Here is a 115343-nt window from a genome sequence, read left to right on the forward strand (position 1 = left end):
GCCGGGGTGCTGGAGCAAGGCATGGTCGACCTGTTGCGTCAGGCCGGTGTCAGCCAGCGCATGGACGCTGAAGGATTAGTCCATGATGGCTTTGAACTGGCCCTGGACGACCGCCAGGTGCATATCAACCTCAAGGGCCTGACCGGCGGCAAAACCGTGATGGTCTACGGCCAGACCGAAGTCACCCGCGACCTGATGGCCGCCCGCGAGGCCGTCGGCGCGCAAACCCTGTACAGCGCCAGCAACGTGCAGCCCCACGACATGAAAACCGAAGCCCCTTACGTCACCTTCGAAAAAGACGGCGAAAGCTGGCGTCTGGACTGCGATTACATCGCAGGTTGCGACGGTTTTCACGGTGTCTCGCGTCAGTCGATTCCAAGCGATGTGCTGAAAGTTTTCGAGCGCGTGTACCCCTTTGGCTGGCTCGGCATACTGGCCGACACCCCCCCGGTCAACGACGAACTGGTGTATGCCAGACACGCACGCGGCTTTGCCCTCTGCAGTCAGCGCTCGGCGACACGCAGTCGTTACTACCTGCAGGTGCCGGTCGAAGAAAAAGTCGAGGACTGGTCAGATCAGCGCTTCTGGGACGAGTTGAAAACCCGCCTGCCCCAAGCGCTGGCTGAGCAATTGGTAACCGGGCCCTCGATCGAAAAAAGCATCGCGCCACTGCGCAGTTTTGTGGTCGAGCCAATGCAGTACGGGCGCATGTTTCTGGTAGGGGATGCTGCCCATATCGTGCCGCCTACCGGGGCCAAGGGGCTGAACCTGGCTGCCAGCGATGTCAGCACACTGTTCAATATTCTGCTCAAGGTATACAGCGAAGGCCGCACCGAGCTGTTGGAACGCTATTCCGAGGTGTGCCTGCGGCGGATCTGGAAAGCCGAGCGCTTTTCGTGGTGGATGACCTCGATGCTGCACCGTTTCCCCGACAGCGACGGCTTTAGCCAGCGTATTGCGAGCAGCGAGCTGGAGTATTTCGTCGACTCCGAGGCAGGTCGTACCACCATTGCAGAAAACTACGTCGGGCTCCCTTACGAGGCTATCGAATAGGAACCTATCGAGTACACTGATGGGCATCTGCTACATGCTCTGTGCCCACAGGTGTCCCTTGACCAGTCTGAACCAGCCTCCCCAGGCCAAACCAGCCATTCGCAGCATTTTGATCGCCCTGATGCTGGCGATTTTTCTGGGGGCGCTGGATCAAACCATCGTCGCCGTGTCCATGCCCGCCATCTCTGCCCAGTTCAAGGATGTCAGCCAACTGGCGTGGGTGATTTCCGGCTATATGGTCGCCATGACCGTGGCCGTGCCGATCTACGGCAAGCTCGGCGACCTGTACGGGCGCAGGCGCCTGATGCTGTTCGGCATGGGCCTGTTTACCCTGGCCTCGCTGTTTTGCGGGCTCGCGCAGAACATGGAGCAACTGGTGCTCGCCAGGATCATTCAGGGCATTGGTGCTGGTGGGATGATTTCGGTCAGCCAGGCGATCATTGGCGATATTGTGCCGCCCCGCGAACGCGGTCGCTATCAGGGTTACTTCAGCAGCATGTATGCCCTGGCCAGCGTCGCCGGGCCGGTGCTGGGCGGTTATATGACCGAGTACCTGTCCTGGCGTTGGGTGTTTTTGATCAACCTGCCGCTGGGGCTGGCGGCCTGGTGGATTTCCCATCGCACCCTGGTCGGCCTGCCTGTGCCGCAACGCAAACCGATCATTGATTACCTGGGCACGATGCTGATGATCGTGGGCCTGACTTCGTTGCTGCTGAGCATCACTTTTATCGGCCAGGGCCAAAGCTGGCGTGACGAACAAGTCGCAGGCTTTCTGCTGGTGGCGCTGATCGCACTGGCGCTGTTTGTCTGGCATGAACGCCGCACCCTGGAGCCTTTACTGCCCATGCACCTGTTTGCCAACCGCAATGCGGTGCTGTGCTGGTGTACGGTGTTTTTCACCAGCTTCCAGGCCATATCCCTGATTGTGCTGATGCCGCTGCGCTATCAGAGCATCACCGGCGCCGGGGCCGACAGCGCAGCCCTGCATCTGCTGCCACTGGCGATAGGCTTGCCAATGGGCGCCTATTTTGCCGGGCGCATGACCTCGGTGACCGGGCGTTACAAGCCAATGATCCTGAGCGGTGCGGTGCTGATGCCCCTGGCCATTCTCGGCATGGCTTTCAGCCCGCCGAGCGCCGAGTTGCTGAGCGGGGTGTTTATGCTGTTCAGCGGTATTGCCTCGGGCATGCAGTTCCCGACGTCGCTGGTGGGCGCGCAAAACTCGGTGCAACAGCACGACATTGGCGTGGCGACCAGCACCACCAATCTGTTTCGCGCTCTGGGTGGTGCGATGGGGGTGGCCTTGATGTCGGCCCTGTTGCTGGCGTTGCTGCACGACTCGCTGCTGGCGCCTGTGGGCGGTCGGCCTCTGCTGGGAGAAGGCAGTTCGGGCAATGTGCTGCTGGACGGGCTGAATGCCGTACAAGGCCCGGCGCTGGATAGCCTGCGGGCAGAGTTGCTGCTGACATTCCGCCATTTGCTGAGCATCAGCGCGGCGGTTTCGCTGCTGGGGCTGGCTGCGGCGATTGCGATGCCCAATCAGGTGCTGCGTGGGCGGGAGGACAAGGCGCAGTAGTAACAATCAAAATCAAAAGCCCCTCACCCTGGCCCTCTCCCGGAGGGAGAGGGGACTAAAGGCAAAAGCAGTTTTGCGCAACACTACAAATCAGCCCCCTCTCCCTCCGGGAGAGGGTTGGGGTGAGGGCAAGGCAGTCAACGCCGACTCAAGGACGGGCGCTGATCTGCTTCTGCAAGTTCTGAATCTGGCTCTGCAAGGTATTGATGTTGCGCGTCATCTGCGCACGGAACACGTCAAACTCGGCAGCATTGGCGCCCTGGGCCGGTGCCGGGCGGTTCTCAAGTTCGCTTTTGAGCACGATCATGTCCTGCTCAAGACGCTCCACCGCAGCCGCCGGGTTGCCCTGTTTCTTCAACGCCGCCACGTCCGTTGCCTGCTGCGCCACACTGGCCTTGAGCGTCGACAACTCGCTGCCCAGCGCCTTGATCTCGGTTTCGAGCCGGGTCTGGGTTTCTTTCTGCGCCGTCACTTGCAGCAACATCGCCGCATTGATTTGCTCAAAGCGCTGATCCAGATCGCCCTGCTGCCCCGCCACCAGCCCTTGCTGACGCTTGCTCTGCTCCAGAAGCTGCTCTTCAAGCTGCTTGATCTGCAACTTCAAGGCCTCGCTGCCATTATTGATCGTCGACTCACTGGCCACCACCTTGCCGGAAATGGCCTGCAACCGCCCCGCTGCTTCTTCGCTGATACGGGCAAAGCTTTCCTGGGTTGCCACCAACTGCTGCTCCATCAGCGAAATCTGCTGAAAACTCCACCAGGCCAATCCGCCAACAGCCACCAGCAAGGCACAGATCAAGGTCCACAAAGGCCCGGTGCTCGGGCCCTTGACCTTGATCACCGGGGTGTTGCGCGAGTACACCGTGGTGCGCTCACGGGCACCGGCGCTGGACGCCAGTTCATCATGATCATCGGCATCGGCGCGCAGGGTCGGCACATTGTCAAAGTCGTCGCGGGCATCGTTACGCATCGTAAACCTTTAAAAATAGCGGCAAGTGGTTAGCGGTAAGGAGATTCCTGAGCTTTCCACCAACCACAGAATTCATCAAGCGCGGCCCACAGACTGACTTTGGGGTCGTAGTCGAGGTAGTGCCGGGCGCGGCTGATGTCGAGGGTAAAGTCTTTGTCCATGATCTGCACCCCCAAACGCGAGAGCGACGGCTCAGGCTGCCCCGGCCACAACTTGCAGGCGGCTTCGTTAAGCGCCCCACGGGTGTAGGCCAGGCCGTAGCCACGATAACGGGTCACTTGCGCCACGTTCATCTGGCGCATCACATAATTGACCACATCCCAGTACGGAATCGGTGTGCCATTGCTGATGTTGTAGGCCCTGCCCAATGCCGCAGCGCTGCTCAGCAAGCTGCTCATCAACGCCTCGTTGAGGTTTTGCATGCTGGTGAAATCGACCTTGTTCAGACCGTTACCGACAATGGCCAGACGACCTTTGCGCTGCTGCTTGATCAAACCCGGGAAGAGACTCATATCACCTGCCCCCGTGACAAAACGCGGACGCAGGGCAATCACTTCGAGGCCGAATTCCTGGGCACCAAAAACCTTCTGCTCCGCCAGGTTTTTGGTCGCGGCATAGGGGTGCCTGAAGCGCTTGGGCAACTGCTCTTCTGTCAGGTCAGTGTGATGACGGCCATCGAAGTACAACGACGCCGAAGACAAATGCACCAGGCGCCGCACCCGCTGTTTCAGGCAGGCCTCAACCACGTTTTCGGTCACCAGCACGTTGTCGCGGTGGAAGTCCTGATAACGCCCCCAGGCGCCCATATGGCCAGCACAATGCACCACCGCGTCGACATCGACACACAAGTCGCGCACCAGCAAACCATCGGTCAAATCACCCGGGATAAATTCAGCCCCGCGCCGCACCAGGTGTTCAACACCTTCGGCACGACGTCCGCTGACCCGTACGTCAAAGCCCTGCTCCAGGGCAAAACGCGCAAAGCGTCCGCCAATAAAGCCGCTTGCGCCGGTGACCAGAATCTTCATCAATCACTCCAAATGCTGTAATTCTTGCTGCGTGCTGTTTAAACGCTGCTGATCACGCCAAAGGCACTAACCAGCGGGCTGCCGAACGAGATAAATGTTCGGTCAGTTGCCCCAGCAGTTGTCCGCCATTACGCCAATGATGCCAGTACAGTGGCACGTCGATGGGTTTATCTGGCAAAAGCTCTACCAGCATTCCACTTTCAAGCTGCTCGCGCACTTGCAACTCAGGCACCAGCCCCCACCCCAAACCGGCCTCGGTCAAGCGGATAAAGCCTTCGGAGGATGGGCACAGATGGTGTTCGAAACCGTCGTCCACACCCAGTGCCGCCAGGTAACGATGTTGTAGAAAATCATCCGGGCCAAACACCAGCGCGGGAGTTTTGGGCAACTGTGCTGCGCTTACGCCGTGCGGAAAATGCCGGGCGATAAACCCCGGGCTGGCCAACGCCCTATAGCGCATGGCGCCCAGCAGCACGCTGCGCGCTCCCGCCACTGGCCGTTCACTGGCACACAGGCAGGCAGCCACTTCACCGGCGCGCATACGCTTGAGACCTACGGTCTGATCCTCAACCACAAGGTCCAGCAACAAGTGCTGCTCGGCGCAAAAATCCCCTACCGCCTGCGCCCACCAAGTGGCCAGGCTGTCAGCATTCAAGGCGATGCGCAGACGCTCGGGCAAGCCCTCATCGTCCAGTGCAGGCACCGCACTTTGCAGGTCACGTTCCAGCAAGCGCACTTGCTGCACATGGTTTAGCAGGCGCCGGCCTATTTCCGTCGGCGTTGGCGGCGTAGCGCGCACCAGCACCGGTTGGCCGATACGGGCCTCAAGCAATTTTATGCGCTGGGAGATAGCCGATTGTGACAGACCCAGCACCTGCGCGGCCCGTTCAAAACCGGCCTGTTCCACGACTGCGGCCAAGGCCGAGAGCAATTTATAGTCGAACATCAGTTTTCCTAATGAGCGATCAGCAATATTGGTTTTTCTTATACATCCAAGCACCCGACAATAGCCAGCAGCAACCCCGCCTGCAGTACAACGAGTAATCCTTATGTGGCAAAGCTACCTCAATGGCCTGTTGGTCGCGTTCGGCCTGATAATGGCCATCGGCACCCAGAATGCCTTCGTACTGGCGCAAAGCTTGCGCCGTGAACACCATCTGCCCGTGGCGGCATTTTGCGTGGTGTGCGATGCCTTGCTGGTGGCGGCCGGGGTGTTTGGCCTGGCGACCATTCTGGCGCAGAACCCCTTGCTGCTCAGTGTTGCGCGCTGGGGTGGTGCGGTGTTCTTGCTGTGGTACGGCACCCAGGCGCTGCGCCGGGCGTTTTCCAAATCGAGCCTTGAACATTCCGCTGGCCAGACTGCCCGCTCCCTTAAGGCGGTGATGCTCAGTGCGCTGGCCGTGACCCTGCTCAACCCTCATGTTTACCTTGATACAGTGTTGCTGATCGGCTCGCTCGGCGCGCAACAAAGCGTGCCCGGCGCCTACGTGGTGGGCGCGGCCAGTGCTTCGCTAATGTGGTTTTTCACTTTGGCCCTGGGCGCGGCCTGGCTGGCGCCGTGGCTGGCCCGGCCAAATACCTGGCGGGTACTGGACCTGCTGGTGGCGGTGATGATGTATGCGGTGGCAGTACAATTGATTGTTTCGGGTTGAAGCATAGGAAGGTGCCCTGGCGCCTGTGGGAGCGGGCTTGCTCGCGATGGTATCAGCGCGATCCTTCAGCCATACCGAGTCGCTTGCTTCGCGAGCAAGCCCGCTCCCACAAAGTGTTTTTAGCGTACTCAAAACTCATCGAGTTTTTATATCAATCGCGCTGAAACGTCTATTCCACACAGTTGTCGCGTGGTTATGCCGTCACCCCGGTGCTATGATCCTGACCCTGCGCCGCAAAGAGTAAAAACTCATCGGCGCGTGTTTGGCCGCCCGTGATCGGCCTTGCGCTCATCGCAACTGACCTGATTAGGAGAATCATCATGGCTTTCGAATTGCCGCCGCTGCCGTACGCACACGATGCCCTGCAGCCGCACATCTCCAAAGAAACCCTGGAGTTTCACCACGACAAGCACCACAACACCTATGTCGTGAACCTGAACAACCTGGTGCCAGGCACCGAGTTCGAAGGCAAAACACTGGAAGAGATCGTTAAAACCTCTTCGGGCGGCATCTTCAACAACGCCGCTCAGGTCTGGAACCACACCTTCTACTGGAACTGCCTGGCGCCAAACGCCGGCGGCGAACCAACTGGCGCGCTGGCTGATGCCATCAACGCTGCCTTCGGTTCGTTCGACAAGTTCAAAGAAGAATTCAGCAAAACCTCCATCGGCACCTTCGGTTCCGGCTGGGGCTGGCTGGTGAAGAAGGCTGACGGTTCCCTGGCCCTGGCCAGCACCATCGGCGCCGGCAACCCACTGACCAGCGGCGATACCCCGCTGCTGACCTGCGACGTTTGGGAACACGCTTACTACATCGACTACCGCAACGTACGTCCGAAGTATGTTGAAGCGTTCTGGAACCTCGTAAACTGGAAGTTCGTTGCTGAGCAGTTCGAAGGTAAAACCTTCACCGCTTAAGCCTGACTCCAGGTAAAAAAACCCGGCATTGCCGGGTTTTTTTTGGCCTGATTAAAAGTGCCAAAAGACCGCTGCACGCAATCCGGGCAAGCTAGTATGAAAGCGTTGGATTTTTTTATTGCGCGCCTCAAGTTCGAAGTCAGAATACCGACACAGTAGCGACCGTGAACGCTGCGTATTTGTTGCTTGCAGACTTGCAAAAAAACCTCCAAATACAAGGCCACAGGCATTATCGGCAGGAACAAGGAATAGCGCTTTGAAGCTGCAGTTCAAAAACAGCTTGTCACTGAAATTGCTCCGCATCGCGCTACTGTCAGCAGTGGTCGTAGGCGGTGTGCTGAGCTGCGCGCAAATTGTGTTTGATGCCTACAAGGTCCGACAGGCGGTCACGACAGATGCCGAACGTATCCTCGATATGTTTCGTGACCCCTCGACTCAGGCGCTGTACAGCCTGGACCGTGACATGGCCATGCAGGTCATCGAAGGCCTGTTCCGGGACCCGGCTGTGCACAAGGCCTCCATCGGTCACCCCAACGAAGCTGCCCTCGCCGAAAAAGCCCGAGCCTTGCAAAGCTCATCGAGCCGTTGGGTGACCGACATGATTTTGGGCCAGGAGCACACGTTCAGTATTCCGCTGGTGGGCCAGGGGCCGTTCAGCGAGTACTACGGCGACCTGAGCATCACCCTCGACACCGCCACTTACGGCCGTGGTTTGTTGACTGATTCGGCGGTCATGCTGTTTTCCGGGCTGTTGCGCGCCCTGCTGATGGGGCTGGTGTTGTACCTGGTGTACCAGTGGCTGCTGACCAAGCCGCTGTCAAAAGTCATCGGACACCTGACCAGCATCAACCCCGACCGCCCCAGCGAACACGTGATCCCGTTGCTCAAAGGTCACGAGCACAACGAACTGGGGGTCTGGGTCAACACCTCGAATGAGCTGCTGGCCTCGATCGAGCGCAACAACCGTTTGCGCCACGAAGCCGAGAGCTCGCTGTTGCGCATGGCGCAGTACGACTTTTTGACCGGGCTACCCAATCGCCTGCAGTTGCAGGGGCAACTGGGCAAGATCCTCAACGATGCCGGCCGATTGCAACGCCGGGTTGCGGTGCTCTGTGTGGGCCTGGACGATTTCAAGGGCATCAACGAGCAGTTCGGTTATCAAACCGGCGATCAGTTGCTCCAGGCCCTGGCCGATCGCCTGCGCGCCCACAGCGGCAGCCTTGGTGCTCTGGGGCGTCTGGGCGGCGATCAGTTCGCCCTGGTCCAGGCCCATATCGAGCAGCCCTACGAAGCCGCCGAACTGGCCCAGAGCATTCTCGATGACCTGGAGTCGCCCTTTAGCCTCGACCAGCAAAGCATCCGCCTGCGCGCTACCATCGGCATCACGCTGTTTCCCGAAGATGGCGACACCACCGAGCAGTTGCTGCAAAAAGCCGAGCAAACCATGACTCTGGCCAAAAGCTACTCGCGTAGCCGCTATCAGTTTTATATCGCCAGCGTCGACCGCGAGATGCGACGCATGCGCGAGCTGGAAAAAGACCTGCGTGAAGCGCTGCTGTGCAACCAGCTCCACCTCGTCTACCAACCACAGATCCGCTACAGCGACCATCGCGTGGTGGGTGTCGAAGCTCTGTTGCGCTGGCAGCATCCGGAACACGGCATGGTCCCGCCCGACCTGTTTATCCCGCTGGCGGAAAAAAACGGCAGCATCATTGCCATCGGCGAATGGGCTCTGGACCAGGCCTGCCGCCAACTGCGCGAATGGCATGACCAGGGCTTCAGCGAGCTGCGCATGGCGGTCAACCTGTCCACGGTGCAACTGCACCACGTCGAGTTGCCGCGGGTGGTCAACAACCTGTTGCAGCGCCACCGCCTGCCACCGCGCAGCCTGGAGCTGGAAGTTACCGAAACCAGCCTGATGAAAGATATCAGCACCGCTGCCCAGCACCTGCTCAGCCTGCGCCGCTCTGGCGCGCTGATTGCGATTGATGACTTTGGCACCGGCTACTCGTCATTGAGCTACCTCAAAAGCCTGCCGCTGGACAAAATCAAGATCGACAAGAGTTTCGTGCAGGACCTGATCGATGACGGCGACGATGCCACCATCGTGCGCGCCATCATCCAGCTCGGCAAAAGCTTGGGCATGCAAGTGATTGCCGAAGGTGTCGAAACCCCTGAACAGGAAGCCTATGTGATTGCCGAAGGCTGCCATGAAGGTCAGGGCTATTTGTACAGCAAACCCCTTGGCCCGCGAGAGTTGGTCGCTTACCTGAAGCAGGCCAGGCGTAACAAAGCCAGCATTATGTAAATCCATGTTTCTGGATTTACGAAAGATCCGGTGTAGAGCTGTGGTAAATAAGAAATATTTCCAACAGTAACCCTTTACAGAAAATGCATATCTTTCGCATCATGTGGCAGTTTCGCGTGCAGCCGCACGCTTGTCCCACCTCTCGAAGCAGGATTTTCGCCATGATTCGTATGCCCCTGGCCACCGCCAGTCTGCTGGCCATTGCTATTTCACTCGCCGGTTGTGGCGACAAAGACAAAGAAAAAACCGCCGCAGCGCCAACGCCAGCAGCCGCCACCAGCACCGCGACGCCAGCCACTGACATCACCGCAGCGAAAGTCGACGAAGCGGCCGCCAAGGCCGTCGTTGCCCATTACGCCGACATGGTGCACGCCGTGTACAGCGACTCGCTAAGCACTGCCAAGAAACTGCAGACCGCTATCGATGCATTCCTCGCCAAGCCGAACGACGACACTCTGAAAGCTGCCCGTGCCGCCTGGGTTGAGGCTCGCGTACCTTACCTGCAGAGCGAAGTGTTCCGCTTCGGCAACACCATCATTGATGACTGGGAAGGTCAGGTTAACGCCTGGCCCCTGGACGAAGGCCTGATCGATTACGTTGACGCCAGCTACGCCGGCGCACTGGGCAACCCGGGTGCCAACGCCAACATCATTGCCAACACCCAGATCCAGGTTGGCGAAGACAAGGTCGACGTTACCGAAATCACCCCGCAAACCCTGGCCAGCCTGAACGAGCTGGGTGGTTCCGAAGCCAACGTGGCTACCGGCTATCACGCCATCGAATTCCTGCTGTGGGGCCAGGACCTCAATGGCACAGGCCCGGGTGCAGGCAACCGCCCTGCTTCCGACTACCTCGAAGGCGAAGGCGCTACCGGTGGCCACAACGATCGTCGTCGCGCTTACCTGAAAGCCGTGACCCAACTGCTGGTCAGCGACCTCGACGAAATGGTCGGCAACTGGGCGCCGAACGAGACTGACAACTACCGTGCCACGCTTGAAGCCGAGCCGGTAAAAAATGGCCTGCGCAAAATGCTGTTCGGCATGGGCAGCCTGTCACTGGGCGAACTGGCTGGCGAGCGCATGAAAGTGTCGCTGGAAGCCAACTCCCCTGAAGACGAGCACGACTGCTTCAGCGACAACACCCACAACTCGCACTTCTACGACGCCAAAGGTATCCGTAACGTGTACCTGGGCGAGTACCTGCGCACTGACGGCACCAAACTGACCGGCCCAAGCCTGTCGTCGCTGGTCGTGGTAGTTGACCCGACTGCAGACGCTACATTGAAATCCGATCTGGCCGACACCGAAGCCAAGATCCAGGTCATTGTTGACCACGCCAACAAGGGCGAGCACTACGACCAACTGATCGCAGCAGACAACGCCGCGGGCAACCAGGTGGTTCGCGATGCCATCGCCGCCCTGGTCAAGCAGACCGGTGCCATCGAGCAAGCCGCTGGCAAGCTGGGTATCAGCGACCTGAACCCGGACAACGCCGATCACGAGTTCTGATCTGCTGCGTTTGAGTGAAAGAAATTGAGGCGGCCTTCGGGTCGCCTTTTTTGTGGAGCCTGTACTTTCCCCCTGTGGAAGTCTCCTGTGGGAGCGGGCTTGCTCGCGATGCAAACGACGCAGTCTGTCAGGCAAACCACATCGATCCCATCGCAAGCAAGCCCGCTCCCACACATAAAGGCCGTTTGCCTGCCACTAATCAAGGCAAACGCTAATCCCTCTTATTTCAATTCACCTTCCCTGCTAGACTTTACGCCCTCGATTTTGCTCACTGATCTGGACGCTTGATGCCTTCGTTGCCTCTTCGCCTGTCTCTGCTGCTTGTGGCCCTGGGCCTTGGCGGTTGTGATGATGCCCCGCGATTTACCCAACCCGAGCCCGGCGAAGCCCGCTCCGGCGGGGCTACTACGGTGCGCAAAACCGATCAGAATGCGTTTTCCATGCCCTCGGCCAACCTGTCACCAACCCGGCGCCTGGATTTCAGCGTCGGCAACAGCTTCTTTCGCAGCCCTTGGGTGATCGCGCCCGCCACCACCACAGCCCGTGATGGCCTGGGCCCGCTGTTCAACACCAATGGCTGTCAGAACTGTCATATCAAGGATGGCCGCGGTCACCCGCCCGCCCCCGGTGCCAAGAACTCGGTGTCGATGCTGGTACGCCTGTCGATCCCCAACGACCCCACCTACGCCACGCTGATCGAACAGGCCGGTATCGTGCCTGAACCCGTGTATGGCGGTCAGTTGCAGGATATGGCCGTGCCCGGCGTAGCGCCCGAGGGCAAGGTGCGGGTCGATTACGAGCCGGTCACCGTGCGCTTCAAGGACGGTACCGAAGTCGAGCTACGCAAACCCACGCTACAGATCACCCAGCTGGGTTATGGTCCGATGCACCCCGACACCCGCATGTCGGCCCGCATCGCACCGCCGATGATTGGCCTGGGGCTGCTCGAAGCCATCCCCAACGAGGCGATTCTGGCCAATGCCGACCCTGAGGACAAAAACCGCGATGGCATCTCCGGGCGCCCGAACTGGGTGTGGGATGACGCGCAACAAAAGACCGTTTTGGGCCGTTTTGGCTGGAAAGCCGGGCAACCGAACCTCAATCAACAAAATGTTCACGCCTTTTCTGGTGATATGGGCCTCACGACCTCCCTGAGACCCTTCGATGACTGCACCAAGGCGCAAACAGCCTGCCTCAAGGCACCCAACGGCAATGGCCCGGATGGCGAGCCCGAGGTCAGCGACAATATCCTGCGTCTGGTCGAGTTCTACACCCGCAACCTGGCCGTGCCCGCCCGCCGTGATGTCGGCGCGCCCCAGGTACTGGCCGGAAAAAACCTGTTCTATCAGGCCGGCTGCGCCTCATGCCATACACCAACGTTCACCACGGCGGCTAACGCCGCCGAGCCGGAGCTGGCCAATCAGGTCATCCACCCCTACAGCGACCTGTTGTTGCACGACATGGGGCCCGGCCTTGCCGACAACCGCACCGAATTCGCCGCCACTGGCCGCGACTGGCGCACGCCGCCGCTATGGGGGATTGGTCTGACCCAGGCAGTGAGTGGCCACACCCAGTTTTTGCACGATGGACGTGCCCGCAACCTGCTCGAAGCCGTGCTGTGGCATGGTGGCGAGGCCGAACCGGCCCAGCAGCAGGTTTTACGCTTTAATGCCGAGCAACGTGCTGCGTTGCTGGCGTTCCTGAACTCTCTTTAACGCCTTACAAGATCGGGGACCCCGACATGTTTCGACCCAAGCTTCTGTTCACCAGCCTTGCCGCTATCGCTCTTGCTGCCTGCTCGCCCCAAGACCCGCAGGCCGTCACCTCGGCAGCCATTGCCAAGCAAGTGATCCTGCCGACCTACAGCCGCTGGGTTGAAGCTGACCGCCAATTGGCCGTCAGCGCTCTGGCCTATTGCCAGGGCAAGGAAAACCTTGAGACTGCCAGAGCCGACTTCTTGCATGCGCAAAAAGCCTGGGCCGAGCTGCAGCCTTTGCTGATCGGGCCTCTGGCCGAAGGCAATCGTGCGTGGCAGGTACAGTTCTGGCCGGACAAAAAGAACCTGGTCGGCCGTCAGGTCGAGCAACTGGTGATTGCCCAGCCGCAGATCGATGCTGCTGCGCTGGCCAAATCCAGTGTGGTGGTGCAAGGCCTGTCTGCTTACGAATACATTCTGTTCGACAGCAATATCAACCTCGCTGACGATGCGCAAAAAGCCCGTTACTGCCCGCTGCTGACCGCCATCGGCGAACGTCAGAAGCAACTGGCCGAAGAAATCCTCGCCAGTTGGAACAGCACGGACGGCATGCTCGCGCAAATGAGCAAATTCCCCAACCAGCGCTATGCCGACTCCCACGAAGCCATCGCTGACGTGCTGCGCGTGCAGGTCACCGCCCTCGATAGCCTGAAGAAAAAACTCGGCACACCAATGGGCCGCCAGAGCAAGGGTATCCCGCAGCCGTTCCAGGCCGATGCATGGCGCAGCGAGTCGTCGCTCAAAAGCCTGGCCGCCAGCCTGGCTGCAGCCCAGTCCGTATGGGCCGGTGTCGACAACAAGGGCTTGCGCAGCCTGTTGCCTGCCGAGCAAAAGCCGTTGGCTGACAAGATTGATGCGGCCTATGCCACTTCGCTCAAGCTGTTCAACGACAACCAGCGCACTCTTAACGAGCTGTTGGCAGACGATGCCGGGCGCGCCCAGCTCAACGCCATCTATGACAGCCTGAACGTGGTTCACCGCCTGCACGAAGGCGAGCTGGCCAAGGCCCTGGGTATCCAGTTGGGCTTTAACGCCAACGACGGCGATTGATAAAGGAAGGTTCGATGATGCGCAGGCAAGCTCTAAAACTCGGTGGTTTACTGCTCAGCGCCGTCACGCTGGGCGGCTGGTCCCTGTTTAAACAAAAGGACCTGAGCCCGCTGCTGTTGAGTGCCCGCGACGATGGCGAAGGCAATCACTTTGCGGTCGGTTATCGCCTCGATGGCACCCGGGTATTCAGCACCCGGGTCGGCCAGCGCTGCCATGACATCATCAACCACCCGACATTGCCCATTGCACTGTTTGTGGCCCGGCGCCCCGGCACCGAAAGCTACCTGATCAACCTTATCGACGGGCAGTTGCTGCAAACCCTGAGCTCCCTGCCCAATCGGCATTTTTATGGCCACGCAGTGATCCATAAAGATGGCGAGTGGCTGTACACCACCGAAAACGACACCACTGACCCGGGTCGTGGCTTGCTGGGGGTTTATCGTTTTGAGGGTGAACGCCTGATCCACAGCGGTGAAATCCCTACCCACGGCGTAGGCCCGCATCAAGTGTCATGGATGCCTGACGGCGAAACCCTGGTGGTGGCCAACGGCGGCATTCGCACCGAGGCCGAAAGCCGGGTGGAGATGAACCTTAACGCGATGGAACCCAGCCTGGTGCTGATGCAACGCGACGGCACCTTGCTCAGCAAGGAAACCCTGAGCCAGCAGATGAACAGCGTGCGCCACCTGGGGATTGCCAGCGACGGCACCATCCTCGCCTGTCAGCAATTTATGGGCGATGCCCATGAGTTGTCCGAATTGTTGGCCATCAAGCGTCCGGGCCAGCCGTTTGAACCCTTCCCGGTGGCCGAGGCACAACTGCGTGCCATGGGCCATTACACCGCCAGTGTCGCAGTGCACAGTGAGTTGCGCCTGGTTGCGCTGACTGCGCCGCGCGGCAACCGGTTCTTTGTGTGGGATATGGACAGTGGCGCCTTGCGCCTGGATGCGCCGTTACCGGATTGTGCGGGGGTGGGTGCAGTGAAGGATGGTTTTGTGGTGACTTCCGGTCAGGGCCGCTGCCGGTTCTACGATTGCCGCCAGAGCGATCTGGTTGCCAGGCCTTTGGAACTGCCGTCGGGGCTGTGGGACAACCATCTGCATGTTATCTAAAGCCACCCCCCCTGTAGCAATTGACGATCAGGACGTAGCCTCGCACTGCTCGTCAACGACTACAGGGATTACAGTGATTACTTCTTCAGCCCTTGGCTCATACCAAACATAAACAACAGAAGATCTTGATCGGGCCTGGTCGCTACCGCCGCTTTTACCACGCGCGGTAAGGGGCAATGAGCCCCGATCTGGGGCCCGCTTAACACTTGAGTTGCAGGCTGCTCCCAAGCAGCAAACGCCACGCCAGCAATGACCAGGGCGCCCAGCAGAAACAAACTTCGTGCTATTTCTCGCTTCATCACCGTAAACCTTTGATAGCGCTGCCAAACACTGTTTTATAAAAATAGATCAATCTGTCCCACTCCGTGGCATTCCACGACGAATGGCGCCGCAGTTGCTTAAGGTCGTGTGACGCGGCTTTTTGGGCCGTCAGGCGTTGCCGGCTTTTTTCCAGATCCAGCAAAGCCACAGCAACCTCTGCCCCCTCGCCCTGCCCCGTCACCCGAACAAACACATGCTTGGCGTACAGGCAGCCATGCTGCCAGCGGCCCAGGTGCATACGTGCCAGGGTCTGGCCAATGGCCTCAAGCACGCGATCATGTACCGCTTCACCGTGACGCTCACGCTCACCGGCGGCGTACCAATTGTCGATCTCGACAAAGCCATCCAGGCCCACGGTCACCAGCAGTGCACGCCATTGCTTGTCTGCCGTTTGCTTCGCCCCGCAGTACACCAGTTCTGGTACACCAACCGACAAGCGGTTCAGGGCCAGCAACGCGTCCTGTTCACGCAAAACCGTCGGCCGACCCAGCGGGTAGCGCCAGCTACGGTAGGTATGCCCGACCTGGCGTTTGACGTAGAGCAAGCGCCCATTACCATCGTGAATCCGTTGTACACCGCTCTCACCACCGCGACGCTGGTTGGGCTCTTCAACCCATTCGCCTTGCTGATTCCAGTGAAACTCGAATCGGTCTTCAGTCGCAGAGGGGGATGGCTGTACAAAATCAACGGTCATGAGTTATCTCTTTCGTAATACGTAAACCCGCCACATCGCGTAGAGCGGAATAAAGTCCAAATGGTCCTGAACGGTGAAGCCTGCCTTTTTAAATTCCGCTTCCACTGTAGCAGCAGGTAACACAAAACGGTTTTGGTAACCGTATTGCTCTGCCTCTGCAGCCCGCTGACGCTCAAGACGCTTGCGTTTCCAGGCTTTGAAATTGCCATCTACCCACAACGAAATAATTACGCTGTCGCGGCTGACGCGATGAAGCTCCCGTAATAGAGCCATCCGGTGGCTTGCATCGCCAATGTGGTGCAGCAAGCGCATGCAAAAAACACTGTCAACCGAGTTATCAGGCAAATCTATTTCAAAAGCTGACATCTGCAAACGCCGTACCCGTTTCACCACATCGGCCGGTTGCGCCAAAGACGCCACCTCCAGCATGGACGCCGAATTGTCGGCGCCAATGATTTCGCGGCTTGGCATTTGTGCCAGCAACGGCCAGAAACGACCTGCACCACAAGGTAAATCGAGGACGACTTGAGGCTCACCCGCCAACTGCAAAGCGCGACGCGCCAACTGTTCATCACGTTTGTGCGACAGACGCCGGGCCAGGCCGTCCTGATGCTTGATCAGATATTCAGCAGCATGCTGCTGATCGTACTTTTCAGAAAACTTGAGTTTGATGATCGGGTTCATGCCTGTGCTCCTGAAGCTAATGAGCACTACCTTAATCAGCAGAACGTTTGCATCAGGTCATCAGCAGGTGAAAAATCTGTCAGACGTCCTACACAAACATTGCAAGGTTTTACAGGGCGAAAATACTGGCGCAGGGCCATGTATCGACCAATGATTGGAGAGTGCGGCCTGCAGAGCGCAGGCCGCGGGAGGGGGTCAAACGTCGCCCGGAGCAAGCTCGACGCGAAAGCGGCAGCCGTTGGGCTCCATGGTGGTAAGGCTTACGCGCCAGCCCTGGCTGTCACAGATGCGCTGCACCAGTGACAGGCCCAGACCCAGCCCTTCGCCACGCTTTTCGCTGCCTCGGACAAAGGGCTGGAACATTGCCTGACGTTTTTCTTCCGGGATGCCGACGCCGCTGTCTTCCACCACAAAACCGCTGGGTTCAAGAGTCAGGCGGATAAAACCGGTATCGGTGTAGTGCAAGGCATTACGCAACAAGTTGCCCATGACTGCATGCAGGAAAGTAGCGTTGTAACGGGTGTCCAGCGGGTTGCCGGGCTCATAGATCAGCTCAAGGCCTTTAGCCTCAATGGGCTCGCGCCACAAACTGATCAGGCCTTCGGCCACAGTGGTCAGGGTCACCGTGGGCGACATGCTGGCATCCTCATGTTGCGCTCGGGCAAGCATCAGGAAGGTTTGCACCAGTTCGCGCATTTCCTCACAGGCGCGGGAAATACGCTCGACCTGTGAGCGACTGCGCTGATCCAGTGACGGACTTTCCAGCAACAGCTCGCAGGAACTGGCCAGCACCATCAGCGGAGTACGCAACTCGTGGCTTACATCACTGGTGAACAAACGTTCGCGGGTCAGGGTGTCACGCAGGCGGCCCAATGTGGCATCGAACGCCACTGCCAGCTCACCCACTTCATCGGCCGCGTAATCCGGCGCCAGCGGCGGTGCCAGGCCCAGCAACTGGTCTCGATGACGAACCTGACGTGCCAGGCGCACAACCGGCGCCATTACCCGGCGGGCCAGGGTCCAGCCTAAAAAGACCGCCAGGGCCAGGGCCAGGACAAAACCGACCACAACCACGGCAAACAGCACCCGCTCGCGCTCTTCAAAATCGCTCTGGTCTTGCAGCAACACGTAACGTCGGCCGTCGACCACTTCAACCATCGCGTGATACGACAATTGGTCACGAAATACTTCGTGAAAGCCCGGATCCAGATGGCGCAGATCCTTGGGCAAGGCAAAGTCACCGCGCCCGCCACTGAAATAAAACAACTGGCTGGGCTTGGGCCGATGGTTCCAGTCCGCGCCGTTATCCATCAACAACAGTCGCTGCAAATCCCCGCCCAAACCGGCCGAAATCAGTTTTTCTTCGACCAGATGCACAGTGGCAATAATGCCTACGGCGAAAGTCCCTGCCACCAGCGCACTCATCAAGGCAAAAGCAATGATGATCCGCTGGGAAAGGCTTTGCTTAAACTCCATCGCGGACCTCGGCGAGGCGGTAGCCCACGCCATGTACGGTTTGCAACAGAGGCTTGTCGAATGGCTTGTCGATCACCTGACGCAGTTGGTGGACATGGCTGCGCAGGCTGTCGCTGTCCGGGCAATCGTCGCCCCACAGGGCTTCTTCGAGAACTTCGCGGCGCAGCACATGGGGGCTTTTCTGCATCAATACCGCCAGCAACTTCAAACCCACCGGGTTGAGCTTGAGCAAACGGCCTTCACGGGTCACTTCAAGGGTGTCGAGGTCGTAGCGCAGCTCGCCGACCTGCAGCTCGCGCCGGCCACCGCCCTGGGCACGGCGCAATACCGCCTCGATCCGCGCAGCCAGTTCCGACAGGGCAAAAGGCTTTAGCAGGTAGTCATCGGCGCCGGACTTGAAGCCTTGCAGACGATCGTCCAGTTGGTCACGAGCGGTGAGCATGATCACCGGGGTATCACGGCGGGCATCTTCACGCAGGCGTTTGCACAGGGTGTAACCATCGATGCCGGGCAACATGATGTCGAGCACAATCAGGTCGTAATGCTCAGTGGCCGCCAGATGCAGGCCCGACAAACCATCTTGCGCACAGTCAACGGTATAGCCCTTGAGACCCAGGTAGTCGGCCAGGTTGGCGAGGATATCGCGGTTGTCTTCAACCAATAGAATTCGCATGGGCACTCTCTCCGTTCACAGTTGCGGCCGTCTTGGCCCGCGCAGCTTAAGGCCAAGAACCGCGCAGGGCCAGCACCACAGGACGTTCAGGCTATTTAGTTAGCACTCTCACATAAATGACATATTTTTTACTATCGGTTCACAAACTCAATACAGTGGCGCCCGCACACTTTCGCCCCCCCCGCGTTTAAGGAAAAACAACTAATGCGTCTGCTGCACACCGCGCCTATGCGCTATCTCCTGCTGTTGACTGGCTGCTGGCTGGCGACCTTTCTGATCACCCGAGGCGTTCTGCTGGTCACTCACCTGGGAGAAGCCGGCAACAACTGGCTACCGGTGTTTGGCATTGGCCTGCTCTACGACCTTGGCTTTCTGACCTATGCCGCCGTGCCGCTGGGTCTGTACCTGCTGCTGTGCCCGCCGGCCCTGTGGCGTCGTCGCTGCCATCAGTGGTTTCTGCAAGGTCTGCTGACCGTCAGCCTGTTCGCCATGTTGTTCACCGCCGTGGCCGAGTGGCTGTTCTGGGATGAATTCGGCGTGCGTTTCAACTTTATAGCCGTGGACTATCTGGTCTACTCCGACGAAGTACTTAATAACGTGCTGGAGTCCTACCCGATCGGCATCCTGCTTAGCGCCATCGCCCTGGCTGCCATTGTACTGAGCCTGATTTTGCGCAAGCCGTTCAATGCAACCATGAAAGCTCCGCTGCCAACAGTGGGCGGTCGTATCGCCACGTTTGCAGGCCTGATGCTGGTAGCGGGCCTGAGTCTGCAACTGCTCGACCAGGACGGTCCGCGCGGTCAAGGTGGCAATGCCTATCAACATGAACTGGCGAGCAATGGCCCCTACCAGTTCTTCGCTGCTTTCCGTAACAACGAACTGGATTACCAGCAGTTTTACGCCAGCCTGCCTGCTGATGTAGTGGCCAAACAACTGCGCAACGAACTGACCGAGCCCAACGCCACCTTTGTTGGCCAGGATCCGCTGGATATCCGCCGTAATATCGATAACCCCGGTACCGCGCGTCAGCCCAATATAGTACTGGTGACCATCGAAAGCTTCAGCGCCAAGTACCTTGGCAGCAACGGTGACGACCGCAACCTGACGCCAAACCTGGATCAACTGCGCAAGGAGAGCCTGTACTTCAATAATTTCTACGCCACCGGCACTCGTACCGACCGGGGTCTGGAAGCCATCACCCTGGCTATTCCACCGACCCCGGGACGTTCCATCGTCAAGCGTATCGGCCGGGAAAGCGGTTTTGCCAGCCTGGGCCAGCAGCTTAACGGCGTGGGCTACGACAGCGTGTTTGTCTACGGCGGGCGCGGTTACTTCGACAATATGAACGCCTTCTTCAGTGGCAACGGCTACCGCGTCGTTGACCAAAGCAGCGTAAATGAAGCCGATATTCACTTCAAAAACGCTTGGGGCATGGCTGACGAAGATCTGTACCGCGAAACCCTGAAGCTGGCCGATGCCAATTACGCACAGCAAAAGCCGTTTCTGTTGCAGTTGATGACCACCTCGAACCACCGCCCTTACACCTACCCTGAAGGTCGGATCGACATCAAATCGGGTAACGGTCGCGACGGCGCGGTGAAATACACCGACTACGCTATCGGCCAGTTCCTCAAGAGTGCGCGTCAAAAGCCCTGGTTCGACAATACGATTTTTGTATTCGTGGCCGATCACACGGCAGGCAGTGCCGGTAAAGAAGACTTGCCGATCACCAACTACCAGATTCCGCTGTTTATCTATGCGCCCAAGCTGATTGAAGCCCGCGAAGATTCGCAGTTGGCCAGCCAGATCGACCTGGCACCGACGCTGCTTGGCTTGCTCAACCTGGATTACCAGTCGACCTTCTTCGGCCGTAACCTGTTGCAGGAAAACCCGCTGGCGCCGCGTGTGGTGGTGGGCAACTACCAGCATCTGGGGTTGTTTGACGGCAAAGACCTGGCCATTCTCAGCCCGCGCCAGGGCCTGCGTCGCCACGACGAGGCGCTGACTACCAGTATTGAGTCGCGGGTACCGGCGACCGACCCGTTGATTGAACGGGCGATCACCTACTATCAGGCGGCCAGCCACGGATATAAGCAGCAGCTGTTGGGCTGGAAGCCGGAGCAAAAGGCGCATGTGCAGGTTTCAGAGCGCTAATTGACCCACGACCCTCACCCCAACCCTCTCCCAAAGGGAGAGGGGGCTGATCGGGGGATATTTCAGAATCTCTGCAGCCTGAAGGCATTGAGTTGAATCTTGCATCAGTCCGGTCAGTCCCCTCTCCCACCGGGAGAGGGGCATAAAAAAAAGCCCCGCCTGATTACTCAGGCGGGGCTTTTGCGTATCGGGGTAAGGCTGGCTTACATCATGCCGCCCATACCACCCATGCCGCCCATGTCTGGCATGCCGCCAGCTGGTTTGTCTTCCTGGATCTCAGCGATCATCGCCTCAGTGGTGATCATCAGGCTGGCAATCGACGAAGCCGCTTGCAGAGCCGAACGAGTCACTTTGGCCGGGTCAAGGATACCCATTTCAATCATGTCGCCGTATTCGCCAGTGGCTGCGTTGTAACCGTAGTTACCCGAACCCTGCTTAACTTTGTCGACAACTACGCTTGGCTCGTCACCCGAGTTGGCAACGATCTGGCGCAGAGGTGCTTCAACAGCACGACGCAGCAGTGCAATACCAACGTTCTGATCGGCGTTGTCGCCTTTCAGGTCAGCAATGGCCTGCAGAGCGCGAACCAGTGCCACGCCACCGCCAGGTACCACGCCTTCTTCAACGGCTGCACGAGTTGCGTGCAGGGCGTCTTCAACGCGGGCTTTCTTCTCTTTCATTTCTACTTCAGAACCAGCACCAACCTTGATCACTGCAACGCCGCCAGACAGCTTGGCCAGACGCTCTTGCAGTTTTTCACGGTCGTAGTCCGAAGTGGTGTCAGCTACCTGGGCGCGGATCTGAGTCACACGCGCCTGGATGTCAGCTTCAACACCAGCACCGTCGATAACGGTGGTGTTTTCTTTGGTCACGGTGACGCGCTTGGCATTACCCAGGTGTTCCAGGGTAGCGCTTTCCAGGCTCAGACCGATCTCTTCGGAGATAACGGTACCGCCAGTCAGAACAGCGATGTCCTGCAGCATTGCCTTGCGACGATCGCCAAAGCCAGGTGCTTTGACAGCAACGACTTTCACGATACCGCGCATGTTGTTCACAACCAGAGTCGCCAGGGCTTCGCCTTCAACGTCTTCGGATACGATCAGCAGTGGGCGGCCGGCCTTGGCAACAGCTTCCAGAACTGGCAGCAGTTCACGGATGTTGGAGATCTTTTTATCGACCAGAAGGATCAGCGGACCGTCGAGTTCGGCAGTCATGGTTTCTGGTTTGTTGACGAAGTACGGGGACAGGTAGCCACGGTCAAACTGCATGCCTTCAACAACAGACAGTTCGTTTTCCAGGCCCGAGCCTTCTTCAACAGTGATCACGCCTTCTTTACCGACTTTTTCCATGGCTTCGGCAATGATGTCGCCGATGGAGCTGTCGGAGTTGGCAGAGATGGTACCTACCTGAGCGATTGCCTTGCTGTCAGCGCATGGCTTGGCCAGGGATTTCAGCTCTTTGACAATAGCGATGGTCGCCTTGTCGATACCACGCTTCAGGTCCATCGGGTTCATGCCGGCAGCGACGGCTTTCAGGCCTTCGTTGACGATCGACTGAGCCAGAACGGTTGCAGTGGTAGTACCGTCACCAGCGTCATCGTTGGCACGGGAGGCAACGTCTTTAACCAGCTGCGCGCCCATGTTTTCGAAGCGATCTTTCAGCTCGATTTCTTTTGCAACGGACACGCCGTCCTTGGTGATGGTCGGAGCGCCGAAGCTCTTCTCGATGATCACGTTACGGCCTTTAGGGCCCAAGGTCGCTTTTACTGCGTCAGCCAGGACGTTTACACCGGCCAGCATTTTTTTACGGGCGGAGTCGCCGAATTTAACTTCTTTAGCAGCCATGTTCGTTCTTCCTTAAATACTTTGTAGTAACGGGAAAAGGAGCGGGGAATCAGCCTTCGATTACAGCGAGAATCTCGTTCTCAGCCATAACCAGCAGGTCTTCGCCGTCGACTTTTACAGTGTTGCTGCCGGAGTAAGGGCCAAACACAACCTTGTCACCCACTTTCACGGCCAGCGCACGTACTTCACCGTTGTCCAGCACGCGGCCAGTACCGACAGCGAGAATCTCGCCGCTGTTGGCTTTCTCGGCAGCAGAACCCGGCAGAACGATACCGCCAGCGGTTTTCTTTTCTTCTTCGCTGCGACGGATTACGACGCGGTCATGCAGAGGACGAAGCTTCATTGTCGATCTCTCCTAATTGTGGTGTTCATCGGCCGGTGTCAATACCGGCTGGGTTTGCAATTCCGGAAATGCCGGGTGCGATTCGCGGTTGGGGTTTTGCTGTTGCCAGTAAAACCCTGCGGTGTCCGTTACATAAGGGCGCATCCACTTATTACAAGGGCACGCCCACGAAATTTTTAACCTGGCGTGCCACTTGAAACAGACACGGCACCCAAGGTGCCGTGTAGATAACGCCAAAGCCTTATTTATCGCGATGCTCGAACTCGCCTTCGATCACATTGGGCTCACGCCCCAAAGGCTGATGGGCGCGTGGTCGTGCGGCTTCGAAGTCTTCGGCAAACGCACGCTGGCGGATGGCCTGTTCTTCAGCACGCTTGCGCAGGCGGTTGACCAGAAACCGGCGAACTGGCGGGAACAGCAACAACAGACCGGCCGCATCGCTGATAAAACCAGGCAGAACCAACAGTCCACCACCCAGCGCCAGCATCAGGCCTTCAAGCATTTGCTGAGCAGGCAGCTCGCCGCGATTCAGGCTTTCGCGCGCTTTGAGCGCCGTGGCCAAGCCTGCGACGCGAACGACCAGAACACCCAGCATGGAGCCGGCAATGATCAGCAGCAACGCGGGGAAAAACCCTATGGCGGTGCTGACCTTGAAAAAGACGTACAGCTCTAGCACTGGAAACAACAGAAAGAGCAATAGAAAAGCGCGCATCAAATGATTCCTCTCCGGAAGAATATCTTCCAACCAGATATAGATGACGGCGCGCCTCGCCAAATTCAAGGCTATGCCGTCTGTTTTTTCGGCCACTCACTGGCGCGAGCCAATAAAACCAGAGCTTCGCGTACCTGTGTCGAAGTATTACAAGACTCAGGAAAGGCCAGCCAGTGCAGGCCTTCACCGATCCGCAAATGCATGCCTTCGCTGTCGATGCCCACCAGCGTAGCTGGCGCCGTGCGGGGCAGCCCGGTCATTTCGACATAGTGTTCGATGGCATTGGCATGGTCGCTGTTCATATGCTCCACCATGCGCACCTCGACCTGCCCGGCAAAGGGATTGGCCAGCGTGACCTGATCCAGCCAGTGAATGGCCCCAAAGCCGCCTATATAACGGTGGCGCACCGGGTTAAGTACCCAGAAGTCGAAATCATGGGCGGTGTCATAGCCCTTCGCTTCAGGGAAGTAGCGGTAGTAACGCTCGGCTGCGGCCTCAATGGCTGCCGTGTCGCTCAGTTGCTCGGCTTCGGCCAGCACGGTAAGGCGACCAACCGCCTGCACGTCTTCAGCCCCGCGCTCGCCGACCATCAAGGAACACTTGGGATCCTTGCGCAGATTATGGGTGTGCTGGGCAATACGGCTGATCAGAATCAGCGGCCGCCCCTGCTCGTCCAGGCAGTAAGGCACCACGGAGCCAAACGGGAAACCCGGCATGGCCTTGGACTGGGTGGCCAGGGCGCCACGGTATTCCTTGAGCAGTAATTCTCGGGCATGCTTGGCAGCTTCAACGCTCAACTTATGACTCCTTAATAAAAATCCGTCGATAACGGTCGAGATCAGGGCACTCATGCAACTAAAAGACAAAGTAATCATTATCACTGGCGGCTGCCAGGGGCTGGGCCGTGCCATGGCCGAGTACCTGGCGGCCAAGGGCGCCAAACTGGCACTGGTCGACCTCAACCCGGAAAAGCTCGAATTGGCGGTCGCCGCCTGTCAGGCACAAGGTGTTGAGGCTCGCGCCTACCTGTGCAACGTCGCTGACGAAGAACAGGTTACGCAAACCGTGGCCCGGATTGCAGAAGATTTTGGCGCGATCAATGGTCTTGTCAACAACGCAGGAATTTTGCGTGACGGGCTGCTGCTCAAGGTCAAGGACGGGGTCATGAGCAAAATGAGCCTGGCACAATGGCAGGCGGTAATCGACGTCAACCTGACCGGGGTTTTCCTGTGTACCCGTGAAGTGGCAGCGAAAATGGTCGAGCTGAACAACCAGGGCGCGATCATCAATATTTCGTCGATTTCCCGTGCCGGCAACGTTGGCCAGACCAACTACTCGGCGGCCAAGGCCGGAGTGGCAGCTGCCACCGTGACCTGGGCCAAGGAGCTGTCGCGCTACGGCATTCGTGTTGCCGGCATCGCGCCGGGCTTTATCGAAACCGAAATGACCCTGGGCATGAAACCCGAAGCCCTTGAGAAAATGACTTCGGGCATCCCGCTCAAACGCATGGGTAAAGTTGAAGAAATCGCCCACTCGGCGGCGTACATCTTCGAGAACGACTACTACACCGGGCGGATTCTGGAGCTGGATGGCGGGTTGCGGATCTAAACCCGGCCACGAAAAAACCTGTAGCAGCAGCCTCGTTCCTTCGGCAACCGCGGAAATTTGTCGAAATGTCTTACCAGGTAACACCAAAGCCGAAGGTATAACGGGTTTTGTTCAGCGCATTATCAGAGCCGCTCGAACTGCCAATGAGGTCTTTTTCAGCCTTGAGGTTGAGCGATGCCCATTCGGTGACTTTGTAACGCAAACCGATTTCGGAATCGAGGCTGTAGTCCGATGTTCCTTCCAACGACTTGCCCAGCTCGCCATTGGTAAAGAAGGAAACCGTTTTACCCATCAGGTAACGGTTGTAATCCCACTTCATGGCCAGCGAGTAGAAGTTGTCCTTCGTGCCATCAGAATATTCATAATCGGTGCGATTGAGCAGTGAACCCAGCGAGAATGCGCCCAGTTCATCATCCCAGAACTGGTAACCAGGACCTGTACCGACAGTGCGTTGGCGGGAGATGTCTTCCACCCGGTCACGGTTATAGGTCAGCCGACCTTGCCAGTACCACTTGTCACTGATGAAGTAATCCAGAGCATATTCCGCGGTCCAGTTGTCCGTCGTTACTACGTCGTTCTGAAACTCGCGGTTGTATTCGCCTTCGGCGTGATGACGCCAGGCGCCGTGGCGGGCAGTGGTCTTGAAATCGAGATCGTAGTCGTCGGTATCCTTGTCCGCCCGTTTGTAGTCCATCGCCACATCAACATTGCCTTTCCAGACCATGTCTTCGACCAGCGGTTTGGGCTTGATGATTTGCTGGATACTGGCCAGAGGCACGGTCTTGGGCGCCTCGCCGTTGGCCAGGGTCACGTTGCCGTCCTCGGCTGCCTGCAGTGACTTGGCCTTTTCACCGGTCCAGGCATCCTGCTTGACCAGCAACTCCTGGTCGCTCTCAAGGGTCTTGACCTGCTTCCAGTCGATGGGGACTGCGCCCGCATAGTCGGTCTGAATTAGCAGTTTGCCACCATCAAAGACTTTGATCTTGCCGCTCAGGCGGTCGCCGTTTTTCAACCAGACCGTATCGGCAATCACGGGCGTGGCAATAGTCAGAAATACAATGCATAACAGGGTTCTGGACAACATAAGCGGCTGCGAAACTCAGAATTGCGAAAGAATGACGGCATTATCCGGGTGGACACGCCCTTGAGGAAGAAAGACCGACTCATTATGTTGGAGTTCCTTCTATAGTTCAGTTAACCGCAACCCCCGACCAGACGTTCGCCGTGAATATACCCACAGACACTCCGCAAACCCCTGCCGAAATTCGCCGCACTGCGCTGTACTCAACCTTGATGCTGGTGCCCGAGGGTAGTGTGGTGACCTACGGCCAACTGGCCGAAATGGCCGGACTGGGTCGCGCTGCGCGCTGGGTCGGGCGAACCCTCAGCCAACTGCCGGAAGGCACTCGACTGCCCTGGCATCGGGTTCTCGCTGCCGGCGGTCGTATCAGTTTGCCAGTAGGCAGCCCGTCCGGGGACGAACAGCGCGCGCGTTTGCGAGCCGAAGGTCTGACTATCATGAATAATCGTGTGGATATACAACGTCATGGCTGGCGCCAGATAGAGCACTACGGTTAGAGTGCGCCCTTTGTTTCCGCAACCAGAGGCAGACTCCAGTCCATGCCCCGTAAAACCTGGCGCGAAGCGCTAGCTGCCTATTCCAGCCCCTCGACCCTTGTGCTGTTGCTGCTCGGTTTCGCCGCCGGTTTGCCGTACATGCTGGTGTTTTCAACCCTTTCCGTGTGGCTGCGCGAGGCCGGTGTGGCCCGTGAAACCATTGGTTATGCGAGCCTGATCGGGCTGGCCTATGCCTTTAAATGGGTGTGGTCACCGCTGCTGGACCAGTGGCGTTTGCCGCTGCTCGGCAAACTGGGCCGGCGCCGCTCGTGGCTGGTGCTGTCGCAGACCCTGGTAATCCTGGGCCTGATCGGCATGGGTTTCTGTGACCCGCAAAAACATCTGTCCTGGCTGATTGCCATTGCGGTGGTGGTGTCTTTCGCTTCGGCGACCCAGGACATAGCCGTCGACGCCTATCGCCTGGAGATCGCTGAAGACAACCGCCAGGCTGCGCTCGCCGCCAGCTACATGTCCGGTTATCGCGTGGCGGCCCTGCTGGCCACCGCTGGCGCCCTGTTCTTTGCCGAGGGCTTCGGCTCCACCGGCTTCAACTACAAACACTCGGCCTGGACCGGCACCTATGTGCTGTTCGGCTTGCTGATGGTTCCGGCGCTGCTCACCACCCTGTTTATGCGTGAGCCGCCGGTGCCGTTGCGCACTCAGCTGTCGGCCGGGCGCTACAGTTTCGGTCACCAGTTGGCGTCTGTATTTGTACTGATCGTGTTGCTGGTTTCAGTCCCGGCCATGTTCACCCAGCTCTACAACACCGATTTTGCCGGGGTGCTGTTTGAAGGCGTCAGCCCGCTCAATCTGGTGCTGGAAGACCGGGCATTTCTGCGCGCCATCCTTTACACCCTGCTCACGGTACTGTGCCTGTCATCTATCGGACGACGAGGTTTGGCGCCAGTTCTGACGCCGGTTAACGATTTTATCGTGCGCTATCGCTGGCAGGCCTTGCTGCTGCTGGGGCTGATCGCCACCTATCGCATGTCGGACACGGTCATGGGCGTCATGGCCAACGTGTTCTATATCGACCAGGGTTTCACCAAAGACCAGATTGCCGGTGTCAGCAAGATTTTCGGCCTGATCATGACCCTTGTAGGCGCCGGCATGGGGGGGTTGTTGATCGTGCGCTTCGGCATTTTGCCGATCCTGCTGATTGGTGGGGCAGCATCAGCAAGTACCAACCTGCTGTTTATGTTGCTGGCGGACATGGGCCCGAACCTGGACATGCTGATCGTCACCATTTCACTCGACAACTTCAGCTCCGGCCTCGCCACTTCTGCGTTCGTGGCCTACCTGTCCAGCCTGACCAACCTCAAGTTTTCTGCCACCCAATACGCCCTGCTCAGCTCAATCATGCTGTTGCTGCCGCGCTTGATGGGCGGTTACTCGGGGGTCATGGTCGAGAAGTTCGGCTATCACAACTTCTTTATCATCACTGCGGTAATGGGCATCCCGACGCTGCTGCTGATCGGCCTGCACTGGTACCAGGAAAGCCGCCGGGCCCGCCAGAATCCCGCAGTCGACCTCGAAAAACACCCGTAAATACTGGGGGGAGCCGCTCTCCCCCGCCCACCCTGTACGCAAGCAGCACTCGCCCGTACAATGCCCGTCATATCTAGTCATCAGCAACGGCACCGGCTAACCATGCGCACCAGTCAATATTTGCTCGCCACACAGAAAGAAACGCCTTCCGATGCGGTCGTTATCAGCCACCAGCTGATGCTGCGCGCCGGCATGATTCGCAAACTCGCTTCCGGCCTGTACACCTGGCTGCCCATGGGCCTGCGGATCATGCGCAAGGCCGAAGCCATTGTTCGTGAAGAAATGAACGCTGCAGGCGCTCTTGAAGTGCTGATGCCGAGCATCCAGCCCGCTGAGCTGTGGCAGGAATCCGGGCGCTGGGAAGAATACGGCGCTGAACTGCTGCGCCTGAAAGATCGCCACGGGCGCGAATTCTGCGTGGGCCCGACCCACGAAGAGGTCATTACCGACCTGTGCCGCAACGAGCTGAACAGCTACAAGCAGTTGCCGATCAATCTGTACCAGATCCAGACCAAATTCCGTGATGAAACACGCCCGCGCTTCGGCTTGATGCGCGGTCGCGAGTTCATCATGAAGGATGCCTACTCCTTCCACGTAGACAATGCTTCGCTGCAGGTCACCTATGACCGCATGCACCAGGCCTATTGCAACGTGTTCACCCGCCTGGGCCTGAACTTCCGCCCTGTACAAGCGGACAACGGCTCCATCGGCGGCGCCGGCTCCCACGAATTCCACGTGCTGGCCGAATCCGGCGAAGACGATATCGTGTTCAGCAACGGTTCCGATTACGCGGCCAACATCGAAAAAGCCGAAGCCGTTCCAGCCGAAACCTCGCGCCCTGCTGCTACTCAAGAGCTGCGCCTGGTGGACACGCCGGACGCCAAGACCATCATTCAATTGGTAGAAGGCTACGACCTGCCAATCGAAAAAACCGTCAAGACCCTGATCGTTCACGCTGCCGAAGAAGGCAAGCTGATCGCTCTGGTAATCCGTGGCGATCACGAGCTGAACGAAATCAAGGCGGGCAACCACCCGCTGGTAGCCAGCCCGCTGACCATGGCTTCGGACGCAGAACTGCGTGACGCCATCGGCGCTGGCGCTGGCTCCCTGGGGCCGTTGAACCTGCCACTGCCGTGCATCATCGACCGCTCGGTCGAGCTGATGAGCGACTTTGGTGTTGGTGCCAATATCGATGACAAGCACTACTTTGGCGTCAACTGGGAACGCGACCTGCCAGTACCGACCGTTGCCGACTTGCGCAATGTGGTCGCTGGCGACCCGAGCCCGGATGGCAAAGGCACGCTGGAAATCAAGCGCGGCATCGAAGTGGGTCACATCTTCCAGCTGGGCACCAAGTACAGCGAAGCGATGAAGTGCCAGGTGCTGGGCGAAAACGGCAAGCCGGTTACCCTGGCAATGGGCTGCTACGGCATTGGCGTTTCCCGCGTGGTTGCCGCTGCCATCGAGCAGAACAACGACGAGCGCGGCATTATCTGGAGCGATGCCCTGGCCCCGTTCCAGATTGCCCTGGTACCCCTGCGCTACGAAACCGAAGCCGTACGCGAAGCCACCGACAAGCTTTACGCCGAACTGACAGGCGCAGGCTTTGAAGTGCTGCTGGACGACCGTGACAAGAAAACCAGCCCCGGCATCAAGTTCGCCGACATGGAACTGATTGGCATCCCTCACCGGATCGTGGTCAGTGACCGTGGCCTTGCAGAAGGCAATCTGGAATACAAGAGCCGCACCGAAGCAGAGCCACAAGCCCTGCCAGTTGCTGATGTGCTTGCCTTCCTTCAGGCCCGTATCGCTCGCTGAAACCAGATAGAGGCGTCATGTTCAAGCGAAACACCTTAACCCTCGGGGGCGCCGCCATGTGCGGCGCCCTGCTGTTGGGCGGCTGTGCCAATCACATGTCGCAACGCAGCGAGCACGAGGAGCGCATCGAGCGCAAACTGCTCGCCCACAGCCTGCAGATCGATGTTGGCTCGCCAGCGGTGCTTGAGCTGCCGCAACGCCGTGTACGCATCAATGAACAAAAGACCTTCGAGGTCACCGAGTTCGATGTCACACGCCATTACGACCGCTACACCCCTTACCAGCCCTGGCGCGAGGTCTATGAGGTACCGCTGGGTGCCGTGGCCATCGTCGCCGGGGTGGGTGCCAATGTGCTTAACGTGTTCATGTTCGGGCAACTGCCTGACAGCGTGACCAAGGACTGGATCAATTACGGCTTCGCGGGCATCAACCCGGCGATGAACGTACAGTCACATGGCCGCGCCGAGCAGAACCTGGCCGGTATTGATGATGTTCAGCGCGACAAGCGCCTGGAATATTCAAGCCTGCCATGGGCTGAGCGCCCGGTTGTGGTCAAGGCCGGCAAACAGACCCATGAACTGACCACCGACCGCCATGGCGTGCTGCGCCTCAACCTGCTGGACAGCCCTTTTGCCGAGCAGGACCTCAATCACATCGGCAAACTGACTATCATGGTTGAAGATGCCCAGGACGAAACCCACTCGGATTCGACCTTGTCGATCAGCAGCCATTTACGCGGCAAGCTGCTCGAAGCGCACAACCTGATCTATGACGACCTGGAGGGTGACGACGTCAACCAATGGGTACATCGGGTCAAGCGCCTGTCAGAACTGGGACTGGAAGAAGAAGCCAGCGAACTGGAACAAAGCCTGATCGAACTCACGCGCAACGACCCAGAGTTGCAACGTGAATTCCTGCACTCTTTGACCAAGGATGCCGGGCGGCTGGTGGCGGATCCCGGGGTCAGCTGACGCCAGCCCCGCTCCCACATAATGATCCCGGCAAGGTCCGAATTTTGTGAGCACCGCAAAACCTGTGGGAGCTGGCTTGCCAGCGATGCAGACAACTCGGTATAGCAGGCACATCGAGTGGATACCATCGCGAGCAAGCCCGCTCCCACCAGGGTTCGAATCGCCTAGCGAGTGAACAACTCCAGTTGCTCATGCCCATTGTTCAAATCCTGCAAACGCACACCAAGCCCGAGCAATCGCACGGGCTTGGCACCGCGTGCAAATGCCTGGCTCAACAACCCCTCATAACTCTCAAGGTCACGCCCGGCGCCCGACTGCTCCAGCGTGGTCTGGGTAAAGTCGTGGAACTTCACTTTGACAAAGGGTTTGCCCGGGCGATAACTGCTGTCGATACGAGCAATGCGCCGAGTCAGTGTCTCAAGCAATTCCGGGAGCTTTTCCAGGCAACTGGCCAAATCCGGCAAGTCGGTATCGTAAGTGTTTTCTACGCTGACTGACTGACGCCGACTATCACTCTGCACCAAACGCTCATCAATCCCACGCGCCAACCCCCACAACCGCTCACCAAAACTGCCAAATTCACGCACCAAGGCCAGCTTGTTCCAATCACGCAGTTGCAGGCAGGTTTCGATACCCAGACGCCCGAGCTTGTCCGCTGTTACCTTGCCTACGCCGTGCAGCTTGTTGACCGGCAAGGCCGAGACAAAGTCTTCGACCTGATCCGGAGTAATCACGAACAACCCGTTGGGTTTGCGCCAGTCACTGGCGATCTTGGCCAGAAACTTGTTTGGCGCCACGCCCGCCGACACCGTGATATGCAACTGATTGGAGACCCTGCGCCGAATCTCCTGAGCAATGCGCGTGGCACTGCCAGCAAAGTGCGGGCTATCAGACACGTCCAGATAAGCCTCGTCCAGGGACAGCGGCTCGATCAACTCGGTGTAATCGCGCAAGATACCGTGAATTTCTTTAGATGCTTCTTTATAAGCATCCATCCTGCCATTGACGATAATCAGGTCCGGGCACAGCTTTAGCGCATGCCGGGATGCCATCGCCGAGCGCACACCGTAGGCCCGCGCTTCGTAGTTACAAGTTGAAATCACCCCACGCCGATCCGCCGAGCCCCCGACAGCCATAGGCCTGTTTGCCAGGCTCGGGTCATCACGCATCTCAATAGCGGCATAGAAACAGTCACAGTCGACGTGGATGATTTTGCGCTGTGTCATGTAAGACGGCGTTCTTAAAGGGAGTAGGCAATGCAGATCGTCAGTATGTCACCACGAACTGTATATAGCACCAGTAGTCTTGATTCTGGCCGACAGACGTGGGAATTTTCGGCGCTAAATTTGTTTTTTCAATCGAACCACAGCTTCCAATAGAGCTACAGACCATACAAAACGGGGGCTGCAGCCATTTTCATAACTGCTTTTTCTATCTAACCAATTGAAGCAGAACGCTTTTTTCTAAATTAACGTTTGACAGCCCGGCGGATCGCTGTAGAATCCACCCCACAGACGCGGGATGGAGCAGTCTGGTAGCTCGTCGGGCTCATAACCCGAAGGTCGTCGGTTCAAATCCGGCTCCCGCAACCAAACATCGAAAAAGGCTACTCGAAAGAGTGGCCTTTTTTGTGCGTGCGTGTTTTGTCGCACCTATCTGCAGTCGCTGCCGCAGGCTGCGATGGGAGTGCGCAGCAGCCCTGCTTTCTTTAGCTGTTTGCTGACGAAGGTCCTTCGGACCTTATCGCAGCCTTCGGCAGCGACTACAAAATTGCGTACCAGCATCATTTCGACCTTATTTACATCATTTACGCATTAAAGGTTGACTCCCCCGCTCATCACTGTAGAGTGCGCCCCACAGACGCGGGATGGAGCAGTCTGGTAGCTCGTCGGGCTCATAACCCGAAGGTCGTCGGTTCAAATCCGGCTCCCGCAACCAAACATTAAAAGGCTACTCGAAAGAGTGGCCTTTTTTGTGCCCGGGTGTTTTTGCCCTCCTCCTGCCAATCGCAGGAAATGGATTAAAACCGGGTATTTCAAGCGCTTACGTGATTTAAGGGTTGACACCTGCACGATCCGCTGTAGAATCCACCACACAGACGCGGGATGGAGCAGTCTGGTAGCTCGTCGGGCTCATAACCCGAAGGTCGTCGGTTCAAATCCGGCTCCCGCAACCAAACATCAAAAAAGGCTACTCGAAAGAGTGGCCTTTTTTGTGCGTGCTCGAAAAGTTCGGGTCAGGCGTTTATTGACATTAAACGTCATATTTCTGAAAGTCCGCTCGTCTATGCTTCGCGACAGCAATTACCCTTTTTCCTCAGGCTAAACCTGAACCTTAGGCAAACGGCTGTACATATTTAGAAATATTTTGACCAAAAGGATTGGTAACTTGAGCCTATGCCTCCATCCTATCGCGCACGATCCACGAGGTGATTGATGCCCGATAATTCGCCAGAACTTAAAGAAACCGTTACAGCAGCCCATCCAATTGCCGCGACCCGTTTGCGCTGGCTGGATTTGCTGAGCAAGTATCGCCAGCCCATTGGCCTGGCGCTCACATTGCTGCTGTTTGCCATAGCGCTGATTGCCTGTCGCCATCTGCTCAGCGAACTTGACCTGTATGCCCTGCACGACTCGATCCTGGAAGTCCCCAAGCCCGCCCTGCTCGGCGCCGTGGCTGCTACTGCCGTGGGCTTCCTGATTTTGCTCGGCTATGAGTGGTCAGCCAGCCGCTACGCCGGGGTCAAACTGCCACCTAAAACTCTGGCGCTGGGCGGCTTTACCGCCTTTGCCATTGGCAATGCCATCGGCTTGTCGCTGCTTTCTGGCGGCTCGGTGCGCTATCGCCTGTATGCACGTCATGGCGTAGGGGCATCGGAAGTCGCCCATATGACGCTGTTCGCCAGCCTGTCTCTGGGCTGCGCACTGCCGCCCCTGGCAGCATTGGCAACGCTGAGCAACCTGCCCGCAGCCTCCGCCGCCCTGCATATTCCGGCCTGGATACTGGGTTCGATCGCCTTCGCGGTACTGGCGCTGTTTGCCGTGCTGGCGCTGGGCATCTACCGCCGACGCCTGCCCGAGCAACCGATCCCGGATAACCTGCTGGTAAAGGCCGGGCGTCGCACGTTACGCCTGCCAAGCCCGCGCCTGACCCTGCTGCAACTGGTGATTACCGCACTGGACGTGGCCGCTGCTGCCACCGTGCTGTATTTACTGCTGCCTGAAGCTCCGCCTTTTGGCGCCTTTATACTGGTTTACCTGCTGGCACTGGCGGCTGGCGTTCTTAGCCATGTACCCGGCGGTGTCGGTGTCTTTGAAGCGATCCTGCTGGCCGCCTTTGCCGACAAGCTGGGTGCCGCACCACTGGCTGCCGCCCTGCTGCTGTATCGCATGATCTACGTGATCCTGCCGCTGCTGATCGCCTGCCTGATGCTGTTGATGAACGAAGCCCAGCGCCTGATCCATACCCGGCAAAGCCTGCGGGTTGCCTCGGGCCTGGCAGCGCCGGTACTGGCGATACTGGTATTTATGTCTGGCGTGGTGTTGCTGTTTTCCGGCGCCACCCCCGAGATCGACACACGCCTTGAACATATCGGTTTTCTGATCCCCCATCGCCTGGTTGATGCCTCGCACTTTGGCGCCAGCCTGATCGGCGTGCTCTGCCTGCTATTGGCCCAGGGCCTGCGCCGACGCCTGTCAGCCGCCTGGATGCTGACCACCATTCTGTTGCTGGCAGGCGCCGTACTGTCCCTGCTCAAGGGCTTTGACTGGGAAGAGGCCACTATCCTGGTCCTGACCGCCAGCCTGCTGGGGCTGTTCCGCCGCTCGTTCTACCGCCCGAGCCGCCTGACCGAGCTGCCGTTTTCGCCGCTGTATCTGGTGGCCAGCATCTGCGTGCTGGGCGCTTCGATCTGGCTGCTGCTGTTTGCCTATCAGGACGTTCCGTACAGCCATCAGCTGTGGTGGCAATTCACCCTCGACTCAGACGCCCCAAGAGGCCTGCGCTCGCTGCTGGGTGCCGCCGTGCTGCTGGTGGTCGTGTCCCTGACCTGGCTGCTGCGCACCGCCCGCCCGGTGATCCACCTGCCCGATGCCGTCGAACTGGAAAAGGCCGGCAAGATCATTCTCGCCTCCGACCAGCCCGACGGCGGCCTGGCCCTGACCGGCGACAAGGCCCTGCTGTTCCACCCGGACGACAACGCCTTCTTGATGTATGCCCGCCGCGGACGCAGCCTGGTGGCACTGTATGACCCGATCGGACCACCGCAGCAGCGTGCCGAGTTGATCTGGCAGTTTCGCGACCTGTGCGACACCGTCCACGCCCGCCCTGTGTTCTATCAAGTCCGCGCCGAAAACCTGCCGTTCTATATGGACATCGGCCTGACTGCGATCAAGCTCGGCGAAGAAGCCCGGGTCGACTTGCACCGTTTTGATCTCGAAGCCAAGGGCAAAGAGATGAAGGACCTGCGTTACACCTGGAACCGTGGCACCCGTGACGGCCTGTCACTGGAAATTCACGAACCGGGTGAAGCACCGATGGATGAGCTCAAGGTGATTTCGGATGCCTGGCTCACCGGCAAGAATGTGCGCGAAAAAGGCTTCTCTCTGGGACGTTTCAGTGAGGAGTACATCAAGCACTTTCGCGTGGCGATCATCCGCTTCGAAGGCAAACCGGTGGCTTTCGCCAACTTGCTTGAGACCCACAGCCACGAGCTGTCGAGCCTCGACCTGATGCGTGCCCACCCAGACGCCCCGAAACTGACCATGGAGTTCATGATGGTCGGCCTGATTCAGCATTATAAAAAGCATGGATACGCACGTTTCAGCCTGGGGATGGTACCTCTGTCCGGCCTGCAACCGCGGCGTGGCGCACCTCTGACCCAGCGTCTGGGGTCGATGTTGTTCCAGCGCGGCGAGCACCTGTACAACTTCCAGGGTTTGCGTCGCTTTAAAGACAAATTCCAGCCTGACTGGGAACCTCGTTATATGGCCGTGCCCGCCGGACTCGATCCGCTGGTAGCGCTGGCTGATACCGCCGCCCTGATTGCAGGCGGCTTGACTGGATTGGTGAAACGTTAATGAAACATCGTTCCTGGCGGTTTTTGTTGCTTGCCTTGATAGTTCTGGTCGCGCTGGCAGCAGGCGGCTATTGGTGGTGGAATCGTCCGGCTCCAGAACCGACGATAGAACACCTGAGCCAAGCCGATGGCTCGACCCTGACCAAGGTTACTCCCGGGCAGAAAGCCCAGGCACAGGTGGTGATCGCCACCCCTGCCGAAGAAGCCCTTAATGACAAGCAGCTGCTGGCCTTGAGCCGTGGCGGTAAAGCGCAGCTGGTGCAAGTGATCCTGCCCAAGGACGATTGCACCCTGCAGCAGCAGGCGCTGCAAACCGCACTGCAACAGCTCAAGGGCCCGGCAACCCTGGTCAGCGGTATCGGCCCCGGAGCAACCCTGGCCTGGCGCTGGCTGGCCGAGCAAAGCAACGACAAGGCCCAGGCTGTGTCGGTAGGCTTCAAGCTGGAAGAACCTGGCTGCGCCCTGCCCGTGCCGAAAACTGCTGCCCACGGTAACTGGCTGGTGGCCTGGAACGACAACCCTGATGACCCTAGCGCCGCTTTCGTACGCGACCAGCCTAATGCGCAGACCAGCATCAGCGATTACGACATTCACTACCCCCAGGTACTGAGCAACGAGTTGCGCAAGATACTGGTGGGCGATGAGAACGGCGGGCTGAGCATGCCGGTGGTCGAAGTGCCTGCTGGCCAGCAGAACAGCACCGTGACCCTGTTCCTCTCCGGTGACGGTGGCTGGCGTGACCTGGATCGCGACGTGGCCGGGGAAATGGCCAAGATCGGCTACCCGGTAGTGGGCATCGACATGCTGCGCTACTACTGGCAGCACAAGACTCCCGAGCAAAGCGCCACCGACCTGACCGAACTGATGCAGCACTACCGGCAAAAATGGGGCACTCAGCGCTTTGTGCTGGTGGGCTACTCGTTTGGTGCAGACGTGCTGCCTGCCACCTATAACCGCCTGCCCGAAGCCGAGCAAAAGCGCGTTGACTCAATCATGCTGCTGGCATTTGCCCGCAGTGGCAGCTTTGAGATTCACGTTGATGGCTGGCTGGGCAAGGCCGGTGCAGAAGCCGATACCGGGGAAGAGATGTCCAAATTGCCTGCGAGCAAAGTGGTGTGCATCTATGGTGCAGAAGAGGTCGATGAAAGCGGCTGCACCGCCAAGACTGCCGTGGGCGAAAGCCTCAAGCTGCCCGGCGGCCATCACTTTGACGAGAACTACCCGGCACTGGCACAGCGTCTGGTGGACCTGATCAAGAAGCATCAGGCCACTACCGAGTAAGTCGGGCACCCTGATGAGAACTGTGGGAGCGGGCTTGCTCGCGATGGCATCAACGCGGTTAGCCTGAAAAACCGCATCGCGAGCAAGCCCGCTCCCACATTAGTCTCTTCCCGGTAACAACCAAAAAAGCCCCGACTCTCGCGAGCCGGGGCTTTTTGTACCGCCTGAGCGGGATTACATCTCGACCTGCGTCCCCAACTCAATCACCCGATTGACCGGCAGCTTAAAGAACCTCAGGTTGCTATTGGCATTCTTGAGCATGAAAGCGAACAAACCTTCGCGCCAACGCGCCATACCCACCAGTTTGGAAGCAATCACCGTCTCCCGGCTAAGGAAGTAAGTGGTGCGCATCGGGCTGAAATCCAGCTCATCGAGATGGCATAGTTTGAGTGCCTCGGGCACATCTGGCTCATCCATAAAGCCGAAGTGCAAAATCACCCGGAAGAACCCGTCCCCATAGGCGTCCACCTCAAAGCGCCGCGAAGCGGGCACCCGCGGCGAGTCTTCGTTGACCACCGTGAGCAATACCACCTGCTCATGCAGCACCTGGTTGTGCAGCAGGTTGTGCAACAGCGCATGGGGCACCGCATCCGGACGCGCGGTCAGAAACACCGCAGTACCCTTCACCCGGTGCGGCGGCTGAACCCGAATGCTGCTGATAAACAGCGGCAGCGGCAGTGCGCTTTCATCAAGACGGTCCACCAGCAGTTGCTTGCCGCGCCGCCAGGTGGTCATCAGGATAAACAGCACAATCCCCGCCAGCACCGGGAATGCCCCACCCTGGAAGATTTTCGGTACGTTGGCGATAAAGAACAGCCCGTCTACCAGCAAAAAGCCGATCAGCACCGGCACGGCCAGAACAGGTGGCCACTTCCACAACAGCAACATCACCGCAGACACCAGAATACTGGTAATCAGCATGGTTCCGGTCACCGCCACCCCGTAGGCCGAAGCCAGGGCACCCGAGGATTCAAAGCCCAGCACCAGCAAAATCACCCCAACCATCAGCGACCAGTTCACCGCACCAATATAAATCTGCCCCTGCTCGGCACTGGAGGTGTGCTGGATATGCATGCGCGGGATATAACCCAGCTGAATCGCCTGATGGGTCAGAGAGAAGGCCCCGGAAATCACCGCCTGGGAGGCAATGACCGTCGCCAGCGTCGCCAGCCCTACCAAGGGAACCAGCGCCCACGCCGGTGCCAGCAGGTAGAACGGGTTGCGCGCAGCTTCAGGGTTTTCCAGCAGCAACGCGCCCTGACCGAAGTAATTGAGCACCAGCGCTGGCAGCACCAGAATGAACCAGGCCCGGGCAATCGGCTTGCGGCCAAAGTGGCCCATATCGGCATACAGCGCCTCGGCCCCGGTCAACGCCAGCACCACGGCGCCCAAAATGGCCACGCCCATGCCAGGGTGAGAGACAAAGAAGCGCACGCCCCATATCGGGTTTAGCGCATTAAGCACTTCAGGGTGCTGAACGATACCGTGGATCCCCAGCCCGCCCAGCACCACAAACCACACCACCATGACCGGCCCGAACAGCTTGCCGATACTGGCCGTACCATGGCGCTGAATCAGGAACAGCAGCACCAGCACAATCAGGGCCAGCGGCACTACCCAGCGCTCCAGCCCGTCGAATGCCAGCTCAAGCCCTTCCACAGCGGAAAGCACCGAGATCGCCGGAGTAATCATGCTGTCGCCGTAAAACAGCGCAGCACCGATCAGCCCCAGGATCACCAGCACCGAACGCAACCGCGGATAAGGTGACGCCGCCCGTCGCGCCAAAGCGGTCAGGGCCATGATGCCGCCCTCACCTTCGTTGTCGGCCCGCAGGATAAACAGCACGTACTTGATCGAGACCACCCAGATCAGCGACCACAGGATCAGCGCCAAAATACCGAAGACACCGTCATGGTTGACCTGTACACCATACCCGCCGGAAAACACCTCTTTAAGGGTGTACAAAGGGCTGGTACCGATATCGCCATACACCACCCCCACCGCCGCAACCAGCATCCCGATAGGCTTTGCCTTGGAGTGACCGTCTTCTGCCGCCTGACTGCTTGCCTGCCCCATCAACCACTCCTACGACCCTGGGTCGCGATTCTTAATGGCCTACGCTACGTTTGATCAGCAGCATGCGCTGATTTTACGAATCTGATCCACGAAATTCGGCTGATTGAAAACCCTGTTTTCGCGACGGCGCGCAGCATAGCGCAGCACTCGTCGTAAATCCCCGTATAACGCTGGTCAAGTACGTTGACCATAGCTAAAATTGCGCACTTTTTTTGATCAGAGGCGCACAAGAGCCTGTTACCGCTTGGTTGATAACCTCAACAAAGCGCCAACAGACCCAAAGCGCCCGCTCGTCGTGCAGCCTTTACGGGCATGTAACGTCACTACATACCGAGGTTCGCCATGTCCACCATTACCCCCAAGTCAGCCAACCCCAAGGTTGGCTTTGTTTCACTGGGTTGCCCAAAGGCGTTAGTTGACTCCGAGCGCATCCTTACGCAGCTGCGCATGGAAGGCTATGACGTCGTTTCTACCTATCAGGACGCTGATGTCGTGGTGGTCAACACCTGCGGCTTTATCGACAGCGCCAAGGCCGAATCCCTCGAAGTGATCGGCGAGGCCATCAAAGAAAACGGCAAGGTCATCGTGACCGGCTGCATGGGCGTCGAAGAAGGCAATATCCGCAACGTACACCCGAGCGTGCTGGCCGTTACCGGCCCGCAGCAGTATGAGCAGGTCGTCAATGCCGTACACCAGGTGGTGCCACCGCGTCAGGACCACAACCCGCTGATCGACCTGGTACCGCCACAGGGCGTCAAGCTGACGCCCCGTCACTATGCCTACCTGAAGATTTCCGAAGGCTGCAACCACAGCTGCAGCTTCTGCATTATCCCGTCGATGCGCGGCAAGCTGGTCAGCCGCCCGGTTGGCGACGTCCTCGACGAAGCCCAGCGCCTGGTCAAGGCCGGCGTGAAAGAGCTGCTGGTGATCTCCCAGGACACCAGCGCCTACGGCGTTGATGTGAAATACCGCACCGGTTTCTGGAACGGCGCGCCGGTCAAGACACGCATGACCGAACTCTGCGAAGCCCTCAGCTCCCTGGGCGTATGGGTGCGCCTGCACTACGTTTACCCGTACCCGCACGTTGACGAGCTGATCCCGTTGATGGCCGCCGGCAAGATCCTGCCGTACCTGGACATCCCGTTCCAGCACGCCAGCCCGAAAGTGCTCAAGGCCATGAAGCGCCCGGCATTTGAAGACAAGACCCTGGCCCGGATCAAGAACTGGCGCGTGATTTGCCCGGACCTGATCATCCGCTCGACCTTTATCGTCGGCTTCCCCGGCGAAACCGAAGAAGACTTCCAGTACCTGCTCGACTGGCTGACTGAAGCCCAACTCGATCGTGTAGGTTGCTTCCAGTACTCGCCGGTAGAAGGCGCACCTGCCAACCTGCTGGACGCGGCCATTGTGCCGGACGACGTCAAGCAGGATCGCTGGGACCGCTTTATGGCCCATCAACAGGCCATCAGCGCAGCACGCCTGCAGATGAAGATCGGCAAGGAAATCGAAGTGCTGATCGACGAAGTTGACGAGCAAGGCGCTGTAGGCCGCTGCTTCTTTGACGCGCCGGAAATCGACGGCAACGTGTTTATCGCCACCGAGAAAGACATCAAGCCGGGCGACAAGATCATGTGCCGCGTCACCGATGCCGACGAGTATGACTTGTGGGCTGAAGTGATCTAAATCGCGACTGCTCCGCAAAAAGCCCTGCCGCTCTCGCGCCAGGGCTTTTTTAACGGCTATCGTTAGCCTATTGCTTACATCATCAGTGTCAGGAGACACGCACGATGCAACACAAATGGGTTATCCATACGCCACGCCTTGCCGACTTTGAAGAACTGACCAACGTATGGGAAGCATCGGTGCGCGCCACCCATGACTTTTTGCCTGACAGCTATATCCAGCTGTTGCGCGGCCTGGTCAAGGACCAGTACCTGGATGCCGTGATGCTGATCTGCTGCAAGGACCCGACCAGCAAACGCATTACCGGCTTTGCCGGGGTCGCGGCCGGCAAGGTCGAAATGCTGTTTATCCACCCCGATTACCGGGGACAAGGCATCGGCAAGTGCCTGCTGCTGTTCGCCATCAATGAACTGAATGCCGAACGCCTGGACGTCAATGAGCAAAACCCGCAAGCCATCGGCTTTTACCTCAAACAGGGCTTTGAAGCTGTCGGACGCTGCGAAAAGGACGGCATGGGCCAGCCTTACCCTTTGTTACACCTGCGGTATAAACGCCCAGCACGCGCATAAGGCAAATGTAGCCGGGCTTAACCGGCGCCAGGCGGGTACAATGGTCGCCCAATTCCTTTACGGCCCCTGTCATGTCTGAACCGATACGTCTCTCCAAACGCCTCATCGAACTCGTCGGCTGCTCCCGCCGTGAGGCCGAACTGTTCATTGAAGGTGGCTGGGTCACGGTAGATGGCGAAGTCATCGACGAGCCACAGTTCAAGGTCGACAACCAGAAAGTCGAGCTGGACCCTGAAGCCAAGGCCACCGCGCCCGAGCCTGTAACCATTTTGCTCAATGCCCCGGCGGGCCTGGATACCGACAGCGCCATGGCGTTGATCGGCCCGGACACCCTGAGCGAAGAGCACCGCTTCGGCAAGCGCCCGCTCAAGGGTCACTTCCTGCGCCTGAGCGTTGGCAATGAGCTGCAAGCCAACGCCAGCGGCCTGCTGGTGTTTACCCAGGACTGGAAAATCGTGCGCAAGCTGACTGCCGACGCCAACAAGATCGAGCAGGAATACGTGGTTGAAGTCTCCGGCGAGATGGCTCCCCACGGCTTGAACCGCCTCAATCACGGCATGACCTACAAGGGTCGCGAACTGCCTGCGGTCAAAGCCAGCTGGCAGAGTGAAAACCGTCTGCGCTTTGCGATGAAAAATCCGCAGCCGGGTGTGATTGCCCTGTTCTGCCAGGCCGTTGGCCTGACCGTGATCTCGATCCGCCGGATTCGTATTGGCGGCGTGTCGATGGGCAAGTTGCCCGTTGGCCAGTGGCGCTACATGAGCGCCAAAGAAAAGTTCTAAAAACAGAACCACCCCGAACATTTCGACACCGCAGCAACGCCTGCGGTGCTCACTGCTGAATATCAGGATTACCCATATGATTCATAACGACGTACTGCGTAGCGTGCGCTACATGCTCGACATCAGCGACAACAAGGTTGTCGAAATCATCAAGCTTGGCGGCCTGGACGTGACCAAGGAAGATGTCCTGACCTATCTGAAAAAAGACGAAGAAGAAGGCTTTGTACGTTGCCCGGACGAAGTGATGGCGCACTTCCTCGATGGCCTGGTGATCTTCAAGCGCGGCAAGGACGAAAGCCGTGCCCCGATGCCTGTTGAACTGCCGGTGACCAACAACATCATCCTGAAAAAACTGCGTGTCGCCTTCGAGCTGAAAGAAGACGACATGCACGCCATCCTCAAGGCTGCCGGTTTCCCGGTGTCCAAGCCTGAGCTGAGCGCCCTGTTCCGCAAGTTCGGCCATACCAACTACCGTACCTGTGGTGACCAGTTGCTGCGCAACTTCCTCAAGGGCCTGACCCTGCGCGTTCGCGACTGAAAAAACGCCTTCCATGACCTACACCGTCTCCCCCATCGGCTTTGTGCGCTCCTGCTTCAAGGAGAAGTTCGCCATCCCCCGCCAGCCGCAACTGGCTCCGGCCGCCCGTGGCGTGCTGGAACTGGTCGCGCCGTTCGATCAGGGCGATGCGGTGCAGGGTCTGGAGCAGGTCAGCCATGTGTGGCTGCTGTTTGTGTTCCACCAGGCGCTGGAAGACAAGCCACGCCTTAAGGTGCGTCCACCGCGGCTGGGCGGCAACAAGTCGATGGGCGTGTTTGCCACCCGCGCCACCCATCGCCCCAATGGCATCGGACAGTCCGTGGTCAAGCTGGACAAGGTTGAGGCCAATCGCCTGTGGATTTCCGGAATCGACCTGCTCGATGGCACGCCGATTCTCGATATCAAACCCTATGTGCCCTACGCAGACATCATCAGTGATGCCAGTAATGACATGGCCAGCGCGGCCCCGGTGCTGATTCCCGTGCAATGGGCGGACACAGCCCTGCAACAGGCGCACAGGCAAGCCCTGCGCCTTCAGGAGCCGCTGGTGGAGCTGATCGAGCAATGCCTGGCGCAAGACCCGCGCCCTGCATACCAGACGCCCACAGCCGAACGAGAGTACGGCGCACAGTTCTGGGATCTGGACGTACGCTGGCACTACCCCGAGCCCGGCTTGATCCGTGTGCTGGAAGTGATTGCAAAGTCTTGAGCTGAAAGCAATTGTGGGAGCGAGCCTGCTCGCGATTGTGGTGTACCAGTCACTGCCTGAGTGACTGACAAGCCGTAATCGCGAGCAGGCTCGCTCCCACATGTGTATAGAACTGCGTTTGTTACTTCTCGACGAAAGCACGCTCGATCAGGTAGTCACCCGGCTCGCGCATACGCGGCGAAACTTTCAGGCCGAAGCTGTTCAATACTTCGCTGGTTTCGTCGAGCATGCTCGGGCTGCCGCACAACATGGCACGGTCGTCCTGCGGATTGATCGGTGGCAGACCGATATCACTGAACAGCTTGCCGCTGCGCATCAGATCGGTCAGGCGGCCTTCGTTTTCAAACGGCTCGCGGGTAACGGTCGGGTAGTAGATCAGCTTTTCACGCAGCGCTTCGCCGAAGAACTCGTTCTGTGGCAGGTGCTCGGTGATGAATTCGCGGTAGGCGACTTCATTGACGTAACGCACGCCGTGGCACAGGATCACTTTTTCGAAACGCTCGTAGGTTTCCGGGTCCTGGATCACGCTCATAAATGGCGCCAAGCCAGTACCAGTGCTGAGCAGGTACAGATGCTTGCCCGGCTTCAAGTCGTCCAGCACCAGCGTACCCGTAGGTTTTTTGCTGATGATGATCTCGTCGCCTTCCTTCAAGTGCTGCAACTGGGAAGTCAGCGGGCCGTCCGGCACCTTGATGCTGAAGAATTCCAGATGCTCTTCCCAGTTCGGGCTGGCGATCGAGTAGGCACGCATAAGCGGACGGCCATTGGGCTGTTGCAGGCCGATCATCACGAACTGACCGTTCTCGAAGCGCAAGCCCGGGTCGCGGGTGCACTTGAAGCTGAACAGGGTGTCGTTCCAGTGATGAACACTGAGGACACGTTCGTGGTTCATGTTGCTCATGTACGGGGCTCCTAATTTCGCCTGCGCTGACTATGGGCGCGATTGCACAGCATTCTAATGGCGGCGACAATATCTGTTAACTGAATTATCAAGATAAGGGTTATCGGTTATATCGATATGCGATTTACTCTCAGACAACTCCAGGTGTTCGTTGCCGTCGCCCAACAAGAGAGCGTGTCTCGCGCTGCCGGCTTGTTGGCCCTTTCACAATCTGCTGCCAGTACTTCAATTACTGAACTGGAGAGGCAAACCAGCTGCCAGCTGTTCGATCGTGCCGGCAAACGCCTGAGCCTCAACGCCCTGGGCCGTCAACTGCTGCCACAGGCGGTCGCCCTGCTCGATCAGGCCAAGGAAATCGAAGACCTGCTCAACGGCAAGTCCGGCTTTGGCTCATTGACCGTGGGCGCGACACTGACCATCGGCAACTACCTGGCGACCCTGCTCATCGGCAGCTTTATGCAGGCGCACCCGGAAAGTCAGGTCAAGCTGGTGGTGCAAAATACTGCTCATATCGTGCAACAAGTTGCGCACTACGAAATTGATCTGGGTCTGATTGAAGGCGATTGCGCACACCCGGATATCGAAGTTCAGAGCTGGGTCGAAGATGAACTGGTGGTGTTTTGCGCTCCCCAACATCCGCTGGCCGCGCGCGGCCACGCCACCCTGGAAGAGCTGACCCGTGAAGCGTGGATTTTGCGTGAGCAAGGCTCAGGCACCCGTCTGACATTCGATCAGGCCATGCGCCATCATCAAACTTCGCTGAATATTCGCCTGGAGCTGGAACACACCGAAGCGATCAAACGCGCCGTGGAATCGGGGCTGGGCATTGGCTGCATCTCTCGCCTGGCGTTGCGCGACGCCTTTCGACGCGGCAGCCTGGTGGCGGTGGAGACCCCCGAACTGGATCTGGCCCGGCAGTTCTTCTTTATCTGGCACAAAAAGAAGTACCAGACTTCCGCCATGCGCGAATTTCTCGAACTATGCCGCGCCTTCACCGCCGGGGTTCAGCGCAGCGACGAGATCGTATTGCCAACCATCGCTTAAAGCAGGATCACTGCCCAGACCACAGCGATCATGGTCAGCACCACAAACTGGGCAGCGCTGCCCATGTCCTTGGCGTTTTTCGACAATGGGTGCAGGTCGAGGGAGATACGATCAACCACTGCCTCGATCGCCGAGTTCAACAACTCGACAATCAATGCCAGCAAGCACACGGCGATCAACAATGCGCGCTCTACCCGGCTCACGTTCAACATGAAGCTCAGCGGAATCAAGATCACGTTGAGCAGCACCAACTGTCGAAACGCCGCCTCGCCAGTAAAGGCTGCGCGCAAACCGTCCAGCGAATAACCGCCAGCATTCAAAATCCGTTTAAATCCGGTTTTACCCTTGAAAGGCGACATAGATAGGCAACTGCGCAAAAAATGAGAGGGAAACGCTAGTTCACGCTTCGTCAAAAAAGCGTGAAGGCTCGCAGATTAATGGCTCGAAATTGATTCAAGTTGCTGCAAGAGTAGCGCGGCCTGGGTGCGGGTGCGAACCCCCAGCTTGCGGAAAATTGCTGTTACGTGAGCTTTGATGGTCGCTTCGGAAACGCTCAGCTCGTAGGCGATCTGCTTGTTCAGCAGGCCTTCACAGACCATGGTCAACACCCGGAACTGCTGAGGCGTAAGGCTGGCCAGACCTTCGCTGGCCGCTTTGGCCTCGGCTGAAACCTGAACATCTTCAAACGCCTGGGGCGGCCAGGAGACATCGCCATCCAGTACAGCACGTACGGCTTTCTGAATTTCTTCCAGCGAACTGGATTTAGGAATAAAGCCACTGGCGCCGAACTCGCGGGAACGCACCATGATCGAGGCTTCTTCCTGCGCCGATACCATCACCACCGGGATTTGCGGGTACTGCCCACGCAGCAACACCAGCCCGGAGAAACCGTAAGCACCCGGCATGTTCAAATCGAGCAGTACCAGATCCCAATCAGCCTTTACCGCCAGCTGTGTTTCAAGCTCGGCAATACTGGCGACCTCTACCAGGCGAACATCAGAACCCAGCCCAAGGCTCACGGCCTGGTGCAGGGCACTGCGAAACAGAGGATGGTCGTCGGCAATCAGGATTTCGTATGTGGCCATTTTTTAAATGATCCCGTTTTTCAGGCGAGCCCGGATGAATTCCGATACTCGCTAAGGCAACTCGAGCAAAAGCTCAAAGACTGTGCGTCAAAGGGCGCGATTTACGCGAAACGTCGGCAAATATAAGTGTTTTAACAGCTGCGGCAGCCGAATCGGCGCCAAGCATGCCCAGCGAAACAGGGAGGGTCAAGTTGAAAACCTGACGCCCGGGTCCACGCAGAAGCCATTACAGAGCCATCATCGAAAAACCTGCAATGCTGCCCGCTTACATCTGTACGAAAATTGTAGCGCTACTTCTTTAGTCTATTGAGAGCGATTATGGCTAAGGTCTTTTACAAAAACGCCCAGTTCCTGGTGCGCAGCGCTGGACTCATTCATCGGTAACTGATTCTTTGCATCCAGATAATGCTGACTGAACACATCGAAATAGGCATCCAGGGCACTTGAAGCATCGATATCGCCCGCGAGCTCAAGGCACAGGCTGGCCACTTCGGCGGTACACAGATGTTCGCTGCGCGTGGAACGGCGCAAGCGGTAGCGCGAGAGCCTTTCAGGCAGCAAGCTCAAAATCGGCAAGGCATCGAAGTACGGGCTTTTGCGAAAAATCTTGCGCGCTTCGGTCCAGGTTGCATCGAGCAGGATAAACAGCGGGCGCTTGCTGCTGTCCAGATCCACGGTGTGAGTGACCCGCTCAGGCGCGACGTACTCGCCGGGGAACACCAGATACGGCTGCCACTGTGGGTCGGCGAGCAACGCCAGCAGTGCATCGTCGGTTTCGGTACGCGACCAGATAAAAGCAAAGTTATCGCTCACCACATCGGCGATCAGCCAGCCGGTGTTGCTGGGCTTGAACACTTCCTTTTTGGTCATGACCAGGCACACGCCCGAGCGCGTAGTCACCTTGGGCCGCCAGTTGCACAGGCAGTGGCTCTCGATCACGCGGCAAGTATGGCAACGCGGGGCACGGGAACCACGCGCCAGATAAGGCTTTGTGCTCTCCTCTTCACGCTCGTCTCGTAAACGGGCCACAGCATTCGGGGAAAAGGTTGTCAGGGTCATGATTTTTTACTTAAAAGGCGCCAAGCGTCCATTCGCCAGAATTGGCGCATAAACGGATTCACAGAAGAAAGGAGCCAAGTTTACCAGAGGCGCGATTCCATGACCTTTGGCATTTCCTGTGTGCCCATGCTGACCTATACTCCCGCGCCACTGAACGTGCAGATATGTAGCCGTTCTGGCTGAACGCATAGATATGTGGCCGGTCAAAGCCTGCGTCACTGAAATCAGGAGAGCTTCATGCTGCGCCATATCATTCCGACCGTCGCTCTAATGCTTGCACTGCCTCTGGCCGCACAAGCCGCCTCTCTCAAGGATTTTGAGCTGAACAAAACCCTGCTCAAGGTTGCCGAGAAAAGCAATGAAGGCAAACCGCGAGCAATCAATGCGGACCTGCTGGATAAAGGCTTTACGGTAGACGGCACTGTGCTGATCAACAATCTGGAAGCCAGCCCGACGTTGGCCGCCCAGATGCGCTCCAACCCTGAAGAAACCGTGCCGCAACTGGGGCGCAGTGTGTGCAGCAACGCAGGTTTCCGCACTTTGATGGCTCAAGGCGCCACGCTGCGCTACAGCTTCCGGGAATACAAAACCAACAGTCCGGTCCTGACCCAGGACTTCCGCGCCGAAAACTGCCAGCGCAAAAAGTAATACTCCTGCCACGCCGTACCCTGTACGGCGTATGACCCCGCTCCCCTGCCCTGCCTCCTTTCACCAAACTTCATGTGCGTCAGGCAATTAGCTATTGCCAGCCAAGACATCACAGGACCATCATCAAAGCATGATGGTGACACCCAGTGTCTCGGCGCCAGCCCCATGTGTGGCGCTTTAAAGGATGTTGTGTAGAAGGAGAAATACATGCCTGATCAATCCATTGACTCCCTGGCGCTGTACTTCCAGGAGCAGGGTCTTGAGCTTGCACATGAAGTGGACGAGCAACTGCAGCGGGTTGCACCCGACAGCCCGAACCGGGCGCTTTACCGCGAGATGTTGCTGACCGTATTGCGCATGGCCCATGACGATCTCGATCGCTGGAATGCCAAGATCACCCTGCAAGCCATTCGCGAGCTCGAAAAAACCTTCCGCACCCTGGAACAGTTCAAGGGCCGTCGCAAAGTCACGGTCTTCGGTTCGGCCAGAACCCCGGTCGAACACCCGATGTATGCCCTGGCACGGGAAATGGGCTCGGTGCTGGCAAAATCCGACATGATGGTGATCACCGGTGGCGGTGCTGGCATCATGGCTGCCGCCCATGAAGGCGCAGGCCTGGCCAATAGCCTGGGGTTCAATATCACCCTGCCGTTCGAGCAACGGGCCAACCCCACCATCAATGGCACTGCCAACGTACTGGCGTTCCATTTCTTTTTTACCCGCAAACTGTTCTTCACCAAGGAAGCAGACGCACTGGTGATGTGCCCGGGTGGTTTCGGCACGCTGGATGAAGTGCTGGAAGTGCTGACCTTGATGCAAACGGGCAAAACCCCGCTGGTGCCGGTGGTCTTGCTGGATGTGCCGGGCGGCAAGTTCTGGCAGGGTGCGCTGGACTTTATTCATAACCAGCTGGAAGCCAACCAGTACATTCTGCCTAATGATTTGAAACTGATGCGCCTGGTCTATAGCGCCGAAGAGGCTCTTGCTGAAATCAACCAGTTCTACAGCAACTTCCATTCAAGCCGCTGGTTGAACAAAACCTTTGTGATCCGCATGAAGCGGCCGGTCAGTGTGCAGGCACTCCAGGAGATACAACAGGCGTTTGCCGATATTTGCCTGAGTGACGGTTTCCATCAACAGGAATACTGCCGCTTTGAGCATGACGACCCAAAACTGAACCACCTGACCTGCCTGGGCTTTGCCTTCAGCGGCCGCAATCAGGGGCGGTTACGCGAGCTGGTCAACTTTATCAACCTGCCGCAAAACTGGGCGGCAGCCGATAATGCGCCTACTGCGCAGGTGCACGAGTCGTTGGCTGATTAAGCCAGAATTGGTATGTGGGCTGGTACTGTGGGAGCGGGCTTGCTTGCGATGCAGGCGGCGCGGTCTGTGTATCCAGAACCATCGCTGGCCAACCAGCTTCCACACTGACAGTGCAAATCCTGTGGGAGCTGGCTTGCCAGCGATTGGGGCGACTCCCACAGGTTTTGCGCTGCTCACAAAATCAGGACCTTGCCGGGCTCATTATGTGGGAGCGAGCCTGCTCGCGATGGCATCACTTCGGTTCGCCTGACAGACCACAGCGCCTGCATCGCTGGCAAGCCAGCTCCCACAAGGCTCGGGCAAACCTGGGATATTTGTATCCAAAACCATCGCAGGCAAGCCAGCCACACAAGAATTGTGTCGCACGCAAATTTGATGCTTGCAGGGATTATTGTGGGAGCGGGCTTGCTCGCGATGCAGGCGGCGCGGTCTGGCAGGCAAACCGCGGTGATGCCATCGCAGGCAAGCCAGCCCCCGCAGGTTTTACGGCGCCCACTGAATCCGGACCTTACAGGGTACGACCGACAATAGATTCAGTCATCAAACTCCCGGCCGCTTAACAGGCGGCCGATCATTTCAAGCGGATAGCCGCGATAGCTCAAAAAGCGCCCTTGGCGAGCGCGTTCTTTGGCATCTGCAGGCATCTGCCCAGAAAACTTGCGACGCCAGGTTTCTTCCAACCGTTCTTGCCAGTTGAAATCACATTCGCGCAGCGCTTGTTCAATATCCCCACGCGCAAGGCCACGCTGGGAAAGCTCTTCACGAATACGCAAAGGGCCATACCCGGAACCGGCACGGTAGTTGATATAGCTCTCAAGATAACGCGACTCTGACAACAGCCCTTCTTCCGTCAAACGGTCAAGGGCGGCGTCGATCATGTCGGGACAGGCGCCGCGCTGACGCAACTTGCGCGTCAGCTCGACTCGACCATGCTCGCGTCGCGCGAGCAGGTCCATTGCAGTCCGTCGCACCGCGACGGGGGTATCCAGAACGGCAATCATGGTAGTGATCAGTTATCGCCGTCGGTAGCGTTTTCCATTTCTTCGGCTTCAGCCAATGCAGCAGCTTCTTTGGCAGCTTTGCTCAGTTTTGGCATGACTTTCAATTCAGCCAGCTCGGCGTCGGTTTTTGGCCCCAGCAACTTCTCACGCAGCTGCTTCTCCAGCGCGTCCTTGATGTCAGGGTTATCGTCCAGGAACTTGGCGGAGTTGGCCTTGCCCTGACCGATCTTGCTGCCGTTGTAGCTGTACCAGGCACCGGCTTTTTCAACGAAACCATGCAACACGCCCAGGTCGATCATCTCGCCGTTCAGGTAGATGCCCTTGCCGTACAGGATCTGGAATTCAGCCTGGCGGAATGGCGGTGCCACCTTGTTCTTGACCACTTTGACGCGGGTTTCGCTACCCACCACCACATCGCCTTCTTTCACGGCGCCGGTGCGGCGGATATCCAGACGTACCGAGGCGTAGAACTTCAGTGCGTTACCACCGGTAGTGGTTTCCGGGCTGCCGAACATCACGCCGATTTTCATGCGGATCTGGTTGATAAAGATAACCAGGCAGTTGGCGTTCTTGATGTTGCCGGTGATTTTACGCAGTGCTTGTGACATCAGACGGGCTTGCAAGCCAACGTGGGTGTCACCCATGTCGCCTTCAATTTCAGCCTTTGGCGTCAGGGCTGCCACGGAGTCGATGATGATCACGTCAACCGCATTGGAACGCACCAGCATGTCGGTGATTTCCAGGGCCTGTTCGCCGGTGTCTGGCTGGGAAACCAGCAGGTCATCAACGTTTACACCCAGTTTGGCGGCGTATTCAGGGTCCAGGGCGTGCTCGGCATCGACGAAGGCGCAAGTTGCGCCGGCCTTTTGTGCCTGTGCAATCACGGACAGGGTCAGGGTGGTTTTACCCGAAGACTCAGGGCCGTAGATTTCAACAATACGGCCTTTTGGCAGGCCGCCAATGCCCAGCGCGATGTCCAGACCCAGCGAACCGGTCGAGATCGCAGGCACTGCCTGACGCTCCTGGTCGCCCATCAGCATCACGGCACCCTTGCCGAATTGACGTTCGATCTGACCCAGGGCCGCAGCCAAGGCTTTCTTCTTGTTGTCGTCCATTAAAGTCCTCTCGTAATCAATAAGGCCCGACGGCCGATAACTGTATAAGTAGCCAGTATTATTCCACAGGGTTCGAGGATCGCCTACCCCTGATTTTTTATTTCTCGTACCGTTCGGCGTATTAAGCCTTCCAGGGCAGCAATCACCGTTTGCTGGCGCACTTCATCGCGGTTACCCGCAAAGTGCCTGCGCTCGGTGGAGACTTCATCGCCAGCCCCCCACGCCAGCCAGACGGTGCCCACCGGCTTCTCTGGCGAACCGCCACCCGGCCCGGCCACGCCACTGACCGCCACGGCAAAGCGTGCCCCGCTTTGTGCCTGCGCACCGCGCACCATAGCCTCGACTACCTCGCGGCTGACAGCACCGACCTGGGTGAATAAAGGCTCGGGAACATCCAGCTGCCTGGTCTTTTGCTGGTTTGAATAGGTCACAAAACCCGCCTCGAACCAGGCCGAGCTGCCGGCAATGCGGGTGATGGCTTCGGCAATGCCGCCGCCGGTGCAGGACTCGGCAGTTGTCACCTGGGCATTAAGAGCCTTTAACAGCAGCCCAAGTTCAGCTGCAAGTTGAGAAATCTGATCCACTGGCCTCTCCTGATGGGCGGGTCTGGGCCATAACCTACACCAAAAAGGCTCTGGCTACGGCTCGATCCGCGAGTCGCCAGGCGAACCGTCGACCCCAAGCCGTTTCGCGGCCCAGCGCTGGTACAGGCTGATGGCCGCATCCGCACCAGCCAGCGCAGTCAGGCACCCCAGGGCACCGGCCGCCAAAATCGACATCCCGGCCGAGTACAGCAGCATAAAGGTCGAGACGCCGCACACCATGCAGGCTCCCGAACGCAGCGCCAGGCGCCGCATAAGCGGCCATCCGCTGGTGCCATCCTTGTCTGCCCGCCACATCTCACCAAAAATGCCGCCAACCAGGGCAAGGAGGATGACCAGTAAAACCGGCATTTCCAGCAAAACCTGCGGTTCATTCATCATGTCATCACTCCTGTGTCCTTATTGATAAGCGCCAATTTCCGGCCTGACTGAAACGTCATACTCCTGCCTGAGATCTATCGTTGGCCGTAATTCAACAAAGACTATGCATGTATGGATATACAGTCAATGCACCAGTGCATATATTTATCCGGACGCTTGCCACAAGGCAGCCTCAACCGGTAAATACTGTGGGAGTGACAGCTAGCGGGCGTACATACCCCACCAAAACACATGACCGAGAATGACCAGTTGTTCATCCTCCAGATCGTTGTAGGCGTAGTCCTCATCCGGGAACTCGTCGCGATTGAAGCTGCGTAAACGAATGCTGCCTGCCAGGCGATACAACTGTTTCACCCGCAGCTGGCCGTTGTGATTGAGCGCATACAGGTCACCATCAATCACCTCTTCAAGGGTGCGCTTGCCAGCATTGACCCCCACGGTTGCGCCATCACGCAGTACTGGCAGCATACTGTCACCACGCACGGTCACGCACTTGGCCTGATCGAACTCCACGCCGTTGTGGCGCAGGCTGCGCTTGCCGAAACGCAACTTGGCGCGCTCGCTCTCTTCAATGGCGAAACGCCCGGAGCCAGCGGCCAGTTCGACCTGACGCAAAAACGGGATGGACACTTCATCGTCCGCCACCGGGGTGTCGTCATCCCACAGGCAAATATCGCGCAGCTCAGGATGGCGCTGCTCAATTTCAGGCACACGCACATCGTCCCGGCCGCGCAGGCGGTCAGTACTGATGTGGAAATACCCGGCGATTCTGGAGATATGTCTGTCGGAAGGGTCGGCAATTTTGCCGTTCAGGATGCGCGAGAGTGTGGACTGCGGCACCCCTGTGCTGCGGTGCAGTGCCATGGCGCTGATCTGGTGGCGGGCCAGCAGCTCTTTAAGGACAGTAGAAACAGTTCGTTTGGACATGGCGGCAATAGTGCTGGCCGTGTTTATTGATGGCAAATGCTATTTCTTCTATTTATAGCAACGCGTCAGCGCGCCCCGTGCACACCTGTAGATGCAGGGGGCTGGCATGTTAACCTTGCGCCCATTGCGAAAACCTCAGGCCACGCGCCTGCCTTTCCCCACTTCTGAACGAATCCGCCCAAGCCCTGATGAGTAAAAATACTTCCGACCTGTCCAGCCACACGCCGATGATGCAGCAGTACTGGCGCCTGAAGAACCAGCACCCTGATCAGCTGATGTTCTATCGCATGGGCGATTTCTACGAGATCTTCTATGAAGATGCGAAGAAAGCCGCCAAATTGCTGGATATCACCCTCACGGCACGTGGCCAGTCTGCAGGCCAGGCGATCCCGATGTGCGGGATTCCTTACCATGCGGCAGAAGGCTATCTGGCCAAGCTGGTAAAGCTGGGCGAGTCGGTGGTGATTTGCGAACAGGTCGGCGACCCGGCCACCAGCAAAGGCCCGGTTGAACGCCAGGTAGTACGCATCATCACGCCGGGGACGGTGAGTGACGAGGCGCTGATGGACGAGCGCCGCGACAACCTGATTGCCGCCGTACTGGGCGATGAGCGCCTGTTTGGCCTGGCGGTGCTGGACATCACCAGCGGCAACTTCTCGGTACTGGAGATCAAGGGCTGGGAAAATCTGCTGGCCGAGCTTGAGCGGATCAACCCGGTTGAGCTGATGATCCCGGATGACTGGCCACAAGGCCTGCCTGCCGAGAAACGCCGTGGCGTTCGTCGCCGTGCGCCGTGGGATTTTGAGCGCGACTCGGCCCTGAAAAGCCTGTGCCAGCAGTTCTCCACCCAGGACCTCAAGGGCTTTGGCTGCGAAAACCTGACTCTGGCCATTGGCGCCGCAGGTTGCCTGCTCAGCTACGCCAAGGAAACCCAGCGCACTGCCCTGCCCCATTTGCGCAGCCTGCGCCATGAGCGCCTGGACGACACCGTAGTGCTTGACGGCGCCAGCCGCCGCAACCTGGAGCTGGACACCAACCTGGCCGGTGGCCGCGACAACACCCTGCAATCGGTTGTCGACCGTTGCCAGACTTCCATGGGCAGCCGCCTGCTGACTCGCTGGTTGAACCGCCCGCTGCGCGACTTGAGCGTGCTGCTGGCGCGTCAGTCGTCGATTACCTGTTTGCTGGATGGCTATCGTTTTGAAAAGCTGCAGCCACAACTCAAGGAAATCGGTGATCTTGAGCGGATCCTGGCCCGTATCGGCCTGCGCAATGCCCGCCCCCGTGACTTGGCCCGCCTGCGCGATGCCTTGAACGCATTGCCGGAACTGCAAGACGCGATGGTCGGTCTCGAAGCACCGCATCTGCAACAACTGGCCATTACCACCAGCACTTACCCGGAACTGGGCGCCCTGCTGGAAAAGGCGATCAACGACAACCCGCCCGCCGTAATTCGCGACGGCGGCGTGCTGAAGACCGGTTACGACGCCGAACTGGATGAGCTGCAGGCACTGAGCGAAAACGCCGGCCAGTTCCTGATTGATCTGGAAGCCCGGGAAAAAGCCCGCACCGGCCTGGCCAACCTCAAGGTTGGTTACAACCGGGTCCACGGCTACTTTATCGAGCTGCCAAGCAAGCAGGCCGAGCAAGCCCCGGCCGACTACATCCGCCGTCAGACCCTCAAAGGCGCCGAGCGCTTTATCACCCCGGAACTCAAAGCGTTCGAAGACAAGGCCCTGTCAGCCAAGAGCCGCGCCCTGGCCCGCGAGAAGATGCTGTACGAAGCATTGCTCGAAGAAATGATCGGTCACCTGGCACCGCTGCAAGACACCGCCGCCGCACTGGCCGAGCTGGATGTGCTGAGCAACCTGGCCGAGCGCGCCCTGAACCTGGACCTGAACTGCCCGCGTTTTGTCGACGAACCGTGCATGCGCATCAGCCAGGGTCGTCACCCGGTGGTCGAGCAAGTGCTGACCACGCCATTTGTGGCCAACGACCTGGCGCTGGATGACAACACCCGCATGCTGGTGATTACCGGTCCTAACATGGGCGGTAAATCGACCTACATGCGCCAGACCGCATTGATCGTGCTTCTGGCCCATATCGGCAGCTTTGTACCGGCAGCCAGCTGTGAACTGTCACTGGTTGACCGCATCTTCACCCGGATCGGTTCCAGCGATGACCTGGCGGGCGGCCGTTCGACCTTTATGGTCGAAATGAGCGAAACCGCGAATATTCTGCACAATGCCACCGAGCGCAGCCTGGTGCTGATGGACGAAGTGGGTCGCGGCACCAGCACTTTCGACGGTTTATCCCTGGCCTGGGCTGCGGCAGAACGTCTCGCCCAGTTGCGCGCCTATACCCTGTTTGCCACCCACTATTTCGAACTCACGGTACTGCCCGAAAACGAACCGCTGGTGGCCAACGTGCATTTGAGTGCGACCGAGCATAACGAGCGCATCGTGTTCCTGCACCACGTGTTGCCTGGCCCCGCCAGCCAGAGCTATGGCCTGGCCGTGGCCCAGCTGGCGGGCGTACCCACCGAAGTGATCACCCGCGCGCGTGAACATCTGAGCCGTCTGGAAACTACCAGCCTGCCCCATGAAGTGCCACTTGCGAAGCCCGGCAAAAAGGCTGCGCCACAGCAAAGCGACATGTTTGCCAGCTTGCCGCACCCGGTACTGGATGACCTTTCCAAGATGGATTTGGACAATATGACGCCACGTAAAGCGCTTGATTTGCTCTACACATTAAAGACACGCCTTTAAAAGCTGCTAGAATCGCGCGCGGTTCGGGATGCTACTGGCCTTTTAGCCTGGTCAGTAGATATCACTCCCGAACCCGGTGAACCCGTTCTGGAAGGGCTTCGCTGCCGCCGCCTGAGGAGAGAATTAGAAATGACCTTCGTCGTCACCGACAACTGCATCAAGTGCAAGTACACCGACTGCGTAGAAGTCTGTCCGGTGGACTGCTTTTACGAAGGCCCGAACTTCCTGGTGATTCACCCGGATGAGTGCATTGACTGCGCGCTTTGTGAGCCTGAATGCCCTGCCCAGGCGATCTTCTCTGAAGATGAAGTACCTGCCGGCATGGAGAATTTTATTCAGTTGAACGTTGAGCTGGCTGAAATCTGGCCGAACATCACTGAACGCAAAGACCCTCTGCCGGACGCGGCCGAGTGGGATGGCAAGCCAGGCAAGATCGTCGACCTGGAACGCTGATTCACGTTTAAGCAAAAAGCCCCGCCTCCCAGGAGCCGGGGCTTTTTGCGTTTCATCGCTTGGGCAATCCCCCGCCCTGTGGGAGCGCTAGACGTTAATAGCGCAGCCAGTGGCCGATTTCAGCTCCTCAAGACTGACACCCGCTGCCAGCTCCACCAGCTTGAGCCCCTGTTCCGTCACATCAAGCACCGCCAGATCGGTAATGATCCGGTCAACCACACCCACGCCGGTCAGCGGCAGGTCGCACTGCTGGAGCAGTTTGTGGGTGCCGCCCTTGGCGGTGTGCTCCATCAGCACCACCACGCGCTTGACCCCTGCCACCAGATCCATCGCCCCGCCCATGCCCTTGACCATCTTGCCAGGGATCATCCAGTTGGCCAGGTCGCCTTTCTCGGAAACTTGCATCGCCCCAAGAATCGACAAGTTGATATGACCGCCGCGAATCATCGCAAACGAGTCAGCACTGTTGAAAAAGCTGCTGCCCGGCAAGGTGGTAATGGTTTGCTTGCCCGCGTTGATCAGATCGGCATCCACTTCATCATCTGTGGGAAACGGGCCAATACCGAGCAGGCCGTTTTCACTTTGCAGCCATACGTCCATGCCCTCGGGAATGTAGTTGGCCACCAGGGTCGGCAAACCGATGCCCAGGTTGACGTAAAAACCGTCCTGCAATTCTTGGGAGGCGCGCTGCGCCATTTCTTCTCGAGTCCAGGCCATGGTCAGACGCTCCGTACAGTGCGATGTTCGATACGTTTTTCCGGCGTGGCGTTGAGCACCAGCCGCTGCACGTAAATCCCTGGCAAATGCACCTGATCGGGCTCGATCTCACCAATCTCGACAATCTCTTCCACTTCCACCACACACACTTTGGCCGCCATGGCCGCCAATGGATTGAAGTTGCGCGCAGTTTTGTTGAACAGCAGATTGCCTGACTTGTCGGCTTTCCAGGCTTTGACCAGGGCCACATCAGCGCGCAAGGAGCGCTCCATGACATACCACTCGCCATCGAACTCTCGGGTTTCCTTGCCTTGCGCCACCAGCGTGCCGTAACCGGTCTTGGTGAAAAACGCCGGAATACCTGCCCCACCCGCCCGCAGTTTTTCCGCGAGGGTACCTTGAGGGGTGAATTCCAGCTCAAGCTCGCCCGCCAGGTACTGGCGCTCAAACTCTTTGTTCTCACCCACATAAGAAGAAATCATTTTGCGGATCTGGCGGGTCTCCAGCAGTTGCCCCAGGCCAAAACCGTCAACCCCGGCGTTGTTGCTGATGACTGTCAATTCACGCTTGCCGGTATCACGCAGGGCGCCAATCAGTGCCTCGGGAATCCCGCACAAACCAAAACCGCCCACGGCCAGGGTCATGCCGTCTTCGACCAGCCCCTGCAAAGCGGATTCAGCACTCGAGTAAATCTTGTTCACGGATCAGTCCTCGGTTTCTCCACGTTGCACAAGTGTAGGAGAAGCCAGGACAGACAGGAGGGATGAAGGGAATAGAGGCGAAAGTTGTCACCGCTCAGTAAGACTGTAATCACTTTGGCGTAGGATCACATGCTGCGAGCTATAGGCTGACTCGCCAGACGATAACAATTTACCTACAAAATACTTAGCTCGCTAACTTTAAACCCGCGGGCCAGACGTATATAAATGCCATCTGCCATTAAATGGCCCAGAGGGCAAAATCTTCACTCGCCTTATTGCTCGAGCCTACTAGACTCCCTCTCGGATATCGCCGCAGATTCTCAAAGCAGGGCTTAAACGCAGCATATCCAGGCCAGTATCGACCCAGGATTCAGCATCCTTGAAAAGATCGAAACTGTCGGGAACCAGCAGCCATTGTCCGAGAATGCCGTCGATATAGGCATGCAAGCTGATGGCAGCGCGGCGCACATCCAGGGTTTCAGGGAGTTGTTGACGGTGAATGGCATTGCTCAGGGCCAGCTCGATCCTGCTGTTGCAATCGACCATCGCGACCTGGCGCTGGGCCCGAAAATCACACATTTCGTCTGTGAATTCGCATTTATGAAACAAAATTTCATTGATACGCCGGGTTTTTGGATCAATCGCAACCTGGCGAAACAAATGAATCAGCAATTGGCGCGTGCAGCCGAGCGGATCAATCTCGTTCTGATTTTCACTGGCCTTGGCCAATTCGTCCAAAGGTTCATGCAGGCTATCGAGCATGGCTTGCACCAGTTCGGCCTTGTTGCTGAAGTGCCAGTAAATTGCACCACGGGTGACACCCGCCAACGTGGCGATATCCGCCAGCGTCGTGCGCGCAACACCCCGCTCGTAAAAGGCCTGTTCGGCCGCTTCGAGGATTTTGCTCCGAGTCTCAAGAGCTTCTTCTTTGGTACGACGCGCCATGGCAATAAAAACCTCAATCAGGAGGATTCGGGCGGTTTCATTCACTCGGCCGAACCAACATCGGGTGGCGTTTGTTATGCCTTATCCCGGTCTGCTACACGCTTGAAAAATGGCCCTGAAGTAGCTGGCGATAGACGCTCCCGCTATTTACAAACAACCATGAATGTAAGTATATTCCTTAGCAAGCTATTTATCCACCCGGAACAGCTTTCTTTACCCTTCCACTATTCTTGTGCGCTTTCGCGTGCCTGACCCGAGGATTTTCATGCAATTCAAGCCAGCTGTTACCGCTCTGGTTGCTGCCATCGCCCTAGCTTCGCTGCTCAGCGGATGCAAAAAGGAAGAGGCAGCACCTGCCCCGCAAATCCCTCAGGTCGGCGTTGTCACGCTGAAAACCCAGCCTTTTACCTTGACCACTGATCTGCCAGGCCGCACTGCGTCCTATCGCTCGGCAGAGGTGCGCCCGCAGGTAAACGGCATCATTCTCAAGCGCCTGTTTAAAGAAGGCAGTGACGTCAAGATCGGCCAGCAGCTGTATCAAATCGATCCGGCTATCTATGAAAGCGCCGTACTCAGCGCCCGCGCGACCTTGCAGTCGGCCAAATCACTTGCCGACCGTTACAAGCAACTGGTCGCCGAGCAAGCCGTAAGCCGTCAGGAATACGACAACGCCGAGTCCGCGCGCATGGAAGCCGAAGCCGCGCTGAACACCGCTCAGGTCAACCTGCGTTACACCAAGGTAATGGCACCACTGACCGGTCGTATCGGTCGCTCGCTGTTCACTGAAGGCGCGCTGGTCACCAGTGGCCAGGCGAACGCCTTGGCCGTGATCACCCAACTGGACCCGATCTACGTTGACGTGACCCAGTCCTCGGTGGAAATGCTTGAACTGCGCCGCGATCTGGCCAGTGGCCGCCTGAAGAAGGCTGGTGAAAACGCCGCCAAGGTCAAGCTGACCCTGCCGGACGGCAGCGAATACGCACAAGAAGGCCGCCTTGAGTTCTCCGAAGTCTCGGTCGATGAAGCCACCGGTTCCGTGACCTTGCGTGCCGTGTTCCCGAACCCTGACGAAGTGCTGTTGCCGGGCATGTTTGTCCACGCGCAGCTGGAAGCAGGTATCGACAGCAATGCCATTCTGGCGCCGCAGATCGGTGTGACTCACAACCTCAAGGGCCAACCGACAGCATTGATCGTCGGGCCGGACAACAAGGTTGAAATGCGTGTGCTACAAGCTTCGCGTACCGTCGGCAGTGACTGGCTGGTAGAGAAAGGCCTGAACCCTGGCGACCGCCTGATTACCGACGGCCTGCAATTCATCAAGCCTGGTATCGAAGTCAAGATCATGGACAAGGCGCAAGGCGAAACCCCGGCATCTGCCCCGGCAACAGAAAAAGCTGCAGGCAGTAAAGGGGAGTAAACCATGTCGAAATTTTTTATCGACCGTCCGATTTTCGCCTGGGTAATTGCCCTGGTGATCATGCTGGTCGGGGCTCTATCGATCCTGAAACTGCCGATCAACCAGTACCCGAGCATCGCGCCACCGGCCATCTCGATTTCCGTGACCTACCCGGGCGCCTCGGCGCAAACCGTGCAGGACACCGTGGTCCAGGTGATCGAGCAACAGCTCAACGGTATTGACCACCTGCGTTATGTGTCTTCGGAAAGCAACTCCGACGGCAGCATGACCATCACCGCTACGTTCGAGCAAGGCACCGACCCTGACACCGCTCAGGTCCAGGTGCAGAACAAGCTCAACCTGGCGACCCCGCTGCTGCCTCAAGAGGTTCAGCAGCAAGGTATCCGTGTAACCAAGGCAGTGAAAAACTTCCTGATGGTTATTGGTGTGGTGTCCGAAGACGGTTCCATGAACAAGGACGACTTGTCCAACTACATCGTCTCCAACATGCAGGACCCGATTTCCCGTACCGAAGGTGTAGGCGACTTCCAGGTGTTCGGTGCCCAGTACGCCATGCGTATCTGGCTCGACCCGTCCAAGCTGAACAAATACAACCTGACCCCGGTGGACGTTAAATCGGCCATCAGCGCACAGAACGTACAGGTGTCCTCCGGGCAACTGGGCGGCCTGCCAGCGGTAAAGGGTCAGGAGCTGAACGCCACCATCATCGGCAAAACCCGTCTGCAAACCGCCGAGCAGTTCAAAAAGATTCTGCTCAAGGTCAACTCCGACGGTTCTCAGGTTCGCTTGAGCGATGTGTCCGAGGTTGCACTGGGGGGCGAGAACTACAGCATCAGCGCCCAGTTCAACGGCAAGCCGTCTTCGGGTCTGGCGATCAAGCTGGCTCCGGGCTCAAACGCTCTGGACACCGCAAAAGCACTGCACAAAACCATCGCAGACCTGGAACCTTTCTTCCCGCAGGGCATGAAAGTCGTTTACCCGTATGACACCACTCCAGTGGTTTCGGCCTCGATCAAGGGCGTAATTGAAACCCTGGTTGAAGCAGTTGTCCTGGTGTTCCTGGTGATGTTCCTGTTCCTGCAGAACTTCCGCGCCACCATCATCACCACGATGACAGTACCGGTGGTATTGCTCGGTACCTTTGGCATCCTGGCTGCGGCCGGTTTCAGCATCAACACCCTGACCATGTTCGGTATGGTTTTGGCCATCGGCTTGCTGGTGGACGATGCCATCGTTGTGGTGGAAAACGTTGAGCGGGTCATGTCCGAAGAAGGACTGCCGCCCAAGGAAGCCACCAAAAAATCCATGGAGCAGATCCAGGGTGCGCTGGTCGGTATCGCCCTGGTACTGTCGGCAGTACTGCTGCCAATGGCCTTCTTCAGCGGTTCCACCGGTGTGATTTACCGCCAGTTCTCGATCACCATTGTTTCGGCGATGGGCCTGTCGGTGCTGGTTGCCCTGATCTTCACCCCGGCCCTGTGCGCCACCATGCTCAAGCCGATCCAAAAGGGTGATCACGGTGAGAACAAGCGTGGATTCTTCGGCTGGTTCAACCGAACCTTTGACAGTGGCGTAAAGCGCTACGAGAAAGGTGTCGGCAGTATCCTGCGTAACAAGGTTCCGTACTTTCTGGCTTACGTACTGATCGTGGTCGGCATGGTTTTCCTGTTTACCCGTATCCCGACCTCCTTCCTCCCGGAAGAAGACCAGGGCGTACTGTTTGCACAGGTACAAACACCGGCAGGCACTACCGCTGAACGTACACAGGATGTGATCGACAGGATGCGTGAGTACCTGTTGAAAGACGAGTCGGGCGCGGTGTCATCGGTGTTTACCGTAAACGGCTTTAACTTCGCCGGTCGCGGTCAAAGCTCCGGCCTTGCGTTCATCATGCTTAAACCGTGGGGCGAGCGTGATGCGGACAACAGCGTGTTTGCCCTCGCTGCCCGCGCTCAGGCGCACTTCTCCACCTTCCGCGATGCAATGGTGTTCGCCTTTGCCCCGCCGGCAGTAATGGAATTGGGTAACGCCACCGGTTTTGACGTTTACCTGCAAGACCGCTCCGGTATCGGTCACGAGAAGCTGATGGCGGCCCGTAACCAGTTCCTGGGCATGGCTGCACAAAGCAAGATTCTCGCGGGCGTACGTCCAAACGGCCTGAACGATGAACCGCAGTACCAGCTGGAAATTGACGATGAAGCCGCTCGCGCCCTGGGCGTTGACCTGAGCGACATCAACAGCACGCTGTCGATCGGTCTGGGTGCCAGCTACGTCAACGACTTTATCGACCACGGTCGGGTGAAGAAGGTGTTCCTGCAAGGTACAGCCGAATCGCGGATGAACCCGGAAGACCTGAAGAAATGGTTCGTACGCAACAGCGAAGGGACCATGGTGCCGTTCTCGGCCTTCGCCAAGGGCAAGTGGATCTACGGTCCGCCCAAGCTGTCGCGCTATAACGGCGTAGAAGCCATGGAAATCCTCGGTGCCCCGGCTCCGGGCTACAGCAGTGGTCAAGCCATGGCCGAAGTCGAAGCCCTGGCCAAGAAGCTGCCTGCAGGCGTAGGTATTTCCTGGACCGGCCTGTCTTACGAGGAACGTCTGTCAGGTTCGCAAGCGCCTGCGCTGTACGCTATTTCCTTGCTGATGGTGTTCCTGTGCCTTGCAGCACTGTACGAAAGCTGGTCGATTCCGATTGCAGTGATGCTCGTGGTACCACTGGGGATTATCGGTGCACTGATGGCCACCAGCCTGCGGGGGTTGTCCAACGACGTGTACTTCCAGGTGGGCTTGCTTACGACCATCGGTCTGGCCTCGAAAAACGCCATTCTGATTGTCGAGTTTGCCAAGGAACTGCATGAACAGGGGCGCTCACTGACAGAGGCTGCGATCGAGGCGTGTCGTATGCGTCTGCGTCCGATCATCATGACCTCCCTGGCATTTGTACTGGGTGTAATCCCGCTGGCCATCTCCACGGGTGCAGGCTCGGGTAGCCAGCACGCTATTGGTACCGGTGTTATCGGTGGCATGATCACCGCCACCGTACTGGCCGTGTTCTGGGTACCGCTGTTCTTTGTGGCCGTATCGTCCATCGGTAGCGGCAAGAAGAAAGACACGGAAAAGAAAGTGGACCTGACTAAAACTCCAAACCAAGAGGCTGGCCAATGAGCAAGTCGCTTCTCGCAGTAGCTGTCGCAGCGTTTACGCTGGGCGGCTGCTCGCTGATCCCCGACTACCAGCGCCCTGAAGCGCCGGTAGCGGCACAGTACCCGCAAGGCCCGGCCTACTCGCCAACCGAGGCGGCCAGCAAGGCCGCCGCGGAACAGGGCTGGCGTCAGTTTTTCCATGACCCGGCACTGCAGCAGTTGATTCAGACGGCCCTGGTGAACAACCGCGACCTGCGCGTCGCGGCGCTGAACATCGATGCCTATGCCGCGCAGTACCGCATCCAGCGTGCCGATCTGTTCCCGGCTGTTTCTGCCAATGGCAGCGGCAGCCGTCAACGTACCCCGGCCAAAATGTCGCAAACCGGCGAGTCGAGCATCACCAGTTCTTATTCGGCTACCCTTGGGGTCAGCGCGTACGAGCTGGACCTGTTCGGCCGGGTTCGCAGCCTGAGCGATGAGGCTCTGCAGAACTACTTTGCAACCGAAGAAGCCCGACGCACTACCCAGATCAGTCTGGTGGCCAGTGTCGCCAATGCCTATCTGACCTGGCAGGCTAACAAAGAGCTGCTGAAGCTGACCGAAGACACCCTCAAGACGTTCGATGAGAGCTACAAGCTCACCTTGCGCAGCAATGAAGTGGGTGTCGCTTCGGCACTGGACGTGAGCCAGTCGCGTACCTCGGTGGAAAACGCCAAGGTGCAACTGGCCAGGTACACCCGTCAGGTGGCACAGGACCAGAACAGCCTGGCGCTGCTGCTGGGCACCACCATCCCGGACAACCTGCCTGCGGCCCAACCGCTGGCTGCCGACCTGTTGAACGAAGTACCGGCCGGCTTGCCATCGGACTTGTTGCAACGTCGTCCGGACATCCTTGAAGCCGAGCACAAGTTGCTGGCCGCCAACGCCAATATCGGCGCGGCGCGGGCAGCGTTCTTCCCGAGCATCAGCCTCACCGCCAATGCCGGCACCTTGAGCCCTGACCTGTCGGGGCTGTTCAAGGGTGGTTCAGGTACCTGGCTGTTCTCGCCGCAGATCAACCTGCCGATCTTTAACGCAGGGGCTTTGCGCGCCAGCCTGGACTACTCGAAGATCCAGAAGGAAATCACGGTTTCCCAGTACGAAAAGACCATCCAGACCGCTTTCCAGGAAGTGTCTGACGGCCTGGCAGCGCGCCAGACCTACAATCAGCAGTTGCAGGCGCAGACCGACTTCGTCAACGCCAACCAGGATTACTACCGGTTGGCCGAGCGTCGCTATCGGATCGGCATCGACAGCAACCTGACCTTCCTCGATGCCCAGCGCTCGTTGTTCAGCGCGCAGCAATCGTTGATCACCGATCGTCTGTCGCAGTTGACCAGTGAAGTCACGCTGTACAAGGCATTGGGTGGCGGCTGGTACGAGCAGACCGGGCAAAACCGCCCGGTTTCGGATCAGCCACCAAAGGCTTGATGCGTATCGGTTAGACAACAAACCCGCCTTTTGGCGGGTTTGTTGTTTGCGGTGCACGCAAAATAAAAGCTGTGGGAGCTGGCTTGCCGGCGATGGCATCAGCGGTGCTTCAGGCAAACCTCACCGCCTGCATCGCGAGCAAGCTCGCTCCCACAATGTTCCCTGCCAAGTTTGAATTTTGTGGGTTGCCACAAAACCTGTGGGAGCAGGCTTGCCTGCGATGGCATCACTGCGGTGCTTCAGGCAAACCTCACCGCCTGCATCGCGAGCAAGCTCGCTCCCACAGAGACAGGTAGTCGCAGTTCAGCCCCGCGACTCAACCCCCAACTCATTCCACACAGACTCGGCCAGGTGAAAAGTGGCGTTGGCCGCCGGTATGCCACAGTAGATGGCACTCTGCATGATCACTTCCTTGATCTCGGCGCGGGTCACACCGTTGTTGGCCGCCGCACGCAGATGCAGTTTCAGCTCTTCATTACGATTCATGCCGATCAGCATGGCTATGGTGATCAGGCTACGGGTGTGGCGTGGCAAGCCCGGTCGGGTCCAGATATCACCCCAAGCGTGGCGGGTGATCATTTCCTGGAACTCACTGTTGAACTCGGTCAGGGCATTGAGGCTGCGGTCGACGTGCGCATCACCAAGCACTGCGCGGCGTACTTGCATGCCTTCGTCGTAACGTTGTTTCTCGTCCACAAACTGCTCCTTAAACCGCTTTACCGGCTAACAGAAAATCCACCACACGCTGGCTGAAGGCATCGCCCGCCTGCACGTTGGACAGGTGCGCGGCATAAAACTCGGCGTACTGCGCGCCACGTACATGTTCCTGGATGAACTGGCTGCCCGCAGGCGGCGTAACGGCATCTTCGGTGCCTGCAATCACCAACATCGGCACCTCTATTGCACCCAACTGATCGCGAAAGTCCGCATCGCGTACAGCCGCACAGTTGGCGGCATAGCCTTGGGGCGAAGTGGCAGCCAGCATATCGGTGATGCGCTTGGCCTGCTCGGGGTTGGCCTGAGCAAAATCGGCGGTAAACCAGCGCGCAATGGAGGCATCACGCAGACCGGCCATCGCCGCCGCGCCATCACGCAACACCATTTCAATGCGCGGGTTCCACACTGAAGGGTCGCCGATCTTGGCGGCGGTGTTGCACACAATCAGCTTGTGCAGACGCGAACCGGCATGGATACCCAGCCACTGGCCTATCAGGCCACCCATCGACAGCCCGCAAAAGTGCGCCCTTTCGATATGCAGCGCATCCAGCAGCGCCAGTACATCACCGCCCAGTTGCTCGATGCTGTATGGGCCCTCGGTCACCAGCGACTGACCATGCCCCCGAGTATCGTAACGCAACACCTGGAAGTGCTCGGCAAACGCCGGAACCTGTGTATCCCACATTCCCAGATCAGTACCCAGCGAGTTGGACAACACCAGCACCGGCGCGCCCTGAGGGCCATCCAGTCGGTAGTTGAGTTCACCTTCAGCGAGTTGTACACGTCCCACGAGCTTCTCCTTTAAAGGACCAACGCAAAATGTTCAGCCCGCGCACGCTCGACCCACGTCGTCGCCTGGCCAAGGTAATGGGCCGGATCGAGCAAACGATCCAGTTCCTCTGCACTCAGCTGTACGGTGACTTGCGGCTCATCGCCCAGCACCGCACGCAAATGGCGGTGTTCAGCCACCGCACGTTTGCAGCACAGCTCCAGCAAATGGTGCGCGGTTTCGCGCCCTACCCTCTGCGCCAGCACAATGCTCACCGCTTCAGCCAGCACCAGGCCGTGGCTCAGGTCGAGGTTGCGGGCCATGCGCTCGCTGTCCACTTCCAGCCCTTGGGCAATATTCAGTGCCTGTACCAGTGCTCCGGAAACCACACAGCAGATCTCGGGCAGGGTTTCCCACTCGGCGTGCCACAGGCCCAGGCTGCGCTCGTGCTCCTGGGGCATGGCGCTGAACAGGATGCTGAGCAGGCCTGGCACCCGGGTCGCGGCGCTGATCAATACCGCCGAACCCACAGGGTTGCGCTTGTGCGGCATGGTCGAAGAGCCGCCCTTGCCCGGCGCCGACGGCTCGAACACTTCCGCCGCCTCAGTCTGCATCAGCAGGCTGATATCGCGGCCGATCTTGCCCAGGCCACCGGCAATCAAACCCAGCACCGAGCCGAACTCCACCAGGCGATCACGTTGGGTGTGCCAGGGTTGATCCGCCAGATTCAAGTTCAGCTCATCAGCCAGCGCCTGCGCCACCGGCATTGCCTGATCGCCCAAAGCGGCCAGGGTGCCGGAGGCGCCACCAAATTGCAGGCACAACAGCCGTGGTTTCAGTTCATTGAGACGTTGACGGTTGCGGGTCACAGCCCCCAGCCAGCCAGCGATTTTCATCCCCAGGGTGACCGGGGTGGCCTGTTGCAACCAGGTCCGCCCGGCCAATGGGGTTGCAGCATAACGCTGGGCCTGCTCGGCAAGCACATCGGCCAATCGGGTCAGATCAGTCTCGATCAGTTCCAGAGCCGCGCGCAATTGCAGCACCAGGCCGCTGTCCATCACGTCCTGGCTGGTAGCTCCCAGATGCACGTAGCGCTCGGCCTCGGGCGCGGTGCTGGCAATCTGTTTGCCCAGGGCCTTGACCAGCGGGATCGCCGAATTGCCGGCACTGCCTATGGCTTGGCCCAAGGCTTGAAAATCGTAGAGTTCAGCGCGACACGCAGCCGCAAAGGGTGCAACTGCAGCGTGAGGAATCACCCCGACCCCGGCTTGTGCCCGGGCCAACGCCGCTTCGACGTCGAGCATGGCCTGTACCCGGCCATGATCGCAAAACACCTCGCCCATGGCCTCGGCCGTAAAGTACGCATCGAACAGCTGATTGCTCATAAACCTTCCTTAGAAGGCGCGCCACAAACGGGCGCGCGCGGGGTACATCACAAATCGTGGTGCAGGTACTTGGGTTGCTTGGGCAAACGGAAGCTGAACAGGAAAGCGATGGCCATCATCACCGTCACATACCAGTAGAAGCTGTTTTCCATACCTATGGACTTCAGGCCCAGCGCCACGTATTCCGCCGAACCACCAAAGATCGCGTTGGCCACCGCATAGGCCAGACCCACGCCCAGCGCCCGGACCTGCGGCGGAAACATCTCGGCTTTGACCAAGCCGCTGATCGAGGTGTAGAAGCTGACAATCGCCAGCGCCAGGGTAATCAGCACAAAGGCCAGAAACGGGCTGCTGATGGTTTTCAGGGTCAACAGGATCGGTACTGTACACAGCGTGCCCAGCGCACCGAACCAGAGCATGTTGTTACGCCGACCGATCTTGTCTGCCAGCATGCCAAACAGCGGCTGCATGCACATATACAGGAACAGCGCGCCGGTCATGATGTAACTGGCGGTCTTGGCGTGCATGCCCGCCGTGTTGACCAGGTATTTCTGCATATAGGTGGTAAAGGTGTAGAAAATCAACGAGCCGCCTGCGGTGTAACCCAACACGGTGATAAACGCCGCTTTATGGTCGCGGAACAACGCCGCCACACTGCCTGCGTCCTTGTCCTGACGGGTTTCGGCACTGGTGGTTTCTTTCAGGGAGCGACGCAGCAGCAACGAAATCAGCGCAGCAACAGCGCCGATCACGAAAGGTACGCGCCAGCCCCAGGCCCGCAGTTCATCTTCCGACAGGAACTGCTGAAGAATCACCACCACCAACACCGCCAACAGTTGCCCGCCAATCAGCGTCACATACTGAAACGAGGCAAAGAAGCCGCGCTGGCCCTTGAGTGCCACTTCGCTCATATAGGTCGCCGTGGTGCCGTATTCGCCCCCCACGGACAAGCCTTGAAACAGCCGCGCCATCAACAGCAACGCCGGGGCCCAGGCGCCGATCGAGGCGTAGGTCGGCAAACAGGCAATCACCAATGAGCCGGCGCACATCATCAGCACCGAGATCATCATCGAGTTCTTGCGCCCGTGTTTATCGGCAACCCGGCCAAACAGCCAGCCACCAATGGGGCGCATCAAAAAGCCGGCCGCAAACACACCGGCGGTGTTGAGCAACTGCACCGTGGGGTCATCGGAAGGGAAGAAAGCAGGCGCAAAGTAGATCGCGCAAAAGGCGTAAACGTAAAAGTCGAACCATTCGACAAGGTTGCCGGAGGACGCACCGACAATCGCAAAAATCCTTTTTTTACGTTCCTCTCCTGTGTAGTGAGTTTCTGTTGTCATGTTTGTTTACTCATCAGGTTTTAGTTGCAATCAGACACACCTTGCAACATCTTGCGTTCTAACCGCAATAAGCCGAACGACTGAGGCCGTGGGAGCGAGCCTGCTCGCGAAGGTCTCAAGAACAACGCGGTTATCCAGTGAACCGCTGTATTCTCAGGGGACTTCGCGAGCGGGCTCGCTCCCACAGAGGCCGGATTGAGCGCTATCAGACCCGTTCGATCGCCAATGCCAGACCTTGCCCAACACCGACACACATGGTCGCCAGACCTTTCTTGCCGCCGGTTTTTTCCAGCTGATGCAAAGCGGTCATCACGATCCGTGCGCCACTCATGCCCAGCGGATGGCCCAGGGCAATCGCCCCGCCATTGGGGTTAACCTGCGGCGCGTCGTCGGCCAGGCCCAGTTCACGCAACACCGCCAACCCCTGGCTGGCGAATGCTTCGTTCAGCTCGATCACATCGAAATCACTGACCGCCAGCCCCAGCCGTTCCACCAGCTTGCGCACCGCTGGCACCGGGCCAATGCCCATCACCCGCGGCGCCACACCGGCGCTGGCCATACCCAGTACCCGGGCGCGAGCAGTCAGGCCATGGCGTTTTACCGCCTCGGCCGATGCCAGAATCAGCGCCGCCGCACCATCGTTGACCCCAGAGGCATTGCCCGCAGTCACAGTCTTGTCCGGGCCATTCACCGGCTTGAGCTTGCCCAGGGTTTCCAGGCTGGTATCGGCACGCGGGTGCTCGTCGTGCTCAACCACGGTTTCGCCTTTTTTATGGGCGATACGCACTGGCACAATTTCTTCGGCAAAGTAGCCTGCTGCCTGGGCGGCGGCGGTACGTTGCTGGCTGCGCAGGGCGAAAGCGTCCTGATCGGCGCGGGAAATCTTGTATTCGTCAGCCACGTTATCCGCGGTCTGCGGCATCGGGTCGACCCCGTATCGGGCTTTCATCAGCGGGTTGATAAAGCGCCAGCCAATGGTGGTGTCTTCCAGCTTCATATTGCGCGAGAACGCGGCATCGGCCTTGCCCATCACAAACGGTGCCCGTGACATGGACTCGACGCCACCGGCAATCGCCAATTCCATCTCGCCACTGGCAATCGCCCGGAATGCCGTGCCAATGGCATCCATGCCCGAGGCACACAGGCGGTTGAGGGTCACGCCGGGAATGGTTTCCGGCAGTCCGGCCAACAGTGCGGCCATGCGCGCCACGTTGCGGTTGTCTTCACCAGCCTGGTTGGCGCAGCCGAAAAACACTTCGTCGACTTCGTTCCAGTTCACATTCGGGTTGCGCTCGATCAGCGCCTTGATCGGTGCGGCGGCCAGGTCATCAGCGCGAACGCTTGCCAGACCACCGCCAAAACGGCCGATAGGGGTACGAATCGCGTCGCAGATAAAGACTTCACGCATCACGCTTCTCCCGGTGCCTGGCCGTGGGCCAGAGCGGTGCGCGCTTCCAGATCACGCAAGGCCGTGAGTTCAACTTCGGTCGGCGCTGCGGTCTGCTGCACATTGTCGGCAAAGCGGATGGCCCAGCCAGTGGCAGCGATGACCTGTTCACGGGTAACACCCGGGTGCAGGGCCGTTACCACGAATTCGTTGGTTTGCTCTTCTGGCTCCATGGTGCACAGGTCGGTGATGATCCCGACCGGGCCAGCGCCGGGCAGGCCCAAGCGTTTGCGCGAGTCACCGCCTTCGCCATGGCCCACCGAGGTGATGAAATCCAGTTTGTCGACAAAGGAGCGGGCCGACTGCTTGAGGATGATCAGCACGCTTTTCGCCGAACCAGCGATTTCCGGTGCGCCACCGGCACCCGGCAGGCGCACTTTTGGCTGGTGATAGTCACCGACCACGGTGGTGTTGATATTGCCGAAGCGGTCAACTTGGGCAGCCCCCAGAAAGCCGACATCGACCCGGCCACCTTGCAGCCAGTAACGAAAGATTTCGCTGGTGGACACTACGGTATCTGCGGTTTCAGCCAGTTCACCGTCACCAATCGACAGCGGCAGCACATCAGGCTTGGCGCCAATCGGGCCGGACTCATAAATCAGCACCACATCCGGAGACGAGGTCAGGCGCGCCAGGTTGGCCGCTTTGGAAGGCAAGCCGATGCCGACAAAACACACCGAACCGTTTTTCAAACGGCGGGCGGCAGCGACGGTCATCATTTCATTGGTGGAGTAAGCCATTATTTTGCCTCCGAAGCGCGGGCCAGCTTGGCCTGGAACTCGCTGAAATTTGCAGTGCCGTGGATGTATTCGTCGATCCAGGCAGTAAAGGTTTCGCGGTCGCGGGCAATCGGGTCCCACGCCTGATAAAACCGGTTATCACGCTCGGTGTAACCGTGGGCGTAGGACGGATGCGCACCACCCGGCACATAGCAGACCGCGCTCAGGGCCCAGGTCGGCAGCACGCAGGCATTCATCGGTGCTTGCAGGTCATCAACGATTTCTTCGACGGTGACGATGCAACGCTTGGCAGCCAAGGCTGCTTCCTTTTGCACACCCAAAATACCCCACAACAGCACATTGCCCTTGCGGTCGGCCTTTTGCGCATGAATCACCGTGACATCCGGGCGCACGGCTGGCACGGCGGCCAGTACTTCACCGGTAAACGGGCAAGTAACGGTCTTGATCAGTGGGTTGACCTTGGGCAGGTCGGAACCGGCGTAGGCACGCAGCACCGCAAACGGCAGGCCCGAGGCGCCAGCAACGTAAGCATTGGCCAGGTCAGCATGGCTGTGCTCTTCGATTTCCAGCGGCTGCGGCCACTGCTTCTCGACGGCATCGCGCAAGCGGTGCAGCGAACCAACGCCAGGGTTGCCGCCCCAGGAAAAGATCAACTTTCGCGCACAACCGGCACCGATCAACTGGTCGTACACCAGGTCAGGTGTCATCCGCACCAGAGTCAGGTCTTTCTTGCCCTGACGGATGATTTCATGACCCGCCGCCGTCGGGATCAGGTGGGTGAAACCTTCAAGGGCAACGGTGTCACCATCGCTCACAAATTGTTTCACCGCGTCGTGTAACGAAATGATGTCTGCCATCTGGGGTAGCTCCCGTTTTTTGTAGGCCACTGCGGTTGAAGAAGGGGTGCCAGCGACACCGGATGTTCAGCAGATTAAGCCGCGGCCTCGGCTCAAACAATCCGATAATCGACTATGTGTTCGTTAATCGAACACATAGTTAGCCTGACAACGATCAGGTTGCATCGGCATGACTGACCATGCCCTTGATCAATACCGCAGCGGTTGCCAGGGCGGCCGGGATGACCAGCGCGGTCAGTACTTGCTCGAAGTTCCAGCCCAGCCCCAGCAGGGTAGCGCCCATCCAGGCACCGAGAATGGCGCCAAAGCGGCCAATACCCAGCATCCACGACACCCCTGTGGCACGGCCCTGGGTCGGGTAGAAACGGGCAGCCAGAGACGGCATGGCCGATTGCGCACCGTTCACGCACATACCGGCTGCCAGCACCAGCGTGGCTAGAACGGCAATATTGCCCAGGCTCTGCCCTACCGCGTAGGCAAACACCCCGGCCAGCAAGTAGAAAATACCGATCACTTTGTGCGGATTGAACCTGTCCATTGCCCAGCCCACGCCCACTGCACTCAGCACCCCACCGAACTGGAACAGCGCGCCAATAAACGCCGCTTGTTCCATGCTTGCGCCACTGTCGCGCATCAACGTCGGCAGCCAACTGGTCAGCAGGTAGACAATCACCAGGCCCATAAAATAGGTGAGCCAGAGCAACAGGGTGCCGGTGCTGTAGGTCCCGGAAAAAATCACCGCAAACACGTTGCGCGCTTTCACGGTCTTCTGCTCGGGCACGCTGAAGCTTGCGGCTTGAGCCACAACTGCAGGGTTTATCGGCGACAGGGTTTTACGAACAAGCTCAATACTGCGGTTGCGTACCACCAGAAAACGCGCAGATTCAGGCAGCCACACGACTAAAACCAACGTCAGAATCAGCGGTAACACCCCGCCGATCAGCAGCAGGCTGTGCCAGCCATACATCGGGATCAGCTTGGCCGAAATAAATCCGCCGCCCGCCATTCCTAGGTTGAAGCCACAGAACATGCTGGTCACCAATAAGGACTTGTGGCGCTCGGGGGTGTACTCCGACAGCAAGGTCGTGGCATTGGGCATCCCGGCGCCCAGCCCCAGGCCGGTCAGAAAGCGCAACACCAGCAGTTGGTCGACGTTGGTACTGTAGGCCGATGCCAGGCTGAACCCGCCAAACACCAGCACCGCAACCACCAGCACCACTTTGCGGCCAAAACGGTCAGCCAATGGCCCTGAACCTAGGGCACCAAACACCATGCCGATCAACGCGGCGCTCATCACCGGGCCGAGGCTGGCGCGGTCAATGCCCCAGTCCTGGGACAACGCAGGAGCAATAAAGCCCATTGCCGCTGTGTCCAGGCCGTCAAGAAAGACAATCAGAAAACACAGGATCACTACGCGCCATTGATAACGCGACAGCGGTTGGGCGTTGATAAATGACTGCACATCAAGGCAGTTGCCGACTGAAGACTGTGGTGAATTCATTATTTTTATACCGAGTAAAAACCAGGGCGAACGAAAACCAGCTAATGGCTAGCGACTCACACTAAAAGCTATCGGGCGGGATCAGAGGATCTTCGGGCGACTGCGCAGTGACTGCGTCAATGACGGGCAGATGGGGGTGTTCATGGCGTGTAGCCTCTTCATTATTATTTTGGCCGGCTTCTGAAGAACGCTTGAGCGGACTTCGAGCGGGGCGCTGAGGCGACATTAATCAGCGCATCGTCAGCACGCAATTCGATAAACGCTTAACTGTGCGTTTATCGAACGCTTAGTGTTCACACCATCAGCTAAATAGCTGGGTACTCAGTTCGCGACTGGCGTTGAGCATGATCGGCAAAAAGCGCTGTTCCAGCTCCGTGCGTGTCACCCGGCCCGCGTGGGTGCTGACGTTCAAAGCGGCCAGTACTTGCCCGGAGGCGTCATACACCGGCACCGCGATGGATCGCAGGCCCTGCTCAAGTTCCTGATCGACCACACACCAGCCTTGCTCGCGCACTTGCTGCAAGCATTCAAGCAACGCCTCGGGCGTATGCAAGGTGCGGCTGGTCTTGGCCTGGAACTCGCCGTGTGCCAGGTACTCGTGCAGCGTTACATCGTCCAGCGCTGCCAGCAGGATGCGTCCCATCGAGGTGCAGTAAGCGGGCAAGCGACCACCCACAGAGAGGTCTACCGAGATCAGGCGCTGAGTCGTTGCAGAGCGGGCGATATAGAGGATGTCATCGCCTTCGAGAGTGGCCATGTTGCACGCTTCGTGCAATTGCTCGCTCATGCGGTCCAGATAGGGTTGGGCCGATACCGCCAGCGGTGTCGACGACAGATAGGCATGGCCCAGGGTCAGCACTTTGGGCAACAGGGAATAGGTGCGGCCATCGGTGGTCGCATACCCCAGTTTGATCAGGGTATACAAACAGCGGCGCACGGCCGCTCGCGGGATTTCCGTGCGATGACTGATCTGGGCAATGGTCAGGTGCCGCTTGCGCTCCTGAAACGCTTGCACCACCGCCAACCCGCGGGCCAGCGACGACATAAAGTCAGGATCACCGGTAAACGCCTGAATCCGCTTGGCCGGCGACGCCACAATCGGCGGTGCGATACTGGCTACGGCATTGCGCAGTTGATCATTCATTCCCAACCCCCAGATTCAGCTACTTATAATTATGATACGCCGGGCGATTATCGAACCGTCGACCGATAATCGCAATCGATTCGCCAGTCAGGCACCGAGCATCTCACCGCAATGCTGTCGACTTAAGGTACGGTGACCTCAACTGTGGGAGCGAGCCTGCTCGCGAAGGACGTAAATGATCGCGCGTGTGTCTGGATAAGCGTGACACTCTTGAGACCTTCGCGAGCACGCTTACTCCCACACAAGTACAGCTCGCTCAAGTGAGCTGGATTTCGGCTCACCGGTGTTTATTAAAATCAGGTGGCGCATGCCAACAATCAGGGCAATGATAGAAATCGTCTGTTTTATATGTATTCAGGTTAAGTACAGGTCAAAAGTTAAACAACTTGATCGGCCACTTGTGCTTGCGCCCTGTTAGTCGGGAGATACTGCGGGGCTGCTTCACGATAATTCACAAATGTTCATAACAGGTCACACACCTCGAAGTTGACGCCTGTGAAGTTATTCAGCGATAGTAGTGGTATTCCTCAACCCTTGAGGTACGAAAGTAATTGAAAGCACAAGGTCAAGACTGTACTGCCGATTGGATCCAACCTGCCCGTTGAGTTCGACCGGTACTCGCAGCTTGCCCGGCCAGTGCATCGTATGTTGTTTTACCTTGGGGTGAACACTTACCCACGGCGACGTTCATGTTTTAGTTGATGACGTGGCTGAGTGCATCGCGTGGTGTATTTAAACGAGGCGTTATTAATAGGCAATTTCCTTATTGTCTGTCATTCGCCTAATGAATAGACCCTCATGCAAGGTGTTTCACCAGATTTAATCTCAACTCAATCAGGTAACACAGTGACGAAAGACGAACTGCGCGCAGAACTTGAGCGTCAGGAACAACGTTTCAAGGATGTTTACGGTGGCGAAGTGACAACCTACGCCGCCAAACCCGAGCCCGGGCGCAAACCCTGGCGCAAACGGGCCAGCCTGCTGGACCAGGCTTTCACTCAAGAGATCCAGAAGATCGAAAAAGAGCTCAAGGCTGAAGAACCCTGACCTCGTCTGAAATTTGTACAGACAGCCCCTTGCATGCCCGCCATTTGCATGAGCCGGTATGGCTGTTTGCTATGCCAGAGCCAAAACCGATCCCTCAGCCCCTCTGATTGAAGAATTTTCATCGACTGGAATCGGAGCTGCATCAGGGCCTGAGCGTGCACCTCGAAATCCCCTATAGCCTTTGGTATCAGTGGCTTGAAAGGAATTTCCTACGTCTATTTACGGAAGGCGCTTACAGGTTTTTTCATTTATAGATGTTACCAACGGGCAGCTAGTGCATTGATTAGCGGGGTTTTCTGGCATAATCCGCCCCCCTTTATGACCGTGTCAGAAAACCTTCATGATCGATCTATTAAGCGGATTGGACGCCTGGGTTCTTATCAGCCTCTTCTTCGCCCTAGCCTTTGTTCTCGCGTTTGAGTTCATAAACGGCTTTCATGACACCGCAAACGCGGTAGCGACTGTCATCTACACCAAAGCCATGCCGCCTCACCTGGCGGTGTTCTTTTCCGGTGTGTTCAACTTCCTCGGCGTTCTGCTGGGCGGGGTAGGCGTGGCATATGCCATCGTCCACCTGCTACCGGTAGAGCTTCTGGTGAATGTAAACACCGGACATGGCCTGGCCATGGTGTTCTCACTGCTTGCTGCAGCCATCACCTGGAACCTGGGTACCTGGTACTTCGGGATCCCGGCCTCCAGCTCGCACACCCTGATCGGTTCGATCCTCGGCGTGGGCCTGGCCAACGCCCTGATCAGCGGCATTCCGGTAAGTGACGGGGTTAACTGGCAGAAGGCTATCGATATCGGTGCCTCGCTGGTGTTCTCGCCAATGGCCGGTTTCCTGGTTGCAGGCCTGGTGCTGCTCGCCCTGAAGTGGTGGCGCCCGGGCTCCAAGATGCACAAAACCCCTGAGCAGCGCCGCAAGCTGGATGACAAAAAGCATCCGCCTTTCTGGAACCGTCTGGTTCTGGTGATCTCGGCCATGGCGGTAAGTTTTGTGCACGGCTCCAACGATGGCCAGAAAGGCATCGGCCTGATCATGCTGGTACTGATCGGTATCGTGCCAAGCGCTTTCGTTCTCGACCTGAACAGCACCACCTACCAGATCGAACGGACTCGCGACGCCACCCTGCACCTGAGCCAGTTCTATCAGCGCAACAATGCTTCGCTGACTGAATTCCTGGCACTGGGCAAAAGCGTAAAAGGCGACTTGCCGGATCAGTTCAGCTGCAACCCGCAGCAAACCGAACCGACCATCGAGGCGTTGCTTGGCTCGTTGAAAGGCGTGGCCGACTACCACTCGATCCCGGCTGAAAAGCGTATCGAGATCCGTCGCTACCTGCTTTGCCTGGACGATACCGCAAAGAAAGTCAGCAAATTGCCAGTGCTTGATTCCCGCGAAAAAGCGGACCTCGAGAAACTGCGCAAAGACCTGACTGCCACCACTGAATACGCCCCGTTCTGGGTGATTCTGGCGGTAGCACTGGCTCTGGGCCTGGGTACCATGGTTGGCTGGAAGCGCGTGGTCAAAACCATCGGTGAGAAGATCGGCAAGCAAGGCATGACCTATGCCCAAGGCATGGCGGCGCAGATCACCACTGCCTTTGCCATCGGCATGGCCAACATCTTCTCCCTGCCGGTATCGACGACGCACATCCTGTCGTCGGGTGTAGCGGGCACCATGGTCGCCAACAAGAGCGGCCTGCAGGGCGGTACGATCAAGACCATCCTGATGGCGTGGGTGCTGACCTTACCGGCCACCATCGCACTGTCTGCAACGCTGTTCTGGCTGGCTTCCAAAGTTCTCGCCTGATTCTGCGCTGCACAAAAAAGGTACGTCCCTCACGGGCCGTACCTTTTTTTATGCCCAAATCCTTATGCAAACCCGTAGCTCACACTGAATCTGCTCCAGACAAACTGTTTGTGGGAGCGGGCTTGCTCGCGATGGCATCGCCTGAGTTTGACTGACAGACCGAGTCGCCTGCATCGCGAGCAAGCCCGCTCCCACAATGATCTGGCAGATATCAGGCCTGTTGGCCCTGATAGTAGCCAATGTCTTTTCGCAGACAAAAAAATAGGCGACCGAAGTCGCCCAAAATGCCTTGCGTGCTCATGCCATGAAAAGACTCGGCGCTATTTGCGCTTCTGGGAGTCTTTCCAGATAAAAATGCCCAGACCTGCGAAGAACAACACCATGAGGCCGACAGTAAGTACTCCGGCGATAACCACATTATCGAGAAACATGACGGCCTCCTGCGTTTGTCTGATTGTGTCTGTTGAAGCTAGATTAACCAGATACGCAGGCGCACAACTTGACCGGGATCAATAGTGTCCACGGCCAGTTGGCAGTTAAGGGAATTAGTTGACTCAGATCATCGAAAACGCGGCAGTTCAGCGCTTTTTCGGTTTTTTCTTCGGCTTTTTCGCCGACTTTACCAACGGCATTGCCTGTTCGAAGGCTTTGCGCACTTCATTCAGGCGTTTTTCTTTGAGGTCATGTACCCGTTTGGCGCGCTCGGCGCCCAGGTCAACCAGATTGGTGTCTTGGCTCATAAAAGGTTCGGACCACTATCAGTGTGTTTCAGTGCGCCAATAATGCGACGCGCGCTCGGCTCTGACCAGAAAAAACGTTCTACACCTTGATATCGACCCACAACCCCTGGCGCTGCGTGCCATCAATCACCGGGCAATCTTCCCCCTCAGGATCCTGCTCCCCGGCCTGCTCAGGGGCTTCTCCACGGCGCTTGTCATGCTGGCGCTTTTGCTCTTCGCGCAACAATAAAGTGGCCTGATCGGCATCGCTGTGTTTCAGGTCAATTGCACTTTCACTGGAGCTGGCCTGAGTCGGCACCACGGGCGGGATATCAGGCCGGGGGCGCACCGGGTCCTGCCCGGAGGTCACCGGTACAGCGCCAAGCGGCAAAATTGACGGCAGCATGGTGATTGTTCTCCTGTCTTCTGGCTATTTGCGCCAGCCGGTCATCGTTAACCATTGGTCGATAACTGCACTGACATCCTGGCAAAGCGGACAGCTTTTTTTGAGAGTCCTTTGGACTGAGGCCCTTGATCCGTTAATATACTCGGCTTTTTCAAAGCGGGAGTCAGGCAGCATGGCGCAGCAGTATCAACCGGGGCAACGCTGGATTAGTGACAGCGAAGCAGAGCTAGGTTTGGGCACCGTTCTGGCACAGGACGGTCGCTTGTTGACCGTGCTCTATCCGGCCACTGGCGAAACCCGCCAATATTCGCTGCGCAACGCACCGCTCACGCGTGTACGGTTCTCGCCAGGTGACACCATCATCCACTTCGAAGGCTGGAAGATGACCGTGCGCGAAGTCGATGACGCCGATGGCCTGCTGGTCTACCACGGCCTCAACGAGCGAAACGAAACCGTCACCCTGCCCGAAACCCAGCTGTCGAACTTTATCCAGTTCCGTCTGGCCAGCGATCGTCTGTTCGCCGGGCAAATCGACCCGCTGTCCTGGTTCTCGCTGCGCTACCACACCCTTGAACACACCAGCCGCCAGCTGCAATCGCCGCTGTGGGGCCTGGGTGGCGTGCGTGCGCAACCTATTGCCCACCAACTGCACATCGCCCGCGAAGTGGCAGACCGTATCGCGCCACGCGTACTGCTGGCCGACGAAGTGGGCCTGGGCAAAACCATCGAAGCAGGCCTGGTCATCCACCGCCAGCTACTCAGTGGCCGCGCCAACCGTGTCTTGATCGTAGTCCCGGAAAACCTGCAGCACCAATGGCTGGTAGAAATGCGCCGGCGCTTCAACCTCGAAGTGGCACTGTTCGACGAAGAACGCTTTATCGAAAGCGATGCCAGCAACCCCTTCGAAGACAGCCAACTGGCACTGGTTGCCCTGGAATGGCTGGTTGACGATCCCAAAGCCCAGGCTGCGCTGTTTGATGCCGACTGGGACCTGCTGGTTGTCGACGAAGCGCACCACCTGGTGTGGCACGAAGATAATGTCAGCCCCGAATACGGCCTGGTTGAACAGCTCGCGGGCGTGATCCCGGGCGTGTTGCTGCTTACTGCAACACCGGAGCAGTTAGGCCAGGACAGTCACTTTGCGCGCTTGCGCCTGCTGGACCCGAACCGCTTCCACGACCTGGCCGCCTTCCGCGCCGAGAGCGAGAACTATCGCCCGGTGGCCCAGGCCGTTCAGGAACTGCTGGATAAAGGCAGCTTGTCCCCTGAAGCACATAACACCATCCACGGTTTCCTCGGTGCCGAAGGCGATACCCTGCTGGCCGCCGTCAATGCCGGCGATGCCGAAGCCAGCGCCCGCCTGGTGCGCGAGTTGCTTGACCGTCACGGCACCGGCCGCGTGCTGTTCCGTAACACCCGCGCCGCGATCCAGGGCTTCCCGGAGCGCAAGCTGCACGCCTACCCTCTACCATGCCCGGACGAATACCTTGAGTTGCCGCTGGGCGAGCATGCCGAGCTGTACCCTGAGGTCAGCTTCCAGTCCCAGCCGGACGCCAGCGATGAACAACGCTGGTGGAACTTCGACCCACGGGTCGAGTGGCTGATCGACACCCTGAAAATGCTCAAGCGCACCAAAGTACTGGTGATCTGCGCCCACGCCGAAACTGCCATGGATCTGGAAGACGCCCTGCGCGTGCGTTCCGGCATTCCTGCAACGGTCTTCCACGAAGGCATGAACATTCTTGAGCGTGACCGCGCTGCGGCCTACTTCGCTGACGAAGAGTTCGGCGCCCAGGTACTGATCTGCTCCGAAATCGGCAGTGAAGGCCGTAACTTCCAATTTGCCCACCACCTGGTGCTGTTCGACCTGCCGGCTCACCCGGACTTGCTGGAACAGCGTATCGGCCGTCTGGACCGTATCGGCCAGAAGCACATTATCGAACTGCACGTGCCGTACCTTGAGACCAGCCCGCAACAGCGCCTGTTCCAGTGGTATCACGAAGCGCTGAATGCCTTCCTCAACACCTGCCCGACCGGCAACGCCCTGCAACACCAGTTCGGCCCGCGCCTGCTGCCGTTGCTGGAAGCTGCCGACGATCAAGAGTGGCAAGCGCTGATCGATGAAGCACGGGTTGAGCGCGAGCGCCTGGAGCAGGAACTGCACACTGGCCGCGACCGCTTGCTGGAACTGAACTCCGGGGGTTCGGGTGAAGGTGAAGCCCTGGTTGAGGCGATCCTTGAGCAAGACGATCAGTTCACCCTGCCGATCTACATGGAAACCCTGTTCAACGCCTTTGGCATCGACAGCGAAGACCATTCGGAAAACGCCCTGATCCTCAAGCCAAGCGAAAAAATGCTGGATGCCAGCTTCCCGCTGGGCGACGACGAAGGCGTGACCATCACCTACGATCGCGACCAGGCACTGTCGCGCGAAGACATGCAGTTCATCACCTGGGAACACCCCATGGTGCAAGGCGGCATGGACCTTGTACTGTCAGGTTCGATGGGCAACACCGCTGTCGCCCTGATCAAGAACAAGGCCCTCAAGCCCGGCACCGTATTGCTTGAGCTGATTTACGTCAGTGAAGTGGTTGCCCCGCGCGCCCTGCAACTGGGTCGCTACCTGCCGCCTGCCGCCCTGCGCTGCCTGCTCGATGCCAATGGCAACGATCTGTCGTCCCGTGTGGCTTTCGACACCCTGAACGAGCAGTTGGAGAGCGTACCCCGCGCCAGCGCCAACAAGTTCGTCCAGGCCCAGCGCGATCAGCTGACGCCGAAGATCAACGCTGGTGAAGCCAAGATCGCACCGCGTCACGCAGAGCGTGTGGCCGAAGCGCAGCGCCGCCTGGCCGCCGATACCGAAGAAGAACTGGCACGCCTGACTGCTCTGCAGGCCGTCAACCCGAGCGTACGCGACAGCGAGCTGATTGCCCTGCGCAAACAGCGTGAACAAAGCCTGGCCATGCTTGAAAAAGCTGCCCTGCGCCTTGAAGCCATTCGTGTGCTGGTAGCGGGTTAAAGCTGAAAACTTGTAGTCGCTGCCGAAGGCTGCGAAGGGGGGCGTAGCCCCCCGTTTTCTTCAAGTTCCCGCAATCCCCTCGCAGCCTTCGGCAGCGACTACAAGCCCCTCCTCAACACTTACATCTATAAACCAGCGCCCTAATAACAAAATGATCACCATCATTTTGCCATCATCCCTGCCGCCCTCAATCCAGCTTCTATACTCGACGCCAAGCTAGCAACGTTCGACTAGCGCATCTGGACCGCCGAGGCGTGCAATGGAAAGTCTGGGGTTGCAACTTTTGGCTGAACCCACAGAAAACGGGCAACTGCTGCTTATCGGCGGCTATAACCCCTATCTGTTGTTTCTCGCCTGGCTGGTAGCTTGTACCGTCTGTGTGGCCACGCTGGATCTGCTCGACCGCGCGGCCAATGCAGAGAAACCTGCCGCCAGAACCGTTTGGCGATGGATAGCCATAAGCTGCCTGGCAATCGGTATCTGGGCCATGCATATCATTTGCCTGCTGGCATTTGAGTCTGCCGTGGAAAGCCGCTACAGCCTTGCCAGGGCCGCCGGCTCATTGCCTGTAGCCCTGCTCGCCGCGACAGTGCTTGTGCAAATTCTCAACGCCACCACCCGCTGGCGCTCAAACAACGCTTTTGTGCAGCAACTGCTCAAATACGCCCTGTGCATTGCCGGCGCATGCTTGCTGCTATGCGCTCACTTTGCATGCACGCAACTCATGGACATCACCTTGGCAGGCAGCCCGGATGCCAATACTAATAACTGGCAAATAGCGCTTGTTGTGGCCCTCATTGCCCTGCTGCTGATCGGCAGTTGCATCAGCGCCGCTATCGTCGACAAAAAGCTGCAACACAAGGAACACGACCTCAGACGGGTCAACGCCCTGCTCAGCCAGCTAGACCAGGCCCGCGCCTCCCTGCAGCAAGTGGCGCATTACGACCCCCTGACCAACCTGATCAACCGCCGCGGCTTCAACCAGTTGTTTGCCGAGAAACTGATTGATTGCACCAGTAGAAATACCAAACTTGCGGTGATGTTTCTGGATATTGACCACTTCAAGCGCATCAATGACAGCCTGGGCCACGATGCCGGGGATGAACTACTCAAAACCATCGCCGCCCGGATCAAAAACGCCACCCGCAGCCATGATGACGTTGTGGCACGCTTCGGCGGCGACGAATTCTGCATTTTGATCAATCTGAGCCATCGCGACGAAGCACAACACATGGCGCAGCGCATCATGCTCAAATTAAAAGAACCCATCTCGCTGTCAAGTCGACACATGGTGATGACCACCAGCATTGGCATCAGCGTGTTCCCCGATGATGGCGCAAGCGCAACAGAACTGCTCAAGCATGCCGACCTGGCGCTTTACCAGTCCAAGGACAACGGTCGCAACGGCCTGACTTTTTTCAATTCCAATCTTAAAACCCGCGCCTCGCTGGAACTGCACATTGAGGAAGAACTGCGTAACGCACTCAATCAAGACACGGGGCTGTTGCTGCATTACCAGCCCATCTTCGACCTCAAGCATGGCCGCGTCGCCAAGCTTGAAGCCCTGGTCCGCTGGCAGCACCCCGAGCACGGCCTGCTTGGCCCGGAACGGTTCATCAGCATTGCCGAGGCCAACGGGTTGATTGCCGAACTGGACCACTGGGTATTGCGCAAGGCCTGTCAGGACCTGGCCGTCCTGTCCCGGCTGGGCTGGCAGCACTTGGGTATTGCCGTCAACTGCTCGGCGCTGAATCTGGGCCGTGTAGAATTGGCCGACGAAATAGAGAATGCCCTGCGCACATCCGGCATTGCTGCCCATCGACTTGAACTGGAAGTCACGGAAAACGCCCTGATGTGCAATCTGAGCAGCACCTCACACCTGCTGCGTCAGATCCGTGCACTGGGCGTGTCACTGTCCATTGATGATTTCGGCACCGGCTACTCATCGCTGGCCTATCTAAAGCGCCTGCCGCTCAACACCCTGAAAATTGATCGCTCGTTTATCCAGGACATCCCCTCCTCCAGCCAGGACATGGAAATCGTCCAGGCCATTATCCTTATGGCCCACACCCTGCATCTACAGGTGGTGACCGAGGGTGTCGAAACGACCCAGCAGTTCGAGTTTCTCAACCAGTTCGGCTGCGATTTTATCCAGGGTTATCTGCTCAGCCGCCCCGTACCTTTCGAGGCGCTGCAAGAGACGCTTGCGCAACTCGACAAACATCCCGTCCCCGCACCCGATCACGCCACATTTGTATTGACCGGCCAGTAGCTGCAGCGGTTTTCGCCAGGCACAAAAAAACGCCACCGTACCAACTGTGGCGTTTCTCCACGGCAAATTGCCACTACGCGAAACCGGGTTACTGAGCTACACACTCCGGGCTATTCAGAGCGGTGCAAATAAATGCGCCAGCTTGGTGCATCGAGTTATTTTTTCGCACTTTCCTGGACCATCACCCAAGGCGAAACCACTACAGCCCACAGCTGCGGGTCACGCTCAAGAACGTCTAGCGCCTGCGCTTCGGTCATCTTGCCTAGCAGGCCGGACGCCATCCAGGCCGCGACTTTCTCTGCATCATCCTGAGTCACGGCCTGCGCGGCTTCGATCAAATCCAGCCCGGGTGCGACCCATAGCAAATCACCTTTGGCGAAGAAGGGCTGCAGGACTTTCCATTCAATAGTTGAGGTCTCGCCAAGCAGCTTGGCATAGAGGGTGCTAGGTTCTTGATTCATGGGTTTCACCGGGGAAGAAAATCGGCGCAATGATACCGCCACACATCCGGTAGAAAAACCCGGCTTTTCAGGTAACGAAGCGTGGAAAAAGTCATGGGCCAAGGACAGGTGCGTTGATCTGGCAACATTCTGATAACTTTCAACAGCCTGATCCGCCGCCATTCTGTCTTTTTATTACGTTTAAGCGACATTTCCTGTTTTTTCCCTCGCCGGCACGCTATTCAAGCGCTAAAGCGGCGCTCTACACTGTACCGGTACAGTTGCAGGGGGGATTGACCGGGAATTTCGCTACAAGAAGACCCGGTCCGGCTGCCTTGGCTTCCAGGACTATAAAAATTACAACAGAAGAGTGGAGCACCAATAAAGATGGCTACGAAGCAGATTACTAAACTGTTTGCCGCTATGGTTTTGGCCGGGTTCGCCAGCCATTCATTTGCCGCAGACACCATCAAGATCGGTATCGCCGGCCCTAAAACCGGGCCTCTGACTCAGTACGGCGACATGCAGTTTGCTGGCGCAAAAATGGCCATCGAACAAATCAACGCCAAGGGCGGCGTTGATGGCAAAAAGCTTGAAGCGGTTGACTACGATGACGCTTGCGACCCGAAACAAGCGGTTGCCGTGGCCAACAAAGTGGTTAACGACGGCATTAAATTTGTAGTCGGTCACCTGTGCTCCAGCTCCACCCAGCCTGCTTCGGACATTTACGAAGACGAAGGCATCATCATGATTACCCCGGCCGCTACCGGCCCGGAAATCACCGCTCGTGGCTACAAGATGATCTTCCGTACCATCGGTCTGGACAGCGCCCAGGGCCCTGCCGCCGGTAACTACATCGCTGATCACGTGAAGCCAAAAGTCGTCGCGGTATTGCACGACAAACAGCAGTACGGTGAAGGCATCGCCAGCGCCGTTAAAAAGACCCTGGAAGACAAAGGCGTAAAAGTCGCTGTCTTTGAAGGCGTCAACGCTGGCGAAAAAGACTACTCCTCGGTTATTGCCAAGCTCAAGCAAGCCAACGTCGACTTCGTCTACTACGGCGGCTACCACCCGGAGCTGGGCCTGATCCTGCGCCAGGCCAAAGAGAAAGGCCTGAACGCCAAGTTCATGGGCCCTGAAGGTGTGGGCAACGAGTCCATCTCGCAAATCGCCCAAGGCGCCTCCGAAGGCCTGCTGGTGACCCTGCCAAAAGCATTCGACGCCGATCCGGAAAACAAGGCACTGGTTGATGCCTTCGCTGCCAAGAAACAGGACCCTACCGGCCCGTTCGTGTTCCCGGCATACGCCGCAGTTGAAGTGATTGCCGGCGGTATCGAGCAAGCGAAAAGTGAAGATCCGGCCAAAGTGGCCGAAGCCATCCACAAAGGCACTTTCAAGACGCCTACTGGCAATCTGAAGTTTGATTCCAAAGGTGACGTGGAAGACTTCAAATTCGTGGTCTACGAATGGCACTTCGGCAAGCCTAAAACTGAAGTAAGCCCTCAGTAAGGGTCGGTTCCTGGCCTGACACAAAGCCCACTGCACAAGCGGTGGGTTTTGTTTTCCGGGCCATTGGTTAGTGGAAATGGGGCCGCGCTTTCGTGATCCGAAAACCTGCCCACCTGAAAATCTTTAAAACCGTCACCAGCGGTTCGCTGGCAGAAGACCCGTGCTCCAAGTGGGTGAAAACCCATACGGCCCGGGCCGGAAAATGACTCCACCAGTGAAATGCGTCTCAGGTTTTTAGGAGCTTTGTAATGCCTGACATCTATCACTTCTTCCAAATGCTGGTTAACGGCCTCAACGTTGGCAGCACTTATGCCCTGATCGCCATCGGCTATACGATGGTTTACGGCATTATTGGAATGATCAACTTCGCCCACGGCGAGGTGTACATGATTGGTTCCTATATTGCGTTTATCGCCATCGCCGGCCTGACCATGATGGGTCTGGACAGCGTGCCGCTACTGCTGACTGCCGCGTTTATTGCCAGCATCGTGGTCACCAGCGCCTACGGCTACAGCATCGAACGGGTTGCCTACCGTCCACTGCGCGGCAGTAACCGCTTGATCCCGCTGATCTCCGCGATCGGCATGTCGATCTTCCTGCAAAACACCGTGCTACTGGCACAGGACTCCAAAGACAAATCGATCCCCAACCTGATCCCCGGCGGCTTCACCTTTGGCCCTGGAGGCGCCAGCGAAGTAATCGTCTCCTACATGCAGATCGTGGTCTTCGTCGTCACCTTCCTGGCCATGCTCGGCCTGACCCTGTTCATCTCCCGTTCACGCATGGGCCGCGCCTGCCGCGCCTGCGCCGAAGACATGAAGATGGCCAACCTGCTGGGCATCAACACCAACAACGTGATTGCCCTGACCTTCGTGATCGGTGCCGCCCTGGCCGCCGTTGCGGCAGTGTTGATTAGCGTGCAATACGGTGTGATCAACCCCAACGCGGGTTTCCTGGTAGGCCTTAAAGCCTTCACCGCTGCGGTCTTGGGCGGCATTGGCAGTATTCCTGGGGCGATGCTCGGTGGCCTGGTCCTCGGTGTGGCTGAAGCCTTTGGCGCCGATATTTTTGGCGACCAGTACAAAGACGTAGTGGCTTTTGGCTTGCTGGTGCTGGTGCTGCTGTTCCGTCCGACCGGCATTCTGGGGCGTCCGGAGATTGAAAAAGTATGACTAGGAATCTTAAGTCGGCGCTTTTCAGCGCCCTGTTGGTCTGGGCCGTCGCCTACCCGGTACTCGGTCTGAAACTGACTATCGTCGGGATCAACATCGAAGTTCACAACACCAGCCCCTTGATCCTGAGTGTGATCGCGATCTGCTCCTTGCTGATGTTTGTGCGCGTGTTGTTCAACCAGCAACTGAGCACGGCCTGGAGAAACTCCCCCAGCCTGCCGAAAGTACCCACCAAGGCTACCAACTTCCTGACCTTGCCCAGCACTCAACGCTGGATCATTCTCGGTCTGGTCGTGGTGGCATTGATCTGGCCGTTCTATGGTTCTCGCGGTGCAGTGGACATCGCCACACTGATTCTGATCTACGTGATGCTCGGCCTGGGCCTGAACATCGTGGTCGGTCTGGCGGGCCTGCTTGACCTGGGTTATGTCGGGTTCTATGCAGTAGGTGCCTACACCTATGCCCTGCTCGCGCATTACTTCGGCCTGAGCTTCTGGATCTGCCTGCCATTGGCCGGATTGATGGCGGCCACCTTTGGCTTCCTGCTGGGCTTCCCGGTGTTGCGTTTGCGCGGTGACTACCTGGCCATCGTGACCCTGGGCTTCGGTGAAATCATCCGCCTGTTCCTGCGTAACCTGACCGATATCACCGGCGGGCCAAACGGTATCAGCAACATTCCGAAACCAACCCTGTTCGGCCTGAGCTTCGACAGGACAGCTGCAGAAGGCATGCAAACCTTTCACGAGTACTTTGGCATTGCCTACAACTCGATCAACAAGGTGATTTTCCTCTACCTGATCGCGTTGGTGCTGGTGCTGCTGGTGCTGTTCGTGATCAACCGCCTGCTGCGCATGCCGATCGGCCGTGCCTGGGAAGCGCTGCGTGAAGACGAAATTGCCTGCCGGGCCCTGGGCCTGAATCCGACCGTGATCAAGCTGTCTGCCTTCACCCTGGGTGCGACCTTTGCAGGTTTTGCCGGCAGCTTCTTTGCCGCACGTCAGGGCCTGGTAACGCCTGAGTCGTTCACCTTCCTTGAGTCGGCGATCATTCTGGCCATCGTGGTACTGGGCGGCATGGGCTCGCAACTGGGGGTCATCCTGGCGGCCGTGGTGATGATCCTGCTGCCGGAAATGATGCGTGAATTCAGCGAATACCGGATGTTGCTGTTCGGAGCCCTGATGGTGCTGATGATGATCTGGCGTCCACAAGGTCTGCTGCCAATGCAACGTCCTCACCTGGAGCTGCGAAAATGAGCCGCGAGATACTGAAAGTCAGCGGCCTGAGCATGCGCTTTGGCGGCTTGTTGGCGGTGAACGGCGTAGCCCTGACCGTCAAGGAAAAACAGGTGGTGTCGATGATCGGCCCTAACGGCGCCGGCAAGACCACCGTGTTCAACTGCCTGACCGGCTTCTACAAACCGTCGGCGGGCAGCATCGTGCTTGATGGCGAGTCGATTGAAGGCTTGCCGGGCCATGAAATTGCGCGCAAGGGCGTGGTCCGCACCTTCCAGAACGTGCGCCTGTTCAAGGACATGACGGCCGTTGAGAACCTGCTGATTGCCCAGCATCGTCACCTCAACACCAACTTCCTGTCCGGGCTGTTCAAAACCCCGTCGTTCCGTAAAAGCGAACGTGATGCCCTGGACTACGCCGCGTACTGGCTGGACAAGGTCAACCTGACCGAGTTCGCCAACCGCCCGGCGGGCACTCTGGCCTACGGCCAGCAACGGCGCCTGGAAATCGCTCGCTGCATGATGACGCGCCCGCGCATCCTCATGCTCGACGAACCGGCGGCGGGCCTGAACCCCAAGGAAACCGAAGACCTCAAGGCGCTGATCAGCGTGTTGCGCAATGAGCACAACGCCACCGTGCTGTTGATCGAGCACGACATGAAACTGGTCATGAGCATTTCCGACCATATCGTGGTGATCAACCAGGGCACGCCTTTGGCTGACGGGACGCCGGAACAGATCCGCGACAACCCTGAAGTGATCAAAGCCTATTTGGGGGAAGCGTAAAATGCTGCAATTCGAAAACGTTTCGACCTTTTACGGCAAGATCCAGGCCCTGCACAGCGTCAACGTCGAGGTACGCCAGGGCGAAATCGTCACCCTGATCGGCGCCAACGGTGCTGGCAAATCGACTCTGATGATGACCCTGTGCGGTTCACCGCAAGCCCACAGCGGCAGCATCCGTTACCTGGGCGAAGAGCTGGTGGGTTTGAGCTCGGCGCAGATCATGCGCAAAAGCATTGCCGTTGTACCTGAAGGGCGTCGGGTGTTTGCTCGTTTGACCGTCGAAGAGAACCTCGCCATGGGCGGATTCTTTACCGAGAAACAGGAATACGAAGAGCAAATGGACAAGGTTCTGCACCTGTTCCCACGCCTGAAGGAACGCTTCACCCAACGTGGTGGCACCATGTCTGGTGGCGAACAGCAAATGCTTGCCATTGGCCGTGCGCTGATGAGCAAGCCCAAGCTGTTGTTGCTTGATGAGCCGTCGCTGGGGTTGGCACCGATCATCATTCAGCAGATATTCGACATCATCGAACAACTGCGTAAAGAAGGTGTAACGGTGTTTCTGGTGGAGCAAAACGCCAACCAGGCGCTGAAAATTGCTGACCGTGCCTATGTGCTGGAAAACGGCCGGGTGGTGATGCAAGGCACTGGCGAGCAATTGCTCAACGATCCGAAAGTGCGTGACGCATACCTGGGCGGTTGATCCTGCCCGCGACACAAAACGGCCCTTCGGGGCCGTTTTTTATTGCACCATTTAACCCTGTACTCGCAGCCTCGTTCCTCGACAGCGACTACATATCAAAAAATAATTCAGTCGGGTTGTAACAACTCCCCCCCTCGACTATCTAGTGGGGTAAGCCGGCAGCAATCGCTACCGGGGTCTCTGGAGAGTCACCATGAACAGCAATACCACTCGCACCTTGTCAGCCGCCGCCCTTGCACTCGCTCTGGGTTCTGCACTGAGCATCGCTGCCCTGCCCGCCCAGGCTGCTGGCGATATGGAAAAGTGCTTCGGGGTTGCCATGAAGGGCCACAACGATTGCGCGGCAGGCGCGGGCACCACCTGTGCAGGCACGGCCAAAGTCGACCACCAGGCCAATGCCTGGAAACTGGTACCCAAAGGTACCTGCGAAAAAACTGCCAGCAGCACCTCGACCACCGGCTTTGGCCAACTCCAGGCGTTCACTGCCAAATCCTGATTCACCCAGCCGAGCGTTGATAATGCACAGCCCGCTTGCTTCGCTCATCGCGCCTCGTGCGCCCCAGCTCCCGCCACGTGCGGGGCTGGGGCTCAAGGCCGAGCACTTTATGGATGTACTCGAGGCCCGCCCTGATGTCGGGTTCTTTGAGGTGCATGCCGAAAACTACATGGTCGCCGGCGGCCCTTTCCATCACTATCTGGGCTTGATCCGCGAACATTACCCGCTGTCGATTCATGGCGTCGGCCTGTCGATTGGCGGCGAAAGCCCGCTCAATAGCCAACACTTGCGACGCCTGAGCACATTGCTCGACCGCTATCAGCCGCAGATGTTTTCAGAACACCTGGCGTGGTCCTCCCACGGGCCGTTTTTCCTCAATGACTTACTGCCTTTGCGCTATGACACTGCCACGCTGCAGCGCGTGTGCGCGCATATGGATCAGGTTCAGGATGTATTGCAGCGCCAGATACTGCTGGAAAACCCTGCCACCTATATCGAGTTTGATGAGGCCCATTTCGGTGAGGCCGACTTTATCCACGAAGTCATCACCCGCACCGGCTGTGGCCTTTTGCTGGATGTAAACAACGTGTATGTGTCCTGCATTAACCACGCCCGTGATCCCATTGCCTATATCGATACCCTGCCGCTAAAAGCCGTAGGGGAGATTCATCTGGCAGGTTTTGCTGAAGAAACAGACGGCCCTGGCCAGCGACTATTGATCGATAACCACGGCGCACCTGTCGATCAAGCCGTTTGGGCGCTGTACCAGCAAGTTCTGGATCGAATCGGCCCGATGGCCACGCTGATCGAGCGCGACAATCATCTCCCCCCTCTCACCGAACTGGTCCAGGAAGCCCGGCTCGCCGACCGCTACCTGTTCAACGCACAGGTGCAGCCATGAAACTGCAAGAAGCATTCAGCGCAGCATTGCTCAATCCAGGTGCCCCCACCCCGCCGGGTTTTATCTGCCATAACGGCGATATTGACCGCCGTTTCGCGGTCTATCGCAACAATGTACAAAGCGGGCTGATCAACGCACTGGCCACCAGCTATCCCGTTGTTGCGCAATTGGTCGGTGAGGCCTTTTTTCAGGCCATGGCGCAGATGTTTATTCAAAAATTCCCGCCCGACAGCCCTGTCATGAGCACCTATGGCAGCCAGTTCGCGGACTTTATCAAGGACTTTGCCCCCGCCAGAAGCGTGCCTTACCTGGCCGATGTCGCTCGCCTTGAGCGTTTGTGTGTACAGGCCTTTCACGCAGCAGACATATGCCCTGTAGACCACGACCTGCTGGTTCAGGCGCTCAACAGTCCCGAGGGGCTGGCCCAATTGCACCTGCAACTGCACCCTGGCGTTGCATCCCTGCATTCGCCCTATGCCATAGCCGCCTTATGGACAGCCCACCAAAGCCAAGGACAGATACAGGGACTGGACCCGCGCCAGCCACAAAGCACCTTGGTATTGCGCAACGGATTGCGTGTGGAGGTTTTCGCGGTGAGCTCGGGTTGCGCGGTGCTTGTACGCCTGCTCAAAGCTGACAATGCCCTGGGGTTGGCCGCGGCCCATGCCCTGGAAGCCGACAATGATTTCGACCTGGGCCAGGCCCTGGCGCTGTTGATTACTCATAACGCCATCACCGGTTTACAGCCCGCCCACAAGGCTTACGAGGCTTCGCCATGAACACACACACTAACCATTCATGCCTGATTCAGCGCTCGATCGGGCTGATGCAACGCATTCCCCACACACTGATAGCTTTAATCGCACGCTTCTCCATCGCCGCAGTGTTCTGGAAATCAGGCCAGACCAAGGTTGAAGGTTTGGCAATCGACCTGGTTAACGGCACTTTTCAACTCGGCATACCGCATTTATCTGACTCTGCGCTGTACTTGTTCAGTACGGAATACAAGGTTCCACTGCTTTCCCCTGAGGTGGCCGCTCATGCTGCGGCCTTCAGCGAGCACTTTTTCCCGGTGCTGATCCTGCTGGGCTTTGCCACACGCTTCTCGGCGCTGGCACTGCTGGGCATGACCCTGACCATTCAGTTGTTCGTATACCCCGATGCTTACCCCACTCACGGCACCTGGATCGCGATTCTGTTGTATCTGATGGCCAGAGGCCCGGGGGCGCTGTCGATTGATCATCTGATCGCTCGGCGCTTTGGTTAAAGCTGGGAAATGGCCTCACCACTACGCTGGAACCAGCCCACCAGATAATCAGCCAATACCTGCGTGCGCTTGGGCAAACCGCCTTGATAAGGGTGAACCAGATACATCGGGTTACTGCGGGTTTGATAGTCACGCAGCAACCCGCGCAAGCGCCCGTCAGCCAGCTCAGTGCTGAGCATGTATGACGGCAAGCGGGCGATGCCGGCACCGATCACGGCGGCCTTTTTCAGCAGGCTGTAGTGATTGCTGGCAAACGGCCCAGAAACTCGCACCCGGTGCAGTTCATGCTGGCGGTGGTACTGCCACTCCTCACGTCCGCTGTAGTGACTGTTAAGCAGGCAGCGATGCTCGACCAACTGTTGCGGCGTATCCGGCTCACCGTATTGCTCAAGATAGGCCGGGCTGGCGCAGGTGATCTCATGCCAGTTGAGCACCAGCTTGGCCACCAGTCGCTCATGGCTGGCAACCTGAGATCGTATTGCCAGGTCAAAGCCCTCCCGCGCCATATCGCGATAGCTGTTATTGAGCTCCAGCTCGATCTGCACCTGCGGGTATTCGCGGGAAAACTCCAGCAACAGCGAATCAAAGAAGGTTTCGCCCAAGGATACGGGTACGGTCATACGAACCGGGCCTGCAATATCGTCCTTTAGCCGCGCCAATGCCTGACGCGCCCGCTCCACTTGCACCACCAGTGCCTGAGCTTGTGGCAGTAGCGCCGCGCCAGCCGCCGTAAGGCTCAAGCGCCGGGTGGTGCGATGCAGCAACACCACGGAAAACTGCGCCTCCAGCTGGCTGATGCGCTTGGACAGCTGGCCCTTGCTGCAGCCCAGTTGCTGGGCGGCCAAGGTAAAACTGCCTGCGTCGATCAAGACCGCGAACGCCGCCAGATCATCCATTTCGCTCATGGATTGTTTCCATATGAAAACCAAAGGTTGCCCATTAGTGCGCTTATCGCGGTAAAAAACCACTACTAGACTGAGCACTCACCTCATCCACAAAGGCACACAACATGAAAATCCTGTTGATCGGCGCTAACGGCACCATTGGTTCAGCCATTGATCGCGAACTGTCACCACGCCATGAGATCGTGCGTATTGGCCGCAAAAGCGGCGATTTCCAGGTCGATATCAGCGACAGTGCATCGATTCGCAAACTGTTCGAACAGACTGGACGCTTCGACGCTTTGATCTGCGCGGCGGGCAACGTCAAGTTCGTGGCACTGGCTGAAATGAGCGAAAGCGACTTCGCCCTGGGTTTGCAGGACAAGTTGATGGGGCAGGTCAATTTGCTGCTGATCGGCCGCGAGTTTGCCAACGATGGTGCTTCGTTTACCTTTACCAGCGGCGTTATCAACCGCGAGCCGATCCGTACCGGCAGCTCGGCGGCCCTGGTCAATGCGGCACTTGACGGTTTTGTAAAAGCAGCCGCGATTGAATTGCCACGGGGCCTGCGGGTCAACTCAGTGAGCCCTACGGTGCTGGAAGAGGCGATGGGTAAATATGCCCCGTACTTTCGCGGCTTCAAGCCCGTAGCGGGCGCCGATGTGGCCCTGGCCTACGCCAAAAGCGTAGAAGGCCTGCAAACGGGCCAGACCTACAACGTCGGCTGACCCGCCCCCCAATTTTTTAGTCCCTGAAATCAATGTGGGAGCGGGCTTGCTAGCGATGGCATCAGCGCGTTTTACCCGACCAACCGCAGCGCCTGCATCGCGGGCAAGCCCGGCTCCCACAGGTTTTGCGTCGCACACAGAATCCAAACCTTGCAGTGGAATGTGTGGGAGCGAGCCTGCTCGCGATGGTATCAGCGCGGTTTGGCTGACCATCCGCAGCGCCTGGATCGCGGGCAAGCCCGGCTCCCACAGATTTTGCGTCGCACACAGAATCCAAACCTTACAGTGGAGAGTGTGGGAGCGAGCCTGCTCGCGATGGTATCCGCGCGGTTTACCCGACCAACCGCAGCGCCTGCATCGCGGGCAAGCCCGGCTCCCACAGGTTTGGCGTCGCACACAGAATCCAAACCTTGCAGTGGAGAGTGTGGGAGCAGCAGTTGCCATCCACTCTCCCCCTTGTGATGCACCGCGTGCCTGAGTAACGTGGCGGCTCTAGTCAGGAGTCCCCATGATGCGTGCTGTTCGTCCCTTGGTTTTGTTCGCCCTGCTGCCCGTGTTCGCGGGTTGCCAACTGCTCAACAGCAAACCTGCAGACACCACTGCAGGCCTGTCCCGTCTGCAAGGCGAGCTGGTTTCGTCCAACGACCAACTGGTGTTCCAACCCTGTGTTGGCCAACAGCGCTATGTTGTGCGCGACAGCGCCGACACCACCCTGGTGCAGGACGCGACCTATATGCCCAACAAACCGGGCAAGCTGTTTGCCGATATCCGCGGCCGCTTTGTCGCCAGCAAAACACCCGGCGCAGACGGTGAAGTCGAGTTGCAGCAGCTCTACCGCCTGGAGCGCAGCAACAGTGCCTGCCAGGATCCCAATTTCAAGCAACTGACCGTACACGCCAACGGCAACGGCCCTGCCTGGGAAGTACAGGCCGGTGGCAAGGGCATGGTGCTCAAGCGCGAAGGCCAGCCAGACCTGGCTCTGCCTTATGTTGAAGAACAGGTCGGCGATGGCCGTTTCTCCCTGTCCACCGAAGCCGACAACCAGCGCATCGAGCTGTGGGTGGCCCCACAACGTTGCACCGACAGTGCCAATGGCAGCGTGCAGCATTTGGCTGCCGAATTGCGGATTAACGGTCAGGTCCAGCGCGGCTGCGGTTATTTCGGCGGCGCACGTAACGACTAGCCGACAACTAAACGCCGAAGCAGCTTATAATCGCCGGCTGCCAGATTTTACCTGGCCCCCCGATACTGGACACTGTCATGTTACGAATCACCGAACTCAAGCTGCCGATCGACCATCCTGAAGAAGACCTGCGCCCTGCCATCCTGCAGCGCCTGGGTATCAGCAGTGATGACCTGCTCGATTTCACCTTGTTCAAGCGCAGCTACGATGCGCGTAAAAAATCGTCCGAACTGTGCTTTATCTACACCATCGATCTGAGCGTGCGCGATGAAGCACCACTGCTGCTCAAGTTCGCGGACGACCGTAACGTCAATCCAGCGCCGGACGTCAGCTACAAGGTTGTCGGCCAGGCACCCCAGGATCTGGGCGAGCGCCCGATTGTGGTCGGTTTTGGCCCCTGCGGTATTTTCGCCGGGCTGCTGCTGGCACAAATGGGCTTCAAGCCGATCATTCTTGAGCGCGGCACCGAAGTGCGCCAGCGCACCAAGGACACTTGGGGCCTGTGGCGTAAAAATGTGCTCAACCCAGAGTCCAACGTACAGTTTGGCGAAGGCGGTGCAGGCACGTTCTCGGATGGCAAGCTCTACAGCCAGATCAAGGACCCGAAACACCACGGCCGCAAGGTGCTGCACGAGTTTGTCAAAGCCGGTGCACCGGACGAGATCCTTTACGTCAGCAAGCCGCATATCGGTACGTTCCGACTGACCGGTGTGGTCGAAAACATGCGCGAACAGATCATCGCGCTGGGCGGCGAAGTCCGCTTCCAGCAACGCGTGACTGATGTGCTGATCGACAACGGTCAACTGACCGGTGTGGTGCTTAACGATGGCGAGCAAATCAACTCCCGTCACGTGATCATGGCTCTGGGCCATAGCGCCCGCGACACCTTCCGTATGCTCCACGATCGTGGCGTGTATATGGAGGCCAAGCCGTTCTCGGTCGGCTTCCGTATTGAACACCCGCAATCGCTGATCGACAGCGCTCGCCTGGGCAAGTACGCCGGTCACCCGAAACTGGGCGCCGCCGATTACAAACTGGTGCACCACGCCAAAAACGGCCGTTCGGTGTACAGCTTCTGCATGTGCCCTGGCGGCACCGTGGTTGCTGCTACCAGCGAACCGGGCCGCGTTGTCACCAACGGTATGAGCCAATACTCGCGTAACGAGCGCAATGCCAACTCCGGCATCGTGGTCGGGATCACCCCGGAAGACTACCCGGGCGGCCCACTGGCCGGTATCGAGTTGCAAGAACGCCTGGAAGCCCACGCCTATGTATTGGGTGGCAGCAATTACGAAGCACCGGCGCAACTGGTTGGCGACTTTATTGCGGGCAAACCGTCCACGGCCCTGGGCAGCGTTGAACCGTCCTATAAGCCGGGCGTGTCTTTGGGTGATTTGGCCCTGGCCTTGCCGGACTTCGCCATTGAAGCCATCCGTGAAGCCTTGCCGGCGTTCGAGAAGCAGATCAAGGGTTTCTCGATGCATGACGCAATCCTCACCGGTATTGAAACCCGTACTTCGTCGCCGCTGCGCATGACCCGTGATGCGTCGATGCAGAGCCTTAACGTCAAGGGCCTGTTCCCGGCGGGTGAAGGCGCAGGTTACGCAGGCGGGATTCTGTCGGCGGGTGTCGACGGTATCCGCATTGCCGAAGCTGTGGCGCGCGACATTCTGGGTATCGAAGCGTAAGGCTTAAGTACACATCCCCTGATGTGACAGTGAAATTGTGGGAGCGGGCTTGCTCGCGATTGCATCACTGCGGTATTACTGACAGACCGCAGCGCTTGCATCGCGAGCAAGCCCGCTCCCACAAAAGCCTTAAATCCCCGCCCGCAAAACCCCTTGCGGCAATGCCGCGCCCTGCTCCACGCAGGCTTTGACCGCAGCAATCAGGCCTTCCAGCTTATAGCCCTGGGCCTTGAGCCACTGCGCATCATAGTAGGTAGTGGCATAACGTTCGCCGCCATCACACAAAATCGCCACGATCGATCCACTCTCGCCCTCTGCAACCATTTGTTGTGCCGCAATCAACGCCCCGATCAAATTGGTCCCGCTCGAACCGCCCACCCGGCGCCCCATACGCTGCGCCAGGTAATGCATGGCTGCCAGTGACAGTTCGTCCGGCACCTTGACCATCGCGTCGATCACTTTCGGCAAAAACGAGGCTTCCACCCTCGGTCGGCCAATGCCTTCAATGCGCGAGCCGCAGTCCAGACGCAAATCGGCGTCCCCGGTCAGGTAATAGTCGAAGAACACCGATCGCTCGGCATCCGCACACAGCACCCGGGTGTGGTGCTGTCGATAGCGCACATAGCGCCCCAGGGTCGCGGTTGTGCCGCCCGTGCCCGGGCTGGAAATCAGCCAGCTTGGCTCCGGGTGTCGCTCAAAGCGCAGTTGCTGAAAAATCGACTCGGCAATGTTGTTGTTTGCCCGCCAGTCCGTGGCCCGTTCGGCATAGGTGAACTGGTCCATAAAATGACCGCCGGTTTCCCGGGCGAGGCGCTCGGACTCGGCGTGGATCTGTGTCGGGTCGTCCACCAGGTGGCTTTGTCCACCATAAAAGGCGATCTGCTCGATCTTGGCAGGTGAAGTGCTGGCGGGCATCACGGCAATAAAGGGCAAGCCCAGCAGCCGGGCAAAATAAGCTTCTGACACCGCCGTCGAGCCACTGGATGCTTCGATTACCGGCGAACCTGCCTTTAGCCAGCCATTACACAGGGCGTACAAAAACAGCGAGCGTGCCAGCCGATGCTTGAGGCTGCCCGTGGGGTGACTGGACTCGTCCTTGAAGTACAACTCGATACCCGGCAAACCCGGCAGCGACACAGGAATCAGATGGGTATCTGCGCAACGCTGAAAATCCGCTTCGATCGTGCGGATGGCTTCGCGGGCCCACTGGCGGTCTTGGTTCATGGAGGTCGCTCGTCATGGAGTGCGGAATAAAGAGAGCAATCCTAAGACATTTCCTACAGCCACCACAGACACAAAATAGACTCAATTTGACACACAACTGCTAGGCTCTTTGGCAATACGTGATCGTGCCACTGCTTATAACAAAAAAGAATATAGTTTTTGTTTTAACCACTAACTCCACGGGTTAGGGTGTCGCACCTTATTACTTGATTGATGGAGAGCGACCTTGCCTCTGCGTAGTACTTTCACTCGTTTCTTTCAGTTGGAAGCTGCCAGCGGTCTGCTGTTGATTGCCGCGGCCGCTCTGGCTCTGATCGTCAATAACTCACCGTTGTCCCATTACTACACGGCCTTTCTGGACGTGCCGGTAGCGGTACAAATCGGCGCCTTGCAAATTGCCAAGCCTTCGCTGTTGTGGATCAACGATGGCCTGATGGCCCTGTTCTTCCTGTTGATCGGCCTGGAGGTCAAACGCGAATTGCTCGAAGGCCAGCTGTCCAAGCCTTCGCAAGTGGTGCTGCCCGGTGCTGCTGCCATCGGTGGCATGGTCGTACCGGCGCTGATCTACTGGTACATCAACAAGGATTACCCGGATGCACTGGACGGCTGGGCCATCCCTATGGCCACCGACATCGCCTTCGCCCTCGGCGTACTGGCCTTGCTCGGCAAGCGCGTGCCGGTGTCCCTCAAGCTGTTTCTGATGACTCTGGCAATCATTGACGACCTGGGGGCAATCATTGTGATTGCGGTGTTCTACTCCAGCGAACTGTCCGGTGTCTCACTGATGCTGGCGGCGGCGTGCCTGATCGCCCTGATCGCGATGAATCGCCTGGGTGTGATCAAGGTCGCGCCTTATATGATCATCGGCCTGATCCTCTGGGTATGCGTGCTTAAAAGCGGCGTGCACGCCACGCTAGCGGGTGTAACGCTGGCGTTCTGTATCCCGCTGCGGACCAAAAACTCCGAGACTTCGCCGCTTCTGACCATCGAGCACGCCCTGCACCCCTGGGTGGCTTACGCAATCCTGCCATTGTTTGCATTCGCCAATGCGGGCGTATCGCTGTCGGGTGTCACCCTGCACAGTTTCGTCAGCCATGTGCCTATGGGCATTGCCGCAGGCTTGCTGATCGGCAAGACCGTGGGCGTGTTCGGCCTTACCTGGATCGCCATCAAAACCGGCATGGCAGCCCTGCCAGCAGGGGCCAACTGGGGCCAAGTATTTGGCGTGGCCATTCTGTGCGGCATCGGTTTCACCATGAGCCTGTTTGTCGGTTCGCTGGCGTTTGTCGCCGGCAGTGACTATGTGGGCATGGACCGCATGGGCATCCTGACCGGTTCGATCCTCGCAGCATTGATCGGCTATGGCGTTACGCTGTTCTTCAGCCGCAAACAAGTCGTGGCGTGAGCCTGCTTTAAAAGCAGGCGTTGGCTGGCACACAACAAAGGCAACGCAGGTGATCTGCGTTGCCTTTGTCGCTAAAAGAGGGAACCGTGGTCGATAAAATGCAGATTGTGCAATACGCAGGCATCACTGTGATGTTCCCGGCAGCCTTGGTTATTGCAGCCTGGTTATGGATTGCCGCGTCCAGGAGCGTCGCTTTTTTATGGTTGGGCGTGCTGGTGTCTGCCTACCTTGTAGTGGGCGCCAGCAAAATACTGTTCAAGGGCTGGGGCATTGGCCTGCATGATCTGGGCATTGCCGTGTTCAGCGGCCACGCCATGAATGCGTGCCTGGTCTTCACCGTGATGCTCAACCTGCTGTGCCAACAGCTCGATCAACGCTTGCGCTGGCCTGCTCTCGGGGCCGGATTGCTGGCGACTTGGTGGTTTGCCATCAATTACGTTGCCCACACCATCCACCCGTTGCCGGAAGCCATTGCCGGGGCATTGATAGGTTCGGTCGCTGCCTGCGTGTTTGTATTCAGCCTGAAGCCCTACAACATCAGCAAAGTCCCGCGCCCCGCTCTGGGTTTGGGGCTAGCCGTGGTGCTGGCGTTCAGTTGCATGCCCAAATACACGGCAGAACGCTTGCTGGACCATATTGCCATAACCCTGTCGGGGGCCGACCAGGCGTTCAGGCATTCGTCCTGAGGCGCTGGCAACCAGACATAAAAAACCCCGGCCAGTTCGCACTGGCCGGGGTTTTGTTTTAGCGCTGTTGCCCGTTTTACTGGGTAACGCGGCTGGTGCCGTCAACCGTCATGATGCGCACGCGCTCGCCGGTACGGAACACCTGGTTAGGCTCAACCTGCTGCACGTAGGCACGGGTGCTGCCGTCGTCTTCACGTACGGTGATTTCCACACCCTGGGTCTTGGTCAGGCCCGACTCGGCGGCCGAACCCAGCAGGCCACCGGCTACTGCGCCGATAACCGCTGTTACGATGCTGCCACGGCCGCCACCGATGGCGCTGCCGCCAACGCCGCCGATGACCGCACCGGTCGCAGCGCCGATTGGAGTCTTGGTGCCTTCGATCTGTACCGGGCGCAGGGCAACGATGGTGCCCATACGTACGGTCTGCACACGACGGGCTTCGTCACGCGAGTAGCTGTCGCCGGTCAGGTTGGAGGTGCAGCCGCCCAACAACACAGTCATGGTAGAAAAAGCAGCAACCAACAGTACGGACTTACGCATAGGATCAACTCCAAAATATCAGGGATTCATTAAACTCCGCAGATGCTGACCTGTCACGGTACAGCGCGGATAAAAGGGCTTTATTCAGCATCTGTACAGTAAAAACAAGGCTGACTGCCATTTCGAAACTAGCGCAAAGAGTAGCGCGTAATTGCCATTTTGCATTACGCGCCATCATCGCAAACCACGTGCTTATGGCGCCAGGCGCTCACGAACCCATGCAGAACCGTCACGTCGATAGTTAAGCCGGTCGTGCAGGCGGCTTGGCCGCCCCTGCCAGAACTCGATGCGCCGAGGCACCAGTCGGTACCCGCCCCAATGCTCGGGGCAATGGGGCTGGCTGTCACTGAAGCGCGCCTCGGTGGCCTTGAGCAACTCGACCAACTCATCGCGATCAGCTATCACCTGGCTCTGCGGCGAGGCCCAGGCACCGATCCGGCTACCCAATGGGCGAACCTGATAATAAGCATCGGACTCCTGCGCCGTGACCTTGACCACCTCCCCTTCGATACGTACCTGGCGCTCCAGGGTTGGCCAGAAAAAGGTCATGGCAGCAAAGGGCCGCTCGCTCAGTTGCTGGCCCTTGGCACTGGTGTAGTTGGTGAAGAAGGTAAAACCCTGTTCATCCAGGCCTTTGAGCAGGAGCACCCGGCAATGCGGGCACCCTTCAGCATCAACTGTGGCCAGGGTCATGGCGTTGGCCTCGACCGGTGGCTGCTCGGTCTTGACCGCGTCGCTGAACCATTGATGAAACAACGCGAAAGGCTCGGCCGGGGCCTGAGCCTCGGTCAGCCCGTCACGGGTGTAGTCACGTCGCATATCTGCCAGCGCTTGAGTCATGCCGCAATCCTTCCCTGGAGCAATCAGTTCTTGGCCTGATCGTTGGCGGCGACTTTCTTGTCCGCAGTGGCTTTGGCTTTAGCCACTACTGGCTTTTTTGCTGGAGCTGGCTTCACCACTTTTTTGGCCGGTGCTTTTTTGGCTACAACGCCTTTTTTGGCCGGTGCTGCGTTTTTCTTGGCAACAGAAGGGGCCACTGCGGGCTGAACCGCCATCAACTCGGCGGGTGACAGGGCTGGCTGGCTGTATTTGCTGACCAGGGCAACCATGGTGGCTTGCGGCGTCATGAGGATTTCAACGCGACGGTTCAAGGCACGCCCTTCGTTGCTGTCGTTGGCCGCGCGGGGCATTACCGAGCCCATGCCGCGCAAGGTCAGGCGGTTACTTTGCAGACCGCTCATGCGGAAGATCGCGGCTACCGACTTGGCGCGGTCCAGGCTCAGGCGGGTATTGGCAGCCATGGCGCCAGTGGCGTCGGCATGGCCAAGTACCAGCACCGCAGTTTTTGGATCGCCTTCAACCACTTTGGCCACGCGAGTGAACGGGCCAAGCATCGACGGCATCAGCAAGTCCGGGCGGGTTGCCTTGAACGAGCTGTCAGCCGAAGCAACGATTACCAGCAGGTTCTCGCGGCGCTCCAGTTGCAGGTTGGTGTCTTTGATGGCAACACGCAGGCGCGGCTCATACTCGTCCAGCCAGGCTTGAGTGATTTTCGGATCCGGCATCGGGATCACGCCAACCGGTGCTGCCTTGGAGTCCTTGGCATCACTGCCAAACGGCCACCACCAATTTTTGCCCGAAGTGGCCGCTGCAGGTGCCGCGACGACGGCAACTTTTTCTTTCTCAACCGGGGTGTCTTTTTTGGCCGAGTCAGAGCCGAAAGGCCACCAGCTGGAACCGCTGTCTTTGGCTGCTGCCGGAGCAGCAGCGGCGGCAGTTTTGGCAACGGGCGCGGTTACCTTGGTGTCTGCAGGTTTGGCTGCGGCAGTGGCGCTTTTGTCAGCCGGGGTCGAGGCCTGGTCAGACGAGCCCATCTGCCACCATTTGTGCCCACCTTCGGCGTCATTCTGTGGAGTTTGTGCACAACCGGTAATAGCAAGGCAGAGAGCCAGAGCGAGGGTCTTATTAGATAACATTGAATATCCACACAATGAATTAAGAAAAAAAAGAGGCACTAAGTCTATATAAAAAAACGTTGCGCCCATAAAAGCTACAGGGTTCCGACCTACGGCCTACAAATACCTTGTTAGAGGCACGTCGCCAGGACTTTTACTAACTTTTGCGCCCTTGGATCCATTAATACATAAGGCCCCAGGGTATTTGTTACAAAACCAAAGGCAACTTCCCGGTCCGGGTCGGCAAAGCCGATCGAACCGCCTGCGCCGGGATGGCCGAAGGCTTTGGACCCCAAACCGTAGGTGGCGTTCGGCACACCCGGCTGATCCAGCATGCAACTCAGCCCAAACCGTGTCTGGGTGCGCAAGGTCTTATCCTCGCCAACACTGTGTTCACGGGTAAATTGCTCAAGCATTTGCGCTTCAAGCAGTTTGCCGTCGAGCAGACCGCTGTAAAAACCGGCCAGGCTGCGGGCATTGCCATGACCATTGGCCGCAGGCTGCTCCATTCGCCGCCATTCAGGTTTGTTGATACTCGTCATGATAGACGGCGGATTGGTGAATGCCCGTGTACTCATTGAACTCGGTTCGTTCATCATCGCTTTCAACAGCCCCTGGGCTGACTCATCACCCATGTTGCCCTTGCTGCGGGCAGTATGAGCCACCCGATAAAACTCTTCATCGCCCAGGCCGACATGAAAGTCCAGCCCCAGAGGACGAGCCGTACGCGCCATGATCGACTGGCCCGCACTGCGCCCGTCGGCGCGGCGAATCAACTCACCCACCAGCCAGCCATACGTGATCGCGGCATAGCCATGGCCTTCACCCGGCGTCCACCAAGGGGCTTCGGCGGCCAGCGCATCGACCATGGTGTGCCATTCATACAGTGCCTCGGCTGGCATCAGTTCACGCAACGCTGGCAAGCCTGCACGGTGGCAGAGCAACTGGCGCAACGTGATGAACTCTTTACCTGCTGCAGCAAACTCAGGCCAGTAACGGGCAACCGGAACATCAAGCTCCAGCTTGCCCTCTTCCACCAGTTGCAGTGCAGTAACTGCAGTGAAGGGTTTGGTGCACGAAAACAGATTGACGATGGTATCTGTATGCCAAGGCTGCTCGCCGTCCTTGTCTGCCGTACCGGCCCACAAGTCGAGCACGGTTTCGCCACCGATCTGGATGCACAGAGCCGCGCCGCGCTCTTGCGGATCGTTGAAAAGATCGGCAAATGCCTCGCGCACTGCTTCGAACTTAAGGTCGTGAAAACCCTGAATCTGCACCCCTACCTCCTGGATCAAGCATGGCTCTACAAGGCGTGCATTGTTCCAGCACCAGTAAGATTTTGAAACAGAGCAAAGCGCTCTGAGCGCACAATTTTTGTGCGCTGATGAATCGGCGCGAAAAGTATCAGTATGGGCGTGGTTTTTTTGTGAAAAAAGTCAAAACCTGAGCTGCAAAAACTTGCAGCCGCTGGCCAAGGAACGAGGCTGCGTTCGAGCGCGCAGCGGGCGTACCAAGTTTAACTGATACACCGCAATGCCTGATTTTGCGACTGCTTCGCAGCCGAACACAGCCTTCGTTCCTCGACAGCTGCTACAAAGACTGCCTCGTGCACGCGCTCACCAATCGCGAGGCTGCGTTCCGGTATCTGCGGATTTAGGTACTTGCCAGCCTGAGTATGACCGGTTGTTTAATGCCCTTTACCCGAGTGACCGCCTGCATGCCCCGCACCAGAGCGCCCGCCATTACCGTCATCAGTGGCATGCAGCGGGGCCTTGACTGTTTTTTCAGCCTCGGCCTGAGCTTTTGCCGCCGCCTGCCCCAACTGGTCAAGCGCTTGCAAGTTGGCCTTGCGTACGCTGTCGACAAAACCGGTAAACGGCAGGTCGGTGATGCCGATCATGCCAAAGTGACCGTTTTCGCCATCCAGCAAGCGCCCGGTTACAGGCTGGTCCAGGTACTGGAACCAGTGCACCCCGACAATCGACGGCTCGGCCACGGCCTGTTTGAGGAACTTGCTGTAGGCCGGACCACGGGCCTCTTCGTTGGCCACCTCGGTCACGCCGCCCCAGAACGGACCACGGTCACGGGAGCCGAAGTTGAATTCGGTAATCATCACCGGCTTGTCCAGTTCGCGCAGTTTGGCGAAGTCATAACCGTCCTGGGGTTGCAAAGTGTAGAAGTTGAAGCTCAACACATCGCAGTACTTGGCACAGGAGGCCACGGCTTCTGGCGTGCTGACAGCGAAACGCCCGCCCAGCAGCAGATGATTGGGGGCATGCCACTTCAAGGAGTCGGAAATGGTCTTGAAGTAAGTGTCGGCGAAGACTTTCTGGAAATACTGATAGTCCGCTTCAATTTCCGGGTGTTCGGCGTTGGGCACAGGGCCTTCGAAGCCCGGGTCTTCCATCAGTTCCCATGCCGGAATATCAATACCCCATGCCTTGGACAAGCCTTGCTGGTTGCGGTACTTGTCACGCAATTGCTTGAGAAAGGCTCGTTTGGCCGGTACATCCGTGGTCATGCGCAACGTGCCAAGAGCCAGCGCATAACGAGATTTAGGATCATCACCGGGACCGGCCCAGGCCAATTCATTGTCGGCAAAGTAGCCGATCAGCCATGGATCATCGCGGTGATCACGGGCAGCAATGGCCACGGCGCGTTCGGTGGCCATGGCAAAACGCGGGTCAAACGGGTCGGGCATGCCGCCCCACCAGTCGGTGCCGGTACTGATGCTGGTGTAGTCGCCGACAATCGACAGCGGCAAGGTATAAGGCACGCGATCGTTGAGGCCCAGTTCAGGGTCGCTCCAGTTACCGATGGTGTTGAAACCCCAGGCTTGCAGACGATCCAGGGTGTGGGTCTGCCAGCGCTTGGCATCAAAGACCTGTGGAGCACAGGGGATAACAGGGTCGCTGCCTGGCTCGGTTTTTGGCGTTACGCAGGGTTCGCCATAAATACGCTGCAGGTTGGCGCCATAGAAGTTGTACCAGCGCCCGGCGTCAAAGCCCCGCCCCTGGGTGGAAGCGTTGCCGCTGTTGTTGTTAGCAGTACCGTAATAGCTGGCCAGGGGAGCGCCATCCTTGGGCAAATCGGTGAACATCCATTCGCGGCCAGCCACATAGGTCTGGCTGTCGTTGGCCGTCACGGCATTCAGGCCCAGGGAGTAGAACGGGTGACCTTCGGGGGTGATCAGATTCCAGCGGCCATTACGCTTCTCGGTGCGGAAAAACCCCGTTGCCTCAAACCCGGCGCCTTTGAGCCAGCCGCCATATTTATCCTGGTCGGCACGCCCGGCCAGCCAGCCCTTGAGTTGCTGTTGTTCTTTGGCTGCCGCGACCTTGAGCTGTTCGTCATTGGCGACACGCTCGGGCCACCTGGCGCGGGTCGACTGGCCATAGCCGTCGACAATCGAACCGTACACGGCCTTGATCACGCCCTCACCGTCCTGCACGCCAAAGCGCTCCAGCAAGATGCTTTGTGCGGCTGTCGGTTGTGGTATCGACAGGCTTACCGAGACCACCTGGCTCAGGTCGATCTCACCCTTGCTGCCAGCCAGCAGGATGCGCTGGCCATCAACCGTCATCGGCATCGGCGGACCAGCACGCATGCCCTGGCTATGGGGCGAGTTGGCCTTTAACGGCAGCAACAGGGTCTGCGCCGGGCCTGCGGGCAGGTCGACACGGCTGGTCAGGGTTTTACCATCACTGCTTTGTACGATCACGTCCAGGGTCAACGCCCAGTTCATCGCGTTCTGGATGCGCAGGGTCATCATCCCCGACTGCGACCAGTCCCAGACCCCGGTTTGTGGGCTCAAGCGCAGGCTTGGCGCAGCGGCCGGGTTAAAGGTTACGCGGCGCAGCACTTCGCCTTCGGCCGTTTGCTCCGCGTTGTATTGCGGCAAGCTCGCATCCACGGTCGCCACTTGCACCACATCGGCCGGGCGAACGAAATTGAACAGGGTTTGTTGCCCGGCAGACGCCGCCAACAGCGGGGTCGTGACCAGCAACGCAAAAACAGCAGACAGCGAACGGCGAATCATATGGATCTGGTTCTCCCAAACGGCCGAAAACGGGCCTGTGAGGTGGTGAAGGTCAAGCATAGACAGCAAAGTCGACGATTACGCCGACTCGCACTTAAGATATTTCGCGCCTGAACGGCGGCAATGCATTAAGAATCGCCTTGCCATAGCGCTGTGTGACCAGCCGCCGGTCCAGCAACGTGATGGTGCCGCGATCCTGCTCGGTGCGCAGCAGACGCCCACAAGCCTGTACCAGCTTGAGCGAAGCGTCGGGCACCGAGATTTCCATAAACGGATTGCCGCCCCGGGCTTCGATCCACTCGGCCAGCGCCGCCTCGACCGGATCATCGGGCACCGAGAACGGAATCTTGGCGATCACTACGTGCTCACAGTAGGCGCCGGGCAAGTCCACGCCCTCGGCAAAACTGGCCAGGCCGAAGAGCACGCTGGAGTCCCCGCCATCAACTCGCGCCTTGTGCTTATTGAGGGTTTCCTGCTTGGACAGGTTGCCCTGGATAAACACCTGTTTGCGCCAGTCGCGCTCCAGGCCGTCGAACACGTCCTGCATTTGCTTGCGCGATGAAAACAGCACCAGCGTACCCCGGGAACCTTCGACCAAAGCGGGCAGCTCGCGAATGATCGCAGCCGTGTGAGCGGTGGCGTCACGCGGGTCAGCCTTGAGATCCGGCACCCGCAACACGCCAGCATCGGCATGATGGAACGGGCTTGGCACCACGGCCGTCACGGCAGTTTTGGGCAATCCCGCACGCATGCGAAAACGATCGAAGGTGCCCAGCGCCGTCAGGGTGGCCGATGTAACCAGAACGCCGTAAGCCACGTTCCACAGGTTACGGCGCAGCATTTCGGCGGCCAGGATGGGGCTGGCGTTGACCTCGATATCAAACAGCGAACCGCTTTCTGCCAGGGTCAGCCAGCGCGCCATGGGCGGGTTGTCTTGCGGGTCTTCAACGGTAAATGCCGTCCACAACTCCCAGTTGCCCTGGGCACGGGACAGCAGGCTGCCAAACAGCGGGTACCACTCTTCGGCCTGGTTGCTGGTGATGCCTATATTGACTTCGCCGTCCATGCCGTCCTTGAGGATTTCAGTCAGGCGGGTGAACAGGTCGGTCAGGCGCGAGAAGCCTTTTTTCAGCTCGATACCCATTTCACGCATATGGTCAGGGATCAAGCCGCCGATAAAGCGATGGCGCGGGCGCTCACGACCCTCTGGCTCTTCACCGACTTTAAAGTCGGCAATTTGCTCACAGGCCGAGAACATGAACTGTTGCTGGGCCTTGATCTCCTTGGCCAGCTCCGGCACTTGTTCCAGCAAACGCCCCAGATCGCCCGGCAACGGGTGCTGGGCCAGTAGCTTGGTCAGGTTCTTGGCGGTCTGCTCCAGCCAGTCGGCCGTAGAGCGCAAGCGGGTGTAATGGGCGAAATGGCCAATGGCCTTATCCGGCAGGTGATGGCCTTCGTCAAACACATAGACCGTGTCACGAGGGTCAGGCAATACCGCGCCGCCGCCCAGCGCCAGGTCAGCCAGCACCATGTCGTGGTTGGTGACGATCACGTCCACCTTGCTCATGCCTTCGCGGGCCTTGTAGAAGGCACACTGACCGAAGTTGGGGCAATGGCGGTTGGTGCACTGGCTGTGATCGGTGGTCAGGCGCGCCCAGTCCTGGTCTTCCAGCGCCTGGGGCCAGCTGTCGCGGTCGCCGTCCCACTTATTGCCAGCCAGCTTCTCAATCATGCTGGTAAACAGCTTCTGGCTGGCCTCGTCGACTTCAATCTTGAAACCTTCTTCCTCAAACAACTGCGCCGTCGCGGTTTGCGCGTGGCCCTCTTGCAGCAGCATGTCGAGTTTGGACAGGCACATATAGCGGCCCCGGCCTTTGGCCAGGGCAAAGCTGAAATTCAGCCCGCTGTTGCGCATCAGGTCTGGCAAGTCCTTGTAGACGATCTGCTCTTGCAGCGCGACGGTTGCCGTAGCAACCACAAGCCTTTTGCCAGCAGCCTTGGCCACAGGAATGGCGGCCAGGCAGTAAGCCACGGTCTTGCCGGTGCCGGTGCCGGCCTCAACAGCGACCACAGCCGGATCGCCACTGCGGTGGTTTTCTTCATCGGTGTCGATATCGCCCAGCACCTTGGCCACTTCAGCGATCATCAAACGCTGACCGTAACGCGGCTTAAGGCTCTTGGATTCGAGAAAACGCGAGTAAGCGCCCTGGATCTGAGTTTTGAGTTCGGTACTAATCATGGTTCTTCGGGCGCAAGAAACGCTGGATAAATTTTCAGTGGTTCGAATGGCCGCTATCATACCCCGCTAATTCATCCCGCGCCGAACGGAGTACCTCAATGACCGCCTTTGCCCTTGCCTACAGCCTGCATGTTTTGGCCGCCCTGATCTGGGTGGGCGGCATGTTTTTCGCCTGGATGATCCTGCGCCCGGCGGCTATCACGGCCCTTGAAGGGCCAGCACGGTTAAAGCTGTGGGTTGAAGTGTTTCAGCGTTTTTTTGTGTGGGTGTGGGTCGCGGTGGTGATTTTGCCGATAAGCGGTGTGGGTCTGCTGCAAATGCGTTTTAACGGTTTTGAGACGGCGCCGCGCTATGTGCAGATCATGATGGGCTTGTACATCGTGATGGTGGCGCTGTTTATCCGTATCCAGTCGCTGCAATTACCTGAATTGCGCAAGGCCATCGAAGCCCAGGCGTGGGCTGACGGGGCAGCGGTCATGGGCCGGATTCGCCGACTGGTGGGATGCAACCTGATTGTCGGGCTGGTATTGGTGGCAATTGCAGCGGCACGCCCGACTTTTTGAGCTGGGCTCAGATTCTATAGACGCCGCAAAACCAGTGGAAGCTGGATTGCCTGCGATGGCAGCAACGCGGTGTGCCTGCCAGACCGGGTCGCTTGAATCGCGGGCAAGCCCGCTCCCACAATAATCCCCGCAAGCATCAAGCTTGTGTGTTCTCCCACAAAGAGGGAGGACAGTTACAACCGCTGGATAGTCACCGCGCCCGCTGTGCCCACGTCCCCCGGCTGCCCGGCCAGGCCCGCTCGACCCGACTTGCCACCATCGGTGCGGTACACGAAGCATCCCTTGGATTTCCCGCCTGCACCCGGGCGCCCGGCCTCGCCAGGCTTGCCGCCCGCACCGCCGTCAACCCGCACACTGATCTGCTCGGCCGGGTAGTCCCGGGGCAGTTCGATCCGCACCTGCCCCCCTGCCGCACCCGGTTGCCCATTCCCGCCATTGTCGCCATTGGCTCCGGAGCCAGCCGCCCCCCAGGTGCAGCCCGGCTCTTCACCATTACCGCCGTCAAGGCCAGCAAAGCCAGGTGCGCCGGTACCGCCCCGGGCATCAATGGACAATTGCGGCGCCTGCAGTGACTCAATGCGCAAACTCAGATCCCGGGCGGGTCGGGCCGGTTTTTCGAAGGTTCCTGTAGCGCCACGGGCGTTGATCTGACTGCCTTCGCCCAGATCGGCACGCGCTACCCGCAATTCAATGCCGCGTTCGGCCGGTACGAGGGTGATGCGGGCTTCACGGCCCAGATGCAGCTGGTCAATATCGACCTGAGTGATCCCGGCCGGAATCAGTAAAGTCCCGTAGTCAGCCACGTCGAGTTTTTCCAGGCGCAATACACTGGCACTAGCGGGCAAGCGCATCATCGAATTGGCTTCAACCTTCACCACCTCAGCGTGGGCAAAAGGGCTGCACAAGGCAGCCAACAAACATAACTTACGCATGGCTGGGATCTCGTTCGTGGGAAGCAGGAAGGATATGTGCGTGAAAAAAACCAAAAACCAGGATCAACAGGCGATCACGCCAGGGATGCGGGCGACCTTGCAGGCGACCGTTAAACAGCAAAGCCTCGAGCACATGCGTCAGCAACAACAGGCCGCCAAAAAGGTTGATCAACACATCGAACGGGTTGATCAGCGGCTGGTACAGATTACTCAGTACCACGGCCCAAACTATCAGTGTCAATGCCTTACCCAGCCCCCAAAGCACCCTCATACATCCGCCTTTAGCATGTTCTTTGAGTGCACATTAGCGGCTTGTGCGAGCAAGGCGCCATAGACCGTCACAAAAAGAATCGCCGCGGTTGCGATCGGTCCGATCAAAACCGCGGCGATGCCAGGTACTAACGAATAATCAGAATCTCGGTACGTCTATTCTGGGCACGGCCCTCAGGAGTCTGATTGCTGGCAACCGGGTTCGACTCCCCCGCGCCTGCCACAGAAACAAACTGACTGCGCGGCACACCGCTATCGATCAAGTAATCCACCACTGACTGCGCGCGGGCCTTGGACAGTTTCAGGTTGTAGGCTTCGTTGCCCACACTGTCGGTATAACCCGTCACCTTGAGTTGAGCATTGGCGGCGTCTTTTTTCAGGCGCGCGGCAATGACATTGAGCTTGTCCTTGTCGGCGGCAGTCAGTTTTGCGGAGTTGAATTCGAAATTCACATCACGCACCACAATGGCCTCTTCCTTGACCACCACCACTTCTTCAACCACCACCACGGCCACTATCGGGCAGCCCACGGCATCGACTTTCACGCCTTTTGGCGTATCAGGGCACTTGTCCTGGCTATCCAGCACGCCGTCGCCATCCGCATCGCCATCACCGTGCACCCAGCAGTAAGCAGCGGCCATGCCGGCACCGAATACGGCACCGCCTCCAGCCCAGGCTGAGCTTTTTATTGCGCCCAATGCCGCCCCGCCTACACCGCCGACCGCGGCACAGGTGGGCCAGTCAGTTTTTTGCAACCCGGCACAGCCCGTTAATACACTGGTGAGAACAACCAAAGGTACTGCTGTTCTTATGATGCTCATAAAGGGGTCTCTCCTGAGGGTCGGCGTTTGGCCGATGCAACGCAAAGTAAAGACCGCGCCCGGGGTATGCGCCAGCAATGTGACAGTAGCGGCAACAGCCCACTAGGCCGCGAGGCTTGCGCAGGCTAGTCTTGGATGCTCTAAGTGAGGACTTTCGATGACGCCCGGTATTTCTACACGCACACCCCAGCAAGCGCTGGCGGCACTGCTTGATCGTTATGCGCCGCAACGCCTGCTCGTGATTGGTGCCAGCAGCTTTCCGGCGCTGGCCGCCTATCAGGCCGCGCAACCTGAAGCCCTGGTTGCCCGGGCGGCTCCCGGCGAACTGCCTGAGGACCTTGCGGGGCAGCGCTTTGATCTGGCACTGATCATCGATTGCCTCGAACACCTGCCCAAACGCACCGGGCTGCAACTGCTGGGCGGGATTCGCAACCTGAACGCCAGCCGGATTGCCGTGCTGGCAGATCTGACAGCCTGCGGCTGGAAAGAAACCGACTTTTTCGCCCTGGCCCTACAAAGCAACGAGAGATTTCAGCGTGACGAGCAAGTGCTAACCCTATTCACTTACGACTTGCGCGAGTACAAACAAGTACCCGACTGGCTCAATGCCAGGTTTTGGGCCAACCCGGAAAACTTTGGCAAGTATTGGTGGTAACCGATGAGCACATCCATTTGCCCCTGTGGCAGCGGCAACCTGCTGGACGCCTGCTGCGGGCACTATCACGACGGGCATCCGGCTCCTGGCGCCGAAACACTGATGCGTTCGCGCTATAGCGCCTATGTACTGGGCCTGATCGATTACCTGATCAGCACCACCCTGCCCGTGCAGCAAGCCGGCCTCGATCGTCAGTCTATTGCCGACTGGAGCGCGCAAAGCACCTGGCTGGGATTGACCGTTGAAAACAGCGAAGTGTTCGGCGGTCAACCGGAACACGCATTTGTAACCTTTACTGCACGCTGGCACGACGCCAATGGCGAGCACAGCCACCGCGAGCGCTCGTCCTTTGTGCAGAGCGCCGGGCGCTGGTACTTCATCGACCCCACCGTACCGCTCAAAGTCGGACGCAACGATGCCTGCCCATGCGCCAGCGGTCTTAAATTCAAAAAATGCTGTGCCGGCTTTTTCGGCCAATAGGCTGAACTCTGAGGGTTGAACAATGGACGCGCGGGCTCGAACAATAAAAACAATTGCCCTGGCCATGATGCTGATGTTGTCAGGATGCACCTCCTGGTTCACCTCAGGCGACAAGGACCCGGAAGTGCATCTGGTCAAGGTCGAGCTGGTACAGGCCAAACTGCTTGAGCAACGCTTCAAGCTGCACTTTCGCGTCGATAACCCGAATGATTCGACACTCACCGTGCGCGGCCTGAATTACCGCGTTTATCTGGGCAGCATAAAACTGACCGAAGGCGAGAACGAACACTGGTTCAGCGTGCAGCCCAAAAGCAGCGCCGATTACGTGATACCGGTGCGTACCAACCTCTGGCCGCAGGTGCGACCGCTGGTCAAATTGCTCGAAACACCTGACCAACCCATCCCCTACCGACTCGAGGGCACCCTGGAAACCGGCCTGTTCTACGGTTACGACGTGCACCTGACGCGTAAAGGCGAGATAATCCCCGCAGATTTTATTCCAGAGTGATTGAGCAATGACCCAACAACCCCACGTTCATGGCCCCGACTGCAACCACGATCATGATCATGGCCACACCCATGACCACGGTCATGTGCATGGCCCGAATTGCGGCCACGCACCTCAAGAGCCTGTGCGCAACGAGCTGAAGGACGTTGGCCGCAACGATCCTTGCCCGTGCGGCAGCAGCAAGAAATTCAAGAAGTGCCACGGCGCCTGATCCCCCGGAACGCTGAGCAAACGCCGCACCTGCCTCGGGCATGTGCGGCGTTTGTGTTTTTGCTTTATGAAAAAACAGCTTCACAAGCCAGACCTGCTTTCATCTGACGCGCTTTTCGGAGTAAAACTGACACCCCACAGTCAACGACCGCCGTTGATGGCCGTCAGTTACTGGGTGAACATTCCCTTCTGGAGCCCTTCATGATCGATCTTTATTACTGGACCACTCCCAACGGCCACAAAGTCTCGTTGTTTCTTGAAGAAGCTGGCCTGCCCTACAAGGTTCATCCGATCAATATCGGCAAGAACGAACAGTTTGCTCCGGATTTTCTGAAGATATCCCCGAACAACCGCATCCCGGCCATTGTCGATCAGGCCCCGGCCGACGGCGGTGGGCCGCTGTCACTATTTGAGTCTGGCGCGATCCTGTTGTACCTCGCGGAAAAAACCGGGCAATTCCTGCCCAAGGACCTGCGCGGTCGACAAATGGCCCTGCAATGGCTGTTCTGGCAAATGGGCGGCCTGGGGCCAATGGCCGGGCAAAATCATCACTTCAACCGCTTCGCACCGGAAAAAGTCCCGTATGCGATCAAGCGCTACACCGACGAAACTGCCCGCCTGTATGGCGTGTTGAACAAACAGCTGGAAGGCCGCGAGTTTGTTGCCGGTGCCGAATACAGCATCGCCGACATGGCGATTTACCCGTGGATCGTGCCCCACGAGTTCCAGAAACAGAACCTGGATGACTTCCCGGCCTTGAAGCAGTGGTTCCTGCGCATCAAGGCACGCCCGGCGACTGAACGTGCCTACGCACTGGTGAATAAAATCAACCCGCCCCAGTAGTGC

General features: G+C 58.3%; 105 protein-coding genes and 3 tRNA genes (1 of these 108 cut by a window edge). 57 read left to right on the top strand and 51 right to left on the bottom strand.

The features are described 5' to 3' along the window. Together pobA and ACZRMH_RS08430 are read left to right on the top strand one after the other, a co-directional pair. Positions 1–1053, top strand: partial view of a 4-hydroxybenzoate 3-monooxygenase gene (pobA, locus tag ACZRMH_RS08425; protein ID WP_464013026.1) — the 3' portion only. The gene continues 132 nt to the left of window position 1, outside the view; the window shows 1053 of its 1185 coding nt (coding positions 133–1185); the start codon falls outside the window, past its left edge; it ends in the stop codon at positions 1051–1053. Positions 1054–1111: 58 nt separating this feature from the next. Then, positions 1112–2629: an MDR family MFS transporter gene (locus ACZRMH_RS08430; protein WP_464013027.1), complete on the top strand. Its 1518-nt coding sequence runs from the start codon at positions 1112–1114 to the stop codon at positions 2627–2629. A gap of 148 nt (positions 2630–2777) precedes the next feature. On the opposite strand, the gene ACZRMH_RS08435 is transcribed toward ACZRMH_RS08430, so the two are convergent. Genes ACZRMH_RS08435 through ACZRMH_RS08445 form a run of 3 tightly spaced genes read right to left on the bottom strand, consistent with a single transcriptional unit; the run spans position 2778 to position 5573 of the window. Further along, positions 2778–3599, bottom strand: a complete 822-nt coding sequence (locus tag ACZRMH_RS08435; protein WP_464013028.1) for an ATPase — start codon at positions 3597–3599, stop codon at positions 2778–2780. A 29-nt stretch (positions 3600–3628) separates the two neighbouring features. After that, entirely contained in the window at positions 3629–4627 is a 999-nt protein-coding gene (locus tag ACZRMH_RS08440) for an NAD-dependent epimerase/dehydratase family protein (protein WP_464013029.1), read from the bottom strand. Between the two features lie 52 nt (positions 4628–4679). Further along, positions 4680–5573 carry a LysR family transcriptional regulator ArgP gene (locus ACZRMH_RS08445; RefSeq protein ID WP_464013030.1) on the bottom strand — a complete coding sequence of 298 codons (894 nt, stop codon included), beginning with the start codon at positions 5571–5573 and terminating at the stop codon, positions 4680–4682. Positions 5574–5676: 103 nt separating this feature from the next. On the opposite strand from ACZRMH_RS08445, the gene ACZRMH_RS08450 reads away from it, so the two are divergent. From ACZRMH_RS08450 to ACZRMH_RS08480, 7 genes are all read left to right on the top strand, one after another. After that, on the top strand, positions 5677–6279 hold the full coding sequence (locus ACZRMH_RS08450) for a LysE/ArgO family amino acid transporter (RefSeq protein WP_464013031.1): 603 nt from the start codon (positions 5677–5679) through the stop codon (positions 6277–6279). A gap of 320 nt (positions 6280–6599) precedes the next feature. Then, a complete protein-coding gene (locus ACZRMH_RS08455) occupies positions 6600–7196 on the top strand; it encodes a superoxide dismutase (RefSeq protein WP_464013032.1) in 597 nt (198 codons plus the stop codon). A gap of 256 nt (positions 7197–7452) precedes the next feature. Next, entirely contained in the window at positions 7453–9504 is a 2052-nt protein-coding gene (locus tag ACZRMH_RS08460; RefSeq protein WP_464013033.1) for a putative bifunctional diguanylate cyclase/phosphodiesterase, read from the top strand. Positions 9505–9665: 161 nt separating this feature from the next. After that, positions 9666–11012, top strand: a complete 1347-nt coding sequence (locus ACZRMH_RS08465) for an imelysin family protein (RefSeq protein ID WP_464013034.1) — start codon at positions 9666–9668, stop codon at positions 11010–11012. A 287-nt stretch (positions 11013–11299) separates the two neighbouring features. Continuing rightward, positions 11300–12727 (top strand): di-heme oxidoreductase family protein, encoded by a 1428-nt coding sequence (locus ACZRMH_RS08470; protein WP_464013035.1) that lies wholly within the window; start codon positions 11300–11302, stop codon positions 12725–12727. A 26-nt stretch (positions 12728–12753) separates the two neighbouring features. After that, positions 12754–13818 (top strand): imelysin family protein, encoded by a 1065-nt coding sequence (locus ACZRMH_RS08475; RefSeq protein ID WP_464013036.1) that lies wholly within the window; start codon positions 12754–12756, stop codon positions 13816–13818. A 14-nt stretch (positions 13819–13832) separates the two neighbouring features. After that, positions 13833–14930 carry a DUF1513 domain-containing protein gene (locus ACZRMH_RS08480; protein ID WP_464013037.1) on the top strand — a complete coding sequence of 366 codons (1098 nt, stop codon included), beginning with the start codon at positions 13833–13835 and terminating at the stop codon, positions 14928–14930. A 77-nt stretch (positions 14931–15007) separates the two neighbouring features. Here the strand turns inward: ACZRMH_RS08480 and ACZRMH_RS08485 are convergent, their stop codons facing one another. The 5 genes from ACZRMH_RS08485 to colR all read right to left on the bottom strand — a co-directional run bounded on the left by ACZRMH_RS08485 (position 15008) and on the right by colR (position 18778). After that, positions 15008–15229 carry a hypothetical protein gene (locus ACZRMH_RS08485; protein ID WP_464013038.1) on the bottom strand — a complete coding sequence of 74 codons (222 nt, stop codon included), beginning with the start codon at positions 15227–15229 and terminating at the stop codon, positions 15008–15010. After that, entirely contained in the window at positions 15229–15945 is a 717-nt protein-coding gene (locus tag ACZRMH_RS08490) for a lipopolysaccharide kinase InaA family protein (RefSeq protein ID WP_464013039.1), read from the bottom strand. Before ACZRMH_RS08490 ends, ACZRMH_RS08485 begins: the two co-directional genes overlap by 1 nt. A gap of 3 nt (positions 15946–15948) precedes the next feature. After that, a complete protein-coding gene (locus tag ACZRMH_RS08495) occupies positions 15949–16629 on the bottom strand; it encodes a class I SAM-dependent methyltransferase (RefSeq protein WP_464013040.1) in 681 nt (226 codons plus the stop codon). A 195-nt stretch (positions 16630–16824) separates the two neighbouring features. Further along, entirely contained in the window at positions 16825–18105 is a 1281-nt protein-coding gene (locus ACZRMH_RS08500; protein WP_464013041.1) for a sensor histidine kinase, read from the bottom strand. Further along, positions 18095–18778 (bottom strand): two-component system response regulator ColR, encoded by a 684-nt coding sequence (gene colR, locus ACZRMH_RS08505; protein WP_464013042.1) that lies wholly within the window; start codon positions 18776–18778, stop codon positions 18095–18097. The genes ACZRMH_RS08500 and colR overlap by 11 nt, the downstream gene beginning before the upstream one ends. Positions 18779–18982: 204 nt before the next feature. Here colR and ACZRMH_RS08510 point away from each other — a divergent pair, with 204 nt between their 5' ends. Beyond that, positions 18983–20932, top strand: a complete 1950-nt coding sequence (locus ACZRMH_RS08510; protein WP_464013043.1) for an LTA synthase family protein — start codon at positions 18983–18985, stop codon at positions 20930–20932. 203 nt (positions 20933–21135) lie between these two features. On the opposite strand, the gene groL is transcribed toward ACZRMH_RS08510, so the two are convergent. The 4 genes from groL to ACZRMH_RS08530 form a co-directional block, all read right to left on the bottom strand. After that, entirely contained in the window at positions 21136–22776 is a 1641-nt protein-coding gene (gene groL / locus ACZRMH_RS08515; RefSeq protein ID WP_095038382.1) for a chaperonin GroEL, read from the bottom strand. A 49-nt stretch (positions 22777–22825) separates the two neighbouring features. Next, on the bottom strand, positions 22826–23119 hold the full coding sequence (locus tag ACZRMH_RS08520) for a co-chaperone GroES (RefSeq protein ID WP_019827816.1): 294 nt from the start codon (positions 23117–23119) through the stop codon (positions 22826–22828). A gap of 241 nt (positions 23120–23360) precedes the next feature. Next, complete coding sequence (locus tag ACZRMH_RS08525; protein WP_095003356.1) at positions 23361–23831, bottom strand: FxsA family protein; 471 nt, start codon at positions 23829–23831, stop codon at positions 23361–23363. A gap of 71 nt (positions 23832–23902) precedes the next feature. After that, the gene (locus tag ACZRMH_RS08530; protein ID WP_464013044.1) at positions 23903–24628 is read right to left on the bottom strand and encodes a HugZ family pyridoxamine 5'-phosphate oxidase; all 726 of its coding nucleotides are present in this window, start codon (positions 24626–24628) and stop codon (positions 23903–23905) included. 52 nt (positions 24629–24680) lie between these two features. Between ACZRMH_RS08530 and ACZRMH_RS08535 the strand changes: the two genes are divergently transcribed. Beyond that, on the top strand, positions 24681–25439 hold the full coding sequence (locus tag ACZRMH_RS08535; protein ID WP_464013045.1) for an SDR family oxidoreductase: 759 nt from the start codon (positions 24681–24683) through the stop codon (positions 25437–25439). Between the two features lie 70 nt (positions 25440–25509). On the opposite strand, the gene ACZRMH_RS08540 is transcribed toward ACZRMH_RS08535, so the two are convergent. Next, positions 25510–26523 carry a DUF481 domain-containing protein gene (locus tag ACZRMH_RS08540; protein WP_464013046.1) on the bottom strand — a complete coding sequence of 338 codons (1014 nt, stop codon included), beginning with the start codon at positions 26521–26523 and terminating at the stop codon, positions 25510–25512. Between the two features lie 140 nt (positions 26524–26663). Here ACZRMH_RS08540 and ACZRMH_RS08545 point away from each other — a divergent pair, with 140 nt between their 5' ends. The 4 genes from ACZRMH_RS08545 (at position 26664) to ACZRMH_RS08560 (ending at position 31393) form a co-directional block, all read left to right on the top strand. Next, positions 26664–27017: an MGMT family protein gene (locus ACZRMH_RS08545; RefSeq protein ID WP_464013047.1), complete on the top strand. Its 354-nt coding sequence runs from the start codon at positions 26664–26666 to the stop codon at positions 27015–27017. 42 nt (positions 27018–27059) lie between these two features. Next, the gene (locus tag ACZRMH_RS08550; protein ID WP_464013048.1) at positions 27060–28604 is read left to right on the top strand and encodes an AmpG family muropeptide MFS transporter; all 1545 of its coding nucleotides are present in this window, start codon (positions 27060–27062) and stop codon (positions 28602–28604) included. A 102-nt stretch (positions 28605–28706) separates the two neighbouring features. Continuing rightward, positions 28707–30422 carry a proline--tRNA ligase gene (locus tag ACZRMH_RS08555; RefSeq protein ID WP_464013049.1) on the top strand — a complete coding sequence of 572 codons (1716 nt, stop codon included), beginning with the start codon at positions 28707–28709 and terminating at the stop codon, positions 30420–30422. A 17-nt stretch (positions 30423–30439) separates the two neighbouring features. After that, a complete protein-coding gene (locus ACZRMH_RS08560) occupies positions 30440–31393 on the top strand; it encodes a hypothetical protein (protein ID WP_464013050.1) in 954 nt (317 codons plus the stop codon). Positions 31394–31557: 164 nt separating this feature from the next. Here ACZRMH_RS08560 and dinB read toward each other — a convergent pair whose 3' ends face one another. Further along, complete coding sequence (dinB, locus tag ACZRMH_RS08565) at positions 31558–32619, bottom strand: DNA polymerase IV (RefSeq protein ID WP_464013051.1); 1062 nt, start codon at positions 32617–32619, stop codon at positions 31558–31560. Positions 32620–32908: 289 nt separating this feature from the next. Between dinB and ACZRMH_RS08570 the strand changes: the two genes are divergently transcribed. From ACZRMH_RS08570 to ACZRMH_RS08590, 5 genes are all read left to right on the top strand, one after another. Next, positions 32909–32985 (top strand) — tRNA-Met (locus ACZRMH_RS08570). A 269-nt stretch (positions 32986–33254) separates the two neighbouring features. Beyond that, positions 33255–33331, top strand: a tRNA-Met gene (locus ACZRMH_RS08575). Between the two features lie 161 nt (positions 33332–33492). After that, positions 33493–33569 (top strand) — tRNA-Met (locus ACZRMH_RS08580). Between the two features lie 259 nt (positions 33570–33828). Further along, positions 33829–36471, top strand: a complete 2643-nt coding sequence (mprF, locus tag ACZRMH_RS08585) for a bifunctional lysylphosphatidylglycerol flippase/synthetase MprF (RefSeq protein ID WP_464013052.1) — start codon at positions 33829–33831, stop codon at positions 36469–36471. Continuing rightward, positions 36471–37751 carry a virulence factor family protein gene (locus tag ACZRMH_RS08590; RefSeq protein ID WP_464013053.1) on the top strand — a complete coding sequence of 427 codons (1281 nt, stop codon included), beginning with the start codon at positions 36471–36473 and terminating at the stop codon, positions 37749–37751. Before mprF ends, ACZRMH_RS08590 begins: the two co-directional genes overlap by 1 nt. Before the next feature lie 174 nt (positions 37752–37925). On the opposite strand, the gene ACZRMH_RS08595 is transcribed toward ACZRMH_RS08590, so the two are convergent. After that, entirely contained in the window at positions 37926–39827 is a 1902-nt protein-coding gene (locus tag ACZRMH_RS08595) for a potassium transporter Kup (RefSeq protein ID WP_464013054.1), read from the bottom strand. Between the two features lie 342 nt (positions 39828–40169). Between ACZRMH_RS08595 and rimO the strand changes: the two genes are divergently transcribed. The 5 genes from rimO to tsaA all read left to right on the top strand — a co-directional run bounded on the left by rimO (position 40170) and on the right by tsaA (position 44108). After that, positions 40170–41510, top strand: a complete 1341-nt coding sequence (gene rimO, locus ACZRMH_RS08600; protein WP_464013055.1) for a 30S ribosomal protein S12 methylthiotransferase RimO — start codon at positions 40170–40172, stop codon at positions 41508–41510. Between the two features lie 104 nt (positions 41511–41614). Further along, a complete protein-coding gene (locus ACZRMH_RS08605; protein ID WP_464013056.1) occupies positions 41615–42079 on the top strand; it encodes a GNAT family N-acetyltransferase in 465 nt (154 codons plus the stop codon). A gap of 71 nt (positions 42080–42150) precedes the next feature. Beyond that, positions 42151–42861, top strand: coding sequence for an rRNA pseudouridine synthase (locus ACZRMH_RS08610; protein ID WP_464013057.1), 711 nt, complete (start codon positions 42151–42153; stop codon positions 42859–42861). A gap of 76 nt (positions 42862–42937) precedes the next feature. Next, the gene (locus ACZRMH_RS08615; protein WP_016779778.1) at positions 42938–43399 is read left to right on the top strand and encodes a YehS family protein; all 462 of its coding nucleotides are present in this window, start codon (positions 42938–42940) and stop codon (positions 43397–43399) included. 13 nt (positions 43400–43412) lie between these two features. Continuing rightward, on the top strand, positions 43413–44108 hold the full coding sequence (tsaA, locus tag ACZRMH_RS08620; RefSeq protein ID WP_464013058.1) for a tRNA (N6-threonylcarbamoyladenosine(37)-N6)-methyltransferase TrmO: 696 nt from the start codon (positions 43413–43415) through the stop codon (positions 44106–44108). A gap of 121 nt (positions 44109–44229) precedes the next feature. On the opposite strand, the gene fpr is transcribed toward tsaA, so the two are convergent. Then, the gene (gene fpr / locus ACZRMH_RS08625) at positions 44230–45009 is read right to left on the bottom strand and encodes a ferredoxin-NADP reductase (RefSeq protein ID WP_019827846.1); all 780 of its coding nucleotides are present in this window, start codon (positions 45007–45009) and stop codon (positions 44230–44232) included. A gap of 117 nt (positions 45010–45126) precedes the next feature. Here fpr and ACZRMH_RS08630 point away from each other — a divergent pair, with 117 nt between their 5' ends. Beyond that, positions 45127–46053, top strand: coding sequence for a LysR family transcriptional regulator (locus ACZRMH_RS08630; protein ID WP_235571520.1), 927 nt, complete (start codon positions 45127–45129; stop codon positions 46051–46053). On the opposite strand, the gene ACZRMH_RS08635 is transcribed toward ACZRMH_RS08630, so the two are convergent. From ACZRMH_RS08635 to ACZRMH_RS08645, 3 genes are all read right to left on the bottom strand, one after another. Further along, positions 46050–46412, bottom strand: a complete 363-nt coding sequence (locus ACZRMH_RS08635) for a diacylglycerol kinase (RefSeq protein WP_464013059.1) — start codon at positions 46410–46412, stop codon at positions 46050–46052. The two genes, ACZRMH_RS08630 and ACZRMH_RS08635, sit on opposite strands and share 4 nt — an antisense overlap. A 75-nt stretch (positions 46413–46487) precedes the next feature. Then, entirely contained in the window at positions 46488–47138 is a 651-nt protein-coding gene (erdR, locus tag ACZRMH_RS08640) for a response regulator transcription factor ErdR (protein ID WP_016779772.1), read from the bottom strand. 303 nt (positions 47139–47441) lie between these two features. Then, positions 47442–48197, bottom strand: coding sequence for a tRNA-uridine aminocarboxypropyltransferase (locus ACZRMH_RS08645; protein WP_464013060.1), 756 nt, complete (start codon positions 48195–48197; stop codon positions 47442–47444). 237 nt (positions 48198–48434) lie between these two features. Here ACZRMH_RS08645 and ACZRMH_RS08650 point away from each other — a divergent pair, with 237 nt between their 5' ends. Then, positions 48435–48845, top strand: a complete 411-nt coding sequence (locus tag ACZRMH_RS08650) for a PA3611 family quorum-sensing-regulated virulence factor (RefSeq protein WP_464013061.1) — start codon at positions 48435–48437, stop codon at positions 48843–48845. Positions 48846–49052: 207 nt separating this feature from the next. Further along, positions 49053–50168 carry an LOG family protein gene (locus ACZRMH_RS08655; protein WP_464013062.1) on the top strand — a complete coding sequence of 372 codons (1116 nt, stop codon included), beginning with the start codon at positions 49053–49055 and terminating at the stop codon, positions 50166–50168. Between the two features lie 533 nt (positions 50169–50701). On the opposite strand, the gene recX is transcribed toward ACZRMH_RS08655, so the two are convergent. The 5 genes from recX to ACZRMH_RS08680 all read right to left on the bottom strand — a co-directional run bounded on the left by recX (position 50702) and on the right by ACZRMH_RS08680 (position 54194). Beyond that, complete coding sequence (gene recX / locus ACZRMH_RS08660; protein WP_464013063.1) at positions 50702–51169, bottom strand: recombination regulator RecX; 468 nt, start codon at positions 51167–51169, stop codon at positions 50702–50704. Positions 51170–51177: 8 nt separating this feature from the next. Next, positions 51178–52284, bottom strand: coding sequence for a recombinase RecA (gene recA / locus ACZRMH_RS08665; RefSeq protein WP_235571529.1), 1107 nt, complete (start codon positions 52282–52284; stop codon positions 51178–51180). A gap of 83 nt (positions 52285–52367) precedes the next feature. Then, positions 52368–52868 (bottom strand): CinA family protein, encoded by a 501-nt coding sequence (locus ACZRMH_RS08670; RefSeq protein WP_464013064.1) that lies wholly within the window; start codon positions 52866–52868, stop codon positions 52368–52370. Positions 52869–52922: 54 nt separating this feature from the next. Further along, the gene (locus tag ACZRMH_RS08675) at positions 52923–53267 is read right to left on the bottom strand and encodes a phage holin family protein (protein WP_464013065.1); all 345 of its coding nucleotides are present in this window, start codon (positions 53265–53267) and stop codon (positions 52923–52925) included. Positions 53268–53468: 201 nt separating this feature from the next. After that, positions 53469–54194: an XRE family transcriptional regulator gene (locus tag ACZRMH_RS08680; RefSeq protein WP_464013066.1), complete on the bottom strand. Its 726-nt coding sequence runs from the start codon at positions 54192–54194 to the stop codon at positions 53469–53471. A 188-nt stretch (positions 54195–54382) separates the two neighbouring features. Between ACZRMH_RS08680 and mutS the strand changes: the two genes are divergently transcribed. Continuing rightward, entirely contained in the window at positions 54383–56962 is a 2580-nt protein-coding gene (gene mutS / locus ACZRMH_RS08685; protein ID WP_464013067.1) for a DNA mismatch repair protein MutS, read from the top strand. Between the two features lie 129 nt (positions 56963–57091). Next, complete coding sequence (gene fdxA / locus ACZRMH_RS08690) at positions 57092–57415, top strand: ferredoxin FdxA (RefSeq protein WP_016779762.1); 324 nt, start codon at positions 57092–57094, stop codon at positions 57413–57415. A gap of 87 nt (positions 57416–57502) precedes the next feature. On the opposite strand, the gene ACZRMH_RS08695 is transcribed toward fdxA, so the two are convergent. The 3 genes from ACZRMH_RS08695 to ACZRMH_RS08705 all read right to left on the bottom strand — a co-directional run bounded on the left by ACZRMH_RS08695 (position 57503) and on the right by ACZRMH_RS08705 (position 59778). Then, the gene (locus ACZRMH_RS08695) at positions 57503–58132 is read right to left on the bottom strand and encodes a CoA transferase subunit B (protein ID WP_464013068.1); all 630 of its coding nucleotides are present in this window, start codon (positions 58130–58132) and stop codon (positions 57503–57505) included. A gap of 2 nt (positions 58133–58134) precedes the next feature. Then, positions 58135–58833 (bottom strand): CoA transferase subunit A, encoded by a 699-nt coding sequence (locus ACZRMH_RS08700; protein ID WP_464013069.1) that lies wholly within the window; start codon positions 58831–58833, stop codon positions 58135–58137. Positions 58834–59121: 288 nt separating this feature from the next. After that, complete coding sequence (locus ACZRMH_RS08705; protein ID WP_464013070.1) at positions 59122–59778, bottom strand: TetR family transcriptional regulator; 657 nt, start codon at positions 59776–59778, stop codon at positions 59122–59124. 265 nt (positions 59779–60043) lie between these two features. Here ACZRMH_RS08705 and ACZRMH_RS08710 point away from each other — a divergent pair, with 265 nt between their 5' ends. The 3 genes from ACZRMH_RS08710 to ACZRMH_RS08720 are packed head-to-tail and all read left to right on the top strand — an operon-like array spanning position 60044 to position 65808. Then, positions 60044–61195, top strand: coding sequence for an efflux RND transporter periplasmic adaptor subunit (locus tag ACZRMH_RS08710; RefSeq protein WP_464013071.1), 1152 nt, complete (start codon positions 60044–60046; stop codon positions 61193–61195). Between the two features lie 3 nt (positions 61196–61198). After that, complete coding sequence (locus ACZRMH_RS08715) at positions 61199–64360, top strand: efflux RND transporter permease subunit (RefSeq protein ID WP_464013072.1); 3162 nt, start codon at positions 61199–61201, stop codon at positions 64358–64360. Then, positions 64357–65808, top strand: a complete 1452-nt coding sequence (locus tag ACZRMH_RS08720) for an AdeC/AdeK/OprM family multidrug efflux complex outer membrane factor (protein WP_464013073.1) — start codon at positions 64357–64359, stop codon at positions 65806–65808. The genes ACZRMH_RS08715 and ACZRMH_RS08720 overlap by 4 nt, the downstream gene beginning before the upstream one ends. 303 nt (positions 65809–66111) lie before the next feature. On the opposite strand, the gene pcaC is transcribed toward ACZRMH_RS08720, so the two are convergent. The 9 genes from pcaC to pcaR form a co-directional block, all read right to left on the bottom strand. Beyond that, positions 66112–66504 (bottom strand): 4-carboxymuconolactone decarboxylase, encoded by a 393-nt coding sequence (gene pcaC, locus ACZRMH_RS08725; protein WP_464013074.1) that lies wholly within the window; start codon positions 66502–66504, stop codon positions 66112–66114. Positions 66505–66514: 10 nt separating this feature from the next. Further along, the gene (gene pcaD / locus ACZRMH_RS08730) at positions 66515–67315 is read right to left on the bottom strand and encodes a 3-oxoadipate enol-lactonase (RefSeq protein WP_464013075.1); all 801 of its coding nucleotides are present in this window, start codon (positions 67313–67315) and stop codon (positions 66515–66517) included. A gap of 11 nt (positions 67316–67326) precedes the next feature. Then, entirely contained in the window at positions 67327–68679 is a 1353-nt protein-coding gene (locus ACZRMH_RS08735) for a 3-carboxy-cis,cis-muconate cycloisomerase (protein ID WP_464013076.1), read from the bottom strand. A gap of 47 nt (positions 68680–68726) precedes the next feature. Then, positions 68727–70019, bottom strand: a complete 1293-nt coding sequence (locus tag ACZRMH_RS08740; RefSeq protein WP_464013077.1) for an MFS family transporter — start codon at positions 70017–70019, stop codon at positions 68727–68729. Between the two features lie 205 nt (positions 70020–70224). Further along, positions 70225–71430 (bottom strand): 3-oxoadipyl-CoA thiolase, encoded by a 1206-nt coding sequence (gene pcaF, locus ACZRMH_RS08745; RefSeq protein ID WP_464013078.1) that lies wholly within the window; start codon positions 71428–71430, stop codon positions 70225–70227. After that, positions 71427–72209: a CoA-transferase subunit beta gene (locus ACZRMH_RS08750; protein ID WP_464013143.1), complete on the bottom strand. Its 783-nt coding sequence runs from the start codon at positions 72207–72209 to the stop codon at positions 71427–71429. The genes pcaF and ACZRMH_RS08750 overlap by 4 nt, the downstream gene beginning before the upstream one ends. Then, positions 72206–73063 (bottom strand): CoA transferase subunit A, encoded by an 858-nt coding sequence (locus ACZRMH_RS08755; RefSeq protein ID WP_464013079.1) that lies wholly within the window; start codon positions 73061–73063, stop codon positions 72206–72208. The genes ACZRMH_RS08750 and ACZRMH_RS08755 overlap by 4 nt, the downstream gene beginning before the upstream one ends. A gap of 154 nt (positions 73064–73217) precedes the next feature. Then, positions 73218–74564 (bottom strand): 4-hydroxybenzoate transporter PcaK, encoded by a 1347-nt coding sequence (gene pcaK / locus ACZRMH_RS08760; protein WP_464013080.1) that lies wholly within the window; start codon positions 74562–74564, stop codon positions 73218–73220. Positions 74565–74865: 301 nt separating this feature from the next. After that, complete coding sequence (pcaR, locus tag ACZRMH_RS08765; protein ID WP_464013081.1) at positions 74866–75708, bottom strand: pca regulon transcriptional regulator PcaR; 843 nt, start codon at positions 75706–75708, stop codon at positions 74866–74868. A gap of 846 nt (positions 75709–76554) precedes the next feature. Here pcaR and ACZRMH_RS08770 point away from each other — a divergent pair. Further along, positions 76555–76755: a hypothetical protein gene (locus ACZRMH_RS08770; protein WP_016779746.1), complete on the top strand. Its 201-nt coding sequence runs from the start codon at positions 76555–76557 to the stop codon at positions 76753–76755. Between the two features lie 340 nt (positions 76756–77095). Continuing rightward, complete coding sequence (locus ACZRMH_RS08775; protein WP_464013082.1) at positions 77096–78568, top strand: inorganic phosphate transporter; 1473 nt, start codon at positions 77096–77098, stop codon at positions 78566–78568. A gap of 320 nt (positions 78569–78888) precedes the next feature. Here the strand turns inward: ACZRMH_RS08775 and ccoM are convergent, their stop codons facing one another. The 3 genes from ccoM to ACZRMH_RS08790 all read right to left on the bottom strand — a co-directional run bounded on the left by ccoM (position 78889) and on the right by ACZRMH_RS08790 (position 79693). Further along, a complete protein-coding gene (gene ccoM / locus ACZRMH_RS08780; RefSeq protein ID WP_016779744.1) occupies positions 78889–78999 on the bottom strand; it encodes a cytochrome c oxidase subunit CcoM in 111 nt (36 codons plus the stop codon). Positions 79000–79146: 147 nt separating this feature from the next. After that, the gene (locus ACZRMH_RS08785) at positions 79147–79308 is read right to left on the bottom strand and encodes a hypothetical protein (protein ID WP_464013083.1); all 162 of its coding nucleotides are present in this window, start codon (positions 79306–79308) and stop codon (positions 79147–79149) included. A 79-nt stretch (positions 79309–79387) separates the two neighbouring features. Then, on the bottom strand, positions 79388–79693 hold the full coding sequence (locus ACZRMH_RS08790; RefSeq protein ID WP_464013084.1) for an aspartate-semialdehyde dehydrogenase: 306 nt from the start codon (positions 79691–79693) through the stop codon (positions 79388–79390). A gap of 172 nt (positions 79694–79865) precedes the next feature. Here ACZRMH_RS08790 and rapA point away from each other — a divergent pair, with 172 nt between their 5' ends. Further along, positions 79866–82712 (top strand): RNA polymerase-associated protein RapA, encoded by a 2847-nt coding sequence (rapA, locus tag ACZRMH_RS08795; protein WP_464013085.1) that lies wholly within the window; start codon positions 79866–79868, stop codon positions 82710–82712. Between the two features lie 259 nt (positions 82713–82971). Beyond that, the gene (locus ACZRMH_RS08800) at positions 82972–84984 is read left to right on the top strand and encodes a putative bifunctional diguanylate cyclase/phosphodiesterase (protein WP_464013086.1); all 2013 of its coding nucleotides are present in this window, start codon (positions 82972–82974) and stop codon (positions 84982–84984) included. 155 nt (positions 84985–85139) lie between these two features. Here ACZRMH_RS08800 and ACZRMH_RS08805 read toward each other — a convergent pair whose 3' ends face one another. After that, a complete protein-coding gene (locus tag ACZRMH_RS08805) occupies positions 85140–85445 on the bottom strand; it encodes a DUF2288 domain-containing protein (RefSeq protein ID WP_464013087.1) in 306 nt (101 codons plus the stop codon). Between the two features lie 360 nt (positions 85446–85805). Between ACZRMH_RS08805 and ACZRMH_RS08810 the strand changes: the two genes are divergently transcribed. The 9 genes from ACZRMH_RS08810 (at position 85806) to ACZRMH_RS08850 (ending at position 93489) form a co-directional block, all read left to right on the top strand. Beyond that, positions 85806–86933, top strand: coding sequence for a branched-chain amino acid ABC transporter substrate-binding protein (locus ACZRMH_RS08810; RefSeq protein ID WP_464013144.1), 1128 nt, complete (start codon positions 85806–85808; stop codon positions 86931–86933). A gap of 248 nt (positions 86934–87181) precedes the next feature. Continuing rightward, a complete protein-coding gene (gene livH / locus ACZRMH_RS08815; RefSeq protein ID WP_016779736.1) occupies positions 87182–88105 on the top strand; it encodes a high-affinity branched-chain amino acid ABC transporter permease LivH in 924 nt (307 codons plus the stop codon). Continuing rightward, positions 88102–89358, top strand: a complete 1257-nt coding sequence (locus ACZRMH_RS08820) for a high-affinity branched-chain amino acid ABC transporter permease LivM (protein ID WP_464013088.1) — start codon at positions 88102–88104, stop codon at positions 89356–89358. Before livH ends, ACZRMH_RS08820 begins: the two co-directional genes overlap by 4 nt. Further along, positions 89355–90122: a high-affinity branched-chain amino acid ABC transporter ATP-binding protein LivG gene (gene livG / locus ACZRMH_RS08825; protein WP_464013089.1), complete on the top strand. Its 768-nt coding sequence runs from the start codon at positions 89355–89357 to the stop codon at positions 90120–90122. The genes ACZRMH_RS08820 and livG overlap by 4 nt, the downstream gene beginning before the upstream one ends. A 1-nt stretch (position 90123) precedes the next feature. Then, the gene (locus tag ACZRMH_RS08830; protein ID WP_464013090.1) at positions 90124–90825 is read left to right on the top strand and encodes an ABC transporter ATP-binding protein; all 702 of its coding nucleotides are present in this window, start codon (positions 90124–90126) and stop codon (positions 90823–90825) included. 193 nt (positions 90826–91018) lie between these two features. Continuing rightward, a complete protein-coding gene (locus ACZRMH_RS08835; protein WP_464013091.1) occupies positions 91019–91321 on the top strand; it encodes a BufA1 family periplasmic bufferin-type metallophore in 303 nt (100 codons plus the stop codon). A 22-nt stretch (positions 91322–91343) separates the two neighbouring features. Further along, positions 91344–92222, top strand: coding sequence for an MNIO family bufferin maturase (gene bufB / locus ACZRMH_RS08840; protein WP_464013092.1), 879 nt, complete (start codon positions 91344–91346; stop codon positions 92220–92222). Further along, complete coding sequence (locus tag ACZRMH_RS08845; protein ID WP_464013093.1) at positions 92219–93001, top strand: HvfC/BufC N-terminal domain-containing protein; 783 nt, start codon at positions 92219–92221, stop codon at positions 92999–93001. Before bufB ends, ACZRMH_RS08845 begins: the two co-directional genes overlap by 4 nt. Continuing rightward, positions 92998–93489: a DoxX family protein gene (locus ACZRMH_RS08850; protein WP_464013094.1), complete on the top strand. Its 492-nt coding sequence runs from the start codon at positions 92998–93000 to the stop codon at positions 93487–93489. Before ACZRMH_RS08845 ends, ACZRMH_RS08850 begins: the two co-directional genes overlap by 4 nt. On the opposite strand, the gene ACZRMH_RS08855 is transcribed toward ACZRMH_RS08850, so the two are convergent. Next, on the bottom strand, positions 93486–94394 hold the full coding sequence (locus ACZRMH_RS08855; protein WP_464013095.1) for a LysR family transcriptional regulator: 909 nt from the start codon (positions 94392–94394) through the stop codon (positions 93486–93488). The two genes, ACZRMH_RS08850 and ACZRMH_RS08855, sit on opposite strands and share 4 nt — an antisense overlap. 104 nt (positions 94395–94498) lie before the next feature. On the opposite strand from ACZRMH_RS08855, the gene ACZRMH_RS08860 reads away from it, so the two are divergent. The 3 genes from ACZRMH_RS08860 (at position 94499) to ACZRMH_RS08870 (ending at position 97969) form a co-directional block, all read left to right on the top strand. Next, on the top strand, positions 94499–95098 hold the full coding sequence (locus ACZRMH_RS08860; RefSeq protein ID WP_464013096.1) for a short chain dehydrogenase: 600 nt from the start codon (positions 94499–94501) through the stop codon (positions 95096–95098). A gap of 511 nt (positions 95099–95609) precedes the next feature. Next, positions 95610–96281: a COG3650 family protein gene (locus ACZRMH_RS08865; protein ID WP_464013145.1), complete on the top strand. Its 672-nt coding sequence runs from the start codon at positions 95610–95612 to the stop codon at positions 96279–96281. A 77-nt stretch (positions 96282–96358) separates the two neighbouring features. Further along, positions 96359–97969, top strand: a complete 1611-nt coding sequence (locus ACZRMH_RS08870; RefSeq protein ID WP_464013097.1) for an NAD(P)/FAD-dependent oxidoreductase — start codon at positions 96359–96361, stop codon at positions 97967–97969. Between the two features lie 129 nt (positions 97970–98098). On the opposite strand, the gene ACZRMH_RS08875 is transcribed toward ACZRMH_RS08870, so the two are convergent. Continuing rightward, positions 98099–99193 carry a PLP-dependent cysteine synthase family protein gene (locus ACZRMH_RS08875; protein ID WP_464013098.1) on the bottom strand — a complete coding sequence of 365 codons (1095 nt, stop codon included), beginning with the start codon at positions 99191–99193 and terminating at the stop codon, positions 98099–98101. A 226-nt stretch (positions 99194–99419) separates the two neighbouring features. Here ACZRMH_RS08875 and nhaA point away from each other — a divergent pair, with 226 nt between their 5' ends. Together nhaA and ACZRMH_RS08885 are read left to right on the top strand one after the other, a co-directional pair. Continuing rightward, positions 99420–100598, top strand: a complete 1179-nt coding sequence (gene nhaA, locus ACZRMH_RS08880; RefSeq protein ID WP_464013099.1) for a Na+/H+ antiporter NhaA — start codon at positions 99420–99422, stop codon at positions 100596–100598. An 86-nt stretch (positions 100599–100684) separates the two neighbouring features. Further along, a complete protein-coding gene (locus ACZRMH_RS08885; RefSeq protein WP_464013100.1) occupies positions 100685–101284 on the top strand; it encodes a hypothetical protein in 600 nt (199 codons plus the stop codon). 76 nt (positions 101285–101360) lie between these two features. On the opposite strand, the gene ACZRMH_RS08890 is transcribed toward ACZRMH_RS08885, so the two are convergent. From ACZRMH_RS08890 to dinG, 6 genes are all read right to left on the bottom strand, one after another. After that, positions 101361–101825 (bottom strand): outer membrane lipoprotein, encoded by a 465-nt coding sequence (locus tag ACZRMH_RS08890; RefSeq protein ID WP_083369803.1) that lies wholly within the window; start codon positions 101823–101825, stop codon positions 101361–101363. A gap of 192 nt (positions 101826–102017) precedes the next feature. Then, positions 102018–102665 (bottom strand): pyridoxamine 5'-phosphate oxidase, encoded by a 648-nt coding sequence (pdxH, locus tag ACZRMH_RS08895; protein ID WP_464013101.1) that lies wholly within the window; start codon positions 102663–102665, stop codon positions 102018–102020. 23 nt (positions 102666–102688) lie between these two features. Continuing rightward, the gene (locus ACZRMH_RS08900; RefSeq protein ID WP_464013102.1) at positions 102689–103801 is read right to left on the bottom strand and encodes an OmpA family protein; all 1113 of its coding nucleotides are present in this window, start codon (positions 103799–103801) and stop codon (positions 102689–102691) included. Positions 103802–103911: 110 nt separating this feature from the next. Beyond that, positions 103912–105057: a serine hydrolase domain-containing protein gene (locus tag ACZRMH_RS08905; protein WP_464013146.1), complete on the bottom strand. Its 1146-nt coding sequence runs from the start codon at positions 105055–105057 to the stop codon at positions 103912–103914. A 410-nt stretch (positions 105058–105467) separates the two neighbouring features. Further along, on the bottom strand, positions 105468–107819 hold the full coding sequence (locus ACZRMH_RS08910; protein WP_464013103.1) for a beta-galactosidase: 2352 nt from the start codon (positions 107817–107819) through the stop codon (positions 105468–105470). A 94-nt stretch (positions 107820–107913) separates the two neighbouring features. Then, positions 107914–110058, bottom strand: coding sequence for an ATP-dependent DNA helicase DinG (dinG, locus tag ACZRMH_RS08915; protein ID WP_464013104.1), 2145 nt, complete (start codon positions 110056–110058; stop codon positions 107914–107916). 98 nt (positions 110059–110156) lie between these two features. Between dinG and ACZRMH_RS08920 the strand changes: the two genes are divergently transcribed. Beyond that, the gene (locus tag ACZRMH_RS08920; protein ID WP_464013105.1) at positions 110157–110621 is read left to right on the top strand and encodes a CopD family protein; all 465 of its coding nucleotides are present in this window, start codon (positions 110157–110159) and stop codon (positions 110619–110621) included. Between the two features lie 173 nt (positions 110622–110794). Here ACZRMH_RS08920 and ACZRMH_RS08925 read toward each other — a convergent pair whose 3' ends face one another. The 3 genes from ACZRMH_RS08925 to ACZRMH_RS08935 form a co-directional block, all read right to left on the bottom strand. Continuing rightward, the gene (locus ACZRMH_RS08925) at positions 110795–111553 is read right to left on the bottom strand and encodes a collagen-like protein (protein ID WP_464013106.1); all 759 of its coding nucleotides are present in this window, start codon (positions 111551–111553) and stop codon (positions 110795–110797) included. Beyond that, a complete protein-coding gene (locus tag ACZRMH_RS08930) occupies positions 111546–111824 on the bottom strand; it encodes a DUF1145 domain-containing protein (protein WP_464013107.1) in 279 nt (92 codons plus the stop codon). Before ACZRMH_RS08930 ends, ACZRMH_RS08925 begins: the two co-directional genes overlap by 8 nt. A 127-nt stretch (positions 111825–111951) precedes the next feature. After that, on the bottom strand, positions 111952–112644 hold the full coding sequence (locus ACZRMH_RS08935; protein WP_464013108.1) for a PA1041 family peptidoglycan-binding anchor lipoprotein: 693 nt from the start codon (positions 112642–112644) through the stop codon (positions 111952–111954). A gap of 157 nt (positions 112645–112801) precedes the next feature. On the opposite strand from ACZRMH_RS08935, the gene ACZRMH_RS08940 reads away from it, so the two are divergent. The 5 genes from ACZRMH_RS08940 (at position 112802) to ACZRMH_RS08960 (ending at position 115340) form a co-directional block, all read left to right on the top strand. Beyond that, positions 112802–113299: a DUF6231 family protein gene (locus tag ACZRMH_RS08940; RefSeq protein ID WP_464013109.1), complete on the top strand. Its 498-nt coding sequence runs from the start codon at positions 112802–112804 to the stop codon at positions 113297–113299. Positions 113300–113302: 3 nt separating this feature from the next. After that, the gene (locus ACZRMH_RS08945) at positions 113303–113779 is read left to right on the top strand and encodes a YchJ family protein (RefSeq protein WP_464013110.1); all 477 of its coding nucleotides are present in this window, start codon (positions 113303–113305) and stop codon (positions 113777–113779) included. 22 nt (positions 113780–113801) lie between these two features. Next, entirely contained in the window at positions 113802–114287 is a 486-nt protein-coding gene (locus tag ACZRMH_RS08950; protein ID WP_464013111.1) for an LEA/WHy family protein, read from the top strand. A gap of 7 nt (positions 114288–114294) precedes the next feature. Then, a complete protein-coding gene (locus tag ACZRMH_RS08955) occupies positions 114295–114498 on the top strand; it encodes an SEC-C metal-binding domain-containing protein (protein ID WP_464013112.1) in 204 nt (67 codons plus the stop codon). A gap of 200 nt (positions 114499–114698) precedes the next feature. Beyond that, on the top strand, positions 114699–115340 hold the full coding sequence (locus ACZRMH_RS08960) for a glutathione S-transferase N-terminal domain-containing protein (protein WP_464013113.1): 642 nt from the start codon (positions 114699–114701) through the stop codon (positions 115338–115340). Positions 115341–115343: the final 3 nt, after the last annotated feature.

This window comes from Pseudomonas sp. B414, from assembly GCF_055408445.1.

Coding starts and splice junctions, on each gene's coding strand:
- ACZRMH_RS08435 (WP_464013028.1), bottom strand. CDS start 3,599: ATGCGTAACGATGCCCGCGACGACTTTGACAATGTGCCGACCCTGCGC.
- ACZRMH_RS08440 (WP_464013029.1), bottom strand. CDS start 4,627: ATGAAGATTCTGGTCACCGGCGCAAGCGGCTTTATTGGCGGACGCTTT.
- ACZRMH_RS08445 (WP_464013030.1), bottom strand. CDS start 5,573: ATGTTCGACTATAAATTGCTCTCGGCCTTGGCCGCAGTCGTGGAACAG.
- ACZRMH_RS08450 (WP_464013031.1), top strand. CDS start 5,677: ATGTGGCAAAGCTACCTCAATGGCCTGTTGGTCGCGTTCGGCCTGATA.
- ACZRMH_RS08455 (WP_464013032.1), top strand. CDS start 6,600: ATGGCTTTCGAATTGCCGCCGCTGCCGTACGCACACGATGCCCTGCAG.
- ACZRMH_RS08465 (WP_464013034.1), top strand. CDS start 9,666: ATGATTCGTATGCCCCTGGCCACCGCCAGTCTGCTGGCCATTGCTATT.
- ACZRMH_RS08470 (WP_464013035.1), top strand. CDS start 11,300: ATGCCTTCGTTGCCTCTTCGCCTGTCTCTGCTGCTTGTGGCCCTGGGC.
- ACZRMH_RS08475 (WP_464013036.1), top strand. CDS start 12,754: ATGTTTCGACCCAAGCTTCTGTTCACCAGCCTTGCCGCTATCGCTCTT.
- ACZRMH_RS08480 (WP_464013037.1), top strand. CDS start 13,833: ATGATGCGCAGGCAAGCTCTAAAACTCGGTGGTTTACTGCTCAGCGCC.
- ACZRMH_RS08485 (WP_464013038.1), bottom strand. CDS start 15,229: ATGAAGCGAGAAATAGCACGAAGTTTGTTTCTGCTGGGCGCCCTGGTC.
- ACZRMH_RS08490 (WP_464013039.1), bottom strand. CDS start 15,945: ATGACCGTTGATTTTGTACAGCCATCCCCCTCTGCGACTGAAGACCGA.
- ACZRMH_RS08495 (WP_464013040.1), bottom strand. CDS start 16,629: ATGAACCCGATCATCAAACTCAAGTTTTCTGAAAAGTACGATCAGCAG.
- ACZRMH_RS08500 (WP_464013041.1), bottom strand. CDS start 18,105: ATGGAGTTTAAGCAAAGCCTTTCCCAGCGGATCATCATTGCTTTTGCC.
- colR (WP_464013042.1), bottom strand. CDS start 18,778: ATGCGAATTCTATTGGTTGAAGACAACCGCGATATCCTCGCCAACCTG.
- ACZRMH_RS08510 (WP_464013043.1), top strand. CDS start 18,983: ATGCGTCTGCTGCACACCGCGCCTATGCGCTATCTCCTGCTGTTGACT.
- groL (WP_095038382.1), bottom strand. CDS start 22,776: ATGGCTGCTAAAGAAGTTAAATTCGGCGACTCCGCCCGTAAAAAAATG.
- ACZRMH_RS08520 (WP_019827816.1), bottom strand. CDS start 23,119: ATGAAGCTTCGTCCTCTGCATGACCGCGTCGTAATCCGTCGCAGCGAA.
- ACZRMH_RS08525 (WP_095003356.1), bottom strand. CDS start 23,831: ATGCGCGCTTTTCTATTGCTCTTTCTGTTGTTTCCAGTGCTAGAGCTG.
- ACZRMH_RS08535 (WP_464013045.1), top strand. CDS start 24,681: ATGCAACTAAAAGACAAAGTAATCATTATCACTGGCGGCTGCCAGGGG.
- ACZRMH_RS08540 (WP_464013046.1), bottom strand. CDS start 26,523: ATGTTGTCCAGAACCCTGTTATGCATTGTATTTCTGACTATTGCCACG.
- ACZRMH_RS08550 (WP_464013048.1), top strand. CDS start 27,060: ATGCCCCGTAAAACCTGGCGCGAAGCGCTAGCTGCCTATTCCAGCCCC.
- ACZRMH_RS08555 (WP_464013049.1), top strand. CDS start 28,707: ATGCGCACCAGTCAATATTTGCTCGCCACACAGAAAGAAACGCCTTCC.
- ACZRMH_RS08560 (WP_464013050.1), top strand. CDS start 30,440: ATGTTCAAGCGAAACACCTTAACCCTCGGGGGCGCCGCCATGTGCGGC.
- dinB (WP_464013051.1), bottom strand. CDS start 32,619: ATGACACAGCGCAAAATCATCCACGTCGACTGTGACTGTTTCTATGCC.
- mprF (WP_464013052.1), top strand. CDS start 33,829: ATGCCCGATAATTCGCCAGAACTTAAAGAAACCGTTACAGCAGCCCAT.
- ACZRMH_RS08590 (WP_464013053.1), top strand. CDS start 36,471: ATGAAACATCGTTCCTGGCGGTTTTTGTTGCTTGCCTTGATAGTTCTG.
- ACZRMH_RS08595 (WP_464013054.1), bottom strand. CDS start 39,827: ATGGGGCAGGCAAGCAGTCAGGCGGCAGAAGACGGTCACTCCAAGGCA.
- rimO (WP_464013055.1), top strand. CDS start 40,170: ATGTCCACCATTACCCCCAAGTCAGCCAACCCCAAGGTTGGCTTTGTT.
- ACZRMH_RS08605 (WP_464013056.1), top strand. CDS start 41,615: ATGCAACACAAATGGGTTATCCATACGCCACGCCTTGCCGACTTTGAA.
- ACZRMH_RS08610 (WP_464013057.1), top strand. CDS start 42,151: ATGTCTGAACCGATACGTCTCTCCAAACGCCTCATCGAACTCGTCGGC.
- ACZRMH_RS08615 (WP_016779778.1), top strand. CDS start 42,938: ATGATTCATAACGACGTACTGCGTAGCGTGCGCTACATGCTCGACATC.
- tsaA (WP_464013058.1), top strand. CDS start 43,413: ATGACCTACACCGTCTCCCCCATCGGCTTTGTGCGCTCCTGCTTCAAG.
- fpr (WP_019827846.1), bottom strand. CDS start 45,009: ATGAGCAACATGAACCACGAACGTGTCCTCAGTGTTCATCACTGGAAC.
- ACZRMH_RS08630 (WP_235571520.1), top strand. CDS start 45,127: ATGCGATTTACTCTCAGACAACTCCAGGTGTTCGTTGCCGTCGCCCAA.
- ACZRMH_RS08635 (WP_464013059.1), bottom strand. CDS start 46,412: ATGTCGCCTTTCAAGGGTAAAACCGGATTTAAACGGATTTTGAATGCT.
- erdR (WP_016779772.1), bottom strand. CDS start 47,138: ATGGCCACATACGAAATCCTGATTGCCGACGACCATCCTCTGTTTCGC.
- ACZRMH_RS08645 (WP_464013060.1), bottom strand. CDS start 48,197: ATGACCCTGACAACCTTTTCCCCGAATGCTGTGGCCCGTTTACGAGAC.
- ACZRMH_RS08650 (WP_464013061.1), top strand. CDS start 48,435: ATGCTGCGCCATATCATTCCGACCGTCGCTCTAATGCTTGCACTGCCT.
- ACZRMH_RS08655 (WP_464013062.1), top strand. CDS start 49,053: ATGCCTGATCAATCCATTGACTCCCTGGCGCTGTACTTCCAGGAGCAG.
- recX (WP_464013063.1), bottom strand. CDS start 51,169: ATGATTGCCGTTCTGGATACCCCCGTCGCGGTGCGACGGACTGCAATG.
- recA (WP_235571529.1), bottom strand. CDS start 52,284: ATGGACGACAACAAGAAGAAAGCCTTGGCTGCGGCCCTGGGTCAGATC.
- ACZRMH_RS08675 (WP_464013065.1), bottom strand. CDS start 53,267: ATGATGAATGAACCGCAGGTTTTGCTGGAAATGCCGGTTTTACTGGTC.
- ACZRMH_RS08680 (WP_464013066.1), bottom strand. CDS start 54,194: ATGTCCAAACGAACTGTTTCTACTGTCCTTAAAGAGCTGCTGGCCCGC.
- mutS (WP_464013067.1), top strand. CDS start 54,383: ATGAGTAAAAATACTTCCGACCTGTCCAGCCACACGCCGATGATGCAG.
- fdxA (WP_016779762.1), top strand. CDS start 57,092: ATGACCTTCGTCGTCACCGACAACTGCATCAAGTGCAAGTACACCGAC.
- ACZRMH_RS08695 (WP_464013068.1), bottom strand. CDS start 58,132: ATGGCCTGGACTCGAGAAGAAATGGCGCAGCGCGCCTCCCAAGAATTG.
- ACZRMH_RS08705 (WP_464013070.1), bottom strand. CDS start 59,778: ATGGCGCGTCGTACCAAAGAAGAAGCTCTTGAGACTCGGAGCAAAATC.
- ACZRMH_RS08710 (WP_464013071.1), top strand. CDS start 60,044: ATGCAATTCAAGCCAGCTGTTACCGCTCTGGTTGCTGCCATCGCCCTA.
- ACZRMH_RS08715 (WP_464013072.1), top strand. CDS start 61,199: ATGTCGAAATTTTTTATCGACCGTCCGATTTTCGCCTGGGTAATTGCC.
- ACZRMH_RS08720 (WP_464013073.1), top strand. CDS start 64,357: ATGAGCAAGTCGCTTCTCGCAGTAGCTGTCGCAGCGTTTACGCTGGGC.
- ACZRMH_RS08735 (WP_464013076.1), bottom strand. CDS start 68,679: ATGAGCAATCAGCTGTTCGATGCGTACTTTACGGCCGAGGCCATGGGC.
- ACZRMH_RS08740 (WP_464013077.1), bottom strand. CDS start 70,019: ATGACAACAGAAACTCACTACACAGGAGAGGAACGTAAAAAAAGGATT.
- ACZRMH_RS08755 (WP_464013079.1), bottom strand. CDS start 73,063: ATGGCAGACATCATTTCGTTACACGACGCGGTGAAACAATTTGTGAGC.
- pcaK (WP_464013080.1), bottom strand. CDS start 74,564: ATGAATTCACCACAGTCTTCAGTCGGCAACTGCCTTGATGTGCAGTCA.
- pcaR (WP_464013081.1), bottom strand. CDS start 75,708: ATGAATGATCAACTGCGCAATGCCGTAGCCAGTATCGCACCGCCGATT.
- ACZRMH_RS08775 (WP_464013082.1), top strand. CDS start 77,096: ATGATCGATCTATTAAGCGGATTGGACGCCTGGGTTCTTATCAGCCTC.
- ccoM (WP_016779744.1), bottom strand. CDS start 78,999: ATGTTTCTCGATAATGTGGTTATCGCCGGAGTACTTACTGTCGGCCTC.
- ACZRMH_RS08785 (WP_464013083.1), bottom strand. CDS start 79,308: ATGAGCCAAGACACCAATCTGGTTGACCTGGGCGCCGAGCGCGCCAAA.
- ACZRMH_RS08790 (WP_464013084.1), bottom strand. CDS start 79,693: ATGCTGCCGTCAATTTTGCCGCTTGGCGCTGTACCGGTGACCTCCGGG.
- rapA (WP_464013085.1), top strand. CDS start 79,866: ATGGCGCAGCAGTATCAACCGGGGCAACGCTGGATTAGTGACAGCGAA.
- ACZRMH_RS08800 (WP_464013086.1), top strand. CDS start 82,972: ATGGAAAGTCTGGGGTTGCAACTTTTGGCTGAACCCACAGAAAACGGG.
- ACZRMH_RS08805 (WP_464013087.1), bottom strand. CDS start 85,445: ATGAATCAAGAACCTAGCACCCTCTATGCCAAGCTGCTTGGCGAGACC.
- livH (WP_016779736.1), top strand. CDS start 87,182: ATGCCTGACATCTATCACTTCTTCCAAATGCTGGTTAACGGCCTCAAC.
- ACZRMH_RS08820 (WP_464013088.1), top strand. CDS start 88,102: ATGACTAGGAATCTTAAGTCGGCGCTTTTCAGCGCCCTGTTGGTCTGG.
- livG (WP_464013089.1), top strand. CDS start 89,355: ATGAGCCGCGAGATACTGAAAGTCAGCGGCCTGAGCATGCGCTTTGGC.
- ACZRMH_RS08830 (WP_464013090.1), top strand. CDS start 90,124: ATGCTGCAATTCGAAAACGTTTCGACCTTTTACGGCAAGATCCAGGCC.
- ACZRMH_RS08835 (WP_464013091.1), top strand. CDS start 91,019: ATGAACAGCAATACCACTCGCACCTTGTCAGCCGCCGCCCTTGCACTC.
- bufB (WP_464013092.1), top strand. CDS start 91,344: ATGCACAGCCCGCTTGCTTCGCTCATCGCGCCTCGTGCGCCCCAGCTC.
- ACZRMH_RS08845 (WP_464013093.1), top strand. CDS start 92,219: ATGAAACTGCAAGAAGCATTCAGCGCAGCATTGCTCAATCCAGGTGCC.
- ACZRMH_RS08850 (WP_464013094.1), top strand. CDS start 92,998: ATGAACACACACACTAACCATTCATGCCTGATTCAGCGCTCGATCGGG.
- ACZRMH_RS08855 (WP_464013095.1), bottom strand. CDS start 94,394: ATGAGCGAAATGGATGATCTGGCGGCGTTCGCGGTCTTGATCGACGCA.
- ACZRMH_RS08860 (WP_464013096.1), top strand. CDS start 94,499: ATGAAAATCCTGTTGATCGGCGCTAACGGCACCATTGGTTCAGCCATT.
- ACZRMH_RS08865 (WP_464013145.1), top strand. CDS start 95,610: ATGCGTGCTGTTCGTCCCTTGGTTTTGTTCGCCCTGCTGCCCGTGTTC.
- ACZRMH_RS08870 (WP_464013097.1), top strand. CDS start 96,359: ATGTTACGAATCACCGAACTCAAGCTGCCGATCGACCATCCTGAAGAA.
- ACZRMH_RS08875 (WP_464013098.1), bottom strand. CDS start 99,193: ATGAACCAAGACCGCCAGTGGGCCCGCGAAGCCATCCGCACGATCGAA.
- ACZRMH_RS08890 (WP_083369803.1), bottom strand. CDS start 101,825: ATGCGTAAGTCCGTACTGTTGGTTGCTGCTTTTTCTACCATGACTGTG.
- pdxH (WP_464013101.1), bottom strand. CDS start 102,665: ATGACTCAAGCGCTGGCAGATATGCGACGTGACTACACCCGTGACGGG.
- ACZRMH_RS08900 (WP_464013102.1), bottom strand. CDS start 103,801: ATGTTATCTAATAAGACCCTCGCTCTGGCTCTCTGCCTTGCTATTACC.
- ACZRMH_RS08910 (WP_464013103.1), bottom strand. CDS start 107,819: ATGATTCGCCGTTCGCTGTCTGCTGTTTTTGCGTTGCTGGTCACGACC.
- dinG (WP_464013104.1), bottom strand. CDS start 110,058: ATGATTAGTACCGAACTCAAAACTCAGATCCAGGGCGCTTACTCGCGT.
- ACZRMH_RS08920 (WP_464013105.1), top strand. CDS start 110,157: ATGACCGCCTTTGCCCTTGCCTACAGCCTGCATGTTTTGGCCGCCCTG.
- ACZRMH_RS08925 (WP_464013106.1), bottom strand. CDS start 111,553: ATGCGTAAGTTATGTTTGTTGGCTGCCTTGTGCAGCCCTTTTGCCCAC.
- ACZRMH_RS08930 (WP_464013107.1), bottom strand. CDS start 111,824: ATGAGGGTGCTTTGGGGGCTGGGTAAGGCATTGACACTGATAGTTTGG.
- ACZRMH_RS08935 (WP_464013108.1), bottom strand. CDS start 112,644: ATGAGCATCATAAGAACAGCAGTACCTTTGGTTGTTCTCACCAGTGTA.
- ACZRMH_RS08940 (WP_464013109.1), top strand. CDS start 112,802: ATGACGCCCGGTATTTCTACACGCACACCCCAGCAAGCGCTGGCGGCA.
- ACZRMH_RS08945 (WP_464013110.1), top strand. CDS start 113,303: ATGAGCACATCCATTTGCCCCTGTGGCAGCGGCAACCTGCTGGACGCC.
- ACZRMH_RS08950 (WP_464013111.1), top strand. CDS start 113,802: ATGGACGCGCGGGCTCGAACAATAAAAACAATTGCCCTGGCCATGATG.
- ACZRMH_RS08955 (WP_464013112.1), top strand. CDS start 114,295: ATGACCCAACAACCCCACGTTCATGGCCCCGACTGCAACCACGATCAT.
- ACZRMH_RS08960 (WP_464013113.1), top strand. CDS start 114,699: ATGATCGATCTTTATTACTGGACCACTCCCAACGGCCACAAAGTCTCG.